The organism is Nocardia sp. NPDC006044 (genome assembly GCF_042871115.1).
Classification (GTDB): domain Bacteria; phylum Actinomycetota; class Actinomycetes; order Mycobacteriales; family Mycobacteriaceae; genus Nocardia.
Genome location: NZ_JBIAID010000007.1, coordinates 57672 through 173014, shown reverse-complemented (window position 1 = coordinate 173014; position 115343 = coordinate 57672). Strand labels below are relative to the sequence as shown.

At 67.9% G+C, this 115343-nt stretch carries 103 protein-coding genes (2 of these 103 cut by a window edge); 53 read left to right on the top strand and 50 right to left on the bottom strand.

What is annotated here, in order from left to right:
• The 4 genes from aroQ to ACFYO1_RS41690 form a co-directional block, all read left to right on the top strand.
• Positions 1–360, top strand: the 3' portion of a protein-coding gene (gene aroQ / locus ACFYO1_RS41705) for a gamma subclass chorismate mutase AroQ (protein ID WP_387244521.1). The gene continues 225 nt to the left of window position 1, outside the view; only the last 360 of its 585 coding nucleotides appear in the window; its start codon lies off the left edge, out of view; the stop codon is at positions 358–360.
• 949 nt (positions 361–1309) lie between these two features.
• Positions 1310–5959, top strand: coding sequence for a glutamate synthase large subunit (gene gltB / locus ACFYO1_RS41700; protein ID WP_387244518.1), 4650 nt, complete (start codon positions 1310–1312; stop codon positions 5957–5959).
• A gap of 59 nt (positions 5960–6018) precedes the next feature.
• The gene (locus tag ACFYO1_RS41695) at positions 6019–7488 is read left to right on the top strand and encodes a glutamate synthase subunit beta (protein WP_387244515.1); all 1470 of its coding nucleotides are present in this window, start codon (positions 6019–6021) and stop codon (positions 7486–7488) included.
• A gap of 614 nt (positions 7489–8102) precedes the next feature.
• A complete protein-coding gene (locus ACFYO1_RS41690; RefSeq protein ID WP_387244512.1) occupies positions 8103–9002 on the top strand; it encodes a cutinase family protein in 900 nt (299 codons plus the stop codon).
• A gap of 71 nt (positions 9003–9073) precedes the next feature.
• Here ACFYO1_RS41690 and ACFYO1_RS41685 read toward each other — a convergent pair whose 3' ends face one another.
• Together ACFYO1_RS41685 and ACFYO1_RS41680 are read right to left on the bottom strand one after the other, a co-directional pair.
• The gene (locus tag ACFYO1_RS41685) at positions 9074–9370 is read right to left on the bottom strand and encodes a hypothetical protein (protein ID WP_387244509.1); all 297 of its coding nucleotides are present in this window, start codon (positions 9368–9370) and stop codon (positions 9074–9076) included.
• A 118-nt stretch (positions 9371–9488) separates the two neighbouring features.
• Positions 9489–10100 (bottom strand): histidine phosphatase family protein, encoded by a 612-nt coding sequence (locus tag ACFYO1_RS41680; RefSeq protein WP_387244506.1) that lies wholly within the window; start codon positions 10098–10100, stop codon positions 9489–9491.
• A gap of 101 nt (positions 10101–10201) precedes the next feature.
• Here ACFYO1_RS41680 and ACFYO1_RS41675 point away from each other — a divergent pair, with 101 nt between their 5' ends.
• Positions 10202–10780 (top strand): Uma2 family endonuclease, encoded by a 579-nt coding sequence (locus ACFYO1_RS41675; protein WP_387244503.1) that lies wholly within the window; start codon positions 10202–10204, stop codon positions 10778–10780.
• 153 nt (positions 10781–10933) lie between these two features.
• On the opposite strand, the gene ACFYO1_RS41670 is transcribed toward ACFYO1_RS41675, so the two are convergent.
• Positions 10934–11140, bottom strand: a complete 207-nt coding sequence (locus tag ACFYO1_RS41670) for a hypothetical protein (protein ID WP_387244500.1) — start codon at positions 11138–11140, stop codon at positions 10934–10936.
• A 124-nt stretch (positions 11141–11264) separates the two neighbouring features.
• Positions 11265–14585 carry a bifunctional lysylphosphatidylglycerol synthetase/lysine--tRNA ligase LysX gene (lysX, locus tag ACFYO1_RS41665; protein WP_387244497.1) on the bottom strand — a complete coding sequence of 1107 codons (3321 nt, stop codon included), beginning with the start codon at positions 14583–14585 and terminating at the stop codon, positions 11265–11267.
• Between the two features lie 154 nt (positions 14586–14739).
• Here lysX and ACFYO1_RS41660 point away from each other — a divergent pair, with 154 nt between their 5' ends.
• Positions 14740–14958, top strand: coding sequence for an RNA-binding S4 domain-containing protein (locus tag ACFYO1_RS41660; RefSeq protein WP_040729260.1), 219 nt, complete (start codon positions 14740–14742; stop codon positions 14956–14958).
• 1 nt (position 14959) lies between these two features.
• On the opposite strand, the gene rraA is transcribed toward ACFYO1_RS41660, so the two are convergent.
• From rraA to ACFYO1_RS41615, 9 genes are all read right to left on the bottom strand, one after another.
• Positions 14960–15448, bottom strand: coding sequence for a ribonuclease E activity regulator RraA (rraA, locus tag ACFYO1_RS41655; protein ID WP_387244493.1), 489 nt, complete (start codon positions 15446–15448; stop codon positions 14960–14962).
• An 86-nt stretch (positions 15449–15534) separates the two neighbouring features.
• Complete coding sequence (locus ACFYO1_RS41650; RefSeq protein ID WP_387244490.1) at positions 15535–15900, bottom strand: DUF5313 family protein; 366 nt, start codon at positions 15898–15900, stop codon at positions 15535–15537.
• Positions 15901–15949: 49 nt separating this feature from the next.
• Positions 15950–16324, bottom strand: coding sequence for a DUF5313 family protein (locus tag ACFYO1_RS41645; RefSeq protein ID WP_150400523.1), 375 nt, complete (start codon positions 16322–16324; stop codon positions 15950–15952).
• A 79-nt stretch (positions 16325–16403) separates the two neighbouring features.
• Positions 16404–16883 (bottom strand): SRPBCC family protein, encoded by a 480-nt coding sequence (locus ACFYO1_RS41640; protein WP_387244487.1) that lies wholly within the window; start codon positions 16881–16883, stop codon positions 16404–16406.
• Between the two features lie 52 nt (positions 16884–16935).
• Positions 16936–17895 (bottom strand): CopD family protein, encoded by a 960-nt coding sequence (locus ACFYO1_RS41635; RefSeq protein WP_387244485.1) that lies wholly within the window; start codon positions 17893–17895, stop codon positions 16936–16938.
• Positions 17892–18437: a copper resistance protein CopC gene (locus ACFYO1_RS41630; RefSeq protein WP_387244482.1), complete on the bottom strand. Its 546-nt coding sequence runs from the start codon at positions 18435–18437 to the stop codon at positions 17892–17894. Before ACFYO1_RS41630 ends, ACFYO1_RS41635 begins: the two co-directional genes overlap by 4 nt.
• Entirely contained in the window at positions 18434–19087 is a 654-nt protein-coding gene (locus ACFYO1_RS41625) for a YcnI family protein (RefSeq protein ID WP_387244479.1), read from the bottom strand. Before ACFYO1_RS41625 ends, ACFYO1_RS41630 begins: the two co-directional genes overlap by 4 nt.
• Positions 19088–19128: 41 nt before the next feature.
• Positions 19129–19647, bottom strand: coding sequence for a hypothetical protein (locus ACFYO1_RS41620; RefSeq protein WP_387244476.1), 519 nt, complete (start codon positions 19645–19647; stop codon positions 19129–19131).
• A gap of 11 nt (positions 19648–19658) precedes the next feature.
• Complete coding sequence (locus ACFYO1_RS41615) at positions 19659–20303, bottom strand: DUF6474 family protein (protein WP_387244473.1); 645 nt, start codon at positions 20301–20303, stop codon at positions 19659–19661.
• Between the two features lie 163 nt (positions 20304–20466).
• On the opposite strand from ACFYO1_RS41615, the gene ACFYO1_RS41610 reads away from it, so the two are divergent.
• From ACFYO1_RS41610 to ACFYO1_RS41595, 4 genes are all read left to right on the top strand, one after another.
• Complete coding sequence (locus tag ACFYO1_RS41610; protein WP_387244470.1) at positions 20467–22266, top strand: TM0106 family RecB-like putative nuclease; 1800 nt, start codon at positions 20467–20469, stop codon at positions 22264–22266.
• On the top strand, positions 22263–24233 hold the full coding sequence (htpG, locus tag ACFYO1_RS41605) for a molecular chaperone HtpG (protein ID WP_387244468.1): 1971 nt from the start codon (positions 22263–22265) through the stop codon (positions 24231–24233). The genes ACFYO1_RS41610 and htpG overlap by 4 nt, the downstream gene beginning before the upstream one ends.
• Before the next feature lie 63 nt (positions 24234–24296).
• A complete protein-coding gene (locus ACFYO1_RS41600; protein WP_387244465.1) occupies positions 24297–24755 on the top strand; it encodes a GNAT family N-acetyltransferase in 459 nt (152 codons plus the stop codon).
• Positions 24756–24919: 164 nt separating this feature from the next.
• Positions 24920–25729: a class I SAM-dependent methyltransferase gene (locus tag ACFYO1_RS41595; protein WP_387244462.1), complete on the top strand. Its 810-nt coding sequence runs from the start codon at positions 24920–24922 to the stop codon at positions 25727–25729.
• 46 nt (positions 25730–25775) lie between these two features.
• Here the strand turns inward: ACFYO1_RS41595 and ACFYO1_RS41590 are convergent, their stop codons facing one another.
• Both ACFYO1_RS41590 and ACFYO1_RS41585 read right to left on the bottom strand, forming a co-directional pair.
• Positions 25776–26543, bottom strand: a complete 768-nt coding sequence (locus ACFYO1_RS41590; protein ID WP_150400533.1) for an SDR family NAD(P)-dependent oxidoreductase — start codon at positions 26541–26543, stop codon at positions 25776–25778.
• A gap of 126 nt (positions 26544–26669) precedes the next feature.
• Positions 26670–27416, bottom strand: coding sequence for a DUF4352 domain-containing protein (locus ACFYO1_RS41585; protein WP_387244459.1), 747 nt, complete (start codon positions 27414–27416; stop codon positions 26670–26672).
• 197 nt (positions 27417–27613) lie between these two features.
• On the opposite strand from ACFYO1_RS41585, the gene ACFYO1_RS41580 reads away from it, so the two are divergent.
• Together ACFYO1_RS41580 and ACFYO1_RS41575 are read left to right on the top strand one after the other, a co-directional pair.
• Positions 27614–28492 (top strand): SDR family NAD(P)-dependent oxidoreductase, encoded by an 879-nt coding sequence (locus ACFYO1_RS41580; protein ID WP_387244456.1) that lies wholly within the window; start codon positions 27614–27616, stop codon positions 28490–28492.
• A gap of 24 nt (positions 28493–28516) precedes the next feature.
• Complete coding sequence (locus tag ACFYO1_RS41575; RefSeq protein ID WP_387244454.1) at positions 28517–29206, top strand: TetR/AcrR family transcriptional regulator; 690 nt, start codon at positions 28517–28519, stop codon at positions 29204–29206.
• Between the two features lie 36 nt (positions 29207–29242).
• On the opposite strand, the gene ACFYO1_RS41570 is transcribed toward ACFYO1_RS41575, so the two are convergent.
• From ACFYO1_RS41570 to ACFYO1_RS41555, 4 genes are all read right to left on the bottom strand, one after another.
• Positions 29243–29971: a TMEM165/GDT1 family protein gene (locus ACFYO1_RS41570; protein WP_387244451.1), complete on the bottom strand. Its 729-nt coding sequence runs from the start codon at positions 29969–29971 to the stop codon at positions 29243–29245.
• A gap of 294 nt (positions 29972–30265) precedes the next feature.
• Complete coding sequence (locus ACFYO1_RS41565; protein WP_387244448.1) at positions 30266–30793, bottom strand: peptidase; 528 nt, start codon at positions 30791–30793, stop codon at positions 30266–30268.
• Between the two features lie 285 nt (positions 30794–31078).
• The gene (locus tag ACFYO1_RS41560; RefSeq protein WP_150400539.1) at positions 31079–31702 is read right to left on the bottom strand and encodes a superoxide dismutase; all 624 of its coding nucleotides are present in this window, start codon (positions 31700–31702) and stop codon (positions 31079–31081) included.
• A 384-nt stretch (positions 31703–32086) separates the two neighbouring features.
• Positions 32087–32698 carry a hypothetical protein gene (locus ACFYO1_RS41555; RefSeq protein WP_387244445.1) on the bottom strand — a complete coding sequence of 204 codons (612 nt, stop codon included), beginning with the start codon at positions 32696–32698 and terminating at the stop codon, positions 32087–32089.
• Between the two features lie 531 nt (positions 32699–33229).
• Between ACFYO1_RS41555 and ACFYO1_RS41550 the strand changes: the two genes are divergently transcribed.
• From ACFYO1_RS41550 to ACFYO1_RS41535, 4 genes are all read left to right on the top strand, one after another.
• The gene (locus ACFYO1_RS41550) at positions 33230–33601 is read left to right on the top strand and encodes a rhodanese-like domain-containing protein (RefSeq protein ID WP_387244442.1); all 372 of its coding nucleotides are present in this window, start codon (positions 33230–33232) and stop codon (positions 33599–33601) included.
• Positions 33602–33628: 27 nt separating this feature from the next.
• On the top strand, positions 33629–34654 hold the full coding sequence (locus ACFYO1_RS41545; RefSeq protein ID WP_387244439.1) for a DUF4328 domain-containing protein: 1026 nt from the start codon (positions 33629–33631) through the stop codon (positions 34652–34654).
• Positions 34651–35418 (top strand): glycerophosphodiester phosphodiesterase, encoded by a 768-nt coding sequence (locus ACFYO1_RS41540; protein WP_387244436.1) that lies wholly within the window; start codon positions 34651–34653, stop codon positions 35416–35418. The genes ACFYO1_RS41545 and ACFYO1_RS41540 overlap by 4 nt, the downstream gene beginning before the upstream one ends.
• A gap of 259 nt (positions 35419–35677) precedes the next feature.
• Positions 35678–36598, top strand: coding sequence for a DUF5926 family protein (locus ACFYO1_RS41535; protein ID WP_387244433.1), 921 nt, complete (start codon positions 35678–35680; stop codon positions 36596–36598).
• Between the two features lie 230 nt (positions 36599–36828).
• On the opposite strand, the gene ACFYO1_RS41530 is transcribed toward ACFYO1_RS41535, so the two are convergent.
• From ACFYO1_RS41530 to ACFYO1_RS41520, 3 genes are all read right to left on the bottom strand, one after another.
• Positions 36829–37377 (bottom strand): ferritin, encoded by a 549-nt coding sequence (locus ACFYO1_RS41530; RefSeq protein WP_378716983.1) that lies wholly within the window; start codon positions 37375–37377, stop codon positions 36829–36831.
• Between the two features lie 72 nt (positions 37378–37449).
• On the bottom strand, positions 37450–37998 hold the full coding sequence (locus ACFYO1_RS41525) for a ferritin (protein ID WP_387244429.1): 549 nt from the start codon (positions 37996–37998) through the stop codon (positions 37450–37452).
• Positions 37999–38008: 10 nt separating this feature from the next.
• On the bottom strand, positions 38009–39331 hold the full coding sequence (locus ACFYO1_RS41520) for an LCP family protein (protein WP_387244427.1): 1323 nt from the start codon (positions 39329–39331) through the stop codon (positions 38009–38011).
• 461 nt (positions 39332–39792) lie between these two features.
• On the opposite strand from ACFYO1_RS41520, the gene ACFYO1_RS41515 reads away from it, so the two are divergent.
• Positions 39793–40581, top strand: a complete 789-nt coding sequence (locus ACFYO1_RS41515) for a CPBP family intramembrane glutamic endopeptidase (RefSeq protein WP_387244424.1) — start codon at positions 39793–39795, stop codon at positions 40579–40581.
• A gap of 177 nt (positions 40582–40758) precedes the next feature.
• Here ACFYO1_RS41515 and ACFYO1_RS41510 read toward each other — a convergent pair whose 3' ends face one another.
• On the bottom strand, positions 40759–41523 hold the full coding sequence (locus tag ACFYO1_RS41510) for a DUF2470 domain-containing protein (protein ID WP_387244421.1): 765 nt from the start codon (positions 41521–41523) through the stop codon (positions 40759–40761).
• A 162-nt stretch (positions 41524–41685) separates the two neighbouring features.
• On the opposite strand from ACFYO1_RS41510, the gene ACFYO1_RS41505 reads away from it, so the two are divergent.
• From ACFYO1_RS41505 to ACFYO1_RS41495, 3 genes are all read left to right on the top strand, one after another.
• Positions 41686–42102, top strand: a complete 417-nt coding sequence (locus ACFYO1_RS41505; protein WP_387244418.1) for a hypothetical protein — start codon at positions 41686–41688, stop codon at positions 42100–42102.
• 487 nt (positions 42103–42589) lie between these two features.
• Positions 42590–43504, top strand: coding sequence for a prephenate dehydratase (pheA, locus tag ACFYO1_RS41500; protein WP_387244416.1), 915 nt, complete (start codon positions 42590–42592; stop codon positions 43502–43504).
• A complete protein-coding gene (locus tag ACFYO1_RS41495) occupies positions 43501–44181 on the top strand; it encodes a histidine phosphatase family protein (RefSeq protein ID WP_387244413.1) in 681 nt (226 codons plus the stop codon). The genes pheA and ACFYO1_RS41495 overlap by 4 nt, the downstream gene beginning before the upstream one ends.
• A gap of 4 nt (positions 44182–44185) precedes the next feature.
• On the opposite strand, the gene ACFYO1_RS41490 is transcribed toward ACFYO1_RS41495, so the two are convergent.
• The 7 genes from ACFYO1_RS41490 to ACFYO1_RS41460 all read right to left on the bottom strand — a co-directional run bounded on the left by ACFYO1_RS41490 (position 44186) and on the right by ACFYO1_RS41460 (position 50451).
• Positions 44186–44587, bottom strand: a complete 402-nt coding sequence (locus ACFYO1_RS41490) for a hypothetical protein (RefSeq protein WP_387244410.1) — start codon at positions 44585–44587, stop codon at positions 44186–44188.
• Between the two features lie 84 nt (positions 44588–44671).
• A complete protein-coding gene (locus tag ACFYO1_RS41485) occupies positions 44672–45502 on the bottom strand; it encodes an ESX secretion-associated protein EspG (RefSeq protein WP_387244407.1) in 831 nt (276 codons plus the stop codon).
• Entirely contained in the window at positions 45499–46668 is a 1170-nt protein-coding gene (locus ACFYO1_RS41480; RefSeq protein ID WP_387244404.1) for a PPE domain-containing protein, read from the bottom strand. Before ACFYO1_RS41480 ends, ACFYO1_RS41485 begins: the two co-directional genes overlap by 4 nt.
• Positions 46669–46711: 43 nt before the next feature.
• A complete protein-coding gene (locus ACFYO1_RS41475) occupies positions 46712–47032 on the bottom strand; it encodes a PE domain-containing protein (RefSeq protein WP_378716999.1) in 321 nt (106 codons plus the stop codon).
• A 159-nt stretch (positions 47033–47191) separates the two neighbouring features.
• Entirely contained in the window at positions 47192–47542 is a 351-nt protein-coding gene (locus ACFYO1_RS41470; protein WP_387244400.1) for a metallopeptidase family protein, read from the bottom strand.
• A gap of 9 nt (positions 47543–47551) precedes the next feature.
• A complete protein-coding gene (locus ACFYO1_RS41465; protein ID WP_387244398.1) occupies positions 47552–48682 on the bottom strand; it encodes a septum formation family protein in 1131 nt (376 codons plus the stop codon).
• A gap of 68 nt (positions 48683–48750) precedes the next feature.
• A complete protein-coding gene (locus tag ACFYO1_RS41460) occupies positions 48751–50451 on the bottom strand; it encodes an aldehyde dehydrogenase family protein (RefSeq protein ID WP_387244395.1) in 1701 nt (566 codons plus the stop codon).
• Positions 50452–50621: 170 nt separating this feature from the next.
• Between ACFYO1_RS41460 and serS the strand changes: the two genes are divergently transcribed.
• The 3 genes from serS to ACFYO1_RS41445 all read left to right on the top strand — a co-directional run bounded on the left by serS (position 50622) and on the right by ACFYO1_RS41445 (position 55524).
• Complete coding sequence (serS, locus tag ACFYO1_RS41455; protein ID WP_387244392.1) at positions 50622–51884, top strand: serine--tRNA ligase; 1263 nt, start codon at positions 50622–50624, stop codon at positions 51882–51884.
• Between the two features lie 235 nt (positions 51885–52119).
• Positions 52120–53985, top strand: coding sequence for a putative bifunctional diguanylate cyclase/phosphodiesterase (locus ACFYO1_RS41450; RefSeq protein WP_387244389.1), 1866 nt, complete (start codon positions 52120–52122; stop codon positions 53983–53985).
• 153 nt (positions 53986–54138) lie between these two features.
• Positions 54139–55524 carry an MFS transporter gene (locus ACFYO1_RS41445; RefSeq protein ID WP_387244386.1) on the top strand — a complete coding sequence of 462 codons (1386 nt, stop codon included), beginning with the start codon at positions 54139–54141 and terminating at the stop codon, positions 55522–55524.
• A gap of 192 nt (positions 55525–55716) precedes the next feature.
• On the opposite strand, the gene ACFYO1_RS41440 is transcribed toward ACFYO1_RS41445, so the two are convergent.
• Positions 55717–56361, bottom strand: a complete 645-nt coding sequence (locus ACFYO1_RS41440) for a TetR/AcrR family transcriptional regulator (protein ID WP_387244383.1) — start codon at positions 56359–56361, stop codon at positions 55717–55719.
• 100 nt (positions 56362–56461) lie between these two features.
• Between ACFYO1_RS41440 and ACFYO1_RS41435 the strand changes: the two genes are divergently transcribed.
• Positions 56462–57712: an oxygenase MpaB family protein gene (locus ACFYO1_RS41435; RefSeq protein ID WP_387244380.1), complete on the top strand. Its 1251-nt coding sequence runs from the start codon at positions 56462–56464 to the stop codon at positions 57710–57712.
• A gap of 234 nt (positions 57713–57946) precedes the next feature.
• The gene (locus tag ACFYO1_RS41430; protein ID WP_387244377.1) at positions 57947–58900 is read left to right on the top strand and encodes a DMT family transporter; all 954 of its coding nucleotides are present in this window, start codon (positions 57947–57949) and stop codon (positions 58898–58900) included.
• Positions 58901–58988: 88 nt separating this feature from the next.
• On the opposite strand, the gene ACFYO1_RS41425 is transcribed toward ACFYO1_RS41430, so the two are convergent.
• A complete protein-coding gene (locus tag ACFYO1_RS41425; protein WP_387244374.1) occupies positions 58989–60524 on the bottom strand; it encodes a Rieske 2Fe-2S domain-containing protein in 1536 nt (511 codons plus the stop codon).
• Positions 60525–60595: 71 nt separating this feature from the next.
• Positions 60596–61150 carry a hypothetical protein gene (locus ACFYO1_RS41420; protein WP_387244371.1) on the bottom strand — a complete coding sequence of 185 codons (555 nt, stop codon included), beginning with the start codon at positions 61148–61150 and terminating at the stop codon, positions 60596–60598.
• Positions 61151–61588: 438 nt separating this feature from the next.
• On the opposite strand from ACFYO1_RS41420, the gene ACFYO1_RS41415 reads away from it, so the two are divergent.
• Both ACFYO1_RS41415 and ACFYO1_RS41410 read left to right on the top strand, forming a co-directional pair.
• On the top strand, positions 61589–62335 hold the full coding sequence (locus ACFYO1_RS41415; protein WP_387244368.1) for a lysophospholipid acyltransferase family protein: 747 nt from the start codon (positions 61589–61591) through the stop codon (positions 62333–62335).
• A 14-nt stretch (positions 62336–62349) separates the two neighbouring features.
• A complete protein-coding gene (locus ACFYO1_RS41410) occupies positions 62350–63102 on the top strand; it encodes a lysophospholipid acyltransferase family protein (protein ID WP_387244365.1) in 753 nt (250 codons plus the stop codon).
• 155 nt (positions 63103–63257) lie between these two features.
• Here ACFYO1_RS41410 and ACFYO1_RS41405 read toward each other — a convergent pair whose 3' ends face one another.
• Complete coding sequence (locus ACFYO1_RS41405; protein WP_387244635.1) at positions 63258–63563, bottom strand: restriction endonuclease subunit S; 306 nt, start codon at positions 63561–63563, stop codon at positions 63258–63260.
• A 391-nt stretch (positions 63564–63954) separates the two neighbouring features.
• Here ACFYO1_RS41405 and ACFYO1_RS41400 point away from each other — a divergent pair, with 391 nt between their 5' ends.
• Together ACFYO1_RS41400 and ACFYO1_RS41395 are read left to right on the top strand one after the other, a co-directional pair.
• Positions 63955–64203 carry a hypothetical protein gene (locus ACFYO1_RS41400; RefSeq protein WP_387244362.1) on the top strand — a complete coding sequence of 83 codons (249 nt, stop codon included), beginning with the start codon at positions 63955–63957 and terminating at the stop codon, positions 64201–64203.
• Positions 64204–64380: 177 nt separating this feature from the next.
• Positions 64381–64524, top strand: coding sequence for a hypothetical protein (locus ACFYO1_RS41395; protein WP_387244359.1), 144 nt, complete (start codon positions 64381–64383; stop codon positions 64522–64524).
• 6 nt (positions 64525–64530) lie between these two features.
• Here the strand turns inward: ACFYO1_RS41395 and ACFYO1_RS41390 are convergent, their stop codons facing one another.
• Complete coding sequence (locus ACFYO1_RS41390) at positions 64531–65484, bottom strand: helix-turn-helix domain-containing protein (RefSeq protein ID WP_387244356.1); 954 nt, start codon at positions 65482–65484, stop codon at positions 64531–64533.
• 68 nt (positions 65485–65552) lie between these two features.
• Between ACFYO1_RS41390 and ACFYO1_RS41385 the strand changes: the two genes are divergently transcribed.
• Positions 65553–66443 carry an NAD(P)H-binding protein gene (locus tag ACFYO1_RS41385; protein ID WP_387244353.1) on the top strand — a complete coding sequence of 297 codons (891 nt, stop codon included), beginning with the start codon at positions 65553–65555 and terminating at the stop codon, positions 66441–66443.
• A 290-nt stretch (positions 66444–66733) separates the two neighbouring features.
• On the opposite strand, the gene ACFYO1_RS41380 is transcribed toward ACFYO1_RS41385, so the two are convergent.
• From ACFYO1_RS41380 to ACFYO1_RS41365, 4 genes are all read right to left on the bottom strand, one after another.
• Positions 66734–68980, bottom strand: coding sequence for a heavy metal translocating P-type ATPase (locus ACFYO1_RS41380; protein WP_387244350.1), 2247 nt, complete (start codon positions 68978–68980; stop codon positions 66734–66736).
• A gap of 65 nt (positions 68981–69045) precedes the next feature.
• Positions 69046–69999: a hypothetical protein gene (locus ACFYO1_RS41375; protein ID WP_387244347.1), complete on the bottom strand. Its 954-nt coding sequence runs from the start codon at positions 69997–69999 to the stop codon at positions 69046–69048.
• 186 nt (positions 70000–70185) lie between these two features.
• Positions 70186–70902, bottom strand: coding sequence for a sterol desaturase family protein (locus ACFYO1_RS41370; protein ID WP_387244344.1), 717 nt, complete (start codon positions 70900–70902; stop codon positions 70186–70188).
• 23 nt (positions 70903–70925) lie between these two features.
• On the bottom strand, positions 70926–71648 hold the full coding sequence (locus ACFYO1_RS41365; RefSeq protein ID WP_387244341.1) for a FadR/GntR family transcriptional regulator: 723 nt from the start codon (positions 71646–71648) through the stop codon (positions 70926–70928).
• Positions 71649–71814: 166 nt separating this feature from the next.
• Between ACFYO1_RS41365 and ACFYO1_RS41360 the strand changes: the two genes are divergently transcribed.
• Positions 71815–72531, top strand: coding sequence for a glyoxalase (locus tag ACFYO1_RS41360; protein ID WP_387244338.1), 717 nt, complete (start codon positions 71815–71817; stop codon positions 72529–72531).
• Here the strand turns inward: ACFYO1_RS41360 and ACFYO1_RS41355 are convergent.
• From ACFYO1_RS41355 to ACFYO1_RS41320, 8 genes are all read right to left on the bottom strand, one after another.
• Positions 72515–73834 (bottom strand): MFS transporter, encoded by a 1320-nt coding sequence (locus ACFYO1_RS41355; protein ID WP_387244335.1) that lies wholly within the window; start codon positions 73832–73834, stop codon positions 72515–72517. The two genes, ACFYO1_RS41360 and ACFYO1_RS41355, sit on opposite strands and share 17 nt — an antisense overlap.
• Positions 73835–73837: 3 nt before the next feature.
• Complete coding sequence (locus ACFYO1_RS41350; RefSeq protein ID WP_387244332.1) at positions 73838–74500, bottom strand: hypothetical protein; 663 nt, start codon at positions 74498–74500, stop codon at positions 73838–73840.
• Complete coding sequence (locus ACFYO1_RS41345) at positions 74497–76167, bottom strand: ABC transporter family substrate-binding protein (RefSeq protein WP_387244329.1); 1671 nt, start codon at positions 76165–76167, stop codon at positions 74497–74499. Before ACFYO1_RS41345 ends, ACFYO1_RS41350 begins: the two co-directional genes overlap by 4 nt.
• Before the next feature lie 37 nt (positions 76168–76204).
• On the bottom strand, positions 76205–77887 hold the full coding sequence (locus tag ACFYO1_RS41340) for an ABC transporter family substrate-binding protein (RefSeq protein WP_387244326.1): 1683 nt from the start codon (positions 77885–77887) through the stop codon (positions 76205–76207).
• 31 nt (positions 77888–77918) lie between these two features.
• On the bottom strand, positions 77919–79607 hold the full coding sequence (locus tag ACFYO1_RS41335) for an ABC transporter family substrate-binding protein (protein ID WP_387244323.1): 1689 nt from the start codon (positions 79605–79607) through the stop codon (positions 77919–77921).
• Between the two features lie 13 nt (positions 79608–79620).
• Positions 79621–81501, bottom strand: coding sequence for an ABC transporter ATP-binding protein (locus ACFYO1_RS41330; protein WP_387244320.1), 1881 nt, complete (start codon positions 81499–81501; stop codon positions 79621–79623).
• Positions 81498–82418 (bottom strand): ABC transporter permease, encoded by a 921-nt coding sequence (locus ACFYO1_RS41325; protein WP_387244317.1) that lies wholly within the window; start codon positions 82416–82418, stop codon positions 81498–81500. Before ACFYO1_RS41325 ends, ACFYO1_RS41330 begins: the two co-directional genes overlap by 4 nt.
• Before the next feature lie 70 nt (positions 82419–82488).
• Positions 82489–83466 carry an ABC transporter permease gene (locus tag ACFYO1_RS41320; RefSeq protein ID WP_150400575.1) on the bottom strand — a complete coding sequence of 326 codons (978 nt, stop codon included), beginning with the start codon at positions 83464–83466 and terminating at the stop codon, positions 82489–82491.
• A gap of 159 nt (positions 83467–83625) precedes the next feature.
• Between ACFYO1_RS41320 and ACFYO1_RS41315 the strand changes: the two genes are divergently transcribed.
• Both ACFYO1_RS41315 and ACFYO1_RS41310 read left to right on the top strand, forming a co-directional pair.
• Positions 83626–84753: a hypothetical protein gene (locus tag ACFYO1_RS41315; protein WP_387244314.1), complete on the top strand. Its 1128-nt coding sequence runs from the start codon at positions 83626–83628 to the stop codon at positions 84751–84753.
• A 116-nt stretch (positions 84754–84869) separates the two neighbouring features.
• Positions 84870–85670: an HAD family hydrolase gene (locus tag ACFYO1_RS41310; RefSeq protein WP_387244631.1), complete on the top strand. Its 801-nt coding sequence runs from the start codon at positions 84870–84872 to the stop codon at positions 85668–85670.
• Between the two features lie 214 nt (positions 85671–85884).
• Here the strand turns inward: ACFYO1_RS41310 and ACFYO1_RS41305 are convergent, their stop codons facing one another.
• The gene (locus ACFYO1_RS41305; protein ID WP_387244311.1) at positions 85885–88575 is read right to left on the bottom strand and encodes an N-acetylmuramoyl-L-alanine amidase; all 2691 of its coding nucleotides are present in this window, start codon (positions 88573–88575) and stop codon (positions 85885–85887) included.
• 349 nt (positions 88576–88924) lie between these two features.
• Here ACFYO1_RS41305 and ACFYO1_RS41300 point away from each other — a divergent pair, with 349 nt between their 5' ends.
• A complete protein-coding gene (locus ACFYO1_RS41300) occupies positions 88925–91129 on the top strand; it encodes a SpoIID/LytB domain-containing protein (protein WP_387244308.1) in 2205 nt (734 codons plus the stop codon).
• Between the two features lie 109 nt (positions 91130–91238).
• Here the strand turns inward: ACFYO1_RS41300 and ACFYO1_RS41295 are convergent, their stop codons facing one another.
• Entirely contained in the window at positions 91239–91739 is a 501-nt protein-coding gene (locus tag ACFYO1_RS41295; RefSeq protein WP_387244305.1) for a MarR family winged helix-turn-helix transcriptional regulator, read from the bottom strand.
• A 107-nt stretch (positions 91740–91846) separates the two neighbouring features.
• On the opposite strand from ACFYO1_RS41295, the gene ACFYO1_RS41290 reads away from it, so the two are divergent.
• From ACFYO1_RS41290 to ACFYO1_RS41275, 4 genes are all read left to right on the top strand, one after another.
• Positions 91847–92776: a DMT family transporter gene (locus ACFYO1_RS41290; RefSeq protein ID WP_387244302.1), complete on the top strand. Its 930-nt coding sequence runs from the start codon at positions 91847–91849 to the stop codon at positions 92774–92776.
• A gap of 84 nt (positions 92777–92860) precedes the next feature.
• Complete coding sequence (locus ACFYO1_RS41285; protein ID WP_387244299.1) at positions 92861–93616, top strand: TipAS antibiotic-recognition domain-containing protein; 756 nt, start codon at positions 92861–92863, stop codon at positions 93614–93616.
• Between the two features lie 74 nt (positions 93617–93690).
• A complete protein-coding gene (locus ACFYO1_RS41280) occupies positions 93691–94278 on the top strand; it encodes a hypothetical protein (protein ID WP_387244296.1) in 588 nt (195 codons plus the stop codon).
• Between the two features lie 149 nt (positions 94279–94427).
• Positions 94428–94925 (top strand): hypothetical protein, encoded by a 498-nt coding sequence (locus ACFYO1_RS41275; RefSeq protein ID WP_387244293.1) that lies wholly within the window; start codon positions 94428–94430, stop codon positions 94923–94925.
• Between the two features lie 47 nt (positions 94926–94972).
• Here the strand turns inward: ACFYO1_RS41275 and ACFYO1_RS41270 are convergent, their stop codons facing one another.
• The gene (locus tag ACFYO1_RS41270; RefSeq protein ID WP_387244290.1) at positions 94973–95620 is read right to left on the bottom strand and encodes a TetR/AcrR family transcriptional regulator; all 648 of its coding nucleotides are present in this window, start codon (positions 95618–95620) and stop codon (positions 94973–94975) included.
• Between the two features lie 103 nt (positions 95621–95723).
• On the opposite strand from ACFYO1_RS41270, the gene ACFYO1_RS41265 reads away from it, so the two are divergent.
• The 15 genes from ACFYO1_RS41265 to fadD32 form a co-directional block, all read left to right on the top strand.
• Positions 95724–96446 (top strand): SDR family NAD(P)-dependent oxidoreductase, encoded by a 723-nt coding sequence (locus ACFYO1_RS41265; RefSeq protein ID WP_387244288.1) that lies wholly within the window; start codon positions 95724–95726, stop codon positions 96444–96446.
• 279 nt (positions 96447–96725) lie between these two features.
• On the top strand, positions 96726–97955 hold the full coding sequence (gene glf, locus ACFYO1_RS41260; protein WP_387244285.1) for a UDP-galactopyranose mutase: 1230 nt from the start codon (positions 96726–96728) through the stop codon (positions 97953–97955).
• The gene (locus ACFYO1_RS41255) at positions 97952–99970 is read left to right on the top strand and encodes a glycosyltransferase (protein ID WP_387244282.1); all 2019 of its coding nucleotides are present in this window, start codon (positions 97952–97954) and stop codon (positions 99968–99970) included. The genes glf and ACFYO1_RS41255 overlap by 4 nt, the downstream gene beginning before the upstream one ends.
• 62 nt (positions 99971–100032) lie before the next feature.
• A complete protein-coding gene (locus ACFYO1_RS41250) occupies positions 100033–100584 on the top strand; it encodes a phosphatase PAP2 family protein (RefSeq protein WP_387244628.1) in 552 nt (183 codons plus the stop codon).
• Positions 100585–100606: 22 nt separating this feature from the next.
• Positions 100607–101533 carry a decaprenyl-phosphate phosphoribosyltransferase gene (locus tag ACFYO1_RS41245; protein ID WP_387244280.1) on the top strand — a complete coding sequence of 309 codons (927 nt, stop codon included), beginning with the start codon at positions 100607–100609 and terminating at the stop codon, positions 101531–101533.
• 4 nt (positions 101534–101537) lie between these two features.
• On the top strand, positions 101538–103502 hold the full coding sequence (gene zomB / locus ACFYO1_RS41240; RefSeq protein WP_387244277.1) for a flagellar motor control protein ZomB: 1965 nt from the start codon (positions 101538–101540) through the stop codon (positions 103500–103502).
• A gap of 213 nt (positions 103503–103715) precedes the next feature.
• Positions 103716–104798 (top strand): alpha/beta hydrolase, encoded by a 1083-nt coding sequence (locus ACFYO1_RS41235; RefSeq protein WP_387244274.1) that lies wholly within the window; start codon positions 103716–103718, stop codon positions 104796–104798.
• 299 nt (positions 104799–105097) lie between these two features.
• Complete coding sequence (locus tag ACFYO1_RS41230) at positions 105098–106159, top strand: alpha/beta hydrolase (RefSeq protein ID WP_387244270.1); 1062 nt, start codon at positions 105098–105100, stop codon at positions 106157–106159.
• Between the two features lie 349 nt (positions 106160–106508).
• Positions 106509–107516 carry an alpha/beta hydrolase gene (locus ACFYO1_RS41225; protein WP_387244268.1) on the top strand — a complete coding sequence of 336 codons (1008 nt, stop codon included), beginning with the start codon at positions 106509–106511 and terminating at the stop codon, positions 107514–107516.
• Between the two features lie 328 nt (positions 107517–107844).
• Positions 107845–108879 carry an alpha/beta hydrolase gene (locus tag ACFYO1_RS41220; RefSeq protein WP_387244264.1) on the top strand — a complete coding sequence of 345 codons (1035 nt, stop codon included), beginning with the start codon at positions 107845–107847 and terminating at the stop codon, positions 108877–108879.
• Between the two features lie 286 nt (positions 108880–109165).
• Positions 109166–110959: an alpha/beta hydrolase-fold protein gene (locus tag ACFYO1_RS41215; protein WP_387244625.1), complete on the top strand. Its 1794-nt coding sequence runs from the start codon at positions 109166–109168 to the stop codon at positions 110957–110959.
• 254 nt (positions 110960–111213) lie between these two features.
• A complete protein-coding gene (locus ACFYO1_RS41210; protein WP_387244261.1) occupies positions 111214–111750 on the top strand; it encodes a DUF732 domain-containing protein in 537 nt (178 codons plus the stop codon).
• Positions 111741–112733 (top strand): cutinase family protein, encoded by a 993-nt coding sequence (locus ACFYO1_RS41205; RefSeq protein ID WP_387244622.1) that lies wholly within the window; start codon positions 111741–111743, stop codon positions 112731–112733. Before ACFYO1_RS41210 ends, ACFYO1_RS41205 begins: the two co-directional genes overlap by 10 nt.
• Positions 112734–112920: 187 nt before the next feature.
• The gene (locus ACFYO1_RS41200; protein ID WP_387244258.1) at positions 112921–113940 is read left to right on the top strand and encodes an LLM class F420-dependent oxidoreductase; all 1020 of its coding nucleotides are present in this window, start codon (positions 112921–112923) and stop codon (positions 113938–113940) included.
• Between the two features lie 191 nt (positions 113941–114131).
• Positions 114132–115343 carry the 5' portion of a long-chain-fatty-acid--AMP ligase FadD32 gene (gene fadD32, locus ACFYO1_RS41195; protein ID WP_387244255.1) on the top strand. 702 nt of this gene lie beyond the right edge of the window, so 1212 of the gene's 1914 nt are visible here — the first part of the coding sequence; it begins with the start codon at positions 114132–114134; the stop codon falls past the right edge of the window.

The following is a 115343-nucleotide window of genomic DNA, read 5'->3' as shown; positions in this document are numbered from 1 at the left end:
GACTCGATGGCCCGGTCGGGCGCCGACCTGGGCCTGCCGGAGGGCTGGGTGCGGCAGGTGTTCGGCGCGCAGATCGAGTCCAACAAGATCGTGCAGCGCGGCCTGATCACCCGCTGGCGATTCGACCCGGCCGCCGCGCCCGGCACGGCCCCGGACTTGGCCTCGGTGCGGCCGGTGATCGACCGGGTGAACGCCGGGATCGTCGACCAGCTCGCCGCACGACGCGCCGAACTGACCGCACCGGATTGCGCGGAAAGATTGGCTTTCAGCGTCTTCGAGGTATTCGGCGCGGGTAATACCGACGCACTGCATCAGGCCGCCCTGGTACGTGCCGCAGCGGCACTGTGTGCGCCGCGTTGAACGCTGCGCGGCTCGCGCAGAACCGTTCTTAGGACCCCCTGAACCCCTTTTTAAGCGTCCGCTTCAGGCGCTGAGTTCGCCCCGTCGGCGAATATTCGGTCAAAAGGCCATCGGTCCGCAATAAGTCGCGTGTATTACCGCCTGACGGCGTATAGGTTTCGGCTCCCAAAATGTGTCGAATACCACTCCGTCCCGTTAGCTACATGTGTGCTGAAAGCCACATCGGGCAAAAGAGTCCGGACGGTCGGATCCCGTCGTGGGCTCGTCAGGACCCTGTCGGAAATCTCTCATCCATCCCGGTTTCGAGTTAGCCGCCGCGGAGTGGTTTGCCGGGCGCCGAGCCGGGGAAATCATCTTCGATGCAGGTGAGAGCGCTTCCCTGACCTATTTGCGAGGTTCGGGGCCGCTCTCGCGCGTCGGCGGCAGGCGGCTGGCCACGCGTGCCGCGGGATCGATCACGGGCTACTCGCTGCTTTACACTGGACGACGCGCACACGTGGAGGACCGAATGAAGAAGCCCAGCTAGACCCGGTTATTAGTGCAACCTAAGTTGGTTGGGCCCCGGACCTGACTTATCGTTTGCTCTTACGCCGGACACAGAATGCTCGGCACCCCTCGCCCGCTCGGGCAGCTCCTAACCGGTGCTCAGCGTAGCGGGCCGGAACCCGCACGGAGGTAAGGATCTCGTTAGGGATCTGTTACCGACGAGCACCCACTACGTCACTGAAGCGGGTGAACAACTGGAGACGTGACTGCACACAGTGGTGCGAACGTCAGGCTCGGAGGCGGAAGCTTGCGTAACCACGCAGAGCCCGAGAGCACCACTAATCGAACACTGAGACCATCAGCGCGGCTGGTTTCGGAACGTACGGGCGCAGTCTTGTACGGAGGCATTCAGACGAAATTGCCTATTTCTTTTTCGTCGAACGCCCTTCTTGAAGGCAGAGGCATGATGCAACTTCCTGGCCACCGGTCACCTGGACCCGTCGGGCTCTACGACCCGGCGAACGAACACGACGCCTGCGGTGTCGCGTTCGTCGTCGACATGCACGGCCGCCGCAGTCGCGACATCGTCGACAAGGCTATTACGGCTCTGTTGAACCTGGAGCACCGTGGTGCCGCAGGCGCTGAACCCAACAGTGGTGACGGCGCGGGCATCCTGATCCAGATTCCGGACCGGTTCTTCCGCGCCATCGTGGACTTCGAGTTGCCGCCGGAGGGCTCCTACGCCTCCGGTATCGCCTTCCTGCCGCAGGCCCGCCGCGAGGCCGCCCGCGCCGCCTACGGCGTGGAGAAGATCGTGCAGGAAGAGGGCCTGGCCGTGCTCGGCTGGCGCGAGGTGCCGATCGACGAGTCGTCGCTCGGCGCGCTGGCCCGCGACGCGATGCCGACCTTCCGGCAGATCTTCATCGGCTCGCCGCGGGGTGCCGCCGAGCAACTGTCCGGAATGGACCTGGAGCGTCGCGCCTACGTGATCCGCAAGCGGGTCGAACACGAGCTCGGCAAGGCCGGTTCCGGTGAGGGCGCGGTCGGCAAGGAGTCGGTGTACTTCCCGAGCCTGTCCGGCCAGACCTTCGTCTACAAGGGCATGTTCACCACGCCGCAGCTGCGTGCCTTCTACCTCGATCTGCAGGACAGCCGGGTGGAGTCCGCCCTCGGCATCGTGCACTCGCGCTTCTCCACCAACACCTTCCCGTCCTGGCCGCTGGCGCACCCGTTCCGCCGGGTCGCGCACAACGGCGAGATCAACACGGTCACCGGCAACGAGAACTGGATGCGGGCGCGCGAGGCGCTGCTGCGTTCGGACATCTTCGGCATCGACTCGGCCGGCAACAACCGGCTGGAGAAGATCTTCCCGGTCTGTACGCCCGGGGCGAGCGATACCGCGCGCTTCGACGAGGTGCTGGAACTGCTGCACCTCGGCGGCCGCAGCTTGCCCCACGCCGTGCTGATGATGATCCCCGAGGCGTGGGAACGCAACGAGACCATGGATCAGCAGCGGCGCGCGTTCTACGAGTACCACTCGATGCTGATGGAGCCGTGGGACGGCCCGGCGTCGGTGTGCTTCTCCGACGGCACCGTGGTCGGCGCCGTGCTCGACCGCAACGGCCTGCGCCCCAGCCGCATCTGGATCACCGACGACGGCCTCGTCGTGATGGCCTCCGAGGTCGGCGTGCTCGACATCGACCCGTCCAAGGTGGTCCGCAAGGTCCGACTACAACCCGGCCGCATGTTCCTGGTCGACACCTCGCTGGGCCGCATCGTCGGCGACGAGGAGCTGAAGACCGATCTCGCGGCCGAGCACCCGTACCAGGAATGGCTGGACGCGGGCGTGACCAAGCTCGAGGACCTGCCCGACCGCCCGCACGTGCACATGTCGCACGACCGGGTGCTCATCCGGCAGCAGATCTTCGGATACACCAACGAAGAATTGAACCTGCTGATCTCGCCGATGGCCAAGACCGGTGGCGAGGCGCTCGGTTCGATGGGCACCGACACCCCGATCGCGGTGCTGTCGCCGCGGCCCCGGTTGCTGTTCGACTACTTCTCCCAGCTGTTCGCGCAGGTCACCAACCCGCCGCTGGACGCGATCCGGGAAGAGGTCGTCACCAGCCTGCGCCGGGCGCTCGGCCCGGAGGCCGATCTCATGCACCCCGGCCCGGAGTCGTGCAAGCAGATCGCCATCGAACAGCCGATCCTGGACAACGATCAGCTGGCCAAGCTGGTGCACATCAACGACGACGGCTCGCAGCCCGAGCTGCGTTCGGTGATCGTGCGCGGCCTGTACCCGGTGGCCAAGGGCGGCAAGGGACTGCGCAAGGCGCTCAAGGCGATCAACACCCAGGTGTCGGCCGCCATCGACGGCGGCGCGCGGATCATCGTGCTGTCCGACCGCGAGTCCAACGAGAAGCTGGCGCCGATCCCGTCGCTGCTGCTGACCTCGTCGGTGCACCACCACCTGGTGCGCGAGCGCACCCGCACCATGGTCGGCCTGGTCGTGGAGGCCGGTGACGCCCGCGAGGTGCACCACATGGCCATGCTGGTCGGCTTCGGCGCGGCCGCGATCAATCCGTACATGGCCTTCGAGACCATCGAGGACATGCTCGAGCGCGGCGTGCTCGAAATGCCGGGCAGCACCGGCGATCACGCCGAGGACTTCCGCACGGCGGTCTACAACTACAACAAGGCCGCGAGCAAGGGCGTGCTCAAGGTGATGTCCAAGATGGGCATCTCCACCCTGGCGTCCTACACCGGCGCGCAGCTGTTCCAGGTGATCGGCCTGTCCCAGGAACTGGCCGACGAGTACTTCACCGGCCTGCGTTCGCACCTGGACGGCATCGGCCTCGAGGACATCGCCGCCGACGTCGCCGAGCGGCATCGGCTCGCGTTCCTGGAGAACCGCAACGAGCGCGCGCACCGCGAGCTCGAGGTGGGCGGCGAATACCAGTGGCGGCGCGAGGGTGAGTACCACCTGTTCAACCCGGACACCGTGTTCAAACTGCAGCACGCGACCCGCACGGGTCAGTACTCGATCTTCAAGGAGTACACCAAGCTGGTCGACGACCAGAACGAGCGGCTGGCCTCGCTGCGCGGCCTGTTCAAGTTCAAGAAGGAGCGCGCGTCGATCTCGATCGACGAGGTCGAGCCGGCCTCGGAGATCGTGAAGCGGTTCTCCACCGGCGCGATGAGTTACGGCTCCATCTCGGCGGAGGCGCACGAGACCCTCGCGGTCGCGATGAACCGCCTCGGCGGCCGGTCGAACTCGGGCGAGGGCGGCGAGTCGCCGGCCCGCTTCGAGCCGGAGGAGAACGGCGACTGGCGGCGCAGCGCGATCAAGCAGGTGGCCTCCGGCCGCTTCGGCGTGACCGCGCACTACCTGACCAACTGCACCGACATCCAGATCAAGATGGCGCAGGGCGCCAAGCCCGGCGAGGGCGGCCAGTTGCCCGCGCACAAGGTGTACCCGTGGGTCGCCGAGGTGCGGCACTCGACGCCGGGCGTCGGCCTGATCTCGCCGCCGCCGCACCACGACATCTACTCGATCGAGGATCTGGCGCAGCTGATCCACGACCTGAAGAACGCGAACCCGCAGGCGCGGATTCACGTGAAACTTGTTGCGGAGCCCGGCGTCGGCACGGTCGCCGCCGGTGTGTCCAAGGCACACGCGGACGTGGTGCTGATCTCCGGCCACGACGGCGGCACCGGCGCCTCGCCGCTCACCTCGCTCAAGCACGCGGGTGGCCCGTGGGAGCTCGGCCTGGCCGAGACCCAGCAGACGTTGCTGCTCAACGGACTTCGCGATCGGATCGTCGTGCAGGTGGACGGTCAGATGAAGACCGGCCGCGACGTGATGGTCGCCGCGCTGCTCGGCGCCGAGGAATTCGGCTTCGCCACCGCGCCTTTGGTGGTCTCGGGCTGCATCATGATGCGGGTCTGCCACCTCGACACCTGCCCCGTGGGTGTCGCGACGCAGAACCCGGTGCTGCGCGAACGCTTCACCGGCAAGCCGGAATTCGTCGAGAACTTCATGCTGTTCATCGCCGAGGAAGTCCGGGAACACCTGGCGCTCTTGGGCTTCCGCACGCTGGACGAGGCCATCGGCCGGGTCGACCTGCTCGACACCGCCAAGGCCAAGCAGCACTGGAAGGCCAGCAAGCTGGACCTCTCGCCGATCCTCGACAACGTCGAGACCGCGTTCATGTACCAGGACCGCCGCTGCACCAAGACGCAGGACCACGGCCTGGACAAGGCGCTGGATCAGCAGCTGATCTCGCAGAGCCGGGACGCGCTCGAGCGTGGCCAGGCGGTGAAGTTCGAAACCAAGATCACCAACGTGAACCGCACCGTCGGCACCATGCTCGGCCACGAGGTGACCAAGCTCTACGGTGGCGCGGGCCTGCCCGACGACACCATCGACATCACCTTCACCGGTTCGGCGGGCAACAGCTTCGGCGCCTTCGTGCCGGCCGGCATCACCCTGCGCGTGCAGGGTGACGCGAACGACTATGTCGGCAAGGGACTTTCGGGTGGCCACCTGGTGGTGCGCCCGTCGCTGAACGCGCCGGCCGAGTTCGTGGCCGAGGAGAACATCATCGCGGGCAACGTGATCCTGTTCGGCGCCACCAACGGCAAGGCGTTCATCCGCGGCGTGGTCGGCGAGCGGTTCGCCGTGCGTAACTCGGGCGCCCTCGCGGTGGTCGAGGGCGTCGGCGACCACGGCCTGGAGTACATGACCGGTGGCCGGGTGGTCATCCTCGGCGAGACCGGCCGCAACTTCGGCGCGGGCATGTCCGGCGGTGTCGCGTTCGTCTACAACCCGAACGGCACCTTCGAGTCCCGGCTCAACCCCGAGCAGGCCGACGCGGTCGAGCAGCTCTCCGGTGACGACTTCACCTGGCTGCGCGACATCATCACCCAGCACCGCGACCAGACGGGTTCGGCTGTCGCCGAACGCATTCTGGGCGACTGGTCGCAGCAGGTGAACCACTTCGTCAAGCTCATGCCGCGCGAATACAAGAAGGTCCTGCTCGCCATCTCCGAGGCGGAGAAGGCCGGCAAGGACGTCGACGAGGCGATCATGGAGGCGGCCCGTGGCTAGTACCCGCCGCCCCCAACAGCTGAGTCCGATGTCCACAGGCAAGATTACGGAGGCCGAACGTGGCTGACGCACAAGGATTTTTGAAGCACACCTCGCGGGAGCTACCCGCCCGCCGTCCGGTCGAACTGCGGTTGATGGACTGGAAAGAGGTCTACGAGCAGGGATACCCGAAGGCGACCCTGCAGCGGCAGGCCAGCCGCTGCATGGACTGCGGTATTCCGTTCTGCCACAACGGCTGCCCGCTCGGGAACCTGATTCCCGAGTGGAACGACCTGGTCTACAAGGGTCAGTGGCGCGAGGGCATCGACCGGCTGCACGCCACCAACAACTTCCCGGAGTTCACCGGGCGGCTGTGCCCGGCGCCGTGCGAGGCGTCCTGCGTGCTCGGCATCAACCAGGACCCGGTGACGATCAAGCAGGTCGAGATCGACCTGATCGAGAACGCCTTCGACGAGGGCTGGGTGGCCCCGGTCTACCCGACCCGGTTGACCGGCAAGAAGATCGCCGTGGTCGGTTCCGGCCCGGCCGGTCTCGCGGCCGCGCAACAGCTCACCCGGGCCGGTCACACCGTGACCGTGTTCGAGCGGGCCGACCGCATCGGCGGGCTGCTGCGCTACGGCATCCCGGAATTCAAGATGGAGAAGCGCTTCATCGACCGCCGGATGGCGCAGATGGAGGCCGAGGGCACCATCTTCAAGACCGGCGTGAACGTCGGCGTGGACATCACCGCCGAGCAGCTGCGCGAGCAGTACGACTCGATCGTGCTGTCCGGCGGCGCCACCGTCGCGCGTGACCTGCCGATCCCCGGACGCGAGCTCGACGGCATCCACCAGGCCATGGAGTTCCTGCCGTGGGCCAACAAGGTGCAGCTCGGCGACGACGTCACCGATGCCGACGGCCTGCCGCCCATCCACGCGAAGGGCAAGAAGGTCATCATCATCGGCGGCGGCGACACCGGCGCGGACTGCCTGGGCACCTCGCACCGGCAGGGTGCGGAGAGCATCCACCAGTTCGAGATCATGCCGCGTCCGCCGCAGGAGCGCGCCGCGTCCACGCCGTGGCCGACCTACCCGCTCATGTTCCGGGTGTCCTCGGCGCACGAAGAGGGCGGCGAGCGCGTGTTCTCGGTCAACACCGAGCGTTTCCTCGGCGCGGATGGCAAGGTCACCGGCCTGCAGGCGCACGAGGTCAAGATGGCCAACGGCCGCTTCGAGAAGGTGGACGGCACCGACTTCACCCTCGAGGCCGACCTGGTGCTGCTCGCCATGGGCTTCACCGGTCCGGAGAAGCCGGGCCTGCTCGAGGATCTCGGCGTCGGCTACGACCAGCGCGGCAACGTCCAGCGGGACAAGAACTGGGCGACCAACATCCCCGGCGTCTTCGTCGCCGGCGACATGGGCCGCGGCCAATCCCTCATCGTCTGGGCCATCGCCGAGGGCCGCGCCGCGGCCGCCGCGGTGGACCGCTTCCTGGAGGGTGAGACGGCGCTGCCTGCCCCCATCACCCCGACCATGGTCGCGCAGCGATGAGCTGAACCCCTCTCTTACCGGAGCGGTAAAGGCGCCCGTGGACATCGATGTCCACGGGCGCCTTTGTTCGTTTTCTCCGTATTTGCCGCGAGTGCGTGGCGGGCGACACTCCCGGCGAAGTTTCTGGGCAGTCAACGGATTCCGGTGGAGGGCCATTGCGGTGAGCCGCCGATAATGACGTAGTGCCCTTGATGTTTGCCGATCATGGAGGGTCGGCTCGGATCTCGTTGCTATAAAGCTGGTTTAGCTGGCCTTATCGAGATGATCGCACCGAAAATTAATAATTGCTCACTGATTGCTCGCCGGTGAGCGGCGGATCGGCTCCGGTCGAGGTGCGGTTGAGTGCCGGGTTGTGGTGTGGACGTGGGGGTTTGGGCATTCGACGGAAAACGGACGTGGACCGGGGTTTCGGATGGCGTCGGCGAGCTCGGACCTTTATTGTGGTCCCGTCGCGCTGCTGATCTTGGGATGTGGGTTGAGGATCGTAGCCGTCATATCGGTGGGTGGCTGGAGTTAACCCAGCGTGCACTGGACGGTCACTCGTCGGGTTCAGAGTTGGTGCGCAACTTGTCGGGGATATGTCCACGAGGGGCATTGGTTTGGACTGGAGCGGTATGCAGTTGAAGAAGGTTGTCGCGGCTCTCGGTGCATCCGCGACGGTGTTGTCCGGCATGGTGTTCGGCGCCGGTTCCGCGACCGCGGATCCCGGCTGCCCTAGCCTCTACGTGGTGGCGATCCCGGGTACCTGGGAGACCGGCAAGGACAAGAAGCCGCAGCCCGGCATGCTGGCCGGCGTCACCAACAATCTGCCGCGTTCCACCGAGGTCGACTACGTGACCTACGCCGCGACCGCCTTCCCGTGGGAGGGCGAGGTCTACGGCAACTCGAAGAAGGAAGCCGTCGACCGGGCGCGCGGCCTGATCTCGGACATGGCGCACTCGTGCGGCGCGACGAAGATCGCGCTGGTCGGGTACAGCCAGGGGGCCGACGCCGCGGGTGATCTCGCGGCCGAGATCGGCACCGGGCTCAGTGTGGTTGCGCCGGAGCGGATCTCCGGCGTCGGCCTGATCTCCGACCCGCGCCGCTCGCCGACCGACGTTCAGGTCGGCGCACCGGCCCCCGGCGCGGGCGCGGGCGGCCCCCGGGTGGGTGGCTTCGGCTGGGTCAGCGACCGCACCCGCAGCATCTGCGCGGTCGACGACCTGTACTGCGCGACCGCGCCGGACGATTTCGTCACCCGGTTCGCCGGTTTCATGGCGCAGGCCTCGGACGCGAACCCGGCCAACCTGTGGCGCTACCAGATCGAAGCCGGAAACATCATGAACGACCTGTTCGCCCACGGCGGCGTGCCGACGCTGCAGGCGCAGCTCACCGACTCGGCCAACGAGCAGCGGGCCAAGGACCTGGAGCGGTTCTACAAGTCGCAGGCGCACACCCTGTACGGCAGCTACCCGGTCGGCGGCGGTCAGACCGCCGTCTCCTGGATGCACAACTGGATCGCCGGCATGGCCTGATCCGCCTCGGCACACAGCGAAGGCCCACCTCCGACCACAGGCGGTGGGCCTTCGCCGTGTTCGGGCCCGGACTATCCGGAGCCGGTCGGCGGGAGCAGCTGCTGGAACTGCTGGAACTGTTGCGGTGCGGCGCCCGGGCGCGGGCGGTGATGCCGACGGGGGCCGTCCGGACGGTGCTTGTGGTGCGGCCGGTTGATATCGGCACCCTGCTGGTCCACGTCACCGGCCGCCTGGACCTGGATCGTGGCGTCCGGCGCCGGGGCCTCGGCCGAAGCGGTGGCCGCGAGCGCGCCGACCGGGACGGCGATGAGCGCGCCCGCCGCGGCGATGCCGACGAGCCGCCGCATGGATGTTCTGGAGAGCAACACGGAATTCCTTTCTCTCGAACGGTGGGCCACTTCGGGGTAGCGGCTCACCGGGTCCATAGAAGGTTCCGCGCCTGGGACGACGGTGCGACGTCCCTGCCAATCGTCTGTGAATGGGCGCTCAGGATGCGATGTTGCGCGGCAACAGGTCCCAGACGTGCCCGTTCTCGTTGACCGTCGCCGCGGTACGGCGGCCGGTGCGGGAGAACAGGATTCGGGTGATCGAGCAGTAGTCGATCGGGAAGGTCAGCGGCCGTTCGAGTCCGAGGATCTCCTGCAGCAGCACGTTGATCACGCCGCCGTGGGTGAACGCGACCACCGTGCCGGCCGGGTCGGTGCCCGCGGCGATCTCGGTGACGGCGTCGAGCACCCGGGACTTGAAGGCCTTGCCGTCGATCTGATCCGGGATGTAGCCCGCCTTGATCCGCTCGTAGACCTCGCGGAACTCCACCTTGGCATCCTCGATGGGAATGTAGGCGGGCAGGTCGCGATCGTATTCGGCGAGATCGTCGATGATGTCGACGCCGCACCCGAGCTTCGCGGCCGTCGGCGCGGCGGTATCCCGCGCGCGCCGCTGCGGGCTGCTCACGATCCGGGTGATCCGATGCTGACTCAGCGCGGCAGGCACCCGTTCGGCCTGCTCGATGCCGACGGGCGCGAGTTCGGGATCGGCGGCCCCGGCCGAGTTCACGATCCGGAACGGTTGGGCATGGCGAACAAGGATCAACTGCACCCGCCCCACTCTGCCGCATGCTGCTCGGCCTCGCCGACCTCGCCGCCCGGGGATCTCTCGAGGCGTCGTCAAGTGCCAACGCCCATGCCATACTCGGAGCCATGACCGTCGAACCGTTTCCGCAGTGGCTGCGTCCGCCGCCGGGGGGTTTCGTCGCCGAGGACCTGGACCGCCTGCCCGACCTGCCCCCGCATACCGAGCTGATCGACGGGAGTCTCGTTTTCGTGAGTCCGCAGGCGAAGTTCCATATGTTGGTGATCTCGCTGCTCGATTCGGCATTGCGGACGCTTGCGCCCGCTCGGTTACGGGTTCGCCGTGAGATGACGGTTACGCTCGGGCCCGCCCAACGGCCCGAGCCGGACCTGATCGTGGTTCATGCCGATCGTGATGGCGGCCCGGACCTCACTACTTACCAGGCCCGCGATGTGGTTCTAGCCGTCGAGGTCGTCTCCGCCGAGTCGCGCACCCGGGATCGTGAACGTAAGCCCCAACTCTACGCTCGGGCCGGTATCGCGCACTTCTGGCGGGTGGAGAACGTCGACGGGCGTCCGGTCGTGTACGTCTATGAACTCGATCCGGCGACAAACGCTTACGCGCTCACCGGCATTCACCACGACCGCTTGAAGCTGACCGTCCCCTACGATATCGAAATCGACCTGACCGACATCGATCGGTTCTAGTCGGCAAACGATCAGATAGGCATTGCGACGCATGCGCGTTGCCGGTCGAAGAATGTCCGAGCGCATCGTCAACCGAGGGGTTGCGCAGGCGAGGCCATATCGCAAACGGCCCGGCATGCGTGCTGTGGGCCGGGCCGTTCCGCTGTCCCGGGGTTACTGCCTGCGGCGGCGCATCAGCAGGTAGACGCCGCCGACGATGGCCGCGACCACGAGCAGGCAGCAGAGCCCGCCGATGATCAGGCCGCCGCTGCCGCGTCTCTTTTTCTTGGCCGCCAGCTCCATCGCCGAGTTCCAGGTGTCCGGGCTCGCCCAGGCGCTGTGGTCCACCAGGCTCAAATTGGTCAGCAGGTCAAGGTACATTTCGAACCCCATCTCGGCTATCGGTTCCCTCCCGGGGCCGGAGATTTCCCGGCCGCCCCGGCCCGATTCCCAAGGGTAGCTGTCCGATTCGTCGCCTGTGTGCCCTTCGCCGGCAACGGATTGTTCAGCGCGGTTTCACCAACGGGAACGGCAACGTCTCGCGGATGCTGCGCCCGGTGATCAGCATGACCACCCGGTCGACACCCATGCCCAGCCCGCCGGTGGGCGGCATCGCGTGCTCGAGCGCCTGCAGGAAGTCCTCGTCGAGTTCCATCGCCTCCGGGTCGCCGTTGGCCGCGAGCAGCGACTGCTCGGTGAGCCTGCGGCGTTGCTCGACCGGATCGGTGAGTTCGCTGTAGGCGGTGCCGAGTTCGACGCCCCAGGCGACCAGGTCCCAGCGTTCGGTGACGCCCTCGATGCTGCGATGGGCGCGGGTCAGCGGCGAGACCGAGGTGGGGAAGTCGATGTAGAAAGTCGGCTCCTCCGTGTGGGATTCGACCAGGTGCTCATACATCTCCAGCACCACCTGCCCGGCGTCCCAGCCGTGCTGATAGGGCACCTCGGCCTTGTCGCACAGTTCGCGCAGCTGCTCCAGGCCGGTCTGCGGGGTGACCTCCGCGCCGATCGCCTCGGACACCGCGCCGTGCACCGTCTTCACCGCCCACTCGCCGGAGATGTCCACCGGCTCGAAGGATCCGTCGCTCTGCGGCCGCAACGCGACCATCGCGCCGTTGGCCGCGAGCGCGGCGTCCTGGATCAGCTGCCGGCAGACGTGCATCATCCGCTCGTAGTCGCTGTGTGCCTCGTACGCCTCGAGAATGGTGAACTCGGGGTTGTGGCTGAAGTCCACGCCCTCGTTGCGGAAGGTCCGGCCGATCTCGAACACCTTCTCCATGCCGCCGACGCACAGCCGCTTCAGGTACAGCTCGGGCGCGATCCGCAGATACAGATCCAGGTCGTAGGCGTTGATGTGGGTGAGGAACGGGGTGGCGTTCGCGCCGCCGTGCACCTGCTGCAGGATCGGCGTCTCCACCTCCAGATAGCCCCACGCGTTCAGCGAGTCCCGCAGCGAGCGCACCACCGCGCTGCGCTTGGCGAGCACCTCCCTGGTCTCCGGGTTGATCGCCATGTCGACGTAGCGCTGGCGCACCTTGGCCTCGGGGTCGGACAGGCCTTTCCACTTGTCCGGCAACGGATGCAGGCACTTGCCCAGCATCCGCCAGTCCGCCGCGAGCAGCGAGAGTTCGCCGCGGCGGCTGCTGCCGATCTGACCGCTCACCTCGATCAGGTCACCCAGGTCGAAGAACTCGGTGAACTCGGCGCTGCGCTCGGCGCCGACCCGGTCGCGGTCGATCACCAGCTGGATGTCGTCGGTCCAGTCCCGCACCACCGCGAATATCACGCCGCCGTAGTCGCGGATGCGCAGCAGCCTGCCGCAGACCCGGACCGTGGTGCCGCGCGGCGACTGCCTGGCCCCGGCGACGGTGTGGGTCGGCGGGTAGGCGACCGGATAGGCCTCGACGCCGGACGCGGCGAGCCGGTCCAGCTTGTCCATCCGCACCCGCACCTGCTCGGGGCGGCGCGGCAGCAGTTCCTTGCCCTCGACCGGACCGGGCTCCGGCGGGCTGCCGTCGGCGTGCAGGCCGGTCATGGTCGCGGGCACCGCGCTGTGCATGCCGGTGTGGGTGATGGTGTCGGGTTCCTTGCCGAACCGCGGCAGGAAGCCCTCGGCGAGCGCGCTGGCCACCGCGACCCGGGGCAGCTGCCTGCGCTCCTCGAACAGGAAAAACCTTGGCACCCAGTGCGGTTGGTACTTCACGTTGGAGCGGTACAGCGCCTCCAGCTGCCACCAGCGGGAGAAGAACAGCAGCACACCGCGCCACAGCCGGAGCACCGGGCCCGCGCCGATCCGTCCGCCCTCCTCGAACACCGAGCGGAACACCGCGAAGTTCAGCGAGACCTTGGTGATGCCCTGCTGCTCGGAGTTGAGCGCGAGCTGCGAGATCATCAGCTCCATCACGCCGTTCGGGCCGTGCGGATCGCGCCGCATCAACTCCAGCGAGACGCCGGTGCGGCCCCACGGCACCAGCGACAGCATGCCGAGCACCCGGTCCTGTCCGTTCACCGCCTCGACCAGCAGGCAGTCCGCGTCCAGCGGATCGCCCAGCCGGCCGAGCGCCATGGAGAAGCCGCGCTCGGTCTCGGTGTCGCGCCAGGCGTCCGCGCGGGCGATCACCTGCTTGAACTCGTCGGCGGGGATGTCGCGATGCCTGCGGATGCGCACGGTGATGCCGTGCTTGCGCAACCGGTTCGCGGCCTGGCGCACCGGCTTCATCTCGGGACCGGCCAGGGAGAACGTCCTGGTGTCCAGGATCGCCTCGTCGCCGAGCCGGATCGCGGACAGGCCCGCCCGCCGGTAGGACGTCGCGCCGAGCTCGCTCGCGCCCATGACGGCCGGCGCCCAGCCGAATTGGTCGGCCAGCCGCAACCACGCGTCGATCGCCTGCGGCCATGCCTCGCGAATGCCGATCGGGTCACCGCTGGCGAGGCAGACGCCGAGTTCCACGCGATAGGTGACCGCCGCTTTGCCGCTCGGCGCGAACACCACCGCCTTGTCCCGGCGGGTGGCGAAGTAGCCGAGCGAGTCCTCCACGTCGGAGCGTTCCAGCAGGCCGCGGATCGCGGATTCGTCGGTGCCGGTCATCGCGTTCGCCGCGCGCTGCGAGCGCAGCAGGATGATCACCGCGGCGAGCAGCGCGATCGCGCCGAACAGGCCGAGCAGGAAGTTGACGAACGGGCGCGGGTGACCGTCGAAGTGCTCGTTGTCCACCAGCACCGCCGCGGTCACCCGATAGATGGCCCAGCCGGGCCGCTGCGCGCCGCGCGGCAGCGATCCGGGGAACAACTCGACCAGGCCCCAGCCGAGCATGCAGCCGACCGTCAGGCCGCCGATCAGCACGCCGAGCGCCTTCCAGCCCGCCCCGCGGCGCACCTTCGTGTAGAACTCGCGCCAGGCCGCGATCAGCACGCCCATCACCGCGAGGTGCACGATCATCGCCACCAGCGCGTCGATATTGCCGGTGTCGGCGAAATCCAGGCCGTCGGCCAGCGCGTACAGCGACACGTAACCGAGCAGCAGCCACCAGGCGATGCGCTTGCGGCTGGCCAGCGCGCCCGCGAGCAGGCCGATGATCAGCGCCCACATCAGGTTGGTGTCGGGCGCGTCGAAGTAATAGTTGTCGATGTAGCGGCGCGGTACCTGAGTCAGGAAACGTAAGCCGGGCGAGAGGCTCCAGAGGAAACACGCGACCGCGAAGACTCCGAGCACCAGGCCCGCGATATGCGGGACCTCTGCCAGCCGTCCGTGCCCCCGATGGGGGACCGGTGGGGTAGGTCTGTCCGCGGGCGGTTCGATCAGGTGTTGCCGGGCTTGCGTGGTGGTCACTGAACCAGTGTGTACGGTGCCGCCGTCGCGGTGCTCGAAGACCTCCCGGGCATGTCGGTTCTCGGCGCGTCGCATACGCGTGTCAGTGCATCATCGGCGACTCGCGCGGGGGCTGACGTTTACCGCTTCCGGAGGCAAGGTAAGGATGTAGGTCATGGCGGAACCAGTCGATGTACCGATCGATGACGAAGGCATTCGGCTCGGTCAGTTCCTGAAGTTGGCCAATCTGATCGAATCCGGCTCGGAGGCGAAGACGGTGATCGCCTCCGGTTTGGTGCGGGTGAACGACGAGGTGGAACTGCGGCGCGGGCGGCAGTTGCAGATCGGCGACGTGGTCACCCTCGCCGGCCATCAGGCGAGGGTGTCGGTCTGACCTAGTCTTCGGCGCGGACCACGACGCCGTCGTGGTCGCTGTAGAGCATGTCGCCGGGCACGAAGGTGACGCCGCCGAATTCGACCGGGACGTCGCGGTCGCCGCTGCCGGTCTGGGTGCTCTTGCGCGGGTTGGTACCCAGCGCCTTGATGCCGATGTCGAGGGTGCGCAGGATCGCCGAGTCGCGCACCGCGCCGTTGATGATCACCCCGGCCCAGCCGTTGTCCACGCCGCGGCCCGCGATGATGTCGCCGACCAGCGCCGTGTGAACGCTCGCGCCGCCGTCCACGACCAGCACCTTGCCCTGGCCCGGTTCGCCGAGCGTCTGCTTGACCAGCAGGTTGTCCTGGAAGCAGCGGATGGTGGTGATCCGGCCGGAAAAGGCCGCGCGGCCGCCGAACTGGATGAACTGCGTATCGCAGCTGCGAATCTCGGGGCCGATCTCGTCGGCCAGGTCGGCAGTAGCCACAACATTCTGCGATTCGGTCACTGGCTCAGCTTAAGCGTGGCCGAGCAGGAGTTTCGGGAGGGCCGCTCCCGCTGTGAGATCGATCGCTATGAGTATGCCGACAGGCGCTAACGGTGCCCGTAATGCAGTTCGTACATCTCCCGATCGTGTTCGGAGAACTTGGCGCGGTCGACCAGGTCGGGGTTCAACCCGTGCTGGACGAGACGGTAGCGGCGCCAGACGTAGCTGAGCGCCACGGTGAAGATGACCATCGGGACGATCATCATCACGATCAGGCCGAGCTTGAGCGGCATCGGCCCCGGAAAGAGCAGTACCAGCGCGAAGAACGGAATGACGGGTCCGAGGAACCGGACGAGATAGCGTTCCATGGCCCCGTGTCCGACGAGGTCGCGGCTGACCCACTCGTGCAGCTCCGCGGGGAGCTCGCGGCCCAGATCGTAGGCGATCCGCTGCCTGATTGTGGGGGTTTTCATGCATAAAGGCTATGCCTGTGTTGTCGGTCACCGCTAGGTTGCTGGGCGGTCAACCTCGGCCGTGCCTGCGCTCGTAGGCGAGGCGTTCCGGCTCGGCCCGGCGGCGGGCGTCCGCGTCGGCCAGCGCGGGATCGAGACCGTGCTTGATCAGCCGGTGCCGCCGGTAGACGTACATCAACGCCACGGTGAAGTAGATCAGCGGCAGATACAGCAGCGCCATCATCGCCAGCCCCATCCACAGCGGGCCCGGCAGCAGCAGGAACAGCATGAGCACCGGGATCAGCGGCACCAGGATGCGCAGCAGATACCGCCGGGTGGCGCCCGGACCGACCAGGTCTTCGCGCACCCAGTCGGTCATCGACGCGGGCAGCGGGCGGCCGAGAATGTACCCGATGCGCTGGAAGAACGACGGCGTAGCGCTCATGACTGCCCCCGCTTCGGCTCGCGCGGTGCCCCGGCGCGCTCGCACTCACTCATGGCTCGAGCGTCCCGCATGGCCCGAATCAGTGAACCGACTCATCCGATTCGGCGGATCGACTCTGGTGGAACGCGGTGATCTGCGTGATCAGGTTGTGTGTGGTGTGCTGCACCGCGATCTTCACGAACGGCTCGATGGTCTTGCCGAGCGCGCGCCCGGCCAGCCCGCCGCCGACCCGGAAGTCGACGATCGCGTCGACGGTGCACTGCCCGGCGCCCCTGGGATGAAACAGGAAAGTCGACTCGACCTCGAAGCCCTTGATCGACTTCACCGCGATGAGAGCGTTCTCTTCCCAGCGCACGACCTCGACCCGGGACTTGAGCGAGGCAGGCCCGAGCTTGATGTGCCCGTCGAACGCGGCGCCGACGCCGACCGTCTGCGCGCCGACCGGGGTGAAGGACTGGATGCCGTAGAGGAAGCGCGGCAGGTTCTGGTAGTCGTTCACGTAGGCGAACGCGGACTCCGCCGACGCGGCGCAGTCCTCGACGATCTTCACTTCGGTCATGGGAAAAACAGTAACTGGTTTCGATCTCGGTCGCCGGGCCCCGTGCGCGGGGTCAGGCGGTGACCGCGAGGGTGGCGGCCAGGCCGAAGGCCAGCGCCATCACCACCACTTCGATGGTCGCGCGGCGCAGCGAGGCCTCGGCGGTCATCCGATGATCGGCGGCCAGGCGCACCCAGCTGCGCCGCCACCACCAGCCCAGCGCCAGCAGGCCGAGCAGCACAACGGTTTTCGCGAGCAGGATGCGTCCGTAACCGGTAGTGACGAACGGCGTCATCCCGCCGACCCGCACCAGCCCGTTCAGCAGTCCGGTCACCCCCACCGCCGCGACCAGCGGCAACGCCATCGCCGAATACCGGGGCAGCACCACCGCCCACTCACCGCGGGTCCGCACCACCAGCGCGAGCGCGACCAGCAGCCCGAACCAGGCCGCCGCCGCCAGCGCGTGCACCGCGGCGAGCACCGACCCGAACGTCTGCTGGGACATGTGCCCGGTGATCGGCCGCAACGCCAGTGCGACCGCCGCGAACACCAGCACCAGATCGGCGGAGGCGATATCCGCCCGCCGGAACGCCACCGCCGAGTAGACCGCGACCGCGCCGACCCCCACCAGAACGGCGATGCCGATCTGCCCGCCGCTGAGGTCCACCAGAAAGGTGCCGAACTCCCCGGCCGCGAGCCGGCCGACCGGCACGCCGACCACGTCGGCGGCCTCGAACACCAGCACCGCGAATTCGGTGCCGCACCAGAATCCGGCCAGCACCGCGAGCAATCGCCACGGCGGCGTCAGGCGCGCGTGCAGCCGGGGCAGCGCGGCCAGCCCGAGTACCGTCGCGCCGACGCCGTCGGCGAGCACCCGGACGGTCGCCGCGGCGGCGAAACCCGCGGGCAGCGCCAGCCCCCAGGCGAGGACGACGCCGAGCAACCCGGCCGGGACGATCAGCAGCACCGGCCACGGCGCGCGGGCGGAATCCCGCCGCGCACCGCCGCGGCCGCCGATCGTCCTACCCGTCACTGCTGCTTCGGTTTCCGGCTTCTGCCGCCGAACAGCGCGAACGCCAGCCCGCCGCCGAACAGCACCACGGCGCCGACGATGAAGACCCACAGCGGAATTCCGCCGGAGCTGTCGTTGTCCGAGTTACCGCCGCCGGCGCTCGGCTTCTCGCCGGGCACCCCGTTGCCCGCCTTGCTGAGCGTGAAATGCCGCTTGCCGCTGACCGGATGGCCGTCGGCCGAGGTCACCCGGTAGGCCACCGTGTATTCGCCGACCGGGCCGAGCTCACCCACCTCGACGCTGACCGTGTTGCCGTCCACCGTCGGCGCGCCCTTCGACCACAGGTTGCCGTCCGGGCCGACGACGGTGAGCGCCGGGAAGCTGGGCTGCAACGCCTCATTGAAGGTGATGCTGGCCCGGGCTGGTCCGGCGTCGATCGTCGCGCCGTCGTCCGGCACGCTGGCCGTCGGCGCCGAATGCGCGGCGGCGGTTCCCGTTGCGGTAAACCCGAATCCGACCAGGAACACCCCCGCGACCAGCGCGGTGAGTAGCCGCCGGATCACGACTGCCGCGCCCGGATCACGTTGCCGAGGCCGAGCGCGACGCCGAGCAGGCCGAGGGCCAGGCCGATGCCGCCGAGCCAGCGGGCGGTGTTATCGGTGTCGTCGGCGGACGAGCTCGCGGTCGCGGCGGCGGCCCCGTGGTCGTCGCCGGCCTTGCCCTTGGCCAGGGTCAGCGACGGGGCCGGATGCTCGGGCTCGGCGCCGTCCTTGCCCGCGGGCTGATTCCAGTCGACCACCTTGCCGTCGCTGTAGGTCTGCTTGGCCGGGAAGCTGACCGTCTCCTGGCTGGGCAGCGGGCCGAGCGAGACGGCGAAGCGCTGGAACTGGCCGGGGCCGACGCCGGCGTTGCCCGGCTCGGCGGTCCAGGTGATCGCGGTGATCTCCGCCTTGTCGTTCTTCTCGATCTTGGCCGACCAGCCCGGGATCGGTTCGGTGCGTGCGCTTTTCAGGTTGGGCAGGGTGACGGTGAGCGCCGTGGTGCTGGCCGTGTCGGATTCGGTGGGCACCCGCAGGGTGATCACCCCGTACTTGCCCTGCTGGGCGCCCGGCGCGTCCACGGTGACGTGCGCGGAGGCGGTGCCTGCGGCGAGGAACGCGAGGGTGGCGGCGGCCACGGCCGTGCCGGTGGCGCGCGAAATCGAACGGTGCATGAGGGAAAGACTTTCTGTCCGAAGGGAACTGGTGCGGCGGGTCAGGCAGGCACCGGCGGCGCGCGCGGGCCGATCGCGCCCTTCGGCGGGCAGTGGTAGTGCGGGAGACCAGGATCGGACCAGTGCGCCGGTCCGGCGATCCGCGGGCGATGCGGCTCGGCCAGCACCGCGCGCACCGCGCCGGAGGCCAGGGCGTAGAGCCGCTCGGTGATCGAGATGATCGCGGCGCAGCCGAGTGCGGCCAGCGCATGCGCGACCAGCATCCACCCGGTGGGAAGCGGATTCGTCGCGGCAGCGGGATGTTCGTGCCCGGCCAGGCCGGCGAGCACCACGTGGCTCGCCAGCTGCCCGAGCAGCAGCAGCCCGAGCACCGAACCACGGCCGCCGGCAAGCACATTCGCCGCGCCCCCGGCCAGCGCGGCGACCAGCAGCACCAGCGTGAGTTCCGCCGAACCGGGGAAGCCACCGCCGGCGGACCCGTGCGCGGCGACGGCGAGCGCCCCCACCAGCACGCCGACCAGACCACCACGCAGGTAGCCGGTGTGCGGTGACGGGGGCATCGCGCGGAAGGTCAGCGCACGCCGAGCTGGGCGAGCACGTCCGCTTCGACTCCGGACAGTTCCTCGGCGATCGAGGCGTGCACGGCCCGGCGGCGCGGCGCGGGCATCTGCTCGGCGGTCTGTACCGCGGCGGCCAGGCTGTCCAGCCGGGCCTGGGTGGCCGCGATGAACTTCTGCGTGTCGCCCCGGTCCTTGCCGCCCTGCGCACCGATCTTGTTCAGCGCCGCTTCGGTATTCACGATCCGCGCCTGCAGCTTCGCGCCGTGGCCGCCGAAGTCGCCGAGCTGCTCGATGCCGATGCCGAGCTGCTGGGCCTTGCGGGTGTCCAGCTGCGCGCGCAGGAATGTCGCGGCGCGATAGGCCAGCGGCGCGAGCACCGGAATCAGCACCCGGGCCACGCCCAGGTACTTCTTCATCTGACTCGCGCTGAACAGCTCACGCTCGGCCTTGGCGGCCAGCTTGAGCGAGGCCTTCTCCTCCGCCTGCAACGCGGCGATCTGCGCCTTGGCCACCTTGCGCTGGGTACGGGCCTCCGCGCGGCGGGCCTTGCGGTCGTTCTTCGCGACCAGCTTGGCTTCCAGACCGGCCTTGTGCTTGAGAGCTTTCGCCTCGGCCCTGCGGCTCGGGCGCCGCTTGCGCTTCGTGAACAACCCCATCGAAGGCCCTCCGTCATGCTGGTTTGCCATGGCAGTACGACGCCGGGGAAAGCCCGTCCGCCCATGTCACACGGTTTGCCTTCACCCTAACGGGTAGGGGTTGCCGACCGCGCGGGCGCGGCGTGTTCGCGGCCCCGGGGTGTCTCGCACCACGGCTGTGCCCATGGGGTTCGTGGGTTTGTCGGGGGTAGGGACCATACTGCATAGCGTGGAATCGGGCATCGGTGACCGAGAAGGTCGCAAGCACAACGGCACGGCCGGCGGTGCGGGCGCGCCGACCCCGTTCATCGATGCCAGGGCGTTGATCGGTTGCCGGCATCGGCTGCATCTGGACGCGGTACATCCCGGTGCCCTGCAAGGGGTTACCGAGGACCCGGGGGTCCGGCAGCGCCGGGAGGCGGCGACAGCCCATCGGCTGCGGGTGCGCGACGCGCTGATCGAGGCGGATCCGGCCGGGTGGGTGGTGATCGACCCGACGCTGCGCGCGTCCGAGCGGGCCGCGGCCACGATGGCGGCGTGCGCGGAAGGCGTGCACCACATCTGGGGCGGGCTGCTGCCGCAGGAGCCGGAGACCGGCAGGCGCGGCGGCTCGGAGATCCTGCTGCGCGATCTCGATCGCGGCGGATACATCCCGGTGATCGTGGTGAACCACAAGGTGACCGACCCGCGCCACCCCGAGCCCGCCGACTTCCACCCCACCACCACCGACCCGTACCACTGGAACCCGCGCCCGGACCGGCATCGCAAGCTGCGCCAGCAGCCGCGCGACCAGCAGCGGCTCGCGCACCTGTACCGCATGCTGCAACGTCACGGCCTGGCCAGCCCGGCCCTGGTCGGCGGCGTGATCGGCTACCACTTCGACTGCATCCTGGTGCACGATCTCGGCCCGGTGCTCGCCGACTACGACCAGCGCTATGCCGATCGCGTCGCGGTGGTGCGCGGCGAACTGCCGACGGTGCCGTCGAAGGTGCCCGAATGCAGGCAATGCCCGTGGTGGACGCGGGGCATCGAGGGACCCAGCTGCGAAGGCTGGCTGGTCGCGCACCGCGATGTCAGCCTGGTCGCGCCCGGTTCGCGGGCCGAGGTGCTGCGCAGGCACGGCGTGCAGACCATCGACGACCTGGCCGAGTGGGCCGGCGACGATCCCGACGACTGGCAGCACGGCCCGTTCGACGAGGCCGTGGTCACCGCGCGGGCCTGGATCGCGGGCGCGCCGCTGGTCCGCCGGGTCGAGCCGGTCCGGGTGCAGCGCGCCGACGTCGAGGTGGATGTCGACCTGGAGAGCTTCCAGGAGTACGGCGCCTACCTGTGGGGCACCCTGCTCGACGGCGTGTACCGCCCGTTCGTCACCTGGGATCCGCTGCCCACCGAGGACGAGGGCCGCTCGTTCGGCGAGTTCTGGACCTGGCTGATGACCATCCGCGCGGACGCCGCCCGGAACGGCAAAACGTTTGCCGCCTATTGCTATTCGCGCACGGCCGAGGACAAGTGGCTCTACGAGTCGGCCCGCCGCTTCGCCGGGCGGCCCGGGGTGCCGACGGTCGAGCAGGTGCGCGCGTTCGTCGACGGGCCGGAGTGGGTGGACATGTTCCAGGCCGTCTCCGACCAGTTCATCTGCCCGAACGGCAAGGGCCTCAAGAAGATCGCCCCGGTCGCGGGCTTCGCCTGGCGTGACGCCGAGGCGGGCGGCGAGGCGTCGATGAGCTGGTACCGGCTGGCCGTCGGCTACGAGGGCGAGCCGGACATGTCCCAGCGCACCCGGTTGCTGGAGTACAACGAGGACGACGTGCGGGCCACCCAGGTGCTGCGCGACTGGATGTCCGACCGGGCAGACCTCGAGGTTCCCGGCCTGGCCGATTTCGGGCCGGTGTCCGATCCGCACCCTCCCGGGGGCCTGCGCGGTTACGCTCCGCTGCCATCTCCGGCCACGTCGCTCGGGCGCGGCGGTACCATCGCGACGTGACTGAGCACGTCGAACAACTCGAGTTCCAGGCAGAGACCCATCAGCTGCTCGAGCTGATGATCCATTCGGTCTACTCCAACAAGGACACCTTCCTGCGGGAGTTGATCTCGAATTCCTCGGACGCACTGGACAAACTGCGACTGGAGTCCTATCAGGACAAGGATCTACAGGTCGACACCGACGACCTGCACATCGAGCTGGTGGTCGACCGGGACAACCGGACCCTGACCGTGCGGGACAACGGCATCGGCATGTCCCGGGCCGAGGTGGTGGACCTGATCGGCACGCTGGCCAAGTCCGGCACCGCCGAACTGCGCAAGAAGCTCAACGAGGCCAAGAGCGCCGCCGCGGGCGGCGTCGACACCGCGGAACTGATCGGCCAGTTCGGCATCGGCTTCTACTCGACCTTCATGGTCGCCGACAAGGTCACACTGACCACTCGGCGCGCAGGGGAGACCGAAGGCACGCGCTGGGAGTCGGCCGCGGGCAGCTCGACCTACACCATCGAAACCCTGGACGAGGCGCCGCAGGGCACCTCGGTCGCTTTGCAACTCAAGCCCGCCGACGAGGACGACCACCTCTTCGATTACACCCAGGAGTGGAAGCTCCGGGAGATCGTCAAGAAGTACTCCGACTTCATCGCGTGGCCGATCCGCATGCAGGTCGAGCGGACCGTCACCGAGGGTGAGGGTGAGGAAAAAACCGAGAAGACGGTCGTCGAGGACCAAACGCTCAACTCCATGAAGGCGTTGTGGACCCGGCCGAAGAGCGAGGTCAGCGACGAGGAGTACAAGGAGTTCTACAAGCACGTCAGCCACGCCTGGGACGACCCGCTGGAGATCATCCCGCTGAAGGCCGAGGGCACCTTCGAATACCAGGCGCTGCTGTTCCTGCCCTCGCAGGCGCCGTTCGACCTGTTCACCCGCGAGCACAAGCGCGGCGTGCAGCTCTACGTCAAGCGGGTGTTCATCATGGACAACTGCGAAGAGCTGATGCCGGAATACCTGCGCTTCGTCAAGGGCGTGGTGGACGCGCAGGACCTGTCGCTCAACGTGTCCCGGGAGATCCTGCAGCAGGACCGCCAGATCCGGATGATCCGCAAGCGGCTGGTCAAGAAGGTGCTGTCCACGGTCAAGGACCTGCAGGGCGCCGAGGACCAGACCAAGTACCAGACGTTCTGGAAGGAATTCGGCCGCGTCCTCAAGGAGGGCCTGCTCGGCGACACCGACAACCGCGAGACCATCCTCCAGGTCTCCTCGTTCGCCTCGACGAACTCCGAGTCCGAGGTGACCACGCTCGCCCAGTACGTCGAGCGGATGGCCGAGGGCCAGGAGTCGATCTACTACATGACCGGCGAGTCCCGGCAGCAGATCGAGAGCTCGCCGCACATGGAGGCGTTCAAGGCCAAGGGCCGCGAGGTGCTGATCCTGACCGACCCGGTCGACGAGATGTGGGTCGGCTCGGTGCCGGAGTTCGACGGCAAGGCGTTCGTCTCGATCGCCAAGGGCGAGGTCGACCTGGAGTCCGAGGAGGAGAAGAAGGCCTCCGAGGCGCTGCGCGAACAGCAGGACAAGGACTTCGCCGAGGTGCTCGGCTGGCTCGGCAAGACCCTGGACGAGAGCGTCAAGGAGGTGCGCCTGACCAGCAGGCTCACCACCTCACCCGCCTGCCTCGTCGGTGACGTCTTCGACTTCACCCCGATGCTGGAGCGGATGTACCGCGCGTCCGGTCAGCTGATGCCGGAGACCAAGCGGATCCTCGAGCTCAACCCGACCCACCCGCTGGTCACCGGCCTGCGCGACGCCTACGACACGCGCAAGGACGACGCCGACGCGGGCAAGGTCCCCGAACTCACCGAGACCGCCGAGCTGCTCTACGGCACAGCGGTTCTGGCCGAGGGCGGCGAACTCAAGGACCCCGCCCGCTTCGCCCACATCCTCACCGACCGACTCACCCGCACGCTCTGATCCGGACATCGGCGAGGGACCACCCCGCGGTGGTCTCTCGCCGGTGCTCGGCAGAATGAGGCTGTGTCGAATTCGACTGAGCCGGTGATCCGGGCGGCGCGGGCCGCGGACTACGACGCCATCGCGAGCGTGGTCGACGAGTGGTGGGGGCGGGCGATCCTGCCGGTGCTGCCGCGGCTGTTTCTCGATCACTTCCATCGGACGAGCCTGGTCGCGGAGAGCGGTGGACGGCTGTCGGGGTTTCTGATCGGGTTTCTCTCGCCGTCGGAATCCGATGCGGCGTATATCCATTTCGTCGGGGTGCATCCCGACGCGCGCAAGAGCGGGCTGGCACGGGAGCTCTATGAGCGGTTCTTCGCGACCGCGCGGGCGCACGACCGGCGGGTCGTCACGGCCGTGACCGCGCCGGCCAACGAGACGTCCATCGCGTTCCACTCCCGGATGGGGTTCACCGTCGGCGGTCCGGTGCCGGACTACAACGGGCCGGGACGGGATCTGATGACCTTCCGCCGCGCGATCTGAGTCCGATTTGCCCCTTTTGAGCTGCTCTTAGAGTGAAACGATATGTGTCGCTACCTTCTGGCACTCGATCCGAAATCCCTCGCGCACAGCGATATTCGCCGGGTTTTGTGGTCGCTCACGGGACGGAGCGGTTAAATTTGGGCGATCGAAAGGATCGTCAGCATATGTCCGGAAACCCTCTCGCCTTTGCCGAGCCGTGGGATCTCGTCGCCGACGGCTACGCCGAATTCGCGCCCGCGCTCATGCAGCCCTTCTCCGACCGGGCGCTCGAATTCGCCTCGCTGACACCGTCTTCCCAGGTCATCGACGTCGCCGCGGGGACGGGGTTATTGAGCCTGCTGGCCGCGCCGCAGGTCGCGCAGGTGCAGGCCATCGACTTCTCCGGTCCGATGATCGAGCGACTGATCGCCGCGGCCGGGGCCGCCGGGTTGACCAATATCGAAGCGCGCGTAGGCGATGGGCAGTCGCTGCCGTTCGGCGACGACCGGTTCGACGCCGGGTTTTCCATGTTCGGGCTGATGTTCTTCCCCGAGCGGAGCAGGGGTTTCGCCGAACTGTTCCGCGTGCTGCGCCCGGGCGGCACGGCCGTGGTGTCCAGCTGGGCGCCGGTCGCCGAATCTCCGCTGATGCGGCTGATGTTCGGCGCTTTCCGCGCCGCCGACCCGAGCATCCAGGAGCCCCAGCCCAACTACCTCAGCCTGGAGAATCCCGAGGTCTTCCAGACCGAGATGCGCCGGGCCGGCTTCGAAGCCGTTTCCATCCAACGGCATACGATCGCGCTCGCATTCGACAGCGCCGAGCAGATGTGGGACACCATGGTGTGCAGCAGCGCACCGCTGGGCCTCCTGCGCCGCGCGGTCGGCGAACAGGTCTGGGCCGAACGGGTCGCGGTGATGAAGTCCTATCTCGCCGAGCACTATCGGCCGCAGCAGCCGCTGTCCACCACCGCGTTCCTCGGCATCGGGCACAAATAAAAGCCGCCGCCGACCTTGGTCGGCAGCGGCTTTCGGGGTTGGGGACCTAGCGCGGGGCCATGCGCAGCGCGCCGTCCATGCGGATCGTCTCGCCGTTGAGGTAGTCGTGCTCGACGATGTACTGCGACAGCTGCGCGTACTCGTCCGGGCGGCCCAGGCGGGACGGGAACGGGACGCCGGCCTCGAGGCCCTTGCGGTACTCCTCGGTGACGCCGGCCAGCATCGGGGTGTCGATGATGCCGGGGGCGATGGTGTTCACCCGGATGCCGAACTGAGCCAGGTCGCGCGCGGCCGGCACGGTCATGCCGTGCACGCCGCCCTTGGACGCCGAGTACGCGATCTGGCCGATCTGGCCCTCGAACGCGGCGACCGAGGCGGTGTTGATGATGACGCCGCGCTGGCCGTACTCGTCCACCGTGTCGGTCTTGCTGATCGCGTCGGCGGCCAGTCGCATGACGTTGAAGGTGCCGAGCAGGTTCACCGTGATGACGGTGCGGAACAGCTCCAGATCGTGCGGGCCGTTCTTGGACAGGATGCGCCCGGCCCAGCCGACGCCGGCGCAGTTGACCACGATGCGCAGCGGCGCGCCCGACTCGACGACCTTCGCGACCGCGGCGGCGACCTCGTCATTGCTGGTGACATCGGCCGGAATGAGGGTGACCCCGGCAGGCACGTTGTCCCCGGCCCGCTCGATCGACTGCGGCACATCCAGGCCGAAAACAGTGGCCCCCAGCTCGGCGAAACGCTTGGCAGTGGCGGCGCCGAGGCCGGATGCGCCTCCGGTGACAATGGCGGCGGAACCCGAAATCTCCACGATGGTCCTCTCGTTCGTGACAGCCAGTTGGCCCTTCGTCAATTGCACCCTAACGCCTACCCCACCCAACCCTTATGAGGACTCCCTCTCACCCCGGAAAGGACCATCGCCGAGCTTCGGGCGGGGCTACCGAAGGGTTACTTTGGCGCCGCCGGAGAACATCGAGTCGTGCAGCATGATGTGGTTCGGCACCGCGTCGGCGGGCAGGTCGAACACGACCTGGGCGGTCACCGTGTTGCCCGGGTTCACGCTGGCGTACATGCTCGTGTCGGCCTGCAGGTTGATCGCGGCCATGCTGTCGTTCTCGAACTTACGGTTCTGCGTGTCGAACAGATACTGATCGCTCGGACTGAAACCCTGCGGCTTGTTCGACGTGTTTTTCACGGTCATCGAGACGATCGTGTACGCGCCCTGGGCTTTTCGCTGCAGGTACGGGTTGTCGCCTACCTCGGCGAGGCCGACCTGGACGCCGGTCACGACGAACTCGAATTTGCCGTCCCGCACCGGTGTATTCAAGCCAGGCGCCGATGGCTTGTCCGCCGACGGCTTCGCGGGCGGCGGGGCAGCGGATTCGCCGGCCGCGCCGACGACAGGCGCGGCCGCCGGACTGCTGGCAGTGGTGTCGGCCTTCTTGTCGTCTCCGCCATTGACCGCGGCGATCACCGCGCCGAATCCGCACAGCCCGACAATGACCGCGACCACGATGAGCACGATCTTGCCGCCCCCGGACTTCTTCGGCGGCCGACCGTATCCGGGCGGCGGGGCGAACTGTCCCGGCTGCGGCGGTTGTTGCCCGCCACTGGGCATGGGCTGATGGCCCCACTGTGGATTCGGCGTTTGCTGCGGTGGGTATTCGTCCTGCGGTGACGTCATCGGTCTTGCCTTCTGTGCGACGTGATGGAACTGATGACGCGTCTATCGACACCCTGTGACCTGCGTTACGTTTCATGTGCTAATGGCATAACTGAAATACGTGCAGGCAGGGGGCATTTCGGCCGGTCCGTGCGGCCATTTGAATGGGCGCCGGTTTATTTGCGAACAAACTTGTTCATTGGTGGTACCGTCGCGGGATGAAGCTGGTTGCGGGGGCGTCTGTTGCTGGGCGCAAGGTTTTGATCACGGGGGCGGCGCGGGGGATCGGGGCCGCGCTGGCTCGGCAGTTATATGCCGGTGGGGCGCAGGTGGCGCTGCTGGGGTTGGAGGGGGAGTTGCTGGGGGAGGTGGCGCGGGAGTGCGGGGACGCGCCGTGGCGGTATTGCGATGTGGGGGATCGTGAGCAGGTGGATCGGGTGGTGACGACCCTGGTCGAGGAGCTGGGCGGGCTCGATGTGGTGGTGGCGAACGCGGGGGTGGCGCGGCAGTTGCCGTTGATCGGGGGCGATCCGGCGGTGATGGAGCAGACGCTGGCGGTCAATGTGCTCGGCGTCTACTACACGTTGCGGGCGGCCGGGCCGCACATCAGTCACCCGAACGGCTACGCGCTGGTGGTCTCCTCGCTCGCGGCGGCGGTGAATCTGCCGCTGGTCGGTGCGTACAGCGCGTCGAAGGCCGCGGTGGAGGCGCTCGGCAATACGCTGCGGATCGAACTCAAACACACCGGGGCGAAGGTCGGCGTCGCGTACTTCGCCGAACTCGACACCGACATGACCTCGCGTGGATTCGGCACCACCGCGGCGCGCGCGATCATCGGCCGGTCGACCGTGTCCGGCGTCGCGCCGCTCGGGCCGGCCATCGATTCGGTGGAGAAGGCGATCGCGCGGCGGCGCAGGCAGGTGGTCTCGCCCTGGTGGGTAGCGGTCGTACTGCCGTTCCAGCCGATCGCCCAGTGCGTGATCGAGATCGCGTTGCGCCGCGGGGTGCGGCGGGCGCTGGAGATCGCGCGGAACGAGGAGGCGCCCTTCACCACGGATCAACCGGACAGACCACGCAAAATGGAGCGGAAAGCCTAGCCGACCTAACCCCGGAGCCATTGAATGACCGAATCGGCAACCAGCGCACGCCAACTCCCGCGCGGCAGGCACGGCCTGCCGCGTGAGCAGGTGGTTGCCTCGCAACGCGAGCGCATCCTGATCGCGATGGCCGAGGCGATGGTGGAGAACGGTTATGTCGGCACGTCGGTCGCGGCGATCCTGAAACGCGCGGGGGTGTCCCGAGAGACGTTCTACGAGCAATTCCGTTCCAAGGAGGCCTGTTTCGAGGCCGCCTACGAGCGGGCCGTGCAGAACCTGCTCGGTCGCATCGCGGATGCCTCCGAGGACGCCGAGCATCCGGTGGCAGGCGCGGAACCCGAGCCGGACCGCATGGTCAAGATGGACCGGATCTTCGCGGCCTACCTGCAGCATCTGGTCGAGGATCCGGCCAGCGCGCGGCTGTTCCTGGTGGAGGTCTACGCGGTCGGCACGGCGGCGCTCGCGCGCCGGGCACAGCTACAGGAGCTGTTCGTCGGCCTGATCGCCGACGTGCTCGGCGCCCGGACCGAGGAGCAGCGCTTCGCCTGCCAGACCCTGGCCGCCGCGATCAGCGCGATGGTCACCGGCCGGATCGCGGCCGACGATTCGGCCGGCCTGCTCGCGCTGCGGGTTCCGCTGCTGAACCTGGTGCGCCGGGGCGGTGAGCTGTTCGGCGACGCGCTGTCCGCGGCACAGCCCGTACCGGGCAGGTGAACCCGATCGCCGGGTGACACCGAGTTCGACGACCGGCTACCGATGTAGTTCGGGATCCGTCGCCGGAGCCGAGGCGGGCAGATCGGGCGCGACCGGCGCGGGCCGCAGCGCGCGGACGATCAGCATGACCGCCGCGCCCGCCGCCGGTGCGATCGCGGCCAGCGCGGCAACGATCACCCCGCCGAACGAGGGGGCGGCCGTCGAAATCAGCGTCGCCGCACCGAAGTACAGGAACAGCAGACCCGACCCGATCCCGATGGCCCGTTCCGGCAGATGCTTGCCGACCAGGATGCCGATGCCGATGGCCAGCGCGTCGGCGGCGACCATGCCGATCGTCGAGCCGATCCACACGCCGACCCAGTCGTAATCGGTGGCCAGCGCGGCGGTCGCGAACATGGTCCGGTCGCCGAGCTCGGCGAGCAGGAACGCGGACAGCACCACGAAGAACGGCGCGGTGCTCGCGCGCAGGGACTTGGGTGCGGGGTCTTCGTCGTCCGCGCGGAAATGCTCCCGCAGCGTCCAGATTCCGACGGCGAGGAAGGTGAGCGCGGCGACCAGCGAGATGGCCCGGGTCGGCAGCGCGGAACCGAGGAAATAGCCGACGCCGACGGAGATCAGGTGGACCGCGGCGGACGCGGTGGCGATGCCGCCGAGCACCACCCACCAGCGATAGCGCAGGGCGAACGTCAACGCCATCAGCTGGGATTTGTCGCCCAGCTCGGCGAGGAAGACGATGCCGATACTCAGCAAAACAGTGGCGATCATGATTGTGCGGCTCCCGGGTCTCCGGCCTGCCGGCCGGAGTCTGGGTATGCCTCCGGCCGACAACGATCAGTTGTCTCGGCCGAAGGTCTCGCCCACCGGATTGTTCCGGTTCACACAGCCGGACCCGAACCCTCGTGGGGTCGCGGGTCAGTATGTCGACTGTGCGATTGGGGGCTACTCCCCTTCGTTGCACCCGACTCTACCCGCAGGCGCCCGGGCGTGCCAACCTGGTGTTGCCCAAATCGCAATGCGCGCAATAAGTTTGGCGATCCACGCGCAGAGTTTCGGGTACCCTTACGCGGCCAGCAGCATGGCCAGAACCGCGGTGTCGGGGTCACTGATCGGGTCCAGTCCGACCCGGCTGACCAGGGAGGTCACCGTGCCGTCGGATTCCGCCTCGACCCACGCCGCTCGATGCTCCAGCCCGAGATGCGGCACGCCGGGCAGCAGCACACAGCCCGACGCGGCCCCCGCGCATTCTGGCAGCGACGGCCGGGTCTCCGAGGGCGGATGCAGCATCAGCAGGGCGGCCGGCATATGGTCGGCAAACCGTCCCGGCGCCAAGGCCTCCGCGCCGAGCACCGTCCCTTCGGCCATCACCAGCCCGACGGTGCCGGGCGCCGGATCGTCGGGCAGGTCCTCGCGCACACCGAACACCGTCGACGTGGCCAGCAGACCGGGCATCGAGGCCACCCGGACCGCGAGCACCAGCACCTGCGCCCACTCCTTGGTGGTATCAGGCCAGCGGCCGGAAATGACGAACCCCCGCAGCGCGCCGCGGGCCTGGAATGGTGTGATGCCGATCGGTTCGTTCGTATGCATCGTGCCTCCCGTCATCGAACCGGGGGCGGCCTTGCCCGTCCTCCAACTGTGGATTCCGAGGATGACCTATGCATCACCTGGCACACAAGTACCAAAGAGTGCCAGCTGACCTGTGGAAACGGGCTGACCAGCGATTGTCTTCGCCCACATGTCGTCGCCCGGCGGATTGTTCGCCGACCGATACCGCGCTGCGGCCCGGGCGTGTCCCGGGAGCGCCCCGAAAACGAGCGAACCCGCGAACAGGCGATCCTGTTCGCGGGTTTCGCTGGTCGGCGGCAGTTCAGCTCAGCCGAAGATGAGGCCCTTGCCCTGGCCGACGGCGCGCGCGAAGCGATCCTGCACGTCTTCCCAGTTGACCACGTTCCAGAACGCGGTCACGTAGTCCGCCTTGACGTTCTTGTACTGCAGGTAGAAGGCGTGCTCCCACATGTCGACCTGCAGCAGCGGGATGATGCCCAGCGGGACGTTGGCCTGCTGGTCGTAGAGCTGGAAGGTCAGCAGCTTCTGGCCGAGGGTGTCGTAGCCGAGCACCGCCCAGCCGGAGCCCTGCAGGCCGTTGGCCGCGGCGGTGAACTGACCGCGGAACTTGTCGAACGAGCCGAACTGGTCGTCGATCGCCGCGGCGAGCTCGCCGGTCGGCTTGTCGCCACCGTTGGGGGACAGGTTCTTCCACCAGATGGAGTGGTTGACGTGCCCGCCCAGGTGGAAGGCCAGGTTCTTCTCGTACAGGAAAATGGCGCCGTGATCGCCGCTGTCGCGGGCGGCCTCGAGCTTCTCGAGTGCGGTGTTCGCGCCGGCGACGTACGCGGCGTGGTGCTTGGAATGATGCAGCTCGTTGATCTGCCCGGAGATGTGGGGCTCCAGGGCGCTGTAGTCGTAATCCAGATCTGGCAGCGTGTACTCAGCCACGATGTCCCTTCCTATGTCGGGCTGCGTGCGCCCATCTCGAGCACACCCAACCATCATTCGTACACCCGCTCGGTTCCAACCGGGCCTGATGCCCCCGCATTCCGTAGTGGGCATGGGCTGTGCACCGTGGACGTCACCGCGGCACCGGGTCGAACCTCACGCGTAGCATCGAACCACGTCGTAGTGCGACGAACTAGTGCGGCGACACTGCCGCACCTGCTCCGTCATCCTTGCGCCGGATCGGGCAAACCGCCCAGCCGGGCAGTACCGATCCTGGTGCCGGGTACCCACTACGTCAACGGTCACCCAAGCTGTCGGCCCGGCCCGAGCAGACGAAAACCGCACACCCGGAGGTCTCCGGATGTGCGGTGCCGATTCCTCGAATCAGAGCGGCGGCGCGATGCCGGGGCGGGTTGCCCGCGGGTCGCCCGCGTCGTGCGCCTCCCACCAGCGGGTCGCGCCCGCGATGAACTCGGCCAGCGGGATCTCCCGGCCGGTGGGGTCGGCGATGAGCACGTTGTCGAACCACACGCGCACGTCCAGTTCGCGCGGGTCGATGCCCTCCTCCTGGGAGAACTCCAGCACGTGCGCGGAGATGTGCTCGTCGATCTCGGTATCGAAGCTGAGCAGCTCGCTCCACAGGGCCCAGCCGCTGTCATCGAGGTCGATGAACTCCCAGCCGTGCAGCCTGCCGCCGCCGAAGCTGCGGATGGCCGCGTCGAGTCCGTCCAGTTGCAGGGGCAGGACCTGCGGTTCCAGGTCGTCCCAGTTCTGCATGCGCAGCGATGCCGCCACGCGACCGACCCCGGTGAAGGTCACCTGAACGCGGTAATCCTCGGTGGGCGTTCCGTTTTCCGGAAGCGTCAGCACCTCTAAGTCGAGTCGTAGTTGCTTGGCCGCCGCGTCGACCTCCAGGCCGAGGCAGGTCGCCTCGGCCAGTGCGACGTTGAGCCCAGCCGTGTCCATTCCGTCGAGTAGCCCCCTGCTCACGTTCATGGCCACAGGCTACCGACAGCTACCGGTGGAGCCCAGTATTTCAGTTTTTCGCTAGTGTTCTCGTTTTTTATGGAACCGAATCGGACCCGCCGCCGTCCAAGTAGTTATCGGAACCCGCCGCGCCCGCGAGTTTCGAGGTCGGCGGCGAATGACCGCTCCGGGATTGGATGCTGGAGGGGAGTCCCGGATCGGTCGTTCGCGCCGTACGAACACGCCGCGAATCCGCTGACGGCACGCAAAAGGGTCCGGATCGGGGTGCCTAGGGCCGGAGGAAGAGTTAGCCGGTGGGTAGCTTTTATAGCCAAACCCTGAAACTGGTGCGCTGTCTGATAGCTGCAGCCTGTGGATGAAGTTGTGGATTATGTGGATAACTCTGTCGGAGATATGCACATGCCGCCACTGAGCGGGGCATCGATCAGGGTTCCGGGACGGAAAACATACCTGAAGTACCGGCGCGATGTCGAGTCGCCGACTGCCCGGGCGCAGGCCGGAACCGCACGGCACCCGTCCACCCATGGCAGGATCGAAACCGTGACGAGTCCCCATGTTCCATCAGTCCCGGTGGACGCGGTGCCCAGCGAATTCGACAGCGGCGCGCCGAGTCCGGCCGACGGTCCGCGCCCGATCCTGCTCGATGTGCGCGAAGACGACGAATGGCAGCTCGGACACGCGCCGGGAGCCGTGCACATCCCGATGGTCGACGTGCCCGCCCGGGTGGACGAGCTGGACTACGACGTCGATCTCTACGTCATCTGCAGGCAAGGCGGTCGTTCCCTGCAGGTGGTCGAATACCTCACGCACATCGGCTTCGACGCCATCCAGGTCAACGGCGGGATGGTGGCCTGGCAGCAGGCCGGACGCCCGCTGGTGGCCGACGGCGACCGGCAGGCGAAGATCTACTAGCGAACGCCGCGAGACACAGGAGGCACGGTGAGCACGGTCGTACAACCTTGTGCGCGGTGTGGCGCGCGCTGGGCCGTGCAGTCGACCCCGATGCACTGGTGCCCGCGCTGCCGCGGCGTGTTGCTCTCGCCCGCGCCCATCGACGCGCCCCCCGAGCGGCGCAACTATCGCTGGGTGGCGCGCAAGCCCGACCAGCGCACTCGCCGCGCCCTGGTCGCCGGTCTCCCCGTGCGCCGCGAAACCCCGCGCTATACCCGGATCCCGCGCTGGGGCCTGCTCGATCCGCCGCCCCGCCCCGCCGCCGCGGCGCCGCGCCCGCTGACCAGGCTGACCGCGCGGGCGTCCACGTTGCTGATCGCCACTGCGTCGATGTTCGCCGTCGCGGCCGTCGCCGAATTGCTGCGTTATCTCCTGCTGCTGCGCAATCGGACGCGGCTCATCCATCCCGTGCTGCTGACCTGTTCGGACGTGTTCGTCGTCGCGGCCGCGCTGCTCGCGCTGGTGCTCGCGTTGCTGACCGCCGTGGCCGTGGTCGGCTGGTTGGTCGACGCGCGCAGGCTCGCCTTCCGGGAGGCCGGCCGCACCGACCCGCGTTCGGTCCGGACGCTGGTGCTGGGCTGCGTGATTCCGGTGGTCAACCTGTTGTGGCCCGGCGTCTTCCTGACCGAGATCGTCGCGCGCCGGTCCGATCCGCGCGCGCTGCGGGCGATCCGGATCTGGTGGGCCGCCTGGGTTTTCGGCGGCCTGGTCACGGCGGTCGCGCTGGCCTGGCGGACCGCGGACTCGTTGCAGGTCAAGGCGGACGGCGTGCTGTTCACCGCGTTCACCGACCTGGTCGCCGCGGCGGTCGCGCTGCTCACCCTGGCCATGATGCGGGCGGTCGAGGACCGAGATCCGCTGGGCCGCAGCCGGACCGCGCGCCGCTGGTTGATCGCCGTCGACCCGGCCGTGCCGGTGATCGAACCGGTGCAACCCGGCGGCGGGGCGGCTCGCGCGGCCGAGCAGCCGAAGGACGCAGTGGACCGTGAGCACGAGGAGGTTATGGCCAAGTGAGCCAGGTCAGTCGCGCACCGTTTGTGGTGGCGCACCGCGGTGCCTCGGCGGCACGCCCCGAACACACGCTCGCCGCCTACGAGCTGGCACTGGAGGAAGGCGCGGACGGGGTCGAGTGCGACGTCCGGCTGACCAGGGACGGACATCTGGTGTGCGTGCACGACCGCACCGTCGACCGGACCTCCTCCGGCACCGGCCTGGTCAGCGAGATGACCCTGGACGAACTGAAGGAACTCGACTTCGGTGCGGACGGCGAGGCGGCCGAGGTGCTCACCCTCAGCGAGCTGATCACGCTGGTGCTGGACTGGCGCAGCCGGCCCACCAAGCTGTTCATCGAGACCAAGCACCCGGTGCGCTACGGCGCGCTGGTGGAAAACAAGCTGCTCGCCGAGTTGCAGCGATTCGGCATTGCCACGCCCGCCTCCGCGGATCACTCACGCGCGGTGGTCATGTCGTTCGCGGCGACCGCGGTCTGGCGGATCCGGCGGGCCGCGCCACTGCTGCCGACCGTGCTGCTCGGTGAGTCGTCGCGCTACCTCGGCGGCAGCGCCGCGACCACAGTCGGCGCGACCGCCGTCGGCCCGTCGGTGAAGACGCTGCGCGATCATCCCGAATTGGTGGACAAGGCCGCCGCCGCGGGCCGCGCCACCTACTGCTGGACCGTGGACGACCCCGACGACGTACGCCTGTGCGCCGACCTCGGCGTCAGCTGGGTCGCCACCAATCACCCGGGGCGCACCAAGACCCTGCTCGAGGCCGCCTGAGCGCCGAAACACGCTCGCGCCGACCATCGCCAACCGGGCACGGCTGCTCGAGCCGAAACAGGCGGACAGCCCGAAAGGCACCTTGACAGAGTCGGTCTGACGACCAGCTCGCCTCCGGTCGTGGCGCGGGCGAACCAGCTTGTGCGCCTGCGCTGTTCGGCGTTCGCCCGGCAGCGGCGCGGTTACCCGCCGTCCCGGGCCGCGTCGGGTGCCGTGGCGCGCGGGGTGGCGCCGCGCACACCCTGTAGGTTGACCCCCCGTGGGTAAGAGCAAGCGGAATAGTCCTAAGCCCGGAGGGAACCGGGCACAGCGTCTCGCCGAGCGGAAGGTGGCGCTGGAACAGGCCGCGCAGACCGTCTCGCGTCCCTTCGAGGGGCTGGCCGCGGAGTGCGATCTGGTCGCGCTCTGCGAGTTCGTGCCGTCGGCGACCGCCGAGCTGAAGCTGGCGTCCGGCGTCGCGGCCGAGCGTTCGGTCGTGCTCGCCACCGTGCTGCCCGGCGCGGTGGCCGCGCTGGTGCGGGCCGGCGATCAGCCGAGCGGCTATGTCGGTGCGCAGGTGCAGTTCCAGGGCGCCGATCTGGGCGCCGACCTCGCCGCCGCGATCCTGTGGACGCAGTCCGCCGAGCCCGGCGACTCGCTGGCGTCGGTGGAGAGCGTGGCCGGCGGCCCGCGCCTGGCCGATGTCATCGATGCCGGCGCGGACCTGGACCTCACGGTGCACCAGGACTTCGACTGGTGGGTGCCCGAGGGCGTGCAGCCCGACCCGCAGGTCGCCGCGACCATCGAGCAGGCCAAGCAGGCGATCAAGCCGTCGGCGCGGATCGCGCTCGGACCGGACGCGACCGGCGCGGCCTGGTGGGTGGACGCCGGCGACAAGGCGCATATCCGCTGGGTGCGACCGGAGGACGAGGACGACCTGATGCGGGCGCTGGCGCGCCTGCACGCCGCGGGTGGCCTGCACCTGGGCGAGGGTTCCCGGTTCGCCGGTTCGTTCCGTACCCACGGTGTGCTCGTCCCGGTCTTCGACCTGGATCCGGAGCAGCATCCGGACGAATGGGTAAAGCCCGCACAGGAATTCGACGCGCGGCTGGCGGAGGCGCTGGCCTCGGACGCGCCGCTGACCGTGGCCGAACGGCGCTCGCGTGACGGCCTGCGTTCACGCCAGGTCACCCTGCGCTGAACCACCGCGCATCAATTTCCTAGCTACTCGGGAGTCAGTTTCTCGGCTAGTATCGGACGCTGGTAGAGGGTGGCCTCACCGACCTGATGAAGAAAGAGGAAACAAGTTTCATGACTGAACTTATCGCCGCACTCAAGACAATCCTCAGCACCATGAGTGCTCAGTAGGACGTCTTCTTGAACGGCAACAGGCCCAGCTCGCGAAGAGCTGGGCCTGTTTGCGTCGAACGATCAGATGGATCCGCCCGCCGCCGACGGTGCGCCGGAAGCATCGCTCGGACCACTCATTTCCCTGGCGATGAACTCTTCCAGATCGAACAGGTTCGACCCGGCGCGCTCGGCGATGGTGAGCAGGGTGGTCATGTTCGCGACCTCCTCGACCTGCTCCTTCAGGAACCACTGCATGAACTGCTCGCCCAGGTAGTCGCCCTCTTCGCGGGCGGTGCTGGCCAGCTGGATGATCTGGTCGGTGACCGTCTTCTCCTGGGCCAGGGCGAGCGCGATCGGCTCGTGCACATTCTCGAACTTGGACTTCGCCGCATCGATACCGGACAGGTCGACGCTGATATCCCGGTCGAGGAAGTACTGCACGATCATCATCGCGTGGTTGCGCTCTTCTACCGCCTGGGCATAGAAACGCTTGGCCAGCTGCGGCAGATCAGCATTGTCGAACCATACCGCGATTGCGATGTATTGATGCTCGGCGTTGAATTCATGCCTGATCTGATCATGGAGCAGGCCGTGGAATTTGCTGCGTGGGGACTCCGGATGGCTGGACATAGTAGGGGACATTAGCGCTGGTCAAGGCGTCTGTCATCCAAGTGCAACCTTATTGAGGCTAGTATTGCCTAATTAATTTTTCGCCGCCCCAGCCATTCTCGGGGTTGCGTTGTCTACTCGTTGTGCGGCCCGGAGTTCGCGCGCGATGAAGTTCTCCGCATCGAAAAGATCGCCCGTCGAACGGTCGATCACGGTCAGCAACGTATTCATCTTGGCGATGTCTTCGACCTGTTCCTTCAGGAACCACTGGATGAAACGTTCGCCGAGGTAGTCGCCCGATTCGCGGGCCGCGCGGGCCAGCCCGGTGATCTGCCCGCTCCGGGCCTGCTCCGTCTCCAGCAGGAAAGCTATTGCGGCACGGGGAGATTCGAAGCTGGACCGGATCTCGTTCAACCCGCCGACCCGGACCTCCACCTCACGGTCGAGCAGATACTGGACCATCCGTAATGCGTGTGCGCGCTGCTCCTCGGACTTGCCGTAACAATGTTTCGCCAACTGCGGCAACCGATTCGAGTCCAGGTACACGGCCGCCGCGAGGTACTGCTGGGCGGCCGTGAAACCGCGCTGGATCTGTGCGCTGAGCAGAGCGGGGAACGGCTGATCGAGCTCGGTGTCCGTCATGTGATCGACGCTACCTCGTCAGCAGGTCGTCCGGAATCGGTCGGTCCGAAGCGATCGCATCGAAGAACTGCCCGGCTTTGTTCTTGTCCCAGAGCAGCACATTGCCGCTGTCGGTGTCCTCGAATCCGCCGACCGGCACGGTGGTCGGAATGGTGTCCCCGCGCATCGCCCAGCCGAGCTGCGCCAGATTCCAGATGTGGTCGCCGTCGTCGACCTTCAGCGATTTCACCATGTCGGTCGCCAGCGGCCACAGCTTGAACGGATTCGCCAGCGTCGCGCCGCTGGTCGCCTTCTTCACCAGCGCCGCCATGAAAATCCGCTGATTGTTGATCCGGTCCAGGTCGGCGAGGGCGGTCGCGCGGCTGCGCACGAAGCCGAGGGCCTCCGGCCCGTTCAGCTTCTGGCAGCCCGCGGGCAGGTTGATCCCGGCCAGCGGGTCGTCGATGGCCTTCGGCAGGCAGACGTCGATGCCGCCGAGGGAGTCCACCACGCCGGCGAAACCGCTGAAGCCGATCTGCGCGTAGTGGTCGATGTGCACGCCGGTCGCGATCTCGACGGTCTGCACCAGCAGTTGCGGGCCGCCGATCGCGAAGGACGCGTTCAGCTTGTCCTTGCCGTTGCCCGGAATGCTGACGTACGAGTCACGCGGCAGGCTGACCACCGTGGTCTTGCCCGACTTCGGGATGTGCACGAGCATGATCGTGTCGGTGCGTTCCGGGCCGACCTCGCCGCCGGTGGCCAGCTCCTGTTCCTGTTCGGGGGTCAGGCCCGCGCGGCCGTCCGAACCGACGAGCAGCCAGTTGGTGCCCGGCGTATCGCCGACGCGGCCGGCGTAGTTCGCCAGCGCCGGGATTCGGGTCAGCGAGCCGTCGAGTTTCACCACCGCGCCGATCGCGGCGATGACCAGCACCAGCAGCAGCACCAGGAACCAGCGGAAGTAATGGCGCTTGCGTCGCGGACGTGGCGCGCGGGCCTGGCGTTCGCCGCGCGCGGGACCGGACGGCGGTGGTGGCGGCGGACTCGGCCGATGCGGACGCTGCGGTGGTCCCTCGCGATAGGGCACCGGCTGTTGCGTCGGCGCGTGGGTCTGCGGCCTCGGCGGCTTGTTCAGCGGCGGCGGTGGCCTGCGCGTCCCGACGTTCTCCGGAGGGACCTGCGAATACGCGAGCGGCGGCTGCGGGCCGCCGCGGCGCAGTACCTGGGTCGGCTCGATGTACGGCGACTGCGAGTCACCCGGCGGGCCTGCGCGGTGCGGTCCGGGACGCCGCGGCGGCGGGCCGGGCGGCGGCACGCGGCGCATCGGCGCGCGGTACCTGGGGTCGTCGCCATTCATCACTGAGACTCTACTTATCCGTCGTCGTTCGGGGAGGTCGTGCGACGGATGATCTCCGTCCGATTGCGGCGCTGACCTTGTGTGTGCCCTGCGTGGTCCGCGCCGGTCCCGGTGCCCGTCGGTTCGCGCACTCTCTATGAATTCGCCTGCGGTCCTTCGGTGTTATCGAGATGCGGGGAACAGTTGGGTCACGGGATGGGTCCGGCCGTCTGTGGGGACTATCGATGCAGTTCGCCGGGGGTGTCTGTGGATCGCTGTGTTTGTCGACACCATAGGAGATAGACCGCTGAGTGGACCGGTGGCGTCTGCTCAACGGGGAGGCCGGCGGTCTGCCGCCGTTCGGCGAGGCCTGACCGAACCTGCGCCGAGCACACCTGATGCGACCGCCCGTGCGGCCGGTGGGCGCGGCTCGGGGTGCGGCGCGTGCAGTGTGCGCGCGGCCGGGCAATAGATTCGAGTCCATGAGTAGTGAGTCCGGGACCGGCGAGTCCGAGGTGACGGAGCGGGAGCGACTCGGGATCAAGCTCGAGCTCGCGGTCGTGCTGGTGGTCACGTTCGGGTTGAGCGGGCTCAACGCGGCGTTGTCGCTGGTGGAAAGCGCGCTCGCGCCGGGCGGGGTGGGTGGGCGCACGGTTGCGCTGAATCCGTCGCGGTCGACCCAGTCGACGATCGATCTGCTGTTCCAGCTGCTGAGCGTGGCCCGGTTGGCCGGGTGGGCGGCGCTCGGCCTGTATCTGTTGTGGCGCAGCGGAATCGGTCCGCGGCTGATCGGGCTGGCGGCGCGGTTGCGCTGGCGTGCGGACGTCGTGCCCGGGCTGGTGCTCGCGGCGATCATCGGCGTGCCCGGTCTCGGCCTGTATCTGACCGCGCACGCGCTGGGGATGAGCGTGACGATCGTGCCCGCTTCGCTCGGCGACCACTGGTGGCGGCTGCCCGCGCTGATCCTGTCCGCCTGCGCGAACGCGCTGGCCGAGGAGATCATCGTTGTCGCCTACCTGATCACCCGCCTGCGCAAGCTCGGCTGGTCGGAGAACTCGTCGCTGCTCGCCTCGGCCCTGCTGCGCGGCAGCTACCACCTGTACCAGGGTCTCGGCGGCGGCCTCGGAAACCTGGTGATGGGCTTGATCTTCGGCCGCTACTGGCAGCGCACGAACAAGCTGTGGCCCCTGATCCTCGCCCACGCCACCATCGACACGGTCGCCTACATCGGATACACCGCGCTCCGGGGCCACGTTTCCTGGCTGCCCTGATAGGGCCCGAGGGACGGTCGGCCATAACCCGAAACTATGAATGGCCGACTCCGGCGCAGGTCGTGGATCGTCAGTTAGCGCGTCGATCCGCGAGTTGCCCAGTGCGGCTACTTCGCACATCGTCAGCCCGGTGCGGGCGTGCCAGAGCCTGCCCGAATCGCGGTCGGCAACTTGCCGTCAGATTCGGCGCAGTCCGTTGAGGAAGGGGCAGCCGGCGAGCGTGCGGACCGCGCGGCTGAGCGATTCGATGTCGTCGGCGGGGGAGCTGAACGGGAGGCGGAAGTCGTGGTCGCCGTCGCGGCCCTCGATGCGCAGGGTGAGGCCGTAGCGGTCGATGGCGAGCGGGTGCACGATGCCGTGTTGGAGCCGGGGCGGCAGGTGGCGCGCGAGTTGCGCGACGACGTCCGCGTGATCGGCGTCCATGTGCTGCAACCACGCGGATTCCAAGGTGCAGAACGGATCCGGCTGCGCGAGGCGGAGCTCGTCGATGCTCACCGATTCGGCGCCGGTCGAGTCGGCGACCACCGCGGAGTTGATCACCAACCGCAGCAGGGTCGCGGTGTGCCCGACGTCGAGCAGGCCCGGATCCGGGTTCTCCTTGGCGACCTCGCCGGCCAGCGCGCGCTGCGCCTGCGCGGGCACGGCCCGCACCCAGCCGCGTAGCCACACCAGCGCGCGCACGGGTTCGCGCAGCGGCAGCGGCGCGTGATCGGTCAGTTCCAGGACCGCGGGCGCCCCCGCGTCCGGCGAGTTGCCGGCCACGATCGCCGCCACCGAGGTGGTCGGCACCGCGATCACCGCGTCGCCGCATTCGCGCACGTGATGCACGGACACCGGCGTCGGGTCGATGCCGGGCATGGCCAGCACCGCCTGTTCCGCATGCACACACGCGCTGCGCACCCGCTCGGCGGTGGACGGTGTGACAGTCGGTGTCGGACGCATGCAAACCTCCGTGGTCGGGCGTTGTTCGCCTCGCTCGGGCGCTCAATTAGGTTACCCTAAGCTAAGTCACGAGCGGGGTATCCGCAAGCGTTAGCTCCACGCTGATTCCGAGAATTCGCCGCCCCGAACTCTGCAATAGCTGCCGGTTGTTACGGTGAATCGGTGGCGCACGGAGCGGAATCGACCGGAGAACCGGTACTCATTGCACTGACCACCCCGGCCCGGCGCAGCCTCGTCGAGGGCCTGGTCCGCGCCCCCCGACCGAACGATTCCCTCCCCGCCCTCGACGCCGACGCCCCCGACCCGGCGGTCGCCGACTTCCTGGCCACCATCGTCCACACCGACACCGGCTTCGTCGCCCGCACCTCCTCCGGCGAACGTGCCTTGGCGATCGTGGCCGCTACGGTCGCCGCCCTCTGTGGCGAAGACATCCCCACCGCCCTCACCACCCCGGACACGAACTTCCTCATCGCCCTGAAACCCCCTGCGGTAGAGGCGTTCCGAACCGTCCTCCTCGCCATCGAGACCGACGCCGTGGACGAAGTAACCCTCGCGCTGAAACCTCTCGCTTCCCGTTGACCCGCTTCGTCACCCGAATGAACCTCGGCCCCGAGGCTGCCCTTGGGTGCCGCCCGTTGCCGACCCGGCCTCGCCGGGCGGCATGTACCAGGGAGTGATGCGCCATCGGGCGAGCTGGCGGTGGCAGCCCCCAGCCGTCGATCGGAGTCGGCTCGACTGGAAACCATCACCTCGCGCGGAATACGACCCTCGATGCTGACGCGGCGGATGGTGCGCTGGGTCACCTCCGCCTCGGCGGGTGAACGCGCCCGACGGGCTCGGAGTCTCGGCACCGCGACGGGTGGTTCGGCAGCATCGGCCGGAGCCGGAACTCGGTTCGCTTGCCGCTCTCGGTCAGACCGGGACGCGGCGAGGTAACTCGGCGATGTCCGTGGCCAACCCGCCGGACGCCTACTCGGTCTCGTGGCAACCGGGGAAACACGTGGTAGGCCTGGGTGCGGAGATAATCGCGGGAGCGCCGGTCGCGGACGCAAGTAAGGTCGTAACCGTGCCGCGTATCGCGTACTTCGGGCCCTCCGGAACTTTCACCGAGATGGCCCTCGCCGACCTCGAATCATCGGGGGCCTTCGAAGGGGCCGTCGAGCGGATCGCCGCGCCCAGCCAAGGGGCCGCGCTGGACTTGATCCGATCCGGCGACGTGGCCGGCGCGGTGGTACCGATCGAGAGTTCGGTGGAGGGTTCGATCTCCGCGACGCTCGATTCGCTGGCCATCGGCCCGCGGCTGCAAATCGTGGCCGAGACCGAACTGGAAGTCACCTTCACGATCCTCGGCCACCCGGGCACCAGCCTTTCCGAGGTGCGCACGCTGGCCGCGTATCCGGTGGCCGCCGCGCAGGTGCGCGAGTGGGTGGCCCGGGAGTTGCCGCAGGCGCAGCCGTATGTGTCGGCGTCGAACGCCGCGGCGGCCGACGACGTGGTGGCGGGCAACGCCGACGCCGCCGTCTCCACCGCGCTGGCCGGCGCCCGCCGCGGGCTGGCCGTGCTGGCGTCCGGCGTGGCCGACCACGAGCAGGCGATCACCCGGTTCGTGCTTGTCACCCGTCCGTGCGTGGCGCCGCCCGCCACCGGCGCGGATCGAACCTCGATCGTGCTGGAACTGACCAACGAACCGGGTTCGCTGATGCGCGCGTTCGCCGAATTCGCCACTCGCGGTATCGATTTGACCAGGATCGAGTCCCGGCCGACCCGCACGGGCATGGGCACCTATCGCTTTTATCTGGACTGCGTCGGGCACATCGACGACACGGCGGTGGCCGAGGCGCTCAAGGCTTTGCATCGCACGGCGCGGATCCGGTTCCTCGGTTCCTGGCCTGCGACGTCAGCGACCGGCACGCCGCCGCCGTCGGACGAGACGGCCGCGGAATGGCTGACGCAGTTGAGAAAGGGGGTGGCGGATCTATGACCGAGAAGATCGCCGCGGGCAAGTTGGTTCTGGTGCGGCACGGCGAGACCGAGGGCAATGTCGCGAAACTCCTCGATACGAAGGTGCCCGGTCTGCCGCTCACCGAACGCGGTGCGGCACAGGCGAAGCTGTTCGGGGAGAACCTGGTGAACCCGCCGCGCGTCCTGTTCTGCAGCGCCGCGCTGCGCGCCCGCCAGACCGCGGGGTACATCGAGGCCGCGACCGGCGTGCCCGCCACCGTCCTGGACAACCTGCAGGAGGTGCAGGCCGGCGACCTGGAGGGCAAGCACAGCGAGGAGGCCCACCTCTACTTCCAGCGGATCTATCGCGCCTGGCACAACGGCGATCTGGACGAGCGGATCCCCGGCGGCGAATCCGGCCGTGACGTGCTGGCCCGCTTCCTGCCGGTCATCGAGGAGCTCCGCGAGACCTACCTGACCTCGGACTCGAACACCGGCGACGTCATCCTGGTAAACCACGGCGCGTCAATGCGTTTGGTCTCCCGCTACCTGACCGACGTGCTGCCGCCGTTCACCACGAACAATCACCTGGACAACACCGAGACCATCGAACTGGTCCCGCTCCCCGATGGCACCTGGGACTGCACCCGCTGGGGGCGCTTCACCCCGCCGTTCGGTTACGACGTCGCGCCCACCTCCGACGACCCGATGGGCTGACCGCTCAGCCGGGCAGTGCGCTGCCGATGCGTTCGGCGACCCGCCGCCGCAGCAGCGCGTACTCGTCGCCCCGGCGGCGTAGCGGGCCCGGGGGCCGATGCACGATCCGGCGATTGGTGACGGTTTCCCCGAGCCGGAATTGCTCGCGGGTCAGGTCGACCTCCGTGCCGTCGGGCAGTTGGTTCCACCAGTGATATCCGCGCCGTTCGCCGTCCAGATATACCTCGCCGAGCAGCAGTTCCCCGCCGAACACGTCGTGCAGGACCAGCGCGGTGATATCGCAATGCCCCCAGGCCGGATTGCCGAGATCCCATGCCGCCCTGGCCACATCGTCCGGCGAACAGGTGTCGGCAGCCCAGCTGTCACGCAGAGCCTGCTCGATCGCGGCAAACGTCAACGAAACCACGTAACCAGCGTGCCATTTCAGCGCAGGGCATTTCGACGTTTTGATGCAAGCAGATCGCGAGTCTTGTGGGCAGGAACGGCCGGGCTAGACCTGCTCGGGCTTGCGCGGGAACTCTTCTCGTTCCGGCAACCCATTGATCAAGTCCTGCAACGCCGTTCGCAGCCGGGCGGCCGTGCCCGAGCTGAGCGACGTCCACTTGACCTCGTCATCGGACTTGCTCGCGGTCGCGATGAACCGTCCGCCGCGAGTGTTGAACACCGCGATGTGGTTGTCGGTGACGTCGCGGGTGCCGTCGCCGTACACCACGCCGACGATCTCGGCGTGCGAGTGGATCTGCACCATCGCCGAGGCGAGGGCTTGCGCGTCGGCGGCGGGCGTGCCGACCTTGGCGAGCCGGTTGGCGGTCGCGGCCGCGTCGCCGGTGTCGTCGAAGATCGGGACCAGCTGCTCGGTCGGGGCCCGCATGCCGGTCAGGTCGAGCGGATCCGCGGGGCCGAGCGCGGCGATTATCGGGCCCGGGAGGTCGTCTTGGGCCTCGTCGATCACGTAGGACTGCGGCCCGCGCAGGGCGACGGTGACAATATCGTCGCCCTTCGCGAGACACATGCGACTCGCTCGACCCTCGACGAACAGCCGTAGCGCGACCACCCAGTGCGGTCGGTACAGCGCGCGCAGCCGGTCTTCGAGTTCCTGATGGACCAGGTCACCGATCAGCAGTTCGCGATCGGCGAGCGACTGGGCGGCCACGGCCATCGCAGCGTCGTGATCGGTGACGTTGTCGTATTGCCCGCGTGCGTCCAGCACGACGGGCACCTCGTCGATCTCCAGCTTCTCCAGGAGAAACTGCATCTCGTCGAGCGACAACACCACCGAGGCGAGCATCGACGGGCCGCGGCCCGCGCCGAGCACCGTCACTTAGCGGCCGGCTCGGCGCCGATCACTCCGTCGGCGGCGTAGCGGCCGTCGGCGAAGTGCTCCGCGCGCAGGTCGATCTGGTTCTTGTGCTCGGACTCGTCGTCCTCGTCGCGCACCTGGTTGCCGAGCAGCGGGCTGCCGGGCGTGGCGTTGCGCTGCACCGGCGCCGCGGTGGGCTGGCTGACCGATACGTTCTCGGCGACCGGAGCCGCGGTGGGTGCGCCACCGAGCGAGCTCGAGCCCCAGCCTTCGGGCAGCTTCAGCGAACCGTTGCCGACCGAGACCGAGGCGCCCGAGCCGAACGACGCGGACCGCGTGCCCGCGGACACCGCGGCCGAGGCCAGCCCCGCGCCACCGACCATGGCCGCCGGCGCCGCGCCGGTGACGCTGGGCACCGAGGCCGCGGAGGTGACGGCCGCGATCGCGTGCGAACCGATGGTGCCGACACCGGACACACCGGTGGTCGCCACCGAACCCGCGACGTTCGCCGCCTGCGTCGCCGCACTGATCACGGCGGGGTTGTTCACGAACGCGGCCGCCGTGGAGACCGCGGTCTGCACCGGATCGGCGTTGGTGGCCTGGAACGCTTGATCGGCCTGACCGGCCTGGTCCGCGGTGCCGGCGCCGTGCGCGATGGCCGGCGGGTTGACGAACTCACCCGGCGTCAGCACCATCGCGGTGGTCGCCGCCTCGTAGGTCTCCATGGTCAGCGCCGCCCGCAGGTCGAGCGCGGCCTTGGCGGCCTCGGCCGCCTCGGAGGTGCCGTTCAGCACGCCGCCGGTCGAGTGGGCGGCGACCCGCGCCGCGTCGACCGCCGCGATCTCCGGGATGCTGGGCATGGCGATCGAGGCCACGGTGTAGGCGATCGCGTTGCCCGCCGCCTTCGAGCCCATGGTGGCCGCCATGACGCCCTGCTGCTCGGCCCAGCCGATGAATCCGGTGAGCTTGGACAGCGCCGAGATGCCGTTGATGCCCTGCATGCCGACCCCGAGCTCGGCCATCACCCGGGCGACGGTCGCGGTGGCGTCGACCCAGGCGGCGGTCAGTCCGCCCCACGCGGTCGCCGCGGCCGAGATCGGCACGGCGTGTGCGCCCGCGTTGAGCGCGATCGAGTTTGCTTCTGCCATGCGGGGCAGCCAGAACACCCCGGTGATTCCTGCGGTCATGCTTTCTCCCCTTGCTTGTGCTTAGTTGCTGTGCCCGCAGGCGTTAAGCGATTGTTCCGCCGATGACGTTGACGACGCCCGCCCGGGCGACGTCCTCGCCGATGTGCGTGACGAGCTGGCTGCGCAGCGTCGCGGCGGCGTGGTGCAGTTCCAGGATCCCCTGCGCGACTGCCTGGTCATGCGTCATCGCACCCCGGTTGAGGTGGTTCGCGGCATGCAGCGACACCTCGTCGATCCCGGACGGGACGACATGCGTCGCGGGCGCGGTCAACGCGGCGGCGGCAGCCAGCCGCTCGGCGAGAAGATCCAGCTCGGCGGCAGCAGCGAGGACGACTTCGGGTTGTACTAGTACGTGGCCAACCATGACTCGACTCCTTCTAGTGGCGGCGATGGGGCGGAACCACGAGAATTCCCCCTTCGAGTGATAGGACGCGACAGCAAAGCGATCGGTTCCATCGAATCCCCTAAAGTTTCTTCCTGTCTCACCCCAACTGCAACCGCACTCATACAGCTGGGGTAAAGACTAGCCCCATCCCAGCTGATGCAGGCGCTCTTCGTCAATGCCGAAATAGTGTGCGATCTCATGGATCACGGTGATTGCCACCTCTTCCACCACTTCGGCCTCGTCCGCGCAGATGGCCAGGATGGATTCGCGATAGATCGTCACCGTGTCCGGCAACGCGCCGCCGTAGTGGCTGTCCCGCTCGGTCAGCGCGATGCCGTGATAAAGCCCGAGTAAATGTGGATCCTTCGGATTGCGAGGTTCGATCAGCACGACCACGTTATCGATGGCCCGGGCCAACTCCGGCGGAATGCGGTCGAGCGCGTCGCCGACCAGTTCCTCGAACCGGTCCTCGGACATGGAGACCGACATCGTCGCGAACTACCTCGGCTGCGGCGGCAGCGGCGCGGCGCCGGGCAGCGGCGTCGGCGTGGAGCGCCCGGTGTTCGGCGGCGGCTGCGGAGCCTGGCCGTTGATCAGGATGTCGCCCTTCGCCGAACCGGTGATCGGCGCGAACCCCTCCCGGTCCGCCCCCTTGCCGACCATGCAGTCCAGCTTGCGGCTGCCCGCCAGCCAGCTGCGCGCGTCCAGGTAGTCGAAGAACAAGGTCAGCGTCTTGTTCTTGATCACGTCGGGTCCGCCGAGATAGTCCGACGAGGTGCGCGCGCATTCGTCCTCGACGAACTTGTCCTGCTCCTCCTTGGCGGGCGGGCCGCCCTGGAACCGCTGGCCGAGGTCGATGGTGGAGACGACCTCCACCGAGTGCACCTGGCCGCAATCGACCGGATCGGTGGGCAGGTTCTGATTGATGCCGAGGCACACGCCCGGCCCGTACACCTTGGACTGATCGTGTTCGGCGGCGCTGCCCACCGAGGCAGGCGTGCCCGAGCTGGCCGCGTACTGCAGCCCGCAGCGCAACGTGCGATCACCGTGCTGCCAGCCGTCCGGGCTCGGATACATCAGCCCGACGATGAAGCGCCCGCGCGGATCGAACTTCCCGCCCAGGTACTGCTGCACCGCGGGGACGCAGTGCTCTTCCTTCAGTTCGGTCAGCCGCAGTGAGTCCGGGAACCGCGACCCGGGCCCGAACTCCTTGCCCGGGTATTTGCTCATGTCGACGTCCGCCGCGACCTCGAACATGTGCTTGCTGTCGCAGCGCACCTTGGCCAGATCGGAGTGGTCCGGCTTGGCCCAGCTCAGGCAGTCGCCCTTGACCGCGGTGCCGAATTCCTTGTCCACGATCGGCTCTCCGGGCGAACCCGGCGTGTGCGCCGCGACCTTGTTGTTGTCGAACCCGGTCACGAACAACGTCACCAGGGCGGCGATCACGGCGCCCGCCGCCACCAGCAGCAGCCCCCAGCGCAGGGTCGGCGCGGGCAGCGGGACATCGCCGCTGAACCAGCCGCGAACCGTGTCGAGTGGCCGCCGCACCGCGCCGGTGCGCGCAGGCAGGCCGCGCTTGGTTGGCCGGCCCGCGGGCTCTGGCTTGGGTGCATGATCGGAGGAGGACATCGCGATCCATCATGGCAGTCTCCGCGCCGCGGTGCCACGACCTGCTCTGATCAGCTCTTTTCGCCGCGCTACCCGCGGAACGCGGAGACGAAGATGCCCGGTATCCGGGCCGGGTTGCCGTCGGCGTAGAACTCGGTCAGCTTGCGCCCGGTCACCGCCGCCGTGGCATTGCCGACGAACCACGGCGGTTTCGGCGACAACGCGGGCTCACCGCGCAGCACCGAGCGCGGGGCGGGCCGGAATGGTCCGCGCACCACCGTGCGTTCCACGTCATCGAGCAGAAAGGCGTTGTGCACCACGCCGATTCCGCTCTGCACATCGTCGAGTGTGTGGCCGGGGAAAGCGCCCCAGGACGCGCGCGGAGCCAGGAACGCCAGCCCGGTCCACGCATTCACCGCGATCGCGCCATAACGCAGCCGCTCGATGGCCCGGTCGAACCCGATACCGAGCCGGCGAATGGTCGCCGGATGGGCGAGCACGTTGGCGCCGAGCGTCCCGGTCAGTTCATTGTTCGCGAAATCGACCGCCTGTTGCAGGAATTCGCCACCTGCATAAGGCAGTTCGACCACGCCGAGCACGGGCGAGAAATACTCGGTACGCAACAGTGGCGTATTTGTGCGCGGCAACTGCGCGATCAGTACCCTTCCCGAGCCGACCTGATCGGCGTCGGGATAGGCGGCCACCGCGTCGGCGACGCGCGCGTCGCTGCCCGGGTAATAGGCGGGTCGCTGCGGCGCCTGCGCGAGCGCGGTGCGCAGCTCGGCCAGGAACCTGTCCTTCAGTTCCCAGTCCTTACTGAGCACGACCGCCTGCGCGGCGATGCAGTTGTAGCCGCCGTTGTGCAGCCGCTGGGTGGCCACGTGCTCGGCCTGATACCGCAGATCGGCGTCGGACCAGTCGCCCGGCACCACGATGGTCGGGGACACGCCGCCGAGCTCGCTGGTGATCGGCTTGTCCAGCAACGGCCGCCGGTCCCGCTTGCGTTCCAGCCCCTCCGGGCCCGGCCCCCACACGATCGCGTCGTGCGTCTGCGCGCTGCCGGTCATGTGCACGTGTGCGACGTCGGGATGGTGCACCAGGTAGCCGCCGGTCTCCGCGCCACCGGTCACCACCCGCAGCACCCCGAGCTCGCACAGCGGCGCGAACACCATCTCGAACACCGTGTACAGCGGATCGGTGATCGGGTTCAGCTTCAGTAACACCACCCGGTTGTGCGCGTACAGCTCGTACAACGCGTCCAGCGGCGGAATGGAGGTGATGTTGCCCGCCCCGAGCACCACGCCGATGCCGCCGGTCGCGGCCGGATCGAGCTGCGCGAGCCCGGCCCGCCTGCGCGCGGTCGCGGCGTCGACGCCCGGCCGCAGCCACACCTCGCCGTGAAAACCGTTGAGCAGCAGCCGGTCATAGGTGCTCAGCGGCAGGATCGGCACCGCGATCCGGTTGCCCGGCGCGTCTTTGATCGACACCCCGTCGAGCGGACTGCGCCCGTCCTCGAGCGCGGCCAGCGTCGCCGACAGCGCGGCGGTGGCCTGCAACATGGTCAGCGGGCCGGACATCCATTCCTCGCCGACCAGCGGCGAGTCCGCGTCCAGCCGCTTGATCGTCCGGGCGGCCCGCACCCAGTCGCCGGCGAAGCGACCGGTCCGGGCGTGCAGGTCGTCGAGGAGCTCCCGGCGGCGGCGCAGCGGGGTCTGCGCCCACACCTTCTCGCCCGCGCTCAGCTCGGCCAGTGCGTCATCGATGGCTGATTCGTCGAAAGTTGTGCCCACCGGCCAACTATGCGCGCGCCAGGGGACGAGTGCTCCCCATCCTGGGATATCGGGGTGAAACGGTAATCGCCGCGGCCTGCGCGACGGGGCCGGAAGCGGCAGCGCAGGGTAACCACGGAGGGACCCCGGGAGTGCCGCAGATAAAACACCGCCCACTAGGCTGAGGTCCCATGATCGACCTCCGATTCCTGCGGGACAACCCCGACGCGGTCCGTGCTTCGCAGCGCGCCCGCGGCGAAGACCCCGCCCTCGTCGATGCCCTGCTCGAGGCGGACGTGGCCCGCCGCGCGGCCGTCGCCACCGCCGACAACCTGCGCGCCGAACACAAGGCGATGGGCAAGCTGATCGGCAAGGCGAGCAAGGACGAGCGATCCGCGCTGCTCGCGCAGGCGCAGGAGATGTCGGTCAAGGTCAAGGAGGCCGAGGTCGCGGAGAACGCCGCCGACGCCGACCTGGACGCCGCGCACCGGGCTATCTCCAACGTGGTGCAGGACGGCGCGCCCGCCGGTGGCGAGGACGACTACGTCGTGCTGGAAACCGTAGGTAAGCCAACGGAATTCGATTTCGAACCGAAGGACCACCTGGACCTCAGCGAGTCGCTCGGCCTGATCGACATGGAACGCGGCGCGAAGGTCTCCGGTGCCCGCTTCTACTTCATGACCGGCTACGGCGCCCTGCTGCAACTCGGTTTGCTGCAGCTCGCGGTGCAGAAGGCGGTGGCCAACGGCTTCACCATGATGATCCCGCCGGTGCTGGTGCGCCCGGAGATCATGGCGGGCACCGGCTTCCTCGGCCAGCACGCCGCGGAGGTCTACCGGCTCGCCGAGGAGGACCTCTACCTGGTCGGCACCTCGGAGGTGCCGCTGGCCGGCTACCACTCCGACGAGATCCTCGACCTGAGCAACGGGCCGAAGCGGTACGCGGGCTGGTCGTCGTGTTTCCGCCGCGAGGCCGGTAGCTACGGCAAGGACACCAGGGGCATCATCCGGGTGCACCAGTTCGACAAGGTCGAGATGTTCGTCTTCACCACGCCGGAAGAGGCCGACGCCGAACACCAGCGGCTGCTCGGCTGGGAGCGGGACATGCTCGCTGCCGTCGAGGTCCCTTACCGGGTCATCGACGTTGCCGCAGGCGATCTCGGCAGCTCGGCCGCGCGCAAATTCGACTGCGAGGCCTGGGTGCCGACCCAGCAGACCTACCGGGAACTCACCTCGACCTCGAACTGCACCACCTTCCAGGCCCGGCGGCTTTCCGTGCGGTACCGCGACGAGAACGGAAAGCCGCAGATCGCAGCGACTTTGAACGGCACGCTCGCGACCACCCGCTGGATCGTGGCCATCCTGGAGAACCACCAGCAGGCAGACGGTTCGGTCCGGGTGCCCGCGGCATTGGTCCCCTTCGTCGGTACCGAGGTGCTGACGCCGCCGAAGTAGGCGAATTCCCGCGCGCCCGCCGGCAGGCGAACCCCGGACATTCGCTCGTCCGAACTGCCCGGGGTTCGCCTCTGGCGCTGCCGTGCCCCGGTCGGCGAATGTCGACTGTGGGCCGCCGTGGCCAAGTCGTGTTGGCTACCCGAATGTTTCGCGAAGATGAATAGCTACCGGTTCGCCATGCCGGATTCACGGGATGTGGCAACCGCCGGGATTCGTTGTGTCTAGGCTATTGTCCGTGCGAGGAATCGGGGCGCGCGGCGATACCCGAACCCGGGTGCGGGCGGCATCGGCGCTGGCGACAGCTATGGTCATGGCTCGGACCACCGGGGCGTTCTACGTCATGGGTGGTGTGCTGGGTCTGCTGATTACTGCGATCGCCCCGGGCGACGAGGGTAGTCGGCCGCTGGTCGGTGCGGCTGCGGCGATTGCGCTGACGCTCGGACTCACCCTGCTCGCCTGGGGTCCGCGGCTGCCGCACTCGGTGCATCACGTCTACGTCGCCATCGCGACGGTGCTGGTCACGGTCGCGGTCTACGCCTTCCCGAACACCGTCGGCGCGATCAGCCTCGCCGCCTTCTATGTCTTCGTCGCCTGTGACGCCGCGCTGTTCTTCGCGTGGTCGCAGGCCGCCGCGCACATCGCCTTCGCCATGGTGCTGTGCCTATGGGTATTGCCCGCGCGGCCCGTGGTCCCCGCGTTGCCGTGGTGGTCCGGCTTGATCCCGGCGGGGGTGACCTTCGGCGTCGGCGTGGTCGTCGGCATCCTCACCCGGATGGCGTCGGAAGCCGACATCGACGTGCTGACCGGCCTGTTGAACCGGCGCGGCTTCGACCGCGCGCTCAACTCCGCGATCGAGCAGGCCACCCGCACCGGCCAGGGCCTCGCGCTGGTGCTGGTCGACCTCGACCGCTTCCAGAAGATCAACGACCACCTCGGCCACCGGGCCGGCGACGCCGTGCTGCAACGCGTCGCCGACACCTGGTCGAAACTGCTTGCGCCGGACCAGCGTCTGGCCCGTTACGGCGGCGACGCGTTCGCGTTGCTGTTGCCGAACACCACCGAGCAAGCGGCCATCCTGCTCACCGAGCAGTTGCGCGCGGCGGTGACCACCGGCTGCTCCGCGGGCGTGACCTCCTGGCAGCCGGGCGAATCCGGGTCACTGCTGGTGAGTCGCGCGGATGTCGGCCTGTACCGGGCCAAGCAGGCGGGCCGCAACCGCACGGTGCTCGAGTCCTCACGGCAGCTGCCGCTCGCGGTGGAGTTGCGCGAGGCCATCGACCGCGGCCTGCTCGATGTGCACTATCAGCCGATCGTCAGCCTCACCGAGGGCGGCGGCAAGGCGGTCGGGGTCGAGGCCCTGCTGCGCTGGTCGTCGAGCGCGCAGCCGGACGTCACCACCGAGGGACTGATCCGGGTCGCCGAGGAATACGACCTCATCTCCGACCTGGACGAGCTGGTGTTGCGCCGGGCCTGTGCCGACGCGGCGCGTCTGCAAGACACCTTCGCCCAGCTCGATCTGACCCTGAACGTGAACGTCAGCGGCCTGGAACTGGCCGAGGCGGGCTACGCCGACCGGGTCGCGGGCATCCTCGCCGCCACCGGCTGGCCCGCCGAGCAACTGGTGCTCGAGGTGACCGAGAGCGAGCTGGCGGCCGAATCCCACACGGCCATCGCGAATCTGCACACCCTGCGCGAGCGCGGCGTGCGGATCGCCATCGACGACTTCGGCACCGGATACTCCTCGCTCAGCCGGCTGGCCACGCTGCCGAGTGACATCCTCAAGGTCGACCAGTCCTTCGTCGCCGCGATCCGCTCCGACTCCCCGGCGCCCCCGCTGCTCGGCGTGATCGCCGCGTTGAGCAGCGCGCTCGACCTCCAGGTGATCGCCGAGGGGGTGGAGACCGAATACCAGGCCGCGGTGCTCACCGAACTCGGTTTCGCCCTCGCCCAGGGCTACCACTACAGCGACTCGCACCCGGTCGCGGACCTGATCAGCGACCTCAACGAGAACCACGGCCGGATCGGGCCGGGTATGGCGGGGCGGGAGCTGGACGACGGCGATTCGATGCACGCCGCGAACGGCTGGCTGCCGCTCGGATAACCGCTTGACGCGGACTATCCGGGCTCGCATGCTCACAGCATGCGTTTGATCGTCTACGTCTGTTGATCTGTCCGAGGGGTGCTCGCCCGGCTGACGGGTAGCGCCGCCACTCACCGTCTCGATCCGGGTTCGTCCCCGCGCGGGATCGCGTCGTTGCGCTCGCTGACGATCCGCGCGGTGCTGTTCAAGGGCATCGGCGACCTGATCCCGCTGTACGCGCTGTACTCCCTGCTGTTCGCCGAGCACGGGCTGGGCGCCGGGCAGATCTCGTCGCTGTTCGCGATCTGGTCGGCCACCGCGTTCCTGCTCGAGGTGCCGTCCGGTGCGTGGGCGGACACCGTGTCGCGTCGTGCGCTCCTGGTCCTCAGCGGTGTTCTGCTCACCGCCGGATTCGCGCTGTGGACCTTGATCCCTACCTATCCCGGCTTCGCCCTCGGATTCGTACTGTGGGGTGCCGCAGGCGCTTTGGTGTCCGGCACGTTCGAAGCGCTGCTGTACGACGACCTGGCCGCGCGGGGCGAGCAGTCCGCGTACGCCCGCATCCTCGGCTACACCCGCGCGGCTTCGGAAACGGCCATCGTGGTCGGCATCGTCGCCGCCACCCCGCTGTATCTCTGGGGCGGGTACGCGCTGATCGGTTGGTCCAGCGTCGGATTCGCCGCGTTGCACACGGTGATCGCGATGTCGTTGCCCAGCGCGCCGAAGGCGGTATCCGCCGCCGATATCGATGAATTGGCAGACGATGCGCCGACCGGGCCATCGGCGGGTAACGACAGCTCGACGCCGAATGCCTCTGCGGCCGAGCCGAATCGGGAAGTCCCCGCGGACGATCGCGCAACACCCGTTGGTGATCGAGTCGACGCCGACGCCGGGCACGGGAGCGCGGCGGGACCGTTCGCCCGCTACCTCGCCATGCTGAAGACCGGTGTCGGAGAATCGGTTCGGGTTCGCGCGGTACGCAACGGTGTGCTGCTCGGCGCCGCGCTGTTCGGCATCACCGCGTTCGACGAGTACTTCGCGCTGCTCGCCGAGTCGGCCGATGTGCCGACCGCGGTAGTGCCGTTGCTCGTCGGACTCACGGTCCTCGGGTCGCTGGGCGGTTCGGTCCTCGCCGGACGCACCGAAGGCGTGTCCGGCCGCACCATGGCGATCGCCGTCGGCCTCGGTGGCGTGCTGTTCCTCGGCGGCGCACTGATCGCCGGACTGGCCGAACATCGCCCGAGCGCCGTGTATGTCCTTACCGGCCTGGGTTTCACCGCGATCGGCCTGTCCTACGGCATCGTCTACAACGCCGGTGTCGTCGCCGGAGCACGTCTCCAAGACGCGATCGAAGGGCCGGCCCGCGCCACGGTGACCTCGGTGTCCGGGCTGCTCGGTGAGGTCGTCGCGCTGGCCGTCTTCGCCTTCGCCGCCCTCGCCACCACCTGGTGGTCCATGTCCACCACCCTTGCCCTTTTGGGCGCGATGATGCTCCCTATTGCCTTACTGACCCCGACCTGGCTACCGCCGCGGGCTCCCGACCCGGGGCCGACCGCATGAGCCGCGTCTGCCGCCGGCGCGCCTTGCCCACAGGGGCCGTGTGCTTCTTCGCGCGGGACACGACAGCGGGCGAATCGATCGATGATGTGCGGGGGCCGGTTCGATGCCGATGAAGCGTGGCCGCACCTCAGCAGGCGGTGCGGCGCTCGGACCGGGGCTGGTGCAAATATGCCAACCGCACTCCGCATCCATCTAATCGAGCGGTGCGCCGATGAGATGGCTTGCGGTGAGCAGGAATTGGTCGGTGGAGCGGTCGATCAGCACGGCACGGGTGACCGGGAGGGTGCCGGCCAGCCAGCTGTTGGTGGTCTCCCAGAGCCCGCCGAGCAGCTGGGTGGCGGCGAATTCGGCACGGTCACCGGCTTTTTCGACCGCCTCGGCCCCGACCTCGCCCGCGCAGACCGCCATCATGATGCCCGCGAACGACCGCATCACCTCTGCCCGGCGCATCAACAGCGCGGGATTCAGCTGGGCTTCGACGGTAACGATGCGCGCTTTGCGCGGATCGTCGGCGATCAGATCGATGGCCGCGGCGATGGCGGCCCTGGTCTTGGCCCGGATATCGGTCGGCGTGCCGACGAACGCGGTGACCACCGCCTGCCCGATCTCGTCCACGATCCGGTCGAACAGCTCGCTGAACACCGCGTCGAGATCGCCGAAGCTCTCGTAGTAGTACCGCTCGGAGAGCCGCGCCCGCGCGCATAACCCGGACACCGTCAGCTTGGCGAAGCCCGAGGTCCCGATGATTTCCTGGGCGGCATCGAGCAGCGCGGCACGCCGCCGCGCTTTGCGCTGTTCGATCGGCACGCCGCCGTAGGACCGCGAGGTGGTAGCCATCGGAGTCATTCTGGCATACATCCTTGCCAGATATCTGATTGTGTGGGACGGTCTTGTCAGAATGCTCGACCGCGAACCTCGATCCGACGGGTGAAGTGCAATGGCGCATGACAACCAGAAACTGCCCACTCCGCAGCTGTTCACGGAGTTCCCGTTCAAGTACGCCGTGCCGGTGATGGCGCCGGGCGACCTGAGCTGCACCGCCGCCCAGCGCGACTCGTTCCGCCGATTCGCCTCGGTCGGCGATCCGCTCGCCGACGCCATGGTCGCGATGTTCAAGCGGCTGCCGGTCGGCGAGGGTCGCCGGCTGTTCGAGCTCGCGGTCGAACGCGGTCTGGACGCCGTGCCGGACGCGCCGCCGGAGCTGACCGCGTTCTTCGCGCAGGTCGAAGCCGATCCGTACTGGCTGGACCGGGAGAAGATCGACCGCGGCGCCCGCGTCGTCGGCCGCACCAGCGTGTGGGGCGGCATCGCCATGGGCATGTTCGCCCTGATGGGCGGCTACCTGGCCGCGCGCGCGGACAAGACCCTCGTCGGCACCGGCGACCTCGACGCGATGGCCCCGCGCCGGCTCGCCGAGACCACCCAGTGGTGGCTCGACGTGACGACTCCCGGTGCGCTGCACCGCAATGCGGTCGGCTACAAGAGCGTGCTGCGGGTGCGGTTGATGCACGCGCTGGTGCGCGCGGGGATGAACCGGCGCCCCGACTGGGATTACGCGGCGTGGGACCACCCGGTCAACCAGGTGCTCACCGTCGGCACCCTGGGCCTGTTCTCCATGGCGAATCTCGTTGGCGCCCAAGCCCTCGGCCTGCAATTCTCGGCCAAAGAGAAGGACGCCGTCTTCCAGCTCTGGCGCTATGTCGGATTTCTGCTCGGTGTCGACGCGGAGATCTTGCCGACCTGCGAGAACGACACCTGGCGCGCGTTCTGGATCCTCGCCGACACCGAGTTCCTCCCCGACGCCGACTCTCAGCGCCTGGCCCAGGCGCTTATCCCCGCCGCGGGCGGTCTGTTCGTCGGCAACGACACCGTGGCCCAGCGCGCCGTGCGCCGGGTAATCACCAGCTACATGGTCGCCTACAGCCGAATCATCCTCGGCTCCAGCAACGCCGACTTCCTCGGCCTCCCCGACAGCCGCTTCTACCAAAGCGCCGTCCTGGCCACCGCGGTAGTCAACGGCGCCCTCGAGGTCCCGCGCCGAATCCTCCCCGGCGCCACCCGCTTCCACGAAAACCTGGGCGCCCGCATCCGCACCCGCCTCGTCCGCGGTTCCATCGCCCGCAACGGCGGCGACCGCACCTACGCCCGCCACGACACCTACGCCGCCCGCCCCCTCCGCGCGGGCTAGCCGGCAGGGCTTGCCGCAATCGGATGGCCGCTCAGGTAGATACGGGCAGCCGGGCTCCTCTTCGCGGGCAGACCTGCGAGGCACGCTCGGCATCTACGCCGTCGCGCCGGTCTGGGCCGTCCTTGCGGACGCGTTCGGTCGCTTGCGTATCGAGCCGGCTTGATCCGCGGGACGCGCTCGGTCGGGGTGCGTCCCGCGGATTGGAGCCCGGGCGGACGGCGGTAGCGTTCCGGGGTGACCGCGCGGGCGAGGTTGGGGCTTGGGTTCGGGTTCTGCATCGGGGCCGGGGTGGCGGTGCAGGGGCGGATCAATGGTGCGCTCGGTGGGCGGTTGCATGACGGGATTGCCGCGGCCACCATCAGTTTCGGGTCCGGGTTGTTGATTCTGCTGATCGCGTTCGTGTTCAGCGGTCGGCTGCGTGATGGTGCGGCGCAGGTTCGGAAGGCGTTGCTGGCGGGCACTTTGCGCCCTTGGCACCTGCTCGGTGGGCTCTGCGGCGCCTTCTTCGTTGCCTGCCAAGGGCTCACGGTCGCGGCGATCGGCGTCACCGCCTTCACCGTTGCCGTTGTCGCCGGTCAACTCCTGAGCAGTCTGGTGGTCGATCGTCTCGGCGTCTCGCCGAGCGGGCGCACTCCGATCACCGCACGCCGTTTCGCCGGTGCCGCCCTCGCCGTACTGGCCGTGCTGATCGCCGGCGCGGGCCGATCGGGCGCACCGTCTGGAGCACTAGCCGTCCCCGACTCGCTGCGCGGCGCACCGACCGTGCTGCTCATCATCCTGCCCGCGCTGGCAGGCATCGGGCTGGCCTGGCAGCAAGCCGTCAACGGCCGCGTCGGCGAGGTGGGCGGCCCGCTGTCCGCCACCCTGGCCAACTTCTGCGTCGGTCTCGCCGCCTTGGTCGTGATCGAGGGCATCGTCCTGCTCGGCTCCGGCCTCCTCACCGAATTCCCCACCCAGCCATGGCTTTATCTCGGCGGCCTGATCGGCATTGCCTTCATCGCCCTGGCCGCCCTCACCGTCCGCTGGACCGGCGTCCTCCTCCTGGCCCTGACCTCGGTAGCCGGCCAACTCCTGACCTCGATCGCCCTGGACATCGCCGCCCCCACCAGCGCAGCCCTATCCACCCCCGCGCTGATCGGCAGCGCCCTCACCCTGATCGCCGTAGCCATCGCCACCCGCTCCACCTGACGACCCAGGCCCGCGCGTGTGACTCTTCTCGGTCCACCGGGTGGTGCGCTGACCCACGAGGCCTGTGGGGGCCTTCGGTCCGCTGCGGTCAGAGTTTGCGCGACCGCAGTTCGTGGCCCTTGGAGGTCTTGCAACGTCCCGATTCCAGATCCCATTGCCAGCCGTGCAGGTTGCAGGTCAGCGTATTACCTTCGACCACACCGAATTTCGACAGATCCGCCTTGAGGTGCGGGCAGCGACGCTGGACTTCCCACCCGGCGAGCTCGGTCGAGGCGGAATCGTCGTGCGCCTCGGAGAACCAGCCGTCGGCGTAGGCGATCCGCTCATCGGTGAGGCACTTGAAGAAGGTGTAGAGGAATTCGTTGTAGCCGCCGATCCGCCACGCCTGGAAGCGGGTGGACAGGAAGATGGTGTTCACCCAGTCGGGTTCGTTGTCCCGCAGCACGGTGCGCACCAGCTCGGGCGGGATACGGAAACCGTAGCGGTACTTGCCTTCTCCCTCGATGGCGCCGCGCACCACGCGCTTGGGGAAGTCCAGCACCACGGTCTCGTCACCGATCACCAGCCCGACGGGATAGCCGATGCCGTCACAGATCAGATCGCTCTGCGCCATGATCGGCTCGAACAGCGCCTTCAGCGGTTCGAGCAGGGGCTCGTCACCTGTTGCCCAGGAAGCCTTTTCGGCGGCCAGCACTGGTGCCAGCCGTTGCGCCATCAACTCGATGTATTCGGCCTTGTTGTCATAGATCAGGCCCGGCTCGAACGGATGGGTCAACTCCAGCTCGGCGCCGCGCACGTCGGCGACGGAACCGGGGATCATCAGGATCCCGCCCTCGTTGCCGTGGATCCGCATCTGCTCCAGGAACACCATCTGATCCGGGAAGATGTTGCCCTCGTCGCCGCGATCGTCGTTCAGGTAGCGCAGCTCGTCGTCCAGGAACACCGGCGGACCGGCCGAGGGCACCACCCAGGTGGCCCCGACCTGCTCGATGTAGCTGCGGCAGCGGTCCATGCCGCGCTGACGCTTCTGCTTGCCGAAGTTCGACTTGGTCCGGCTCGGGATGTCGTAGACCATCGGATACCAGATCGCGCCCGAGTACTGCAGCAGGTGGATGTCGATGTGGCCGAACGAGTCATGCAGCACGTCCATGTCGACCGGGCGGGCGTCGTTCATGTTGAAACACGTGGTCTCACCGTCGGACACGACCAGCCCGGAGTCGCCGATCGGCCCGTCGGCCGGCGCGCGCAACGCGATGATCATGATGTCCAGCTCGGCGCCGTTACCGCTGATCGTGTGCTTGACCGAGTCCTCGGTCTCGAAGAACTTGTGGAAGCCCAGCCGCTTGAGCTCGCGCTTCAGATCCGGCACCGGGTAGTCCGGCAGCAGCACGGTCGCGTCCTTGTTGACGTGCTTGGCCAGGTTCTCCGCGTCGAAGTGGTCGCGGTGCAGATGCGAGACGTAGAGGAAGTCGCAATTGCCCAGCTCGTCCCAGTCCAGCTGGGTGTTGTCCGGAAACGGGAACCACGACGCGAAGTACGCGGGGTTGACCCAGGGGTCGCAAAGGATCGACCCCGCCGCGGTGCGGATGTGGAATCCGGCGTGTCCGACGCTGGTGATCTGCACGAGCTGCTCCTCCTACCGTTACCAGCCACCCAGGGTAATGGCTCGGGTCGAACCGGCGCCGCTCGCGGTGCTTACGGAGAAACGTCGCCTATGCAGTAGCCCTGCGGGCCGGAGGTCAGGGTGAAGGTTCGGGTCTTGGTGACCCCCGCGGAATTGGTCACCGGAACCTCGACCGCCAGATAGTCCCCGCGTAGTCGCTCGGAGCTGATCTCCTGGTCGGCGAACTTTGTGGCGCCGGTCAGCTTGCCCGGGTTGTCGGCCAGCGGCGCGGAGATCGCCTTGCCGGTGCCTGCGGGATCCCAGGTCGCCGGGGATGCCTTGCAGACCAGCGGATAGGTGCCCTCCTTGTCGGCGGCGTCGAGCGGTGTGCCGACGAATCGGGCGAGGTAGCGCCGCACCGTGTGCCTGGCGTCGGCCTCGTTGTACTCGATGTCCGCGCCCGCCGTGGCGACCCGGGGGCAGGCGTAGCCGGTGTCGAGTGCGGCCCGGTCGACCCGACGGTGGTGCTGCGGCTCTTCCAGGTGACGGCGTCCTTGGTGGCGGTGCCGGGCTGGGCCAGGGCGGCCAGGATGGGCTGATCGTCGGCGTACATCTCGGCCACGTTGCGCGGCGCGATGGTCCAGCACTTGGCCTGCAGCTGCGCGACGGTGCCGGTCTTCAGGTCCGCGGCCCAACGCTGCACGGCGGCAGGCACTTCGGTGACCGCGCCGGTGGTGGGCGCGGTGGCCACCGTGGCGGAGGTCGGCGGCACCAGCTGAGTGGACGGGACCGCGGCGGGCGCGGTCTTGCTCGTGGTCGCGACCGCGGCCGGCTCATCGTCCGGGATGCCGACCACGGAATCGCAGCCGGTCAGCACGAACGCCCCGGTGATCGCGAAGCCGCCGATCACCATCCGTCGAATGTGCGACGCGGACCGGTCGCGTCCAGATGTATTCGGACGGGCGCATTCCACTTCGACGATCCTCTTCTCTACTGCGTGCGACGGGCCGTCCCGGACCCGGTGCGACCCATAAAGCAGCGGCCCACTGCCGGATGGGACAGTCAGCGACTACGCTAGCGGAATTGTGGAACCCGTCTACCGGACGATCATCGGCCTTGCCCGTACCGTCTTCTTCGTCGAAGGCCTGAAGTTCACCGTCAAGGGCGCTGAACACATCCCCGCGCGGGGTGGTGCCGTGCTCGCGGTCAACCACACCGGGTACATGGACTTCACCTACGCGGGCCTACCGGTGCGCACTCCGAAGCGCTACATCCGGTTCATGGCCAAGAAAGAGGTCTTCGACGACAAGATCTCCGGCCCGATCATGCGTGCGCTCAAGCACATTCCGGTCGACCGCGGCGCCGGCGCGGACTCCTATAAGGCCGCCGTCGAATACCTGCGACGCGGCGAACTCGTCGGCGTGTACCCCGAGGCGACGATCAGCCGCAGCTTCGAGATCAAGGACTTCAAGTCCGGTGCCGCGCGGATGGCCATCGAGTCCGGTGTGCCGATCATCCCGATCGTCATCTGGGGCGCGCAGCGGGTGTGGACCAAGGGCTTCCCGAAGCGTCTGGGCCGCACCAACACGCCGATCTCCATCGCCGTCGGCGCGCCGATCGCCCCGTTCGAGCCCGCGTCCGAGCTGACCGCCCAACTCCGCACGACCATGCAGGAGATGCTGCTCGACCTGCAGAAGGACTACCCGCACGAGCCCGGCGCGTACTGGGTACCGGCCCGGCTCGGCGGCAGCGCTCCTACCCTGGAGGAGGCCGACGCGCTCGACGCCGCCGAGGCCGCGGAAAAGGCCGCGCGGAAGAAGACGGCCTCGTAGCAGCGGAGATTCGGATGGCTCGGGAACCGGTTTACGACGTCCTCACCGGCTTGGTGCGCACCATGTTCGCGGTGCAGGGACTGCGGATCGACATCGCCGATCAGCACCGGATCCCGAGTTCGGGCGGCGCGGTGCTGGCCGTGAATCACACCGCGTACCTGGACTTCATGGAGGTCGGCCTGGTCGGGCGCAAGTCCGGCCGCAACGTCAGGTACATGATGAAGGCCGAGCTCGAGCACGGCATCGTCGGCTTCCTGATGAAGCACTGCAAGGCGATCGGCGTCGACCGCACGGCAGGCGCCGAATCCTATAGCCGCGCAGTGCAAGCCCTGCGCGACGGCGAACTCGTCGTGGTCTATCCCGAAGCGACCATCAGCCGCAGCTTCGAACTGAAGGACTTCAAGTCCGGCGCCGCCCGCATGGCCATCGAAGCCGGCGTCCCGATCATCCCCCTGGCCATCTGGGGCGCCCACCGCGTCTGGACCAAGGACATCCCGAAACAGCTGGGCCGGCACAACTTCCCGATCACCATCCGCATCGGCGAACCCATCCCACCCGCCGAACCCCCGGACACCCTCACCACCACCCTCCGCACCGCCATGAGCGACCTCCTCACCCAGGCACAGCAGAACTACCCCATGGAACCCGGCGCCCGCTGGGTCCCCGCCCGCCTGGGCGGCACCGCCCCCACCCTCGCCGAAGCCGCCGTCCTGGAACAGGAAGAACTGGCCCGCCGCCGAGCCAAGCCCCAACCCCCGAACCCCTGATCGCCTAGCGGGACGTAGCTGCGCGAAACATCGAGTGGACGCACCATAGTGTCCCCCTCGAGCACCGCACGGACCGCGAGTAGGACCTGATCTTGGCATCGGTGAGGATATCGAGAGTAGCCCCACCATGGTCTTAGTTGAACATTGTGTCTCGGTTACTGGATCTCGGATTCCGTGGGGGGTGACATCAGCATCGCTGACAATGTGCTGTGAAGCTTTCCTGCAATTGTGCTGATCTCGTTGTGCGTCGACGCTGCTGACTGAAACGGGTCTAAAGTCTCGACGATTACGCGTTGGGTCGTAAGCGGCGGAAGCCGGATCGGCATCTGCCGCATTGTCGCCGTGGTGGTGTGCTGTATGGCCGAGCCGGTCGCATGCTGCATGAGCCATTCGAGGGCGATCGGGGTCTGGTCGAAAACCCGTCGATCATCCATCGATGGTAGTGAAATGGCCACCGGCACGGCCAACCATGCACCCTCGCCTGTAGATGGCTCACCTCGTAGACACTCCCGGTGCCGATCTCGGTCTACGTCCGCAAGCGCCCGCTATACCGATATGCAAGACAGGGCCTATCGTGGATGCTCAAACAGCGGAAAACACGACGGAGTATTCGACATGCCAGAATTCAGCGGACCTATGCACGTATCATCCGACCCGCCTTTGCATCGTTCTGGACCGCAAAGTCCACAGCAGGCAGCAGTGAAATTGGGTGTACCTGTCGCTCTACCAGCGAGGTCTGAACCATTCGCAATTACCATATCCAGTCGAAATCAGATGCTGCGGTCAGTCGCCATCCGCGGCAGCCTCTCAGGCGTATTCGTCGAAACCCATCTCCTCGATGAGAGTGACACAGTGTCGGATTTCGCCGCGCGTGCGTTGAGTAGATTTTCTCCCGAAGCCGAATCGGACCGTATCGACCAATTATCAGCAAAAGCGATATCCGTCGAGACCGCGCTGTCTATCGACAACGTCACCTACCCTGGTATGGAAATCGCCCACCGGGACTTCGTGGTCCGATCCGCGGCGATCGACAACACCAGACTGGTCGCGGTGTGTAGCCTGTCAGGCCCCTCACCGGAACTCACTTGGACTCGATCATGAACACTGAGCATCCATCCCGACGCCCGACATCGCTCATCGAGCCGGGCCAACGCCCCAGTTGTTCAGGATCTACCCGCACTTCGTAGATGCGATGTCGGGCCCGACCCGGCGAAGCCCGATGCCTATGTAGCGACCACGCTGGCACGGCTCGGCGACAAGCTTGATGAGGCTGCGGATATGGCGCTCACCGTCGTAACGTCCGGCAACCTGGTGCCGTCGCACTACTCGCGGGTGTCCGAGGTGGTGTCTGGCATCGAGGATCGTGACGCGCCGGACGCGGCTGTGGTGCGCGAAGCATTCCGGGACACCTACCGGCAGTAGCCACCGTTAGATTCGGGCCAGCGGTCGGCACGGTGTAGGAGCTGGGAGTCTCCCCTTGAAGAACCTGTCCGGGGTTGTGCCCATGAGTGACCGGAAGTCGGACGTCATATGGGATTGATCGTAGAAACCAGTCGAGACCGCGAGATGGGCGAGCGAGGTGGGTGGAACCTGCGCCTTTGACTGGTCGAAGTAGCCGTGGTCGGCGGCGAGTTGCGCGAGAGATTTCTTGGACTCGTAATCGCTTGTGGTGAGAGGGGATTGCGCCAGCGGTGTGGTTCGCGCCTGGGTGACGATGCGGCGTACTCGGTCGATGCGCGCGAAATGCTTGGGGGAGACGCCGATTCCGGCGGTGAAGAGGTTGCGGAGTTGGCGTTCGCTGACGGCGACCTCGGCGGCCAGGGCGCGCATGGAGCGGCCGTTCGGGTCTGCCGACAGCGCGGCGACGGCCGAGCGGAGGACCTCGCGTTGCGCGCGCCGGGTCGCGTCCTCGGAAACGCGTTGCGGCAGGGTGTCTTCCAGGAATCGGAAGATGTCGTCGGCGCTCAGTTCGATCAGTTCGCCGGCTAGACCGGCGGCGACGCCGGGCAGGTCGGCGAGGCGAACCACCCGGTCGGTGAGCAGCGCCGCGGGCACGCCGAGCAGCGGCCGGGCCGCGCCGTGCGCCAACCGCAACCGCAGGCACGACGCGGGCTTGCTCGGATGGGAGTAGAGCGCCTTGGTCTGCGGTCCGATCACCAGCGCCTCGCGCGTCCCGCCCTGCGGCGAGCGCAGCACGATCGTGGTCGCGGCCTGCGGGACGTGCGCGAACGATCCGGCCAGGTCCCGGACGGGCGGAATGCGCCCGAGTTCGGTGAACCACGGCCGCAACGATTCGGGTACGGGGACCGTCGCCTCGACGAGGTCGGCGGTGACGACGGGCACCGGGCGCAGCATGGCGGTCACCGAATCCACTGTAAGCATTCCGCGCTCCGGCGGCTGTGCCGAAATCTCCTAGAGAACCCGGTGGTCCGGGCGGCAGCGTGGGTCGCATGATTCTGATCACCGGTGCCACGGGCACCATCGGCAGCGAAATCGTCCGGCAGTTGGTGGCGCGCGGCGAGCGGGTCCGGGCGTTCACCCGCGACCCGGCCCAGGCGCAACTACCCGCGGGCGTCGAGGTGGTGCGCGGCGACTACCACGACGCGGCCTCCATCACCGCGGCCGCGACCGGTGCCGACGCCGCGTTCATCGTCGGCATCCTCGGCCCGGAATACGTCGACATCGAACACGCCCTGATCACTACCGTGCGGGACGCCGGCGTCGGCCGCATCGTCAAGCTCTCCGCCATCGGCACCGGCGAGGACGAGCTCGGCCGGATCGGCACCTGGCACCTGCCGGGCGAACAGGCGGTCCGGGGCAGCGGCGCCGAGTGGACCATCCTGCGCCCGAGCTCCTTCGCCTCGAACACGCTGAGCTGGGCCGACGCGATCCGCAACGGCCGGCCCGTGCCCAGCATGACCGGCACCGGTCAGCAGGGCGTCATCGATCCGCGCGACGTCTCCGCGGTCGCGGTGGAAGCCTTGGTGTCGTCCGAGCACACGGGCCGCAGCTACACCCTGACCGGTCCGGAACTGCTGACCAGCGCGGACCAGGCGGCCGTGCTCGCCGAGGTGCTCGGCCGGCCGCTGGAGGTCGTCGACGTACCGAACGACGCCGCCCGCGAACACATGCGGACCGCCGGGCTGTCCGAGGCGTTCATCGATGGCGCCCTCGCCGGTCAGGAATATGTCCGCTCCGGCGGAAACGCCGTGCTCACCGATGATTTCCGCGAGGCTCTCGGCCGTTCCCCCCGCACCTACGCCGAGTGGGCGGCCGATCACGCCGCGCTGTTCCGCGAGGCACCGGCCGGGGCTGCCCGTGGCCGGGGCACCATCGCGTGACCACCGGCTGTGAATCGGCTGGCAATCGCACGGGAGGTTGCCGAGAGTCCGGCCCCGGACATTGTGGAGTGCTGTTGGGCGGCAGTAACTTTCGCTTGCTGATCAACGGCTCTATGGAAGGTCGAATTCATGCTCGCTCTGCTTGCCCTCCTGGGTGTGACCGGTAGCGCCGCCGCGGCGTGGGGCACGGGAAGTGCCGCAATGGCATTGGGAAACAGTGGCGTCTTGCAGTAGCCGCAACGTCGAACGGGACGGCACCGGTGGGTGCCGTCCCGTCGGGTTTTCCGGGGCTACTGCGCGGTGGATCGGAAAGTGCGTAGCCGCAGGCTGTTACTGACCACGAAGACCGAGGAGAAGGCCATCGCAGCGCCCGCGAGCATCGGATTCAGCAGGCCGGCCATGGCCAGCGGGATCGCGGCGACGTTGTAGGCGAAGGCCCAGAACAGATTGCCCTTGATCGTGCCGAGGGTCCGGCGGGCCAGGCGGATCGCGTCCACCGCGGCCCGCAGATCGCCGCGCACGAGCGTGAGATCGCTGGCCTCGATGGCCACGTCGGTGCCGGTGCCCATCGCCAACCCGAGATCGGCCTGGGCCAGCGCCGCGGCGTCGTTGACGCCGTCGCCGACCATCGCGACGACCTTGCCGTCGGCCTGCAGCCGCTTGATCGTGTCCACCTTGTCTTGCGGCAGCACCTCCGCGATCACCTCGTCGATGCCGACCTGCGCGGCGATCGCCGCGGCCGCGGCCGCGTTGTCGCCGGTCAGCATGATCGGGGTCAGACCGAGCGCCCGCAGCTGCGAAATCGCCTGCGCTGACGTCGGTTTCACCGCGTCGGCGACCACGAGCACGCCGCGCGCCTTGCCGTCCCAGCCCACCGCCACCGCGGTCTTGCCGTCGGCCTCGGCGGCGCGCATGGCGCGTTCCAGCTCGGCGTCCAGCTGCTGTGACCAGTCGGCGAGCAGCCGGGCCCGGCCGACGACCACCGCGTGCCCGTCCACCACGCCCTGCACCCCGAGGCCCTCGATATTCGCGAAGCCCTCGACCGATAGCAGCGTGCCGGCCTTCGCCGCGGCGCCCTTGGCGATCGCCTGCGCGATCGGGTGTTCGGACGAATCCTCCAGCGCCCCAGCGAGAGCGAGTACCTGGTCGGCGTTTTCGCCTTCGGCCGCAACGACATCCAGCAATGTCATCCGGCCGGTGGTGACGGTGCCGGTCTTGTCCAGTACCACGGTGTCCACCCGCCGGGTCGATTCCAGCACCTCGGGCCCCTTGATCAGGATGCCGAGCTGCGCGCCGCGACCGGTGCCGACCATCAGCGCGGTCGGCGTGGCCAGCCCGAGGGCGCACGGGCAGGCGATGATCAGCACCGCGACCGCGGCGGTGAACGCCGCCGCGACGGAACCGCCGGTGCCGAGCCAGAAGCCGAGCGTCGCCACCGACAACGCGATCACGATCGGCACGAAGTAGCCGGAGATCTGATCGGCCAGCCGCTGGGCCTGCGCCTTTCCGGTCTGCGCGTCCTCGACCAGCTTCGCCATCTGGGCGAGCTGGGTGTCCGAGCCGATCCGGGTGGCACGCACCACGATCCGGCCGCCGACGTTCACCGTGGCGCCCACCACCGCGTCGCCGGCTCCGACCTCCACCGGCACGGACTCACCGGTCAGCATCGACGCGTCGACCGCCGACGAACCCTCCTCCACCACACCGTCGGTGGCGATCTTCTCCCCGGGCCGGACCACGAACCGATCGCCGACGGCCAATTGCTCCACCGGAATCCGCCGTTCGGTCCCGTCGCGCAGCACCGAGACTTCCTTCGCGCCGAGCTCGAGCAGGGCCCGCAGGGCCGCACCGGCCCGCCGCTTGGACCGCGCCTCGAAGAAGCGCCCGGCCAGGATGAACGTCGTGACGCCCGCCGCGGCCTCCAGGTAGATGCTGCCGGTGCCGTCCATCCGGGAGATGGTGAACTCGAACGGGTGCTTCATCCCGGGCATGCCCGCGGTGCCCCAGAACAGCGCGTACAGCGACCAGCCGAACGCCGCCAGGGTGCCCATCGACACCAGCGTGTCCATGGTGGCGGTGCCGTGGCGCAGGTTGGTCAGCGCGGCCCGGTGGAACGGCAGCGCGCCCCACACGACCACCGGCGCGGCCAGCGTGAGCGAGAGCCACTGCCAGTTGGTGAACTGCGCCGCGGGGATCATCGCCAGCGCGATCACCGGCACGGTCAGCACCAGCGAGACCAGCAGCCGGGTACGCAGCGCGGAGGTCGGATCGACCTCGGCCGCAACGGTTTCCGCGGACTTCGGGGCGGGCAGCGCCGCGCTGTAGCCGGCCTGCTCGACCGTGGCGATCAGGTCCGCGGGCGAGACATCGCCGGTGACGTCGACCCGCGCCTTCTCCGTCGCATAGTTCACCGTCGCGGTGACACCGTCGAGCTTGTTGAGCTTCTTCTCGATGCGATTGGCGCAGGACGCGCAGGTCATGCCGCCGATCACCAGTTCGACCTGCCCGGTGCCGGGTGGTTGTGCCGTGGTGGTCATCGTGTGCTCCGTTCTGTGCGGCACGGTAGTGCAGATTCAGCCGGCGCGGGGGCGACCGGCGCGCTTCAGTGGGTGTGCGCCGGTGCCGGGGCGTCGTGGCCGGCGTGGGCGGGTGTGCCGCCGTGTTCGTCGTGGTTCACCGGCTCGGCCGCCGTGGTGCCCTGGCCGACGGTCAGGGTGAACTCGGCTGTGCGGACCACTCCTTCGTGCTGGAAGTCGAGAAACAGCCGGTAGTCGCCCGCGCTGGGCGCGGTGACGTAGAAGGTGATGCCCGGTCCGGCCGGGGTGACACCGTCGCCGGGGTGGCCGTCCGGGTGCACGTGCAGGTAGGCGAGGTCGGCGGTGCGCAGCGCGACCAGGTGACCGTACGCCGCCAGGTAGGGCTCCAGATCGGTGACCGGCTTGCCGTCGCGGCGCACCGACAGCGTGACCTTCGAGGCCTGCCCGGCGGCGACGGTGCCGTCCAGCGTGACGGTGTAGCCGCCGACCGTGGTGGTGGTCGCCGCCGGCGGCAGCGGCTGTGGGTCGTAGTTGCCCGCGACCCGCAGATCCGCGCCGAGGGTCAGGTTCGCGCCGCCCTCCGGGATGAAATCGGCGAACACCCGATAGTCCCCCGCCCGGGTGAGATCCAGTGGGACGCTCCAGGTTCCGTCGCCGCCCAGGACCGGGTGCACGTGCTGGAAGGCGGCCATGTCGCGCCGGACCACGATGAGGTGCAGGTCCTTGTCGTGGCTGCGCTGGTAGCGGGTGACCGGCGCGCCGTCTCGGTTCAGGATGCGGAACCGCAACGGAACATTCGGCGCCGCCGTGGTGAGCGCGGTGTCGAGGCGCAGGGTGTATCCGTTCTCGGTGGCCATCATTCCTCCAGGTGCTTGATCGGACGGGGCAGCGGGCCCGTCCTCGTGCGCGGGTGCTTCAGGGGCGGGATCGGGACCGATCACCGCGCCGGTGGCGAGGGCAATGCCGAAGACGGCGGCCAGGCCGAGGGTGAAACCGGCGAACTTGGTGGTTGCGTTCATCGGATGCCTCTCTTTCTGCGACGGCCTCCGCCGTTCGTACATAGCTACCATACCCCCCTAGGGTACTCAGTCAAGAAGTTCTTCGGATCGATCGGAGTGCCCCTGGTCACAGCGGTTCCGCGGCCGGACGACAGCACGAAAAAGGCCACCGCCCTTGGGCGATGGCCTTTCGATGCCGTGCGGAGTTCAGCCGGCGTGCAGGTGGCGGGCGGTGGGGGAGGACTCGGTCGCGGCCGGGTCGGGGTGGGTGCCGAAGAGGCGGTCCGCGGTGCCGGACGTGGTGACGGTGAACCAGTAGTGCTCGTTCTTGTAATGGTGGTGGCGGTGATTGCGCCAGACCGCGCGGTAGAGCGAGCGCTTCGGCTTGTAGTCGGTATGGATGAGGTAGTGGGTCCATTCGTAGCCGAGGCCGAGGATCGTGATGGTGAGCAGGAAGGTCAGGCCGAGGCCGAGGCGGGGGAACGCGAAGACGCCCAGCGCGATCAGGACGACCACCAGCACCGACAGGCTCTTGGTCGGGATGAAGATCAGCGGGATGTCACGCGGATCCACATGGTGCTCACGGTGTTTGCGGGCCAGCTCGCTGTCGATCGCGATCGGTCCGAGTCGCCTTGGCCGCCAATGCAATACGGTGACGTGCACGATCCATTCGAAGACCGGGAACACCGCGAGCATCGCCGCGGGCACCAGTGCGTCGGTCAGTTGCCAGTCGCCCACCAGGATTCGGCCCGCCAGCGCCGCGATCAGCGTCAGGCCGATCAGCCACGGCGAGGGATGGCGGAGGAATTCGCGGAAGGCCGCGCCGAGCGTGAGCCCGCGACGCAGTGCGCGTTCGTCGTTTCGCACCCGGGCGCGGGCCGTCTGATCGACCGAATCCTGTTCGGAGGAAGGGGGTTTCGTCATCGTGATTCCTAGGTGAAACGTGATCAGTGTCCGCCGAGGACGCTCATCAGTGCGGTGGTCGCCGGTTCGAGCAACGCCCGGGCGGTATCGGCGGCCTCTTGGGGCCGGCCCGCCACGATGGCGGCGGTCAGTGCGCGATAGGCCTCGACATTGCCCACCTCGGCGGACATGATCGGGGCCAGCGCCACCAGCGCCGGTTCGTACGCGGCGCGCAGCATGTTGAACATCAGCCGGAACACGATCGAGTCGGCCGCGTCGACCACGTGATCCCAGAACTCCATCGCGTGCCGCTGCCGCGCCACCGGATCAGGTTCCGTGGCAAGCGCATCCACGCTGCCGGTCAGCGCCGCGCCGACCGCCGCGGCATCCACCGTGCCCGATCGGGCGGCGGCCAGTTCGGCCACCTTCGGCGCGTTGTGCAGCCGTGCCTCCAAGATGCTGCGCGCCACCGACGGATCCAACTCCCCGGCTTGCACCAGCAGCCGGGGCAAGACCTCCAGCCCTGCCCCGCGCCGGTAATCCAGCACGGTTGTCGCGTCTCCCTGTCGTACCGCGACCAACCCAGCCGCCGCCAGCCGCTGCAGCGCCTCGCGCACCGCGGGCCGGGAAACTCCGAGGGCCTCGGCCAACTGCCGCTCGCTGGGCAACGTCGCCCCCGGCGCCAGCTCTCCGCTCAACACGTCCGCCGCGATCTGCTCGAAGACATCTCCCGACACCGATCGCTTGACCACAGGTTGCAACGCCATGCCTCCACTCTGCGCCCGGATAGGTCAGGAGGTCAAGTGGTCAGACCAATTCGGTACCATGCTCCCTCGAGTCGGCGTGACCCAGATCACCGAAATTGGCATAGGCGCGGAGTGGGCACAGGTCCGTACGGTCGATTTCGGACTCGATCACCAAGGGGAGGCACAGATGGCGAGCATTTCGATACCGCAGCTCTGGGGCGGCGACCTGCCGGCGACATTGGATTTCTACCGCACGCTCGGCTACACGGTCACCCGCGAGATGACCCGCCCGTACACCTACGGCGAGGTGCGGCGCGACGGCTACGAGCTGCATTTCGGCCCGACGCCGAAAGACCTCAGCGCCGAACAGGCATACATCAGCTGCCTGGTCAAAGTGGACGAACTAGCCGACTGGCACGCGGAATTCAGCGCCGCCCTGCGCGCCCGCTACGGGCGGGTGCCCGCCCGCGGCCTACCCCGGATCACCCGATTCCGCCCGGGGCAAACCCGATTCACCGTCGTAGACCCGGTCGGCAACTCCGTCATCTACCTCCAGCACGACATCCCGAAACTGAAATACGGCGGCGCACAAGAACTCTCCGGCCTACCCAGGGCCATCGACAACGCCCGCAACTATCGCGAATTCAAGAACGACGACGAGGTCGCCACCCGCATCCTCGAAACCGCCCTACGCCGCCACGGACCGGCTGCGACTCACATCGACCGAGCCCGCGCCCTGTCCATACTCGCTGAAATAGCTTCCGCCGCAGGCAATTCCGACCGAGTCACCGAACTGATCGCCGAGATCGGCACCCTGCACCTCACCGCGGCAGACCGCACCGCGATCGCCGCAGAACTGCAAACAGTCACCGACCTGCACCACTGGCTCACAGATGAAGCCTGAGCACGCGCCACCACAACGGTCGTGACCGTAGGCCGGTCCGATCGCGGCCGTGTCCCGTTTGGCCGGCGGAAGCGCGATCGGGCCAGGTTCGCCAGGGGAGCAGCAGCGTGCTGGACAGTAGTGCGAGTGCGGCGCAGGCTATGGCGACGCGAACGCTGGTAACCGCGGCCAATACACCGCCGAGGGCGATGAAGGCCGGTTGGCAGGAGCGCCCGCTGATGGACCAGGCGAGGCCCACGCGCGACATGTACGCGTCGTCGGTCGCGCGCGTCCGGAACGTGGTGAACACCGGATTGAACACACCGGCGCTGAACAGCAGCGCGGTCTCGGCCGTGACGATGACGACCAGACCGACTACTCCCGGTCCGGCGAGCAGCAGGATGCCCATCCAACAGGTGCGCAGCACCCCGAAACCCAGCAGCACGGTGCCTTCCCCCAAGCGCGTCACCAGCCGGCTCGTCAGCAACGACCCGAGTATTCCGCCGAAGCAGGGAAGGCCGAGCGCCACCCCGTACTGCCACGGCGCGAGGTGCAGATCACGCAGCATGAGGATCGCCAGCAGCGGGCTGCTGAGCCGGATCGCACCCCCGAACACCATCGCGTTCCAGAACAGGGCGTGCAGTGTGGGGTGCCGGAAAATGTAAGCCCAGCCGGCGCGGATGTCGCCGAGCCAGTGGCGCTCGGCCCGCGCGACCGGTGGCGGCGGCTCGGGTCGCCGCAGCGAACGAATCCCCCACGCGGACAACAGGAAACTGAACGCATCGAGCAGCACGGTGATGCCCGCCCCGAACGCCCCGATCAGGACACCGCCGATCGGGGCGCCCAGACCGGAGACCGTCCAGGTCGTCGTCTCGAAACGGCTGTTCGCGGCGGTCAGCATCGGTGTGGGCACAAGCGCTTTGAGGTGGGCCCCGCCGGCGGCGCTGAACACCATCGCGCACAGCACCTCGGCCGTCGCCACCACACACAGCTGCCCATAACTGAGCACCCCGAACGCCATCGCCGCCGGAACGGACGCGAGGGTCGCGAAGGCCAGCAGGTCCGCCCCGATCATCACCGGCCGTTTACGGCGGAACTCGACAAACGGCCCGAGCGGCAGTGCGATAGCCGCGCTGACCACGCCGGCGAGCGCCGCGAGCAGCGACACGCGAAAGTCGGAGACCCCCAGCACGATGATCGCGATCAGCGGCAACGCACCTGTGCTGAGCGAACTTCCGAGCTGACTCACCGTGAACGCGCCCCACAGCCGGTGAAAATCGCTGGGCAGCTTCGTTTCCGAGGCGATCGCGGTCCGTGCGATCACGGGTCAGCTCGGGTCGGAGCCGCGGATGGCGGACAGCCACAGGGCGGTGGCGGCGGCTATGGAGGTGGCGGCGAGGAAGGGGATGAGGGCACCGCCGTCGACGTAGATCCACAGGAGGGCGGCGAAGGGGGCGGCGACGGTGGATTGGGCGTCGAGGAGGAGGCGGCGGCGCAGCCGGGTCGCGGTGGTCGTGAGGGTGGGGGCGTGCGGGTCGGGCAGGGATGGGTTGTCGATCAGGCGGCCGGGTGGTTCGGTGGTGCGGATGCGGCCGACGGGGTAGAGGCGGTGCCCGGCGACGTGGATGGTTCGGTCGGTGAGGTCGGCCCGGGACTCGGTCAAGGTCATCAATGCCGGGTCGAAATAGACCGGGAGCCAACGGGGGCGGCCGGTTTCGCCGATCTCCAGCCAGGAGCGGCTGACCAGCCGGTGCTGTTGGCGGACGCGAGAAACACCCACGGTGCGTGCGGTTCCCGAAGGCCAGAAGGCGAGTAGTCCACGCGCGACAGTGATTCGATAGGCCGAGTATCCGATGATCCCCAACGCTACCGTGGTCAACCCCGCCACCTGGTCCAGATCGCCGAACGGCGCCCAGGCGAGGCATATCGCCAGGGCGCCGATCGTCACGCTGATCGGATAGGCCAGGGGGTGGCCCGATCCGAAACTCATTTCAGGAAGCCAACTTTCGTGTAGTCGGCGGAGGCGAGACCGAACGCGCCGTAGTTGGCGAGGTTGTCGCGGACGGCGTAGGTGCCCGACGCCTGCTGCAACGGCACGGAATATCCCTCGGCCCAGATCATCTGGTCGCACTTGTTGGCGAGTTCGATGGCCTTCTGCGGATCCAGCTCCGCGACGGTCTGCTCGATCAGCGCGTTCAGCTCCGGAGACCCGATCCGAGCCTTGTTGCTCTGCAGATTGTTCGGATCGTAGGCATAGATTTGCGGCAGCGCGCCGAGCGGGAGAACGCTACCGACCCAGCTGAACTGGGCGATGTCGAAGTTGCCCGGATCGATGACGTTCTTGAACAGACCGGAGCCGGGCACCGTCTGGATGGTCAGCTTCACGCCGACCTTCGCCAGATTCTGCTGCACGATCTGCGCGGTCTGCACCCACAGGTCCTGCTGGTACATCACATCCCGGAGTTCGAGCTTGCGCCCATCTTTCTCGCGCACATCGCCATTGAGCTTCCAGCCGAGTTCGTCCAGCATCCGGGCGGCCGCGTCCGGGTCGTAGGCGATCGGCGCGGCGTTGTCCTGGTAGCCCTTCTGGCCCGCCATGTAGATGTGATTGTTGAGCGGCTTCGGGTTGTCGACCACGCCGTTCTGCGCGGCCGTGACCAGACCCTGCCGGTCGATCGCCTTCGAGATGGCGATGCGCAGCTTCGGGTCCTCGAGCAGCGCGCCGGGCGCACCGTTGAAGGTCAGATGCGACCAACTCGGCTCCGGGGTGCGCCGGATGACGACGTTCTTGGCATTGCGCGCGGCGGTGACGTTCTCGATGCCGGACATGTACGCGTAGTCGAGTTCGTTGTTCTGCACCGCGGGCAGCGTCGCCGTGCTATCCAGCACGCTGAAGGTGATCCGGTCCAGCTTCGGCGTCGGACCCCACCACTTCGGATTGCGCCCGAGGGTGATCCGGTTCTGGCTGCGGTCGATCTCGGTGACCACGAACGGGCCCGCACTGACCACCGGCCCGTTCCGGTCGCGATCGTTGAAAGCCTCCGGGGTGCCGGTGGTTTCCTTCGGATAGAGGTTGCCGAACTGCCCCTTCCATTCCGCGTAGGGCTTGTTGAACGTGACGATCGCCTGACGATCGTCGACCCCGCGTTCGACCTTCTCCACCCGCTCGAAACCGCTGGTGGCCGCGATGAGGAACCGGTTGTCCCGGCCACTCAGCGCGGCCGCCTGCGAGCGCAGATCCGCCCAGGTGATCGGCGAACCGTCGGACCACACGGCCTTCGGATTGATCGTGTAGGTCACCTGCTGCGGGCTTGTCCCGGTCAGCTGCACATCGGTGAAGAAGTTGTGATCCACGGTCAGTTCACCCGCGGCGTCACTGACGAACGGCGTCGGCATCGTCGGCGCCGCGATCGCCGCTCCGTCTTCGGTGCCCCCGTCGACGTGCAGGCTGTTGAAGGTCTCCGGGAACGAGGACAGCGACAGCCGCAGATTGCCCCCGTCGCGCAGCTCGCTCGGATCCTTCGGGTTGATGTCGTTCGTCGTGCCGATATTGCTCGTGCCCGGCGTGACGCCGCCGTTGTCGGCACAGCCGGACACGATGAGCCCGATGGCGACGCACGGAATCGCGACCCGTGCGCCCAGAGAGCGAATCCTCATTCGGGGACCTTCCTGTTCATGGAGCGATCGGCGACGTCTATTTCAGGAAGCCGATTTTGGTGTAGTCGTAGGTCGCCAGGCCGGCCGCGCCGAAGTTCGCCAGGTTGTCGCGGACCGCGATATTGCCCGGGGACTGTGTGAGCGGCAGCGAGTGTCCTTCCTCGAAGATCTTTCGGTCGACCTGGTTGGCCAGCTCGATGGCCTTCTTCGGGTCCAGCTCCGACACCGTCTGCTCGATCAGGTCGTTGAGCTCGGGCGAGCCGATCCGGCCGTAGTTGCCCTGCACGTCAGCGGGGTTGTAGCCCCAAATCTGGGAGAGGCTGCTGAGCGGGAACGGGTCGCCCACCCAACTCCACTGCCCGACATCGAAGTTGCCCGGAATGATCCCATCGCTGAAGAAGCCGGCGCCCGGCTTGGTCTCGATGTTCAGCTTGACGCCGACCTGCGCGAGATTCTGCTGGATGATCTGGGCGATCTGGACCCAGACGTCCTGGTTGTACATGACATCGCGGATTTCCAGCTTGCGGCCGTCCTTTTCGCGGACGTCTCCGTTGAGCTTCCATCCGAGATCGTCCAATTCCTTGGCGGCTGCGGTCGGATCGAAGGGCAAGTTGTTCTCCTGGTAGCCCTCCTGGCCCCGCATGTAGACGTGATTATTCAGCGGTTTCGGATTCTCTACCAAGCCGTTCTGCGTGGCGGTCGCGATGGCCTGCCGGTCGATGGCCTTCGAAATCGCTACGCGCAGTTTGGCGTCAGCGAGAATGGAGCCCGGGGCACCGTTGAAGGTCAGGTGTGACCATTGGTTGCCCGGGGCCCGGCGCAGCACAATGCCCGCGGTGTTCTGCGCGGTCTTCAGCTCATCCCGGCTGGCGATACCGACGGCGTCGATCTCGTTGTTCTGCAGAGCAGGCAGTTGAGCCGAGTTGTCGAGGGCGCTGAAGGTGATCGTGTCGAGCTTCGGCTTGTCGCCCCACCACTTCGGATTGTGGCCGAGCACCACACGGTTCTGTGCCCGGTCGATGGACTGAACCATGAACGGTCCCGCACTCGGCCCGGGGTCCTGGAGCAGGCTCTTGTTGAAGGCATCCGGTGTCGAGGTCACCGATTTGGGGAAGAAGAACGTCGTGCCCGCGAATTGTCCCCGCCAGTCGGCGTAATGCTTCGCGAAGGTGATAACCGCTTGTTTGTCGTCTACACCGCGTTCGACCTTCTCCACACGGTCGAAGCCAGCAGTAGCGGCGATCAGGAACGACTTGTCGACGCCGCTCATCGCATGCGCTTGCGACTGGATATCCTCCCAGGTGATCGGCGTGCCGTCGGACCAGACCGCCTTGGGATTGATGGTGTAGGTGACCACCTGTTTCGGTTCAGTGCTGGTCAGCTGGATATCGGTGAAGTAGTCGGTGTTGACCGAAAGATTGGCCGCCGCATCGGTTTTGAATGCGCGCGGCATGGTCGGCCGCAAGAGGGCGGCGGTATCGGCATCGTTTCCGTCGTTCGTCAGCCCATTCCAGTTCTGGGGCAGCGCGCCGAGCGACAGGCGAAGGTTCCCTCCGTCCCGAAGTTCACTGACATCCTTTGGATTGATGTCGTTGGTGGTGCCGAGCGAATCGGTGGAACCCGCAGGCGCACTGGTGTCATCGGAGCTACACCCTGCGGCGACCAATCCGATGGCGACCAGCGGAATCGCCAATCTCGTTGTCCATGAACGAACCCGCATGTTTCGCTCCTTCCCGCAGAATGCTGCGTAGTTACTTGACGAACCCGATTTTGGTGTAGTCGTAGGAGGCGAGCCCCGGTGACCCGAAGTTGGCGATGTCGGAGCGTACGCCCCAGTTCCCTTCGGACTGGGTCAATGGGAGGGAGTGACCCTCCTCGAACACCTTTCGGTCCACCTCGTTGGCCAGGTCGATCGCCTTCTTCGGGTCCAGTTCGGACAGGGTTCGGTCGATGAGGGTGTTGAGTTCGGGGGAGCCGATGTGGCCGAAGTTGTTCTGCCAGTCGCCGGGGTGGTAGCCGTAGGTCTGGGGGATGCTGCTGAGCGGGAAAGCGTCGCCGACGTAGACGAATTGGGCGGCGTCGAAGTCGCCGGGGTTGATCACGTCGGTGAAGAAGTTCGCGCCGGGCTTGGTGTCGACCAGCAGTTTGACGCCGATCCGGGCGAGGTTCTGCTGGATGATCTGGGCGATCTGCACCCAGGTGTCGTCCTTGTACATCACGTCGCGGATGACCAGTTTGCGGCCGTCCTTCTCCCTGGTGTCGCCGTTGAGTTTCCAGCCGAGGGCGTCGAGTTCCTTCGCGGCGGCGTCGGGGTCGAAGCCGAGGCTGTTGTTCTGGTAGCCGGCCTGCCCTTCCAGGAAGACGTGGCTGTTCAGCGGTTTCGGGTTCTCGACGAGTCCGTTCTGCACCGCGGTGGCGATACCCTGACGGTCGATCGCCTTCGAGATCGCCACGCGCACACCGGAATCCTCGAGAATGGAACCGGGCGCGCCGTTGAAGGTGATGTGCCGCCAGCGATTACCGGGCGCCCGCCGCACGACCACGCCGGATGACTTCCGCACGGTGGTCGCGTCGTCGAGGTTGGTGAGCAGCACGGCGTCGAGTTCGTTGTTCTGCAGGCCGCCGACCCAGGAGTTGCGGTCGAGCACGGTCCAGGTGATGGTGTCCAGCTTCGGCTTGGCGCCCCACCAGTTCGGGTTGCGGCCCAACACGATTCGGCCCTTGCCGCGGTCGGCGGACTGGATGAGGAACGGGCCCGCGGTCGGGCTCATCTCGTCGACCAGGCTCTTGTTGAACGCCTCGGGGTCGCTGGTCACCGACTTGGGGAACAGCGACAGATTGCCGGCGAACTGCCCGCGCCATTCGGCGAACGGCTGTTTGAACGTGATGACGGCCTGGTGGTCGTCGATGCCGCGCTCGACCTTCTCCACCCGGTCGAAGCCGACGGTGATGGCGATCAGGAAGCGTTTGTCGGTGCCATCCAGGGCCTTGGCCTGGGATCGGATGTCCTCCCAGGTGATCGGCTTGCCGTCGGACCACACGGCTTTCGGGTTGATCGTGTAGGTGACCTGCTGCGGGCTGGTGCTGGTCAGCGCGACATCGGTGAAGTAGTCGTGGTTGACCGTGAGCTCGCCGGCCGCGTTGGTGTCGAACGCGCGCGGCATCAGCGGGCGTTCGATGTCGGCGATCTCGGCGTCGTTGCCGTCGACCGAGAGCGTGTTCCAGTTCGCCGGGTACGCGGTGGTGGCCAGCCGCAGGTTGCCGCCCTCGCGCAGTTCGTCGACGCCCTTGGGGTTGATGTCGCTGCCGCTGCCGATCGCGCTGGACACCCCGGCGGCCGAGCCGTCGTCGCCCGATCCGCAGCCGGCCGCGACCAGGCCTAGCGCGACCACCGGTATCGCCCAGCGCAGGGCCGAGATTCGGCGTGCTCGGATCGGCATCGCAATCTCCTTACTATCGGCTGACGGCAGGCACCGGCACCGCGTCGATCAGATCGCGCGTGTACTCGTGCCGCGGATCGGCGAAAATCTGTTCCGCCGGACCGGATTCGACGATCTTGCCGCGCAACATGACCGCGATGTCGTGCGCCAGGTTGCGCACCACGGACAGGTCGTGCGAGACGAACAGATAGGACAGCCCGCGCTCGATCTGCAAGTCGCGCAACAGGTTCAGCACGCCGGCCTGAATGGAGACGTCCAGCGAGGACACCGGCTCGTCGAGCACCAGGATTTCCGGATCCAGGGCCAGCGCGCGGGCGATGCTGATGCGCTGCTTCTGCCCGCCGGAGAAGTCGGCGGGATAGCGTTCGGCGTGATCGCGGCGCAGGCCGACCTGTTCGAGCAGCTCCGGCACCCGGCGCCCGATCTCCTCGCGCGAGCGGCCGTCGATGCGCATCGGCTCGGCCAGCGCGTCGAAGATCGGCAGGCGCGGATCGAGCGAGGCGGTCGGATCCTGGAAGACGATCTGCATCTTCCGGCGGATCTCCCGCTTCTGCGCCTTCGTCAGGGTCGCGACGTCGCTGCCCATGATCTCGATGGTGCCCGATTCCGGGCGGACCAGGTCGAGAATCTGGCTGAGCGTGGTCGATTTCCCGGAACCGGACTCGCCGACCAGGGCCAGCGTTCGGCCCGCGCGCACCTCGAAGCTGATGCCGTCGACCGCGCGGATCTCGCCCTTGCGGCGCTTGAACAGGATGCCCGCGGTGATCGGAAACGTCTTCACCAGGTCCGAAACCCGCAGCACCACTTGGTCGCTGACCTCGGCCTCGACCCGGGGCTCGGTGATCTCCTGCCGATAGGCCTCGAACAGGTCGTCGATGCCGACCTCGGCGGTGCGGATGCAGGCGGCCGAGTGACCGGGGTTGGTCTTCTCCAACGGCGGTTCGGCGACCCGGCATTCGTCGATCGCGATCGGGCAGCGCGGCGCGAACGAGCAGCCGGGCGGCAGCGCGTGCATGGCGGGCGGCGCGCCGACGATCGGAATCAGCGGCTGCCGGGGCGGGCGGTCCATCCGCGGGATGGAGCCGAGCAGGCCCACCGTGTACGGCATCCGCGGCGCGGCGAAAAGCTCGGTGGTGGTGGCCGTTTCGACGATCTTGCCGGCGTACATCACCGCGACCCGGTCGGCCAGCGTGGCCGCGATGCCCATGTCGTGGGTGATCATGATGACGCCCGCGCCGGTGATATCGCGCGCCTTGCGCAGCAGATTCAGGATCTGCTTCTGCACGGTGACGTCGAGCGCGGTGGTCGGCTCGTCGCAGATGATCAGCGCGGGATCGTTGGCGATGGCCATGGCGATGACCACCCGCTGGCGCATGCCGCCGGAGAACTCGTGCGGAAAAGCCTTGGCGCGCACCGCCGGTTCCGGGATGCCGACCAGGTCGAGCAGCTCGATCGCGCGCGCCGCCGCCTCGGACTTGCCCATCTTGCCGTGCGCGAGCAGGGCTTCGGCGATCTGCTCGCCGACCCGGTACACCGGGGTCAGCGCCGAGAGCGGGTCCTGGAACACCATGCTGATGGAACTGCCACGCAGCCTGGACAATTCGCGATCGCCGAGGCCGAGCAGCTCGCGCCCGCGCAACCGGATCGAGCCGCCGATACGGGCCTGCTCGGGCAGCAGGCCGATCACCGCGAGCGAGGACACCGATTTGCCGGAGCCGGATTCGCCGACGATGGCCAGCACTTCGCCGTCGGAGACGGTGTAGTTGACCCCGCGCACCGCCTCCACGCGTCCCTCCTCGCTGGGAAAGGACACGCGAAGGTCGGTGACCTCCAGCAGCGGTGCGGTGAAATTCTTCTCGACCACGACCTTCTCGGTGGGGTCAGCGCCCGTCATACCTTTGCCTTCTTCTTCGAGCGCGCCCGCTTGGCGCCGGGGTCGAACGCGTCACGCAGTCCGTCACCGACCAGGTTGGCGCACAACACGATGGTGATCAGCAGGCCACCGGCGAACAGGAACAGCCACGGATAGGTCAGCGCCGACTTGGTGCCGGACGCGATCAGCGAGCCGAGCGAGACGTCCGGCGGCTGCACGCCGAAACCGAGGAAGCTGAGCCCGGTTTCGGCCATGATCGCCGCGCCGACCGCCAGCGTGGTGTCGATGATCAGGATCGACGCGATGTTCGGCAGGATGTGGCTGACGATCACGGTGCGGGTCGGCGCGCCCATATACCGTGCGGCCCGGACGAATTCGCGGTCGCGCAGGCTGAGCGTCAGGCCGCGCACGATGCGCGCGCTGATCATCCAGCCGAACACGCTGAGCAGCAGGATGAGCAGCAGGATCGACCCGCTGCCCTTGGTCCGCGGCGCGAACAGCGCGACGATGATGAAGCTCGGCACCACCAGCAGCAGGTCGACCAGCCACATGATCGCGCGGTCGGTCCAGCCGCCGAGCAGGCCGGCGGTCGCGCCCGCCGTCGCGGCGATGGTGGTCGAGATCAGCGCGACGCACAGGCCGATCAGCAGGGACTTCTGCATGCCGCGCAGGGTTTGCGCCAGCACGTCCTGCCCGATCTGCGTGGTGCCGAACGGGTGCTTACCGCTGGGCGGCTTCAGCAGGGCGGTGTAGTCGAGCTGCTGGTAGTCGTACTTCAGCAGCGGCGGCAGCGCGAAGCTGAGGACGAACAGCAGGATCAGGATGACCGCCCCGATCACCGCGGGCTTATTGCGCAGGAAGCGGCGCAGGACCAGTTTGCTGCGCCCGGCCGCGGCGGCCTCGGGGGCGCCTTGGACGATGATTTCCGCTTCGGTCACGACCGCACCTCGCTGGCGCTCGGCTCCGTCGCGACCGACGGTGCTGTGCTTATGGTTCGCTCGCTGCGCCTCACCGGACACGCACCCGAGGATCGAGAATCGCCAGCACCACGTCGGAGAGCAGGCCCGACACCAGCACCACCAGCCCGGCGAACGCGGTCACCGTGACCACCACGTACAGGTCCTGGGCGTTGATCGAATCGACCAGCCACTCACCGACGCCGTGCCAGCCGAAGATCTTCTCGGTGAACGTCGCGCCGGTGATCAGGCCGAGCAGGCTGTAGGCGAACAGCGTGGCCATCGGGATCAGCGCGGTGCGCAGGCCGTGCTTGTACAACGCCTTGCTGCGGGTCAGGCCCTTGGCGCGGGCGGTGCGAATGAAATCGCTCTGCAACACGTCGAGCATGGCGTTGCGCTGATAGCGGCTGTAGCCCGCCATGCCGCCCAGGGCGAGACCGGCCGTCGGCAGCACCAGGTGCTGGAGCCGATCGAGCAGCTGCGGAAAGAATCCGTCGATCCGGTTCGCCGAAGTCTCCCCGGTGTAGAGGAAGATCTGCGAGCCGGTGAGCGAATTGATTTCCAGCGCACCATATTTCAAGAGTGTCGCCAGAAGGAACACTGGCGTACTCAGCACGAGTAGCGAGATGATGGTGGTGAAGTAGTCGCTGAATTTGTACTGCCGGATCGCACCGGCGGCGCCGATCAGGACACCGAGCACGGTGCCGACCAATGATCCGATGATCAGCAGGCGCAAACTCACCGCCACCCGGCGCGGCAGTTCCTGGCTTACCGGCTGCCCGGCCAGGGTTTTACCGAAATCGCCTTGCGGTATCCCCTTCAGCCAGGTGATATAGCGCTGCGGGATCGGGTCGTTGAGGTGTAATTCCTCGGCCTTGGCATCGATCACCGCCTGCGGCGGGCGCGGATTGCGCTGTTCCAGGCTGTCCAGCGGGCGGAACGTCAGCGACGCCAAGCTGAAGGTCAGGAACGACGCGAGCAGCAACAGCACGACATAGTGAAGCGCGCGTCGTAGCAGGAAGCCGGTCATCAGTCCTCGTGGTCTTTCGGCTGGACGGACCAGCGTCGAGTATTAGCCCCTGATCATAAGGACGATGACCCGGACGCGCGTGGCACGCGGGGCCGGGCATGTCCATTATTCTTGCGGCACACGCGTACGCGGTCGGTTGGACGCGACCAAGGGGGAGTCATGAACTATCCGCAATATCCCGGTGGGTACAACCCGTATCCGGGATATTCGACCGGAATGCCCGCGCCGAGCGGGGCCACCGCGATCACCGCGGGCGTGCTCGCGAGTGTCGGCGCGGTCGGCCAATTGCTCGGCGGCGGAATCAGCCTGGCGTTCGGGCTGCTCGGCCGGCAGCTCGACGAATACGACACGACCGGGCTGTTTTCCGATGACTGGTTCCAGACCTGGGCGATCGCGTCGGGGGCCGTCTCGCTGGTGGTCGCGATCGTGCTCGGGGTCGGCGCGATCGGGATGTTCAGCCGGAAGTCGTTCGGGCGGTTGCTCGTTGTGGTGGGGTGCGTGGCGGTGATCGTCTCGGAGATCGTGGGCTTCGCGATCGCGCGATCGTTCGTCGGTTCGTCGGACAGCCTCAGCGGCACGCTCAGCGGCGGCACCAGCGGCCTGTTCGGTCTGGTCTTCCCGCTCGCCACCGCGGTGCTCGCCCTGCTGCCCATGACCAGCCGCTGGCTGGCGCACACGCCGGTCGCGACGGTGCCGCAGCAATACGGATTTTCCTACCCGGGACCGCAGGGTCAAGCCTGGCCCCAGCCACCCGTCGACCAGCCGCAAGGTGCCTGGGCACAACCCGGGCAGGGTGTGCCGCAGAGCGCCGCGCCCTCCGGCTCGCCCTGGCAGCAGTCACCGCCGCAGGCTGTGTGGGGTGCGCCCGCGCAGCCGGGTGCGTCGGGCGGGGAGTCGCCCGCAGCGCAGGGAGCATGGGGACAGCCCGCGCCGGGCCAACAGGCGGCCTGGGATCAGCCGGCCGTGCCGCAGGCTGCCTGGGGTGCGCCCGCGCAGCCGAATTCGTCGGCACCGGTCGACGGGCAGTCTGCGCCGGATGCGGCTCGGGGTGCGTCTGCGGAACCGGGTTCTTCGGTACCGAGCGCCGGGCAGCCCGCTTCACCAGCCGCTTGGGGTGCGCCCGCGCAGGTGGATGACGTGGCCCCGAAAGTGCGGTCAGCCGAGCCAGCGGCCGGCGGGGACGCGCCCGCGTCCATCGGGCGCAACGATGAAACAGTGTTGCGCCCACCGAATCCGGGGCCGCCGCGCCCCGCGGATGACAGCGTGTGGCGTCCACCGTCCGCGTGAGGCCGTGGCGTCGAATATCGACTGATCACCACCTTCCTGGTGGTACCCCCGCCACACTCGGACGGTTGTCCGGCAGGATGGAATAGGTGACCCTCCTGCACCTGCCCAAGCCGAAGATGGTGGCGACCGACGTCGACGGCACCCTCATCGACCACGACGAGCGAGTCACCGCGCGCACCAAGGCCGCGGTGGACGCGCTGATCGGCGACGGCGTGCCGTTCGTGCTGGCCACCGGCCGCCCGCCGCGCTGGATCGACCCGGTGGTCAACGGGCTCGGCTATGCGCCGCTGTGCGTATGCGGCAACGGGGCGGTCATCTACGACAGCGCCACCGACCGGGTGCTGGCCAGCATGACCTTGGACGTGGCCACCCTGTCCTGGATCGCGGACCGGGCCGAGGAGGCGCTGCCCGGCTGCGGGCTCGCCGCCGAACGGGTCGGCGAGAGCGCGCACGACGCGGTCACCCCGCAGTTCGTCAGCTCCCCGCTCTACGAGCACGCCTGGCTGAACCCCGACGACACCACCGTCGCCCGGCACGAGGTGATCGACGCCCCGGCGATCAAGATGCTGATCCGACTACCCGGCGCGCGCAGCTCCGACATGCGCACCGTGCTCGCCCCGCTGATCGGTGAGCGCGCCGACATCACCTACTCCACCGAGCACGGCCTGATCGAGCTGTCCGCGCCCGGCGTCACCAAGGCCTCCGGCTTAGCGATCGTCGCCCAGCGCCTCGGCGTCGAATCCGCCAACATCGTCGCGTTCGGCGACATGCCCAACGACGTCCCGATGCTCACCATGGCCGGCCACGGCGTCGCCATGGCCAACGCCCACCCCGAGGCCAAAGCCGCTGCCGACGAGGTCGCCGAGTCCAACTCCGACGACGGCGTCGCCCGCATCCTCGAACGCTGGTGGATCTGAGTCTGCTCACTTCGTGCGAATTCACCTGCCGCGCAACGAATTGCCAGCCGAACCGTGCGCGATTCGGGTGCGCGGCGCGCTGATGTGAACGACCGAGCTGATCCGAGCCAACTCCGCAGATTCGGTGCGCCGCAACACAATAGGTCATGAACGCGATCGGAGCTCGCGGCCGTTGGTGGATCACGGCGGCGAGCTCCGAGTGCGTTGGGGCGGTTCAGCCTGCTGGTTCGGGGGCGGGGGTTGGGAGGAAGTCGTCGGGGGTGGGGAACTGGAGGGCGTCGGGCTGTGGTGCCGGTGCCTCGACGGGGGGCGGGAACTCGGCGGGTGCGGGAGTTCCGGCGGGAGCCGGTTCCGGTGCGGGGGCAGCGGCGGCCGGTGCGGGGGCGGGGCGGGGTGCGTCCTGCTGGTGGGTGTCGTTGTAGGTCTTCCAGACGGTGGTGACTATGCCGGTCACCTGGTTGAGGATTAGGGAGCCGTATTGGAAGTCGGCGCGGCGGCCGTTGGGCACGTTGTAGGTGTCGGTGGTCGGGAGGCCGAGCACGCCCGCGTCACCGCCGAGTTGCAGGAAGCGGTCGAGGATCTTGCCGAGCACCTCGATGACCTTGCCGTCGGGCGCGGTGTAGACGTAGCCGTTGGCGAACTTGGCGTACTGCTGGCCCTGGGCGGCGGGCAGCGGCTCGGTTTGCGCGGCGCCGAGCGGTCCACGGGGACCGCCGCTGTCCGCCCAGTGCTTGGCGATCGGGTTCTCGTTCACCATGCCGAGCAGCTTCTTGGTGAGCGCGGCGAGGGCGGAGAGGTCGGGCTTGTTGCGCGGCGCGGCCTGCGGGGCCGGGTTGTTCGCGGCGCCGTCGGTGCCGGTCCCGTTGTTCGCGTAGCTGTCGGTGCCGTCGCCGGTTCCGTCGCCGGTGACGCCGCCGCCCGCGACACTCGCGGCGATTTCGCGAATTCGATCCATTTGCTCATAGGCGGCGTCGCCGGGGCAGGTGGTGTTGCCGACGTCGCGGTGGGCGAACACGATCGGCAGATTCACCGCCTGACCCATGGCGTAGGAGGTGTACTCCGTGCCCTCGGAGTACATGACCGTCTTGCCCTGCGGGTTGAGATGGGCGATCTTGGCGCGCCAGCCGATGAAGTTGCCGATCGCCTCGATCGACTGCTCGGTCGGCGGTTCCTCGGTGTAGTTGCCCATCAGCGCGACGCCCGCGGTGTTCTCGTTGAACCCGCCGGCGTGCGCGCCCTGCACCGCGCGATCGAGCCCGCCCGCGCGGCCCTCGAAGATCTGGCCGTACTTGTCGACCAGCGCGTTGTAGCCGATGTCGCACCAGCCCAGCGTTTTCGCGTGATAGGTGTAGATGGCGCGGACGATGCCCGCGGACTCTTCCTCGGTGTAGTCGTTGCGGCCCGCGGTGTGGTGCACGGTGATGCCGCCGAGGCCGTCCTTGCCCGGTCCGTCGTCGTAGGTGGGTTCTTCGCAGCGAATGCTCTCGTCGGCGCCCCACCCCTCGCGGGAGATCACCTTGGGTCCGCCGCTGGGTGCGGGCGCGGCGACCTTGTGCAGTGCGCCGTCGATGGCGCCGCGGCCCGGATCGATCAGGACGGCGGTGAGGTCGACGCCCGACATCTGGGCCGGGTCGTCCGAGCGCGGTGCGGGGTCGGGCGCGACGGCGTCCTGCGGTGCGGTCGCCGCGGTGTTCTTGCGGGTGACCAGCATCTGCACCGCGTTGGTGGTGCCGACGTAGAGCGGCTCGGTGCCGGTCTTGCCGCCGGCTGCGGCGCGATCGGTGCGGCGGGTGTCCACCGGTTCGGCGTTGAACCAGGGGCCCCAGCTGCCGTCGGGTTGACGGGCGCGCAGCAGCGCCTTGGTGTTCGTCAGGTCGGCGGCGGTGAGGGCGACGACGCTGAACGGGGTTTGCCGGGAAAGTTCCTTGACCTGCGCGCCGACCTGGTCGGTCAGCTCCGGCGGGACCGCGCCGGGGGCCAGCGCGGGCGTGTCGGGCGTGGTGCCGGGTTCGAGGTGGCTCGGGTCCGCGATGAAACGCGCTCCGCCGGGAGCGGATTGGGCGGGAGCCGGTGCGGTCTGCCCCGGGTCGGGGATCTGGCCTGGCGTGGTGACCTGCCCCGGGACGGGGTTCTGAGCCGGCGCCGCGGCCTGGCTCGGATTGGTGTTTTGGCCTGGTGCGCCGGCTTGGCCGGGGACGGGGTTCTGCGCGGGGGCGGCGACTTGGCCTGGTGCGGCGGCTTGGCCCGGGACGGGGTTCTGCGCCGGCGCGGCTGCTTGGCCTGGATTGGTGTTCTGGCCTGGTGCGATGGCCTGCCCGGGAATGGAGTTCTGGGTGGGGGCGGCGGCTTGGCCGGGGAAACTATTCGGCGCGGTTCGGCCGGGAATGTTGTTTTGATTCGGCGTTACCGCTTGGCCCGGAAAACTGTTCGGTGCCGGTGCGGCGGCTTGTCCGGGAAATGGGGCCTGACCTGGTGCGAGGCCCTGCCCGGGAGTGGCGTTCGAGCCAGGTGCGGTGTTCAGACCTGGTGCGCTCTGCTGGCCGGGGGTGGCCGGATGCGGGCCATTCAGCTTCGGTAGCGGAATTTCTTTCGGTAGTTGCACGCCCGGCGGCAACGGTAGTCCGTCCGGAATGGGAATCGACGCGGGTAGCGGCAGCATGCGCAGATCCGACAGGTGCAGATCCGGTAGGTCCAATCCGGTGAGTTCGCGCAGCGGCAGCACGATGTCGGGGGCGGAGTTCAGCACGACCTCGGCCAGTTGCGCCGGTACGGCGGCCAGTTCGGTGCCGGTGGTCGCGCGATAGTCGGGCGAGTCGCTCATTGTGAGCGCGGCGAGCGGGGCCGCTACCGCAAGTGTGGTGACAACCGGGAGGACGTAGGAACGTTTCGGTTTGCGGTAGGGCACGAGCGTCTCCATTCAGGTCGAACCAGTGATCGTGTGCAAAACCAGGGTTGCTTCCTGATGTATCAACGATCACAATAGTCACAACTGTCACATATCTAAACCTCTTGTTGAGGATTATGTGATTGCTCGAATGTAGCTCTCGGAATGCGGCCGGATGGAACGACATGCCGACAGGTATCCAATCCGCCCGGCCCCGGAATACCGTGGGAGTGAACGGATGCGACGCACCACAGCACCGGAACGAAAGAGCACGGGGGGAGCACGAATGCGGGTGAAATCCGCGCGCAGAGCAAAACGAACGGCACGCCGGGGGCAGCGCACGCGCGGGCCGGGACAACCTGCGCTATCCATGCGGTCGGTGCTGGTCACCGGCGGTGTGACGCTGACGGCCGGCGCCGTGCTGGTGCTGTGGGCGTGGCCGGGGGACACGCCGTACCGGACCGTCGCCGGACCCGGCCATGGGCGCGGCATGAGCCAGCTAGGCGCGTTCGCGAACGCGCAGGAGGGGTGGACCGCCGAAAAAATCCTCGGGCACTACTACCCCGGCGCGACGCTCGGCACCGTTGCGGCAAACACCGTCGGCATCCGGCTGACCGCCCAGGATGACTCGACCCTTGACACCTACGCGGGCGCCGGCCTGTGGGTCGCCGGGCAGTTCGTCGAGGCCGGCCAGGCCGCCCATCTGACCCCGCTGCCCACCGGCGGCGCGAACGTGGTGGTGACCGTCGGGTGCGACGGGGAGGTGCTGTGGCAGGCGGCGACCGACGATCCATTTGTCTATCCGGTCAACCGTGAACCGAATCGTCCCGCCGCGGAACACCTGACACTCTGCGGGGGCTCGGGGTATCGCGGCGCGCTCGGGGTGGCGACGGAGAACGGGGCGGCGCGCACCGTCAATCGGGTCGACGTGGAGGACTACCTGCTCGGCGTCATCCCGGCGGAGGTGCAGGCGAACTGGGCGGACAAGGGCGGGGCCGAGGCGTTGCGCGCGCAGGCGATCGCCGCCCGGTCGTATGTCCTTGCCGAGCATCGTTTTCCGTACGCGCAGAGTTGTGACACCACGGACTGCCAGGTGTATCCCGGTACCGCGAAGGAGGATCCGCGCGCGGCCGCCGCCGTGGTGTCCACCGCGGGGACCGTGCTGCTGCGGGACGGGCGAATCCTGCGGTCGGAGTACTCCTCCGCGCCCGGTGGCGGCGAACCGGCCGATATCTACACCTTCGAGGTCGGACCGGCACTGAGCGAGATCGCGCCGAATGTTCCCGCCGCTCCGGTGGATCCGCGGACGAAGGTCGCGGTCGGCGAATCGCCGATCGATGTCGAGTATCGCCGAATCGGCGGTGCGGCAAGCAAAGTCGGTCAGCCGCTCGGGCCGGAGATGGGGTTGCCGGAACACGCCGGGACGTATCGCATGTTCACCAACGGGGTCATCATCTACACGGCGACCCTCGGTGCACAGGTCGTCGACTTCACGACGTTGTTGCAGTTGGTGCCGGATCCGCCGGCACCGAAGAGTGCGCCGTCGAGTGCGAGTGTGCCCTCGGCTCCGGGTGCAGTTGTGCCCGAACAGGTTCCGCCGGCGGGCGGCATTGCGCCGCTGCCCGCGTCGGCGCCGGGGCCGGGGCCGGGGCCGGGGCAGGGGCCGGTGGACGTTCCGCCGGTGCCTGGAGCGGCGCCGTCTGATGCTGGCGCAATACCGGAACCCGCACCGTCGGCCGCGGCCGCACCGTCGGCCGGGCCTGCGTCACCGTCGGCTGCGCCTGCGCCTGCGCCTGCACCTGCACCTGCGCCTGCGCCCGCGCCCGCACCCGCACCGTCGGCGAGCGTGCCGTCCGATTCCGCCGGCGCGCCTGTCGCCGAGCGGGTTCCGTCCGCGGCGGGCACTTCGTCACTGGTCGAGTCGGTCCCGCCCGGCGCCGGTCCGGTGTCCGAGTCGATTCCGTCCGGTGCGCACGTGCCGTCGCCGGACAAGTCGGCTCCAGCCGGTGCCAGCGCTGCGTCGGTGTTCGAGCGGGTTCCGTCCGCTGCGGCCGTCAATTTCGATGCTGCGCCGTCCGGTGTCAGCGCACTGCCGGTGTCCGAGTGGATTCGATCCGATCCGGATGCCGAGTCCGCTCCGACGGGTGCGAGCGCGGTGTCTGTGTTCGACCCGAGTCCACACGATGGAGACGTTCCTGCCGATGGCGAGTCCGCGCAGTCCGATACTGGCGTGAGCCCGGTGCCGGAACCTGCGCAGTCCGATACCGGCGTGAGCCCGGTGCCGGAACCTGCGCAGTCCGATACCGGCGTGACCCCGGTGCCGGAACCTGCGCCGGCCGGTGTCAGCACAGTGCCTGTCCCCGAGTCGATTCCGTCCGGGGTGAGTGCCCCGCCCGTCTTCGAGTCCGCGCCGCCGGTCGGCTTCATACCGCCCGCGACGTCGGTGTCACCCGGGAGCACGGTCGCGCCGACGACCGCGGCCACGCCGACCCCGCGTCCGACGCCCGGGATTCCGATCCCGTCCGGCCGTGCGACGAACAGTCCGCTGTCACCGGGATCGCCGGCCCGCCGGTGATGTACGGCGGCTACTCGGCCCAGGCGGACATTTCTCGTTGCGCCGCAGCGGTATAGCCTCGCCGATCGCCGAAAATGTCCACCCAGGCCGGGCTTTCGGACTACCGATGTCAGTCCGGCGCGCCATCCCCGAGCGATTCCGCGAGCGTCCGCAGCAACCCGGCAAGCTGCTCCCGCGACTCCAGGTTCAGCGCCGCGAGCAGCCGCTGCTCGTTCTCCATGTGCTTGGGCAGCACATCGTCGATCATCCGACGACCCGCCGCGGTAAGCCGCACCCGGATCACCCGGCGGTCGGTCGCACACGGCACGCGCTCGACCCACTCCTTGGCGACCAGCCGATCGATCCGGTTGGTGATCGCGCCTGAGGTCACCATGGCCACCTTGATCAGCGCGCCGGCGGTGAGTCCCTCGTCACCGCCGGATCGGCGCAACGTGGCGAGCACGTCGAACTCCCAGAACTCCATGCCGAACTGACCGAAGAACTGCTTGAGCTCGTGCTCGAACAGGCGGGACAGTCGCTGGACGCGGCCGATCACGGCCATCGGCGAGACATCGACCTCCGGCCGTTCCCGGTTCCAGTGCTGAATGAACACATCCACCGCGTCCGCCATGACCGCTCCTCTCGACGCTAAGAATCTTAATGTTGATCTACTTGACGCTAAGGCACTTACCGGAGTAGATATTTCAACGTTGAGATTATCAATGAGGAGCGAACGACATGACCACAAGCACCACCCCGCGCACCGGAAACTCCTACGCGGGCACCCTGGCGCTGACCGCCCTCACCCCGATCGTCTGGGGCTCCACCTACGCCGTCACCACCGAGTTCCTGCCGCCGGACCGTCCGCTGTTCACCGCGCTGATGCGCGCGCTGCCCGCCGGTCTGGCGCTGCTCGCCCTCACCAGGGTGCTGCCGCGCGGCATCTGGATCGCCCGCGCCGCCGCGCTCGGCGTCCTCAATATCGGCGCGTTCTTCCCGCTGCTGTTCCTCGCCGCGTACCGGCTGCCCGGTGGGGTCGCCGGTGTGCTCGGCGCGGTCGCGCCGATGTTCGCCCTCGGCTTCGCGACCGTGATACTCGCCGAGAAGCCCAATGGACGCAGGGTGCTTGCCGGTCTGATCGGGGTCTTCGGCGTGGCGCTCGTCGTATTGAAGGCCAACGCGCAGCTGGACACCCTCGGCGTCATCGCCGGGTTGGCCGGTGCCGCGTTCATGGCCGCGGGCACCGTGCTCACCCAGCGCTGGGGACGGCCGGCGGGCGTCGGCCCGCTGGCGCTGACCGGCTGGCAGCTCACCGCAGGCGGACTGTTCATCCTGCCGCTCGCCCTGCTCGTCGAGGGTGCGCCGCCGGCGCTGGACGGCCGCGCGATCGGTGGCTACCTCTACCTCGCCGTCATCGGCACCGCCGTCGCGTACTGGCTCTGGGTCCGCGGAATCGCCAAGGTGCCCGCGACCTCGGTGGCCTTCCTCGGGCTGCTGAGCCCGGTGTCCGCTGCGGTGATCGGCTGGATCGCGCTGGGTCAGGCGCTCGGACCGCTGCAAATGGCGGGCCTGGTCATCGCGCTGGGCGGCACCCTGTACGGCCAGCTCGCCGGACGGCCGAAGCCCGCACCCGCGCCCGCCGAGCCGGTTCTGGTATCGGCCCGCTGAGCGACCGATCAAAGCGGCTTGACCTTGACGTAACGTCAACTTGCATGCTGGTTACACCGACGAGATGAGAAGGGAGAACAGGTCGTGAACACCGAATGGTCCATCCAGGATCTGGCCAAGGCGGCCGGTACCACCAGCCGCACGCTGCGCCACTACGGCCAGCTCGGGCTGCTGCCGCCGAGCCGGATCGGCGCCAACGGATATCGCTACTACGACCAGGACTCCCTGCTGCGGTTGCAACGCATCCTGCTCCTGCGAGAACTCGGCCTCGGCCTTCCGGTCATCGCCGAAGTGCTTGCCGGAGAACAGGACACCGGTACCGCACTGCGCACGCACCTGGAACTGCTCCGGCGGGAACAGGATCGGATCCGGCGCCAGATCTCCTCGGTGCACACCACGCTGCAGAAGACGGAAAGAGGTGAACAACTCATGGCTGCAGAGGTTTTCGACGGCTTCGATCACACCCAGTACAAGGATGAGGTGATCGAACGCTGGGGCAAGGACGCCTACGAGAGCGGTGACAAGTGGTGGCGCTCGATGAGCGCGGCCCAGCAGCAGGCGCATTTCCAGACCCATCTGGACATCGCCGCCGACTACGGCAGGGCGCACGCCGCCGGGCTGGCGCCCGGCAACGACGAGGTCCAGGCCATCGTCGCCCGGCACCGCGCCTGGATCGGCGACGGCTGGCAGGGCCGGGCCGTGGTGAAGGAGGCCTTCATCGGCCTCGGCGAGATGTACGTCGCGGATCCGCGGTTCGGCGCGAACTACGACGTGCACGGCGCGGGCACCGCGGAGTTCGTCCGGGACGCGATGAAGGTCTACGCCGAGACACAGCTCTAGATCACGCCCAACCGACGGCCGGTACGCATACTGAATGCGTGCCGGCCGTCGGCCGGAGAGAGGGCATCCGAGCAATGACATACGCCAGTGAGAGGCCGCGGGACGCCGGGCCGAGCGGAGTGGTCGCGACCACCGCGGGGGTGCTGGCGCTGGTCGCCGGGCTGTTCAACCTGTGGGGCGAACGAACCGTGCTGAGCGCCTTGCGCGACGGCCCGCACGTCGACAAATCCTTCGCCGTTTTCTCGATGCTCGCCGCGCTGCTCGCCGCGGTCGCCCTCATCTACGGCGCCGTCCAACTGCTGCGCCGCGACGAAACCGGTCGCTACATCCTCATCCTCACCTCGGGCCTGCTGACCGTCGCCTCGCTGGTCGCCCTCTGCTGCTCGCTCTTCGACTACCAGCCCGACTACGGCATCGATTGGCTGCCCGTGCAGCGGCGGTCACTGGAAATCGTCAACGCCAACTTCGACGGACTGATCGGCACGCTGACCGCCCTGCTGCATCGTGAGTGGATCGCCTCGCTGGTGTCCGCGGTCCTGCCGCTGGTCATTTTCCTGCTGGCCTCCTCCGGCCCGACCACCCGCTGGGTCACCTACGCGCCGGCGTCTCGGCGCACCGAAATCCAGGACAGCCAAGCAACTTTCGGCCCGATCGACGCCTGACCCGCCCGTGCGGCAGTGATCTGGCACCCGCATCGACTCGAACCGCCGCCGCCCGGACGGTATGGTTCGCCCGATACCTAGAGGGGGGTTCGATGACCAATCCATATGGCGGACCAGGCACTCCGGCTCCGGTGCCGGCGCATCGCGGAATGACCGGGGTGGTCGCGATCCTGTCGGCGTTGGTCGGTGGCGGCCTGGCTGCCTTCGGCTCGATCGCGGCTGTGCAGCATTACCGGGTAACCGACCGGATCGGCAAGCCGAAAGTCACCGACGACACATACGAGGCCTGGAAGATCGCGGCGGACTTCCATGCGGTACTGGAAGCTCTGCTGATCGTCTCGGTGCTGATGGCCGCCCTGCTGGTGGTCGGCTGTTTCCTCACGCTGATCGGTAAGCCGGTCGGCCGCCAACTGGAAATCATCGGTGGCGCCTGGGTTTTCCTGGGCGGTCTGATCAGCGTCACCTTCGGCGGCGATCGTGGTTTGGCGGTCGGAGCGTCCTTTCTCAGCTATCTGATCATCATCGGCGCAGCGCTGGGCTTGATCTCTCTCGTACTCACGCTGACTACGCCGCAGATCCACGCCACCGCGCCGCAGAACGTCCAATATCCGCCTGCCCCAATGCCTTACCAGCCTCCACGGCCCTGACCAGCCGCACAACGCGCCCACTGAGTCGAGTGAGGTGGAGTCGAGAACTATGACCGGCTGTCGTCGGGTTGGCCGCTGAGCGATTGCATCAGTTGGTCTTCCGTGATCGGAGGGACCGGTAGCGGGTGGGCCGCGCTGGCGCGCAAACCATCCAGGGTCAGAGCCAGGTGGCGACGCCAGGCTTCGGGGGCGATGCTCGCGGTGGCCTCGAGGATCCTGGTGTGCGACCAGGTGATGAAGGCGATGTCCTCGAGCACCCAGTCCGAGCGCAGCGCGCCGGACTGCTGGGCGCGGGTGATGATCCGGCGCATGATGCCGTGGCCGTGTTCCTGCGCGTTCGCGATGGCGGTGCTCGGGGCGGCGCGGACGGCCAGTTCGCTGAGTAGCCGATCGGAAGCTTGGAGTTCGCAGACCTTTTCGACGAGGTAGACGAACGAGTCCCACGGGTCATCGATCGCGAGCGCTGCCTCGGCGATGCGCCCGCCCGCCTCGATGCGGTCCTCGACGGCGGCGGCGATGAGGTCGTCGCGGGTGGGGAAGCGGTTGTAGAGGGTGCCGATGGCCACGCCCGCGCGCGCGGCGATCTCCTTCAGCGGCGCGTCGAGTCCGCGTTCCTCGAACACCTCGCGGGCGGCGGTCACCAGCGCGTCGCGATTGCGGCGGGCATCGCTGCGTAACGGCTTGTCCACGGGCATTCGCCGATCCTACAAATCCGGCCCGCGAATTATGTTGAGCATGGGTTCAATTTAGTGCTACCGTCGGATAACTTGAACCACTGCTCAACTTAGTGAGGTAGGCATGTCGAAGACCATCGCGATATTCGGGTTCGGCCCCGGACTCGGTGTGGGCACCGCGCGGCGCTTCGGGCGCGAGGGGTTCCGGGTGGCGGTGATCGGGCGAAACCCGGACAAGGCGCGGCGGCATGCGGGCGAACTCGCCGCCGAAGGCATCGAGGCCGCGGCCTTTCCCGCCGACGTCACCGATGAGGCCCAGGTCAACGCGGTGATCGAGCAGATCGGCGCGACCTTCGGCCGGATAGACGTGGCGATGCACGGCGCGGCCGGCGACCCGGTGGACCGCATCCCGTCCACGCTGGAGGTGGATGTACCCACATTGCGCACGCCGCTCGCGCTCAAGCTCTACTCGCCGATCCTGATGACCCGCGCGCTGGCCCCCGCGATGATCGAACGCGGCGAGGGCACTCTGCTGTTCTCCTCGGGCGCGTCCGACCGGCACCCGATGCCGTTCCTGTCCAACTTCGGCGTCGCCCTCGCCGCTCAGCGCGGCTACATCCACCAGCTCGCGATCGAACTACAGGGCACCGGTGTCTACGCCGGCCTGCTGAACATCGGCGTGCTCATCGGTAACAGCAAGGCCGAACAGCTGGTCGACGAGCACCCGGAGCTGTTCCCCGCCGGCCTGGAGATCACCCGCATGGGCAATGCCGAACTCGGCGAACACTATTGGCGGATGTACACCGCCCGCGATCAGGTCGAGGTCGAGGTCGGTTTCCCGGACTGATCTGGCAACCACCCGCACGCCGAACCCTGGCGTGCGGGAATTCGGTGCGATGTTCGACCGCGCCGCCGGGGACGCATTCGCCCGCCGTGCCCGAAATCGCCGGCTTATCGAGAACCGTCCATTCAATGTCGTTCGTATTTCCGTCAAGCCCGCTATTCGGCAAACTTCCGGCGAAATCCGGACGGCCAAGGCGCGAAAACGTGCGCGAACCCGGTCCCGCGATGTGCCCCGCGCGACTCCACCCAGACCCCGCGCGGACTTCCGATACTCTGGGCTCCCGTGACCGTCGCATCGTCCCCGGGTAACTCCGCCAACTCCTCCTCTCCGTTCGATCTGATCGTCGTCGGCTCCGGTTTCTTCGGGCTGACCGTCGCCGAACGCGCCGCCACCGAGCTCGGCAAACGCGTGCTGGTGATCGATCGTCGATACCACCTCGGCGGCAACGCCTACTCGGAGCCGGATCCGGATACCGGGATCGAGATCCACAAGTACGGCGCGCACCTGTTCCACACCTCGAACAAGCGGGTCTGGGATTACGTCACCAAGTTCACCGAGTTCACCGGGTACCAGCACCGGGTCTTCGCCAAGCACAAGGGGCAGGCCTACCAGTTCCCGATGGGCCTCGGCCTGATCTCCCAGTTCTTCGGCCGCTACTTCACCCCGGACGAGGCGCGCGCGCTCATCGCCGAGCAGGCCGCGGAGATCGACACCAAGGACGCGCAGAACCTCGAGGAAAAGGCGATCTCGCTGATCGGCCGTCCGCTGTACGAGGCGTTCATCCGCGACTACACCGCCAAGCAGTGGCAGACCGACCCGAAGGAACTGCCCGCGGGCAACATCACCCGCCTGCCGGTGCGCTACACCTTCGACAACCGCTATTTCAACGACACCTACGAGGGCCTGCCCAAAGAGGGCTACACGAAGTGGCTGGAGAACATGGCCGCCTCGGAGCTCATCGAGGTCCGGGTGAACACCGACTGGTTCGAGGTGCGCGACGAACTGCGCGCCGCGAACCCGGACGCCCCGGTCGTCTACACCGGCCCGCTGGATCGCTACTTCGACTACCGAGAAGGCGAACTCGGCTGGCGCACCATCGATTTCGAGACCGAGGTGCTCGACACCGGTGACTACCAGGGCACCTCGGTGATGAACTACAACGACGCGGATGTGCCGTTCACCCGCATCATCGAGCCGCGCCACTTCCACCCGGAGCGCGACTACCCGAAGGACAAGACGGTCATCATGCGCGAGTTCTCTCGCTTCGCGCAGACCGGCGACGAGCCGTACTACCCGATCAACACGCCGGAGGACCGCGCCAAGCTGGCCGCGTACCGCGCGCTCGCGAAAAAGGAAACCGCAACGGACAAGGTCCTTTTCGGTGGCCGCCTCGGCACCTACCAGTACCTGGATATGCACATGGCCATCGGCAGTGCGCTCAGCATGTTCGACAATGTGCTGCGCCCGCACTTGGAGTCCGGTGCGCCGCTCGCTGACGAAAGTGCAGAATGACCTCCCAATCCCTGTTGGAAGACATGACCACCGAGACCCGCGCGACCTCGCTGCTGCAACGGATCATCCTGCCCCGGCCGGGTGAGCCGCTTGACGTGCGCACCCTCTACGTCGAGGAATCCAAGACCAACGCCAAGCGCGCGCACGCCGCCACCCGCACCTCGCTGTCCATCGGCGCGGAGTCGGAGGTGTCGTTCTGCACGTACTTCAACGCGCTGCCGGCCAGCTACTGGCGGCGCTGGAGCATCCTGCCGTCGGTGGTGCTGCGCCTGGAGCTGGCCGGTCACGGCCGGGTGGACGTGTACCGCTCGAAGGCGGACGGTTCGCGAATCCACGTGCAGGGCAAGGAATTCGCGGTCGCGACCGCGGTACGAGCGTCGGGCACGGAGGAGGTAGCGGAGCGTAACCACGGAGGGCCCTGGGAGTACCGCGAATTCGGCAGAGCTACCGAGTCGGTGTTTGTCGAGTTCGAGACCGACCTCGGCCCGTTCGAGGACGGCGGCTGGATCTGGTTCGACATCACCACCGACACGGCGGTCACGCTGCTGTCCGGCGGCTGGTACGCGCCGATCGAGGCGCCCGACGCGGGCACCATCGCGGTCGGCATGCCGACCTTCAACCGGCCGGCCGACCTGGTGAAGACCCTGGCCGCGCTCGGCTCGGATCCGCTGGTGCTCGACAAGATCGCCGCGGTCATCGTGGCCGATCAGGGCAATCGCAAGGTGGTCGACGAGCCCGGTTTCGCCGAGGCCGCCGCGCCGCTCGGCGATCGCCTGGCCATCCACGACCAGCCCAACCTCGGCGGCTCCGGCGGCTACAGCCGGGTGATGTACGAGGCGCTGAAGACCACCGACGCCCAGTACATCGTCTACATGGACGACGACATCGAGATCGAGCCGGACTCGATCCTGCGTGCGCTGGCCTTCGCCCGATTCGCCAAGTCGCCGGTGCTGGTCGGCGGGCAGATGCTGAACCTGCAGGAGCGCTCGCACCTGCACAGCATGGGCGAGGTCGTCGACCGCGGCATCTTCATGTGGACCTCCGCGCCGAACGTCGAGTACGACCACGACTTCTCCAAGTACCCGCTCAAGGACCGGGACAACTCCAAGCTGCTGCACCGGCGCATCGACGTCGACTTCAACGGCTGGTGGACCTGCGTGATCCCGCGCCGGGTGGCCGAGGAGATCGGTCAGCCGCTGCCGCTGTTCCTGAAGTGGGACGACGTCGAATACGGCCTGCGCGCCCGGGATCACGGCTACTCCACGGTCACCCTGCCGGGCGCCGCGGTGTGGCACATGGCGTGGAGCGACAAGGACGACGCCATCGACTGGCAGGCGTACTTCCACCTGCGTAACCGGCTGGTCGTCGCCTCGCTGCACATGCCGGGCAACGGGCGCGGCATGGTGGTCAACACGGTCAAGGCGACCCTGAAACACCTGCTCTGCCTGGAGTATTCGACGGTCGCCATCCAGAACCTGGCCATCCGCGACTTCCTGGCCGGCCCGGAACGCCTGTTCCAGCTGCTGCCCAGCGCCCTCGGGGCCGTGCACGCGTTGCGCAAGCAGTACCCGGACGCGGTCATCCTGCCCTCGTCCACCGAACTGCCGCTGGCCAGCCACATCGAGGTCGGCGCGGTCGGCGAGCCGGCCAACCCGATCGCGAAGGTGGTCCGGCTGGCCAAGGGCGTCGTGCACAACTTCCGCCCGGCCCACACCCAGCACCACGAGGTCCCGCAGCTCAACGTGCCCACGCTGGACGCGCGCTGGTTCCTGCTCTCGCAGGTCGACGGGGTCACCGTCACCACCGCCGACGGCCGGGGCGTGGTCTACCGCAAGCGCGACCCGCGCCAGGCCCTCGGGCTGTTCAAGGAGGCGCTGCGCCTGCGCAAGGAACTGGCCGCGCGCTTCCCCGAGATGCAGCAGCGCTACCGCGCCGCCCACCCGCAGCTGACCAGCACCGCGGCCTGGGAAAACGCCTTCGGCATCGGCGCCGAGACGAAGGGTGAGAAGCAGTGAGTCTCGCGGACAACACCGCGGTCAACAAGCCGCTGCAAAGCACGAACGGTCACGGCGGACCGGTGTCGGCGGTGCCGTCGACCGAGCCCGCGCCGGCCGAGGTGAAGATCATCAACGCGGTGCAGACCAGGATCGCCACCCCGGAGGTGATCAAGGCGGCGCGCGGCATGTCGCACTTCGGCGAGCACGCGCTCGGCTGGGTCGGCATCGCCGCGGCCGGCTGGCTGGTGGACAAGCCGCGGCGCAGGCAGTGGGCCGGCGTCGCGGTCGGCGCGGTCGGCGCGCACGCGGCGTCCATCGTGATCAAGCGGGTCGTCCGGCGGCCCCGCCCCAACGATCCGTCGGTGCAGGTCAACGTGTCGACGCCGAGCAAGCTGAGCTTCCCGTCCTCGCACGCGACCTCGACCACCGCGGCGGCGGTGTTGCTCGGCAGATTGACCGGGCTACCCTTGCCTGCGGTGCTCGTCCCACCGATGCTGCTTTCCCGGGTCGTGCTCGGGGTGCACTATCCCTCCGATGTGCTCGCTGGTTCGGCGCTCGGTGCCGCGTCCGCCGCCGTTGTGCTTGCCACCGAAAAGAGACTCGATGACCGCCACAGAAAGAGCCTTGGTTGACCATGAGGGAGCGAGCGGAGTCATGAGCGAAGAGCCGACTGGTGCCGACCTAGCTGAGGCGGTCGTCAAGGGTCCGCCGAAGACGTTGGCGGGCGGGCTGATCAAGGCCGTCCGGCCGCGGCAGTGGGTCAAGAACGTCCTGGTGCTCGCGGCTCCGCTGGCCGCGGGCACGGCCAACGAACTCGACGTGCTCGGGCACGTCGGGATCGCCTTCGTGGTGTTCTGCCTGGCGGCTTCCGGCATCTACCTGGTCAACGACGCCCTCGACGTGGAGGCGGACCGGGCGCACCCGACCAAGCGGTTCCGGCCGATCGCGGCCGGCGTCGTCCCGGTCAACCTGGCCTACACGCTGGCGATCGTGCTGCTCGTCGCGTCGATCGCCGGTTCGTTCCTGGCGTCCTGGCACCTGGCCGTGGTGATGGCGATCTACATCGGCATCCAACTGGCCTACTGCTTCGGGCTCAAGCATCAGGCGGTGCTCGACATCTGCATCGTGTCCTCGGGCTTCCTGCTGCGCGCGGTGGCCGGTGGCGCGGCTGCGAACATCGTTCTGTCGCAGTGGTTCCTGTTGATCATGGCATTCGGCTCGCTGTTCATGGCCGCGGGCAAGCGCTACGCCGAACTGCAGATCGCGGTGAGCACGGGCGCCAAGATCCGCAAGTCGCTCGAGTACTACACGCCGACCTACCTGCGGTTCATCTGGACCCTCGCGGCCACCGCCGTCGTGGTGTTCTACGGTCTGTGGGCGTTCCAGCAGGACAACCTGAAAGACACCAACTGGTTCGCAATCTCGATGATTCCGTTTACCATCGCAATCCTGCGTTACGCGGTCGACGTCGATGGCGGCGAGGCCGGTGAACCCGAAGAGATCGCACTGGGGGACCGAGTCCTTCAGTTCCTCGCAATCGCCTGGATCGGAGCGGTAGGTGTCGCTGTCTATCTCACCTGACGAGATGTTGGTAGCGGGAGTGGATCAAGCGGAGTACGCGAACGAGGGGCCGGCCGTGCAGCCGGCCCGCTCGGCGTCGCGGTACGCCCTGCTATCCCGCGCCACGTTCGTCGGTGGGATCGCGCTCACCGTGGTCCTTTTCGCCGTCGGTGGCTGGCAGCGCCGCTGGATCGCCGACGACGGGCTGATCGTGCTGCGCACGGTGCGCAACCTGCTGGCAGGCAACGGCCCGGTGTTCAACGAGGGCGAGCGGGTCGAGACCAACACCAGCACCGCGTGGACCTACATCGTCTGGTTCTTCAGCTGGCTGACCCAGGCGCGGCTGGAGTACGTGGTGCTCGGCATCGCGTTCACCCTGTCGCTGGCCGCGGTCGTGTTCGCCATGCTCGGCGCGAGCCGGTTGTGGGGCGGCCCGAAGTCGGCGCTGCTGCTGCCCGCCGGAATGCTGGTCTACATCGCCATTCCGCCGGCCCGCGACTACGTCACCTCGGGGCTGGAGAGCTGCCTGGTGATCTGCTGGCTCGGCCTGCTGTGGTGGCAGCTGATCCGCTGGAGCCAGGCGGAGCGGGTCAGGCTGCCCGGGCTGTTCGGCCTGGTGTTCCTGGCGGGTCTGGCCCCGCTGATCCGGCCGGAGATGACGCTGGTCGGCGGCCTCGCGCTGCTGATGATCGTGATCGCGCCGATGCCCGAGTCGAAGCTGCGCCCGATCGTGTTGCGCGCCTTGATCATCGCGGCCGCGGGCCTGGTGCCGCTGGGTTATCAGATCTGGCGGATGGGCTACTACGGCCTGCCCTACCCGAACACCGCGGTCGCCAAGGACGCGGGCGGGGCCAAGTGGCATCAGGGCTTCATCTACCTCTGGGATCTGGTCGGGCCGTACTACCTGTGGGTGCCGCTGCTCGTGCTGCTGGTCGCGGGAGTCGTTGCGGCCCGCGGTAAAACCGCCGCGGCGCCGGACCCGGCCGGGCGGCACGCCGCGCCGGCGGAGCAGTCCCGCTGGAACGCGCGCCGGATCCGCGAGTGGCTGCGCTCGCCCGCCGCGGTGGTCACGCTGGTGCTGCTGAGCGGATTCATCCTCACCGTCTACGCGCTGCGCGTCGGCGGCGACTTCATGCACGGCCGGATGCTGCTCGCGCAGTTGTTCCTGCTGTTGCTGCCGGTCGCCGTGGTGCCGATCCGGTTGCCGGCCGGCGGGTTCCGTTCCGCGACCGCCGCCGACTGGTCGTTCGCGGTGGTGCTGTTCGCGTTGCTCGGCACCGCGGGCTGGGCGCTGTTCGCCGCGAACACGACCGCGATCAAGTCCGGCACCAAGATCACCTCGACCGGCATCGTCGACGAGCGGGTCTACTACGTGCTCAACACCGGCCACGATCATCCGATCCTGGCCGAGGACTACCTGGACTACCCGCGCATCCGGCCGATGGTGGACAACATCGCCGAGACGCCGAACGGCGGCCTGCTGCTGAACTCGCCGTCGTTCATGTTCTGGTACATCGCGCCGCCGCCGCAGCCGATCCCGGCCGGTGGCGCCGGGCACACGGTCTACTTCCTCAACCTCGGCATGACCAGCATGAACGTTCCGCTGAACGTGCGCGTCATCGATCAGATGGGCCTGGCCTATCCGCTCGCCGCGCATACCGAGCGGCTCACCGACGGCCGGATCGGGCACGACAAGGCGCTCTACCCGGATTGGGTCATCGTGGACACCGGCATGGTGGACAAGAAGCCGTGGATGCCCTGGTACCTGGACGAGAAGTGGGTGACCCAGGCGCGCACCGCGATGTCCTGCCCGGCCACCGAGGCGCTGCAGATCTCCTACCGCGATCCGCTCACCTTCGAGCGCTTCCGGCACAACCTGAAGCACGCGCTGACCTTCGCCAAGTACCGGATCGATCGGGTGCCCAAGTACGAGATCGAACGCTGCGGCCTGGTCGATCCGTTCCCCAAGCCCGCGCCGGCGCCGCGCTAGCCGGGCAAAGATCATCAGCCACACCGGGTCCCCCTTCACAGGGGGACCCGGTGCTGCATTGGGCAGGTTTCACAAAATTGACGTACACCCCTCTGTCTCGGTTCGATAACGCCACCGTCACGATGACGCGCTAGGCTGCGAAAGAACGCCCGTCATGACGTCAACTAGGTAGGCATCGGCGGGTCATCGTTAGACAACGGCCGATGCCGTTGCATGAACGAGAGGTCGAAACTGATGCGAGGCGTGTTCGGGCGTCTGAATACTCGAAGAGCCGGATCGTGGCTGAAGCGTTCGGCGCTGGTATCGATGGCGATTCTGCTGCCGCTCGGGGTGTCGGTGGCAGGGCCGGCCGGACCGGCGTCGGCGGCATTCAATCCGGATGGCTTCGATTTCTGGGTCGACTCGGAAATGGGCCCGATCAAGAACCGGGTGTTCCGCGCCGCCGACGGAAACACCGGCCGCGTGGTCTACGCGCTGGACGGCATGCGGGCCCGGCCGGATCTGAACGGCTGGGAAGTCGACACCGAGGTCGTGCGCGAGCTGACCAAGTGGAACATGAACGTCGTCATGCCGGTCGGCGGTCCGTCGAGCTTCTACGCCGACTGGAACGGGCCGAGTAACTTCTTCGGTCTCGGCAGCGCGGGTTCCTCGTCCACCGGCTCCGCCAATTCCGGCTCCGGCCTGCTGTCCGGTTCCGCGGGTATGGGCAAGTCCAATACCTACAAGTGGGAAACCTTCCTCACCCAGAACCTGCGCTACGCGCTGCGGGATCGCCTCGGCTTCAACCCGAACGGCAACGCCGTGTTCGGCCTGTCCATGGGCGGCAGTGCCGCGCTCACCCTGGCGGCCTACCACCCGGACCAGTTCCGTTACGCCGGTTCGTATTCCGGCTACCTGAACATCTCGGCGCCGGGCATGCGCGAGGCGCTGCGCGTGGCCATGCTGGACGCCGGCGGCTTCAACATCGACGCGATGGCTCCGCCGTGGGGCCCGCAGTGGCTGCGGATGGATCCGTTCGTCTTCGCGCCGCGGTTGAAGGCCAACAACACCCGGCTGTGGGTCTCGGCGGGCAGCGGCCTGCCCAGCGGCGCGGACGGTCTGAGCTTCAACACCGTCAACGCGATGGGACTCGAGGCGCTGGCGCTGGCCAACACCCGCGCGTTCCAGGTCCGGATGGCCACGCTGGGCGCCGGGAACGCCACCTACGACTTCCCGGCTGTCGGTGTGCACAACTGGACCTACTGGGCCGATGAGGTCTATCGGATGATCCCGGACATGTCCGCCAATATCGGGTGATTCCCGGGTAACCGGTTCGAGAGACCGTCCGGCGCCGAGTGCGCCGGACGGTCTTTTCCTATGCCAGGCGTCCAAGCGTCGTTCGGTAACGAATGAGAAGGGGTAGCGGCGGGCGAGTTGTGGCATGAGTCACTTTCCAGCAACATATAAGCTTCCGATGCCGATTGATACACGAAGAACATGCACGGAGGTCGATTCGTCCGGTTTCGGTGGACGGCGGCACTCGGTGTCCGCAACGGGGGCCGGTAGAGATCGCCAGCTGTTTGCCCCCCGGCCGCCCGAACGAAAGGTCGAGTTAGATGCGAATTGCCCGCTGGAAAGGTAGATCCGGTACGTCCGGAGCGACTGGTTCGTGGGTGAAGCGATCCGCACTCGGGGTCGCCGTGGCTCTATTGCTGCCCTTCGGAGTCGCGGCAGCAGGCAGTGGCGCCATCGCATCGGCGGGCATGGACCCCGGCGCGTTCGACTTCTGGGTCGATTCCGGCATGGGCCCGATCAAGACCCGCGTGCTGCGCGCCCGGGACGGCAACACCAACCGGGTCGCCTACGTGCTCGACGGCATGCGCGCGCCGGAGACGCTGAACGGCTGGGAGATCGAGACCAACGTTCCCGCGGTCCTGGCCGACGCCAACATCAACGTGGTCATGCCGGTCGGCGGCATGTCCAGCTTCTACGCCGACTGGAACGCGCCGAGCGAGCTGGCCGGCATCCCGGCGGGCACCGGCTCGTCCTCGGGTTCCGGCGCGCTGAACATCCTGGCCGCGGGCCCGGGTAAGAGCTACCGCTACCAGTGGGAGACCTTCCTGACCCGCGACCTGCGCAACGCGCTGCAGGAGCGGCTCGGCTTCAACCCCAACCGAAACGGCGTGTTCGGCCTGTCCATGGGCGGCAGCGCGGCGCTCACCCTGGCCGCCTACCACCCGGATCAGTTCAGCTTCGCCGGCTCGTACTCCGGCTACCTGAACATCTCCGCCCCTGGCATGCGCGAGGCGATCCGCATCGCCATGCTGGACGCGGGCGGCTACAACGTCGACTCGATGGCGCCGCCGTGGGGCCCGCAGTGGCTGCGCATGGATCCGTTCGTCTTCGCGCCGAACCTGGTGCGTAACGGCACCCGCCTGTGGATCGCCGCGGCCAGTGGCCTGCCGACGGCCAACGACGGCCCCAGCTTCAACACGCTGAACGGCATGGGCCTGGAGGCCCTGGCGCTGGCCAACACCCGCGCGTTCAACGTGCGGATGGCGACGCTGGGCGGCGGGAACGCCGTCTACTCCTACCCGGCCTACGGTATTCACGCGTGGAACAACTGGACCGAAGAGGCCTACCGGATGATTCCGGACATGTCCGCCAATATCGGCTGACGAATTCGTCGCACTCGGACCGCCCGGCGCTACCAGCACCGGGCGGTCTGTTGTTTTTCACCCGGTTCGCGGATATGCGGGAGATGATTGTCTGGTTGATCGCTGGCGGACATATCGCGATCTTGTCGGGATGATGTCGTTCGGCCGGAACTCGGCCTCGGTTAATCGCCGGCTGTTCGTCACGATCCGGCATCGCGCCGCGTTTTCCGACGGATATCGCTCGAATAAGTGCTTATAGAAGAGCGATAGGCCCGATGGCTTCGCCCAGGGAAGCGTTCGATGCCGAGTGTCGATCTACATGCACCACAGCGGCGATCAACGGTGATCGCCCGGGCGAAAGGTCGAATCGATGCGATCAGGCGGAGTAAGCGGAACGGTTGCCGGTGTTGCGGAAACGACGGATCGCCGCCGGCTGCGGCGCACGGTCGCGGGGTTGGCGCTCGCGCTCGTGCTGCCACTCGGCGGACTCGCCGCACCGGCGCAGGCAGGCTTCGACCCGAGCGGCCACGACTTCTGGGTCGACTCGAGCATGGGCCCGATCAAGACCAGGATCTTCCGTGCCCTGGACGGCAACACCCGCCGCGTGGTCTACGCGCTGGACGGCCTGCGCGCCCGCAACGATCTGAGCGGCTGGGAGGTCGACACCGATATCTCCAGGGTGCTCCCGCGCTGGAACATCAATGTGGTGATGCCGGTGGGCGGTCAGTCCAGTTTCTATTCGGATTGGATCGCGCCGAGCAATACCAACGGCCAGCAGCAGCCCTACGCCTGGGAGAGCTTTCTCACCGAGAACCTGCGCTGGGCGTTACGCGACCGGCTCGGCTTCAACCCGCGCGGCAACGGCGTGTTCGGGCTGTCCATGGGCGGCAGCGCGGCGCTCGCGTTGGCGGCCTACCATCCGGACCAGTTCCGTTACGCGGGTTCGTATTCCGGTTACCTGAACATTTCCGCGCCCGCCATGAAGGAGGGGCTGCGGCTGGCCATGCTGGACGCGGGCGGGTTCAACATCGACGCGATGTGGGGTCCGCCATGGGATCCGCGCTGGTTGCGTAACGACCCGTTCATGTTCGCGCCACTGTTGCGCGCCAATGGAACTCGGCTGTGGATCTCCTCCGGCAACGGCCTGAACGGACCGCGTGACGTGATCAACAACCCGATCGACGTCTACCACCTCGGCAACGCGATGGCGCTGGAAACGATCGCGCTCGCCAACACCCGCAGCTTTGAAGCTCGGATTAACAGTCTGGGACCGAGCAACTCGGTGTTCGTCTACACGCCGGTAGGCGTGCACAGCTGGAACTACTGGCAGGACCAGGTGTTCCAGATGCTGCCCGACCTCAGCGCCAATTTGGGTTGAGCTGACACTTCCCGCCATCAGGTGAAAATTTGGGGTTCCGGCACGACAATCACCGGGGGAACGCGATAGGGTCACCGCACCATCACAGATTGCGTACGGGCGGATTTCGGCCACCAGGTTGCCTCGGTCTTGCTAAGGCCACGGGTGTCGAATATCGTCCAGCGAGCGCAAGTGTGACCAGATCGTTGTTTCGCAGTCGCCTGCGCCGGAATGTCGGGGTCCGGTGCGCGGCGGTGTGCGACTCGTTGGCAGCACTGGTGTGGTTGCGCCCCTCGCGGGTCGCCGACCGCACCACAACAGGCAGAAAAGCAGAAAGAGAGCAGGATTCATGCGTTTCGGCAGGGCGGCCGCGCCGATGAGAACGAAATCGGGACGGCGAGGCGCACCTCGTGGTTGGCGTAATCGAATTCTGGCTGTCGGTGCCGCTGCGTTGGCGCTACCGATCGCCGCCGGTGTGGCGGCCCCGATCGCCACCGCGGCGCCGGTGCACGCTCCGGTATTGCGTTCCCCGGCAGGTGGATTCGAAGATCTGATGGTCCCGTCCAGCATGGGGCCGATCAAGGTTCAGGTGCAGTGGGCAGCCCGCGGCGGCAACGCGGCGCTCTACCTGCTCGACGGTCTCCGGGCGCGCGACGATCGCAACGCCTGGTCGTTCGAGACGAACGCGCTGCAGCAGTTCGGCGGCGACAACATCACCCTGGTCATGCCGGTCGGTGGTCAGTCCAGCTTCTACACGGACTGGTACCAGCCGAGCAACCTGAACGGCCAGAAGGTCACCTACAAGTGGGAAACCTTCCTGACCAAGGAACTTCCGGCCTTCCTCGAGGGCTACGGCGTCTCGCGTACCAACAACGCGGTGGCCGGTCTCTCGATGGGTGGCAGTGGCGCGCTCGCGCTGGCCGCCTACCACCGCGATCAGTTCAAGTACGCCGCCTCCTACTCGGGCTACCTGAACATCTCCGCGCCGGGCATGCGTGAGGCGATCCGCGTCGCGATGCTGGACGCCGGACGCTACAACGTCGACTCGATGGCCGCCCCGTGGAGCCCCGCGTGGCTGCGCATGGACCCGTTCGTGTTCGCGCCGCAGCTCAAGGGTCTGCCGATGTACATCTCGGCGGCCAGCGGCCTGCCGGGTCAGTACGACAGCCCGAACTCGGCCGTCGGCGTGTTCAACACCGGCAACGCGATGGCGCTCGAGGCGCTCTCGCTGGTGAACACCCGCGCGTTCCAGGCCCGCCTGGCCTCGCTCGGCATCCCGGCCACGTTCGACTTCCCGGCCCAGGGCACGCACTCCTGGAAGTACTGGGAGGGCGAGCTGTTCAAGTCCCGCAACGGCATCCTGGACGCCACCGGCGCCTGGTGATCGCTGCTTGACCCACTCAGGCCGTACCCCGCGGGGTACGGCCTGAGTTGTCTTTCGGGGCAGGTGGTTTCACCGAGGATCACGGCACGCGGTCACCGCCGGATGCGTTGTGCGAGCTCGCATAACGAACATGGCGGTTTTCTAATAGTGCGTGTCCCTCCCCGGAACACGGCGCGCACGGGAGTAGAAAGCTCTTGTGGCAGGGATTCGGCGCGGCAGATGGGGGAGACGCGAGCGTCGTGGCGCTCGTCCGGCTCGCGGGCGGTCAGTGCTGCTCGCCACCGCCATGGTGATCCCGTTGGCCGCGGGCATCGCGCCGGCGTCCGCGCAGCCCGCGCCCGCCCCCGCGGCGCCGGAGGCCGCCGTGGCCCCGGCAACCATCCAGCGGGTGATCTGGCTGACCGACCGCCGGGTTGCCCTGTGGATCAATTCGCCGTCCATGGCCACGCCGGTCCAGGTGCAGCTGCTGCTCGCCCGGGACTGGGCCACCCGCCCCGACGCGCGCTTCCCGGTGCTGTACATGCTCGACGGCCTGCGCGCCCAGGACGACGAGAGCGGCTGGACCAAGGACGCCGGCGCCGTCGACTTCTTCGCCGACAAGAACGTCACCGTGGTGCTGCCGATCGGCGGCCAGTCCAGCTTCTACTCCGACTGGATCCAGCCGGACAACGGCAAGAACTACAAGTGGGAAACCTTCCTGACCAAGGAACTGCCGCCGCTGCTCGAGGGCGACTGGCGGGCCACGGATGTGCGTGCCCTGGAAGGCCTTTCGATGGGTGGCACGGCGGCCATGTTCCTGGCCGCGCGCAACCCGGGCTTCGCCAAGTTCGCCGCGTCCTACTCCGGCTTCCTCACCACCACCACGATCGGCATGCCGCAGGCCATCCAGTTCGCCATGCGCGACGCGGGCGGCTTCGACACCGGCGCCATGTGGGGCCCGCCGACCAGCCCGGAATGGGCCGCGCACGACCCGTACACGCTGGCGGAGAAGTTGAAGGGCATCACCCTCTACGTCTCCAGTGGCAGCGGCGCCACCGGCCCGTTCGACCAGGCGTCCGGCATTCCCGGAGTCAGCACCAACTACGCGGGCATGGGCCTGGAGATCCTGTCCCGGCTCACCTCGCAGAACTTCGTCACCAAGCTCGGTCGGCTGGCCATCCCCGCGCAGGTGAATTACCGCCCGTCCGGGACGCATTCGTGGCCCTACTGGGACTTCGAGATGCGCCAGTCCTGGACCCAGGCCGCCGCCGCGCTCGGCGTCGATCCCGGCAAGACCGCGTGCACCGTCGGCGGCCAGATCGCCACCGTGGCCGCCGCGAACAACTGGCTCGGCGACTGTCTCTCCGGTGAATACCCGGTGGCCGGCGGTGTGGCCCAAGACTTCCGGGCAGGCCGGGTCTACTTCACCCAGGCCGGCGGCGCGCACCCGGTCGGCGGCATGATCGGCGGCGGATACCAGGCCGCGCAGGGCGCCGCGGGACCGCTCGGCCTGCCGACCGGCGACGAACGCGGACTGCCCGACGGCAAGGGCCGCATGCAGACCTTCCAGAACGGCTCGCTCTACTGGACCCCGCAGACCGGCGCCCAGGTCGTCCGCGGCGCCATCCTCGACGAGTGGGGCCGGCAGGGCTACGAAGGCGGACCCGCGGGCTACCCGGTCGCCCCCGAGGTCAAGACCCCCAACCGGGACGGTGCGGTGCAGTCCTTCGAGAACGGCCCGTTCTACTACAGCGCCAAAACCGGCGTACACCGCGTCCAGGGCATGATCCTGGGCAAGTACGCCCAAATGGGTTACGAGAACAGCTTCCTCGGCTTCCCCACCGCCGAAGAACAGCCCACCAAAGACCTGGGCCGCTACAGCCGCTTCGAAGGCGGCAACATCTACTGGAGCCCCCTCTCCAGCACCTGGTCGGTGAAGAACGGCCCCATCATGGACGCCTGGCAGGTCGTCGGCTACGAAAACGGCAAGCTCGGCTACCCGATCAGCGACGAGTTCCCCGTCCCCGGCGGCGTCCAGCAGAACTTCCAAACCGGCTTCATCGTCATCAAAGACGGAAAGCCAGAAGTCCACGCCCTGTAACGAGTTTGGTCACCCCCGCTCTTGGCTAACACCAGTCGAGACTTACCCACAAACTCAACCCCAACGGAGCGAGCCCGACGAGCGACTCGTTCGTGGCCCGTCTCGCGTCCGAGTTGTCGAAGCGCATGCGCCGAAGGCGCCAGTCTCGACAGCTCGGACGCGAGACTCCCAGGGGGCACGAACCCGCCGCGCCCGCGCGGCCAATAGCATGAGGGCGACCTCCCCCGTTTGCGAACAGATCGAGGACAGAATTCATGCAGAGGACCCGTGGCAAGGTATTCGGCGTTGTTGTGGCGATCGCCGCGACCGGCCTGCTCGCCGCCTGTGGCGGCAACGACTCGACCGCGTCGAGCACGCCGACGCTGACCCGCACCACGGCGGCGACGCAGCCGCCCGCGGCGTCCAGCACCAGCGCCGATCCGGGCCAGCAGGCCCCGGCGCCCGCTCCGGCCCCGGCGCCCCAGCAGCCGTCGGCCGAGACGGTGGCGCCCGAGCGGCCCCAGCCGATCGACACTCCGCCGCCCGCGGACACCTCGAAGCTCACCGACAAGGACAAGAAGTACCTCGACTCGCTCAAGCAGCAGGGGGTCACTCCGTCCACCCCGGATATCGCGCTGAGCGTGGCGAACTATGTGTGCCAGGGCACCGCGTCCGGCGCCTCCGATCAGGATCTGATGACCTTCGTGACCGCGATGGCCGGTTCCGATCCGTCCTTCGACCCGGCCAAGATGCCGGTGGAGAAGGCCGGGCAGGTCTACATCAGCGCCGCTAAGCAGAACTACTGCAAGTGAACGGACGCGGCGGTTCGGGAACTCGCCGGTCCAGGCCGGCGGGTTGTCTCCTGCTGATCGGGATCCCGGTGCTGATCATCATCGTGGTGCTGCTGCTGTGGTACCTGCTGGCCGGTCTGCTGAAGCAGCCGAAGCCAGGTCCCAAGCCGCCGAAGGAGCCCACCTCGCAGTCGGCGGATTGCCCGGACGTGCAGATGATTTCGGTGCCGGGCACCTGGGAGTCCAACAGCAACGACGATCCGCACAACCCGACGGCGAACCCGATGTCGTTGATGCTCAACGTCTCCAACCCGGTCGGGCAGCAGTTCCCGAAGGAACGGCTGGACGTCTACACCGTCCCGTACGTCGCGCAGTTCTCCAATCCGGTCGCGCTTCCGCCGGATGGCCAGGCGTCCTACAACGCCAGCCGCTCGGAGGGCACCCAGCGGATGGTCGACGCGATGGCCGCGCGCTACCGCGACTGTCCGCTGACCACCTACGTGATCGCCGGGTTCTCCCAGGGCGCGGTGATCGCGGGCGACGTGGCCTCCGACATCGGCCAGGGCAAGGGCCCGGTGCCGGCCGGCAAGGTGCTCGGCGTGACGCTGATTTCCGACGGCAGGCGCACCGGCGACACCGGTCCCGGCGAGGCCGTCCAGGTCGGCGCGGTGCCGCCGGGCGTCGGCGCGGAGGTCGCGCTCAAGGGCCTCAACGTTCCGGGCATCACGATGACCGGCCCGCGTCCCGGCGGCTTCGGCGAACTGGCCCCGCGCACCTTCACCATCTGCGCGAAGGGCGATCTGATCTGTGACGCACCGCGACAGGCGTTGAGCCCGTTCAACATCATGGGCAGCGTCGGCGCCCTGGTGCGTGCGGCGGGCAACCCGGTGCACGCGCTGTACAACGGTTTCGTCGTCGAGGACAGCGGCGCGACCTCGACCCAGTGGACCGTCAACTGGGCGAACGGGCTGATCGAATCGGCGCCGCATCCGGCACATTCGTGAGAACTCACAGACAATATTGCGGTCGGCACGCAGTACACCTAGTGCTGCTCCGACAAGCGCGACTCCCATTGGGCAGGACGCTGTAAAGTGCCGCTGGTGATCGCGACGCAGGTAACACTCCGCGTTCGGGGTAGGACCGCCCTGCACCGTCGCGCCCGAATTTCCTTACAGCCAGGAGCATGAGTTCATGACAGAAGCCGCCGCACCAGCCGGTGAGTTGACCGCGCTCGGTACGCCGCCGCGCAGCTTCCGCTTCGGGGCAGCAGGCGAGGGAAACAAGCAAGAGGGTGGCGCCCGCAAGTTCATCCAGACGGCGCAGCAGGCCGAGGAATACGGCTTCGACACCTTCTTCGTGCCGGATCACCTCGGTGATCAGATCGGCCCGATCGCGGCCCTCGGCGCGCTGACCCAGGCCACCGAGAAGATCCGTCTCGGAACGTCGGTGCTGGCCAACGGTTTCCGGCACCCCGTGGTGCTGGCCAAGGACCTGGCCACCATCGATGTGCTGTCCAAGGGGCGGCTCGAGGTCGGCGTCGGCGCGGGCTGGAAGCAGGACGAGTTCCTCGCGGCCGGTCTGCCCTACGAGACCCCCGGCATCCGGCTGGAGAAGCTGGACGAGACGCTGACCATCCTGGACGTGCTGCTGCGCGGCCAGGAGTGCACCTTCGAGGGCAAGTATTACCAGGTGCGCGGGATCAAGGGCACGCCACGTCCGCGGCAGGGTCCGCGCCCGCCGATCTGCACCGGCGGCGGCGGCCCGAAGATGCTGCGGCTGGCCGCCAAGCACGCCGACATCATCTCGATCGTGCCGGTGACCACCAAGAACGGTAAAGGCCTCTTGTCGGGGATCACCATGGAGAAGACGATCGAGAAGGTGAACCTGATCCGCGAGGCCGCGGGCGACCGGTTCGCCGACATCGAGCTCAACTGGGCGATCACCGCCATCGTCATCACCGACGATCGCGAGAAGACCGCGGAGATGGCGCTTTCCGCGATCGAGCGAGGTCTGCACCCGGATCTCGAAGTAGACGTGAAGCTTTCGGTCGAGGACATCCTGAACTCGCCCTACGTGGCCATCGGCAGCTTCGAGGAAATCGCCGAGCAGATCCGCCGTGTGCGCCAACTCACCTCGATGTCGTATGTCGGGGTGTTTCCCACCCAGATGGACGCATTCGCCCCCGTTATTCCCCTGCTGCGAGACGAGTGAGCCGGGCTTCTCTGTAACATGACTCTGGTTTGAGTACATCTAGCCGATAGCGGTCACCGCGCAGACCGCCCAATAACTGCAGGCTGACTCGGGCACTTGGAGCCACCCGCGGGCGAAAGCGAGTCGGGGCCTCACAGGTAACTACGGCGTTGTCGTCGTCTTGCTGCGTGTGCCTCGGAGGAGAAGAAGGAATGGAAGAGACTTTCGACGACTACCTGGACGAGACCGGGAACATCCGAATTCCCGAGGATCACACCCTGGTCGATCACGTCGAGAAGCACACCCGGAACGACGCGAACACCCTGGCGTACCGCTACATCGACTACTCGCGTGAGCGTGATGGCGAGGCGCAGGAACTGACGTGGCGTGAGTTCGGCATTCGGCTGCGCGCGGTGGCCGCTCGACTGCAGCAGGTGACCAACCCGGGTGACCGGGTCGCGATCCTCGCGCCGCAGGGCCTGGATTATGTGATCTCCTTCTTCGCCGCGATCTACGCCGGCACCATCTCGGTGCCGCTGTTCGACCCGGACGAGCCAGGTCACACCGACCGCCTGCACGCCGTGCTGGCCGACTGCGAGCCCGCCGCCATCCTGACCGCCAGTTCGTCGGCGGCCGGGGTGCGGCAGTTCTTCCGGTCGCTGCCCGCGGCGCAGCGTCCGCGCATCATCGCGGTGGACGCGATCCCGGACAGCGTGGGCGAGGGCTGGGTGCGCCCGGACATCGCCATCGACGACATCGCCTACCTGCAGTACACCTCGGGCTCGACCCGGACCCCGGCCGGTGTGGAGATCACCCACCGCGCGGTCGGCACCAACCTGCTGCAGATGGTCGACGCGATCAACCTGGACTGGAACTCGCGCGGCGTCACCTGGCTGCCGCTGTTCCACGACATGGGCCTGCTGACGGTGATCCTGCCCGCGGTCGGCGGCAAGTACATCACCATCATGTCGCCGAGCGCGTTCGTGCGCCGCCCGTATCGCTGGATCAAGGAACTCGCCGCGCAGTCCGACGGCGCCGGAACCTTCGCCGCCGCACCGAATTTCGCGTTCGAGCACGCGGCCGCGCGCGGCCTGCCGAAGAATGGCGAGTCGCTCGATCTATCCAACGTGATCGGCCTGATCAACGGCAGCGAGCCGGTGACGACCACCTCGATGAAGAAGTTCAACGAGGCGTTCGCGCCGTACGGCCTGCCCAAGACCGCGATCAAGCCCTGCTACGGCATGGCCGAGGCGACGCTGTTCGTGTCGGCGACCAAGGCCGAGGACGAGGCCAAGGTGGTCTACGTCGATCGCAACGAGCTCAACGCCGGCCGGATGGTCAAGGTCGAGCCGGGCTCGGAGAACGCCATCGCGCAGGTGTCCTGCGGTTACGTCGCGCTGTCGCAGTGGGCCGTGATCGTCGAT

Excerpts from the sequence above, each read along its gene's own strand:
- ACFYO1_RS41690 (WP_387244512.1), top strand. The coding sequence starts at position 8,103 with ATGCAGTTGAAGAAGGTTGTCGCGGCTCTCGGTGCATCCGCGACGGTG.
- ACFYO1_RS41585 (WP_387244459.1), bottom strand. The coding sequence starts at position 27,416 with ATGACGTCACCGCAGGACGAATACCCACCGCAGCAAACGCCGAATCCA.
- ACFYO1_RS41235 (WP_387244274.1), top strand. The coding sequence starts at position 103,716 with ATGAACGAGAGGTCGAAACTGATGCGAGGCGTGTTCGGGCGTCTGAAT.
- ACFYO1_RS41610 (WP_387244470.1), top strand. The coding sequence starts at position 20,467 with ATGGGGTTCGTGGGTTTGTCGGGGGTAGGGACCATACTGCATAGCGTG.
- ACFYO1_RS41480 (WP_387244404.1), bottom strand. The coding sequence starts at position 46,668 with ATGACCGCAGGAATCACCGGGGTGTTCTGGCTGCCCCGCATGGCAGAA.
- ACFYO1_RS41230 (WP_387244270.1), top strand. The coding sequence starts at position 105,098 with ATGCGAATTGCCCGCTGGAAAGGTAGATCCGGTACGTCCGGAGCGACT.
- ACFYO1_RS41215 (WP_387244625.1), top strand. The coding sequence starts at position 109,166 with ATGGTGATCCCGTTGGCCGCGGGCATCGCGCCGGCGTCCGCGCAGCCC.
- ACFYO1_RS41245 (WP_387244280.1), top strand. The coding sequence starts at position 100,607 with ATGAGCGAAGAGCCGACTGGTGCCGACCTAGCTGAGGCGGTCGTCAAG.
- ACFYO1_RS41520 (WP_387244427.1), bottom strand. The coding sequence starts at position 39,331 with ATGAATGGCGACGACCCCAGGTACCGCGCGCCGATGCGCCGCGTGCCG.
- ACFYO1_RS41620 (WP_387244476.1), bottom strand. The coding sequence starts at position 19,647 with ATGCCCCCGTCACCGCACACCGGCTACCTGCGTGGTGGTCTGGTCGGC.
- ACFYO1_RS41515 (WP_387244424.1), top strand. The coding sequence starts at position 39,793 with ATGAGTAGTGAGTCCGGGACCGGCGAGTCCGAGGTGACGGAGCGGGAG.
- ACFYO1_RS41555 (WP_387244445.1), bottom strand. The coding sequence starts at position 32,698 with ATGAACGTGAGCAGGGGGCTACTCGACGGAATGGACACGGCTGGGCTC.
- ACFYO1_RS41360 (WP_387244338.1), top strand. The coding sequence starts at position 71,815 with ATGGCGAGCATTTCGATACCGCAGCTCTGGGGCGGCGACCTGCCGGCG.
- ACFYO1_RS41320 (WP_150400575.1), bottom strand. The coding sequence starts at position 83,466 with ATGACCGGCTTCCTGCTACGACGCGCGCTTCACTATGTCGTGCTGTTG.
- ACFYO1_RS41645 (WP_150400523.1), bottom strand. The coding sequence starts at position 16,324 with ATGAGCGCTACGCCGTCGTTCTTCCAGCGCATCGGGTACATTCTCGGC.
- ACFYO1_RS41640 (WP_387244487.1), bottom strand. The coding sequence starts at position 16,883 with ATGACCGAAGTGAAGATCGTCGAGGACTGCGCCGCGTCGGCGGAGTCC.
- ACFYO1_RS41660 (WP_040729260.1), top strand. The coding sequence starts at position 14,740 with ATGGCGGAACCAGTCGATGTACCGATCGATGACGAAGGCATTCGGCTC.
- ACFYO1_RS41225 (WP_387244268.1), top strand. The coding sequence starts at position 106,509 with ATGCGATCAGGCGGAGTAAGCGGAACGGTTGCCGGTGTTGCGGAAACG.
- ACFYO1_RS41475 (WP_378716999.1), bottom strand. The coding sequence starts at position 47,032 with ATGGTTGGCCACGTACTAGTACAACCCGAAGTCGTCCTCGCTGCTGCC.
- ACFYO1_RS41365 (WP_387244341.1), bottom strand. The coding sequence starts at position 71,648 with ATGGCGTTGCAACCTGTGGTCAAGCGATCGGTGTCGGGAGATGTCTTC.
- ACFYO1_RS41345 (WP_387244329.1), bottom strand. The coding sequence starts at position 76,167 with ATGAGGATTCGCTCTCTGGGCGCACGGGTCGCGATTCCGTGCGTCGCC.
- ACFYO1_RS41510 (WP_387244421.1), bottom strand. The coding sequence starts at position 41,523 with ATGCGTCCGACACCGACTGTCACACCGTCCACCGCCGAGCGGGTGCGC.
- ACFYO1_RS41575 (WP_387244454.1), top strand. The coding sequence starts at position 28,517 with ATGACCGAATCGGCAACCAGCGCACGCCAACTCCCGCGCGGCAGGCAC.
- ACFYO1_RS41210 (WP_387244261.1), top strand. The coding sequence starts at position 111,214 with ATGCAGAGGACCCGTGGCAAGGTATTCGGCGTTGTTGTGGCGATCGCC.
- ACFYO1_RS41580 (WP_387244456.1), top strand. The coding sequence starts at position 27,614 with ATGAAGCTGGTTGCGGGGGCGTCTGTTGCTGGGCGCAAGGTTTTGATC.
- ACFYO1_RS41495 (WP_387244413.1), top strand. The coding sequence starts at position 43,501 with ATGACCGAGAAGATCGCCGCGGGCAAGTTGGTTCTGGTGCGGCACGGC.
- ACFYO1_RS41385 (WP_387244353.1), top strand. The coding sequence starts at position 65,553 with ATGATTCTGATCACCGGTGCCACGGGCACCATCGGCAGCGAAATCGTC.
- ACFYO1_RS41300 (WP_387244308.1), top strand. The coding sequence starts at position 88,925 with ATGCGGTCGGTGCTGGTCACCGGCGGTGTGACGCTGACGGCCGGCGCC.
- ACFYO1_RS41675 (WP_387244503.1), top strand. The coding sequence starts at position 10,202 with ATGACCGTCGAACCGTTTCCGCAGTGGCTGCGTCCGCCGCCGGGGGGT.
- ACFYO1_RS41270 (WP_387244290.1), bottom strand. The coding sequence starts at position 95,620 with ATGCCCGTGGACAAGCCGTTACGCAGCGATGCCCGCCGCAATCGCGAC.
- ACFYO1_RS41340 (WP_387244326.1), bottom strand. The coding sequence starts at position 77,887 with ATGCGGGTTCGTTCATGGACAACGAGATTGGCGATTCCGCTGGTCGCC.
- ACFYO1_RS41435 (WP_387244380.1), top strand. The coding sequence starts at position 56,462 with ATGGCGCATGACAACCAGAAACTGCCCACTCCGCAGCTGTTCACGGAG.
- ACFYO1_RS41330 (WP_387244320.1), bottom strand. The coding sequence starts at position 81,501 with ATGACGGGCGCTGACCCCACCGAGAAGGTCGTGGTCGAGAAGAATTTC.
- ACFYO1_RS41570 (WP_387244451.1), bottom strand. The coding sequence starts at position 29,971 with ATGATCGCCACTGTTTTGCTGAGTATCGGCATCGTCTTCCTCGCCGAG.
- ACFYO1_RS41395 (WP_387244359.1), top strand. The coding sequence starts at position 64,381 with ATGGCGCTCACCGTCGTAACGTCCGGCAACCTGGTGCCGTCGCACTAC.
- ACFYO1_RS41220 (WP_387244264.1), top strand. The coding sequence starts at position 107,845 with ATGCGTTTCGGCAGGGCGGCCGCGCCGATGAGAACGAAATCGGGACGG.
- ACFYO1_RS41530 (WP_378716983.1), bottom strand. The coding sequence starts at position 37,377 with ATGTCCAGCCATCCGGAGTCCCCACGCAGCAAATTCCACGGCCTGCTC.
- ACFYO1_RS41465 (WP_387244398.1), bottom strand. The coding sequence starts at position 48,682 with ATGTCCTCCTCCGATCATGCACCCAAGCCAGAGCCCGCGGGCCGGCCA.
- ACFYO1_RS41335 (WP_387244323.1), bottom strand. The coding sequence starts at position 79,607 with ATGCCGATCCGAGCACGCCGAATCTCGGCCCTGCGCTGGGCGATACCG.
- ACFYO1_RS41650 (WP_387244490.1), bottom strand. The coding sequence starts at position 15,900 with ATGAAAACCCCCACAATCAGGCAGCGGATCGCCTACGATCTGGGCCGC.
- zomB (WP_387244277.1), top strand. The coding sequence starts at position 101,538 with ATGTTGGTAGCGGGAGTGGATCAAGCGGAGTACGCGAACGAGGGGCCG.
- ACFYO1_RS41380 (WP_387244350.1), bottom strand. The coding sequence starts at position 68,980 with ATGACCACCACGGCACAACCACCCGGCACCGGGCAGGTCGAACTGGTG.
- serS (WP_387244392.1), top strand. The coding sequence starts at position 50,622 with ATGATCGACCTCCGATTCCTGCGGGACAACCCCGACGCGGTCCGTGCT.
- ACFYO1_RS41565 (WP_387244448.1), bottom strand. The coding sequence starts at position 30,793 with ATGCATACGAACGAACCGATCGGCATCACACCATTCCAGGCCCGCGGC.
- ACFYO1_RS41595 (WP_387244462.1), top strand. The coding sequence starts at position 24,920 with ATGTCCGGAAACCCTCTCGCCTTTGCCGAGCCGTGGGATCTCGTCGCC.
- ACFYO1_RS41440 (WP_387244383.1), bottom strand. The coding sequence starts at position 56,361 with ATGGCTACCACCTCGCGGTCCTACGGCGGCGTGCCGATCGAACAGCGC.
- ACFYO1_RS41200 (WP_387244258.1), top strand. The coding sequence starts at position 112,921 with ATGACAGAAGCCGCCGCACCAGCCGGTGAGTTGACCGCGCTCGGTACG.
- ACFYO1_RS41350 (WP_387244332.1), bottom strand. The coding sequence starts at position 74,500 with ATGAGTTTCGGATCGGGCCACCCCCTGGCCTATCCGATCAGCGTGACG.
- ACFYO1_RS41315 (WP_387244314.1), top strand. The coding sequence starts at position 83,626 with ATGAACTATCCGCAATATCCCGGTGGGTACAACCCGTATCCGGGATAT.
- ACFYO1_RS41280 (WP_387244296.1), top strand. The coding sequence starts at position 93,691 with ATGACATACGCCAGTGAGAGGCCGCGGGACGCCGGGCCGAGCGGAGTG.
- ACFYO1_RS41410 (WP_387244365.1), top strand. The coding sequence starts at position 62,350 with ATGGCTCGGGAACCGGTTTACGACGTCCTCACCGGCTTGGTGCGCACC.
- ACFYO1_RS41615 (WP_387244473.1), bottom strand. The coding sequence starts at position 20,303 with ATGGGGTTGTTCACGAAGCGCAAGCGGCGCCCGAGCCGCAGGGCCGAG.
- ACFYO1_RS41275 (WP_387244293.1), top strand. The coding sequence starts at position 94,428 with ATGACCGGGGTGGTCGCGATCCTGTCGGCGTTGGTCGGTGGCGGCCTG.
- ACFYO1_RS41265 (WP_387244288.1), top strand. The coding sequence starts at position 95,724 with ATGTCGAAGACCATCGCGATATTCGGGTTCGGCCCCGGACTCGGTGTG.
- ACFYO1_RS41310 (WP_387244631.1), top strand. The coding sequence starts at position 84,870 with ATGGTGGCGACCGACGTCGACGGCACCCTCATCGACCACGACGAGCGA.
- ACFYO1_RS41470 (WP_387244400.1), bottom strand. The coding sequence starts at position 47,542 with ATGTCGGTCTCCATGTCCGAGGACCGGTTCGAGGAACTGGTCGGCGAC.
- ACFYO1_RS41525 (WP_387244429.1), bottom strand. The coding sequence starts at position 37,998 with ATGACGGACACCGAGCTCGATCAGCCGTTCCCCGCTCTGCTCAGCGCA.
- ACFYO1_RS41670 (WP_387244500.1), bottom strand. The coding sequence starts at position 11,140 with ATGTACCTTGACCTGCTGACCAATTTGAGCCTGGTGGACCACAGCGCC.
- ACFYO1_RS41375 (WP_387244347.1), bottom strand. The coding sequence starts at position 69,999 with ATGAACGCAACCACCAAGTTCGCCGGTTTCACCCTCGGCCTGGCCGCC.
- ACFYO1_RS41390 (WP_387244356.1), bottom strand. The coding sequence starts at position 65,484 with ATGCTTACAGTGGATTCGGTGACCGCCATGCTGCGCCCGGTGCCCGTC.
- ACFYO1_RS41290 (WP_387244302.1), top strand. The coding sequence starts at position 91,847 with ATGACCACAAGCACCACCCCGCGCACCGGAAACTCCTACGCGGGCACC.
- ACFYO1_RS41370 (WP_387244344.1), bottom strand. The coding sequence starts at position 70,902 with ATGACGAAACCCCCTTCCTCCGAACAGGATTCGGTCGATCAGACGGCC.
- ACFYO1_RS41625 (WP_387244479.1), bottom strand. The coding sequence starts at position 19,087 with ATGCACCGTTCGATTTCGCGCGCCACCGGCACGGCCGTGGCCGCCGCC.
- gltB (WP_387244518.1), top strand. The coding sequence starts at position 1,310 with ATGATGCAACTTCCTGGCCACCGGTCACCTGGACCCGTCGGGCTCTAC.
- ACFYO1_RS41255 (WP_387244282.1), top strand. The coding sequence starts at position 97,952 with ATGACCTCCCAATCCCTGTTGGAAGACATGACCACCGAGACCCGCGCG.
- ACFYO1_RS41295 (WP_387244305.1), bottom strand. The coding sequence starts at position 91,739 with ATGGCGGACGCGGTGGATGTGTTCATTCAGCACTGGAACCGGGAACGG.